This window comes from Pseudobacillus sp. 179-B 2D1 NHS (assembly GCF_045370945.1).
Classification (GTDB): Bacteria; Bacillota; Bacilli; order Bacillales; family Domibacillaceae; genus Pseudobacillus.
The window spans coordinates 1-115,343 of record NZ_JBIQDP010000013.1; the positions used below are offsets into that span (position 1 = coordinate 1).

The window sequence follows — 115,343 nt, forward strand, 5'->3', positions numbered from 1 at the left end:
CAAGTCCGCTCGACTTGCATGTATTAGGCACGCCGCCAGCGTTCGTCCTGAGCCAGGATCAAACTCTCCAAAAAGATTGTTTGACTTGCTCATGTTTTAAAAATAAGAATTAACTTACTGGCATGTATTTTGTTCAGTTTTCAATGTTCAATTATTGCGTCGCAATCAAGCGACTTTTATAATATATCACCTTTAAACTTGTTGGTCAATACAATTCATTAACTTTTTTATAAATTATTTAGTATATGCACTTTCTTGATAACGTTTCATGGAAATAATTAATAATTAAGACTCAGGCCAGCACAAAATCCAGCAAAGAAGAAAAAAGACTCTGAAAGCTGAGGCTAGCTTTCAGAGCAGTCGTCGTGGCACTAAAGAATTTTTTCGATGTAAAGATCTCTTCTTTTCTCAAGATCTAAAATCGTTTCACTCTTCTGTAACTGTAACAACGGTCTTGTAGGATATTGTTGTTTCATAAAAACAATAGTAGCAACTTGTCCGTCTGATAACTGAACAACTGTCCCAGCAGGAAGCTTAGTAAAAAGAGTCGTTAATGATTTAACCACGGACAAATCAAACTGCCCAAAGAAATCCTCCCTGAACATTTCGAGCACCTTAAACGGGAGCTGCCTTTTCCGATATGGACGGTCTGTCGTCATGGCATGAAAAACATCTGCTAAAGCAACAATACGTGAAACCGGCAACAGCTTGTCTCCTTTTATCCCATTCACATACCCAGACCCATCCATTCTTTCATGATGTTGAAAAATAGCTAGTTTGGTCTCTGGCTTTAAGAGGCTAATATCTTTAACCATCTTGTAACTTGCGAGTGGATGATCATGAATTTCTTTTCTTTCCCCAGCCGTTAATGCCTTTTCTTTCAACAAAATGCGCGGGTCAATTTTCGCCATTCCACAATCAGCTAGTGTACCGGCAAGAGCTGCCTGAACAATCGTTCCTTTTTCATAATTTAGCTGCACAGCCATTCCACCGCTTAACAGTCCAGTTGAGATAGCATGGTGGGAAAAGTACTTCTCTTTCTCCGCATAATTTATCAGCTCTAAAAGTAATTCAGGGTTGCTTATTACCCTTTCGAGCAATGGTAGGATAATTTCACGGATTTTAACAATGTCTATCCCTCCCCCTGCTCGCCACTTTTGAAATTCTTTATTATGCTCTTCTACACTTTGAAGATAATTCTGGAAGAAGTCTGTTTGTTTGACTGAAGGCGGGGCTGCTTGGTAATCTTTTTTCTCTTCCGTTACTTCTTTTTCCACAGTCATCTCCATTGAAGGTCCCTCTGTAATGGCAACTTCGTTAATTAAGAATGCTTTAAGTATTTTAATGTGCCAGCTTGTTAAAGTGGTTTCCTTTGCCATTAACGGCACAGGGGTTTTCCCCATGACATCGTCCAGCAGTACGTTTCCCTCTCTTAAATCCTCTACCTTCACGTACATCCTTCTTTTCCCCCAGGTTTTTTTACTTATATTCTAACAAATATTGGATAGATTAGAAATAAAAAAAGCCGGTAAAACCGGCTTTTATTCCACTTCTTTATGAGTTTCATTTATATCTTGATCAGAAAGGGAATCCATTAATTCCTCTTCTTCCTCTTTAGCTATTTTTGTTACAGTAGCTACCGTCTCTTCATCCTGCAAACGGATAAGCTTCACCCCTTGCGTATTTCGGCCGGTAATGGAGATATCTTCTATATCCATTCTAATAAGGACACCGCCAACTGTAATCAGCATTAAATCTTCTTTTCCACTCACTGTTTTGATAGCAACAAGCGGTCCATTTTTGCTCGTAATATTACATGTTTTCAATCCTTTACCGCCTCTTGTCTGGATGCGGTAATCTTTTTCTGGCGTCCGTTTTCCATAACCGTTCTCCGTCACAATAAGAACATAATCATTTTCATGGAGGAGTTCCATGCCTACCACACAATCGTCAGGCGACAATCTGATTCCCCTGACTCCAGTCGACACCCGTCCCATTTGACGAACATTTTCTTCTTCAAAACGAATCATCATGCCATCGCGCGTACCTATTACGATGTGCTGGTGACCATCAGTCAGCCGCACAGATATTAGCTCATCATCTTCTCTTAAATTAAGAGCTCGTAATCCATTGGTTCGGATATTGGCAAACTCCGTTAGTTGCGTACGTTTGACGATCCCTGATTTTGTTGCAAAGAATAAGAAGGCATCGGCGTCAAATTGCTCGACACGGATCATCGCATTGACCCACTCATCCTTCTCCACTTCCAACAGATTGATTATTGGGATCCCCTTAGCTGTGCGGCTAAATTCAGGAATTTGATATCCTTTCAAACGATAGACCTTCCCTTTATTTGTAAAGAAAAGAATAGTATCGTGAGTGGAAGTAGTCAGCAGATGCTCAACAAAGTCATCTTCATTCGTCCCCATGCCTTGTATACCGCGTCCTCCACGTCTTTGACTGCGGTAAGTAGAAGCAGGAAGGCGCTTAATATAACCGTTATGGGTCAAAGTAAGAACAATCTGCTCACGAGGAATTAAATCTTCATCCATGATATCTTCCACGCCGGCATCCATGATTTCTGTGCGGCGTGTATCATTGAACTTCTCTTTAATTTCCAATAACTCGTCACGAATAATTCCAAGAATTTTTTCATCGTCAGCTAAAATGGCTTTTAATTCTCCAATTAATTGAATTAAATTTTGATACTCTTCTTCAATTTTCTCTCTTTCTAGTCCAGTTAAACGCTGCAAACGCATATCAAGAATAGCTTGCGCCTGCTTCTCTGACAGAGAAAACTGCTCCATTAGTCCATTTTTAGCAATTTCAGTCGTTTGAGAGCTACGAATTAAGCTGATAATTTCATCAATATGGTCAAGAGCAATTCTCAACCCTTCTAAAATGTGGGCTCTTGCTTCCGCTTTTCTTAATTCAAATTCTGTACGGCGACGAATAATTACCCGCTGATGCTCTAAATAATGATGCAGGCACTCTTTTATGCTTAATACACGTGGCTGACCGTCGACCAGTGCCAGCAAATTAATACCAAAGCTTGTTTGCATAGCCGTGTGTTTATATAAATTGTTAAGGATAACATTGGCATTGGCATCGCGGCGGATTTCCATCACAATCCGCATCCCATTACGGTCCGATTCATCCCGCAAATCAGTAATGCCATCAATGCGTTTATCACGTACAAGCTCAGCAATTTTTTCAATCAGTCTTGCTTTATTCACCTGATAAGGCAACTCATTAACAATGATCGTTTCTTTGCCGTTCGCCCGCTGTTCAATGTCTACCTTTGCTCTAATAACTAAGGAACCTTTCCCAGTTTCATATGCGCGGCGAATTCCGCTTCTTCCCATAATCATTCCGCCAGTTGGGAAATCAGGACCTGGAATGTGTTCCATAATTTCCAACACAGACATGTCTTCATTTTTACTAAAAGCAATCAACCCATCAATGATCTCTCCAAGCTGATGGGGAGGAATATTTGTCGCCATTCCAACTGCAATACCCGATGTACCATTGACGAGCAGATTAGGGAAACGTGACGGAAGAACCTCAGGCTCCCTTTCTGAACCATCATAGTTATCTTTATAATCAATCGTATCTTTCGTAATATCCCGCAATAATTCCATTGATATCTTAGACATACGCGCTTCCGTATAACGCATCGCGGCAGCAGAGTCTCCATCAATCGAACCGAAATTCCCGTGGCCATCTACAAGCATGTAGCGATAGTTAAAATCTTGCGCCATACGTACCATCGTTTCATACACAGCAGAGTCACCGTGAGGATGGTACTTACCAATTACTTCCCCGACGATACGGGCAGACTTCTTATATGCTTTGTCAGCTGTCATCCCTAAGTCATTCATCGCATAAAGTATCCGGCGATGAACGGGCTTTAAGCCATCTCGAACATCCGGGAGTGCCCGGGCAACGATAACACTCATAGCATAATCCAAAAATGATGAGCGCATCTCTTGGCTAATATTGATTTCTGTTACTCTGGATTGAGGCGTTTCAGCCATGTAAAAGAACCTCCTTTAATGAACTTTTTAATGTATGAATAATAACTTTGGCCGCTAGAAAAAAGACAGACAGGATAGACAAAAATCTATCCTGCTCGTTCCCTTTTTCTCTTTTACGGACGGCTTTTCCTCAAAATTAGATGTCCAAGTTTTTCACATAAAGGGCATTTTCTTCGATAAACTGCCGGCGTGGCTCGACACGATCACCCATCAAGATTTCAAACGTTTCATCTGCTTCAATGGCATCTTCCAAACTAACTTGAAGCAAGGTTCTCGTATCTGGATTCATCGTTGTATCCCATAGCTGCTCTGCATTCATTTCTCCAAGTCCTTTATAGCGCTGCAGTCCAGGCTTCGCATTTTCCGGAAGACTTGCGAGAATTTCATCGAGCTGGCGGTCATTGTACGCATATTCAACACGCTTACCTTGCATCACTTTATATAGCGGCGGTTGAGCAATGTAAACATATCCCGCTTCAATCAGCTGACGCATGTAACGGAAGAGGAAAGTAAGCATCAGCGTCCGGATATGGGCACCATCAACGTCCGCATCTGTCATGATAACAAGCTTATGGTAACGGGCTTTGGAGATGTCAAACTCATCACCGATTCCCGTGCCGAGAGCTGTAATAATCATGCGAATTTCGTTGTTCGATAAAATCTTATCGAGACGTGCTTTCTCGACGTTAATAATTTTTCCGCGAAGCGGCAGGATAGCCTGAAAATGACGGTCACGGCCCTGTTTGGCTGATCCACCGGCTGAGTCACCTTCAACTACGAACAGTTCACTGATTTCAGGATCACGAGATGAACAATCGGCCAGCTTTCCAGGAAGACTGGATACTTCCAACGCGCTCTTTCTGCGCGTCAACTCTCTTGCTTTTTTAGCTGCCATCCGCGCACGGGCAGCCATTAAGCCTTTTTCAACAATTTTTTTGGCAACTGCCGGGTTTTCAAGCATAAAGGTTTCAAAATGGGCAGAGAAAACAGCATCTGTTACTGCACGAGCCTCAGAGTTACCAAGTTTTGTTTTGGTTTGTCCTTCAAATTGCGGATCAGGATGCTTAATAGAGATAATGGCTGTTAATCCTTCTCTGACATCTTCCCCTGATAGATTGGTTTCGCCGTCTTTAACTAAACCGTTTTTACGCGCGTAATCATTGATCACACGCGTTAAAGCAGTTTTAAAGCCCGACTCATGTGTGCCGCCTTCATATGTGTTAATGTTGTTAGCGAATGAGTATACATTGCTCGCAAACCCTTCGTTGTACTGCAGAGCAATTTCAGCAGAAATTCCATCTTTCATGCCTTCCACGTAAATTGGTTCGCTATGAACGACTTCTTTTTTCCGATTCAAATGCTCTACGTAGGATTTAATACCGCCCTCATAATGATATTCATTCATTTTTCCTTCTTCACGACGATCCTCAATAATAATGGTGATGCCACGATTAAGGAAAGCAAGTTCACGCAAACGGTTCGCTAACGTATCGTATTCATAGACCGTCGTTTCCGTAAAAATCTCCTTGTCCGGCTTAAAATGAATAGTCGTTCCCGTATAATCTGTTTCGCCAATAATTTTAAGATCTTCTTGTGGAACTCCGCGTTTGTAGCATTGGTAATAAATATTGTTATTGAGGTGAACAAACACTTCAAGTTCTTCGGATAGCGCATTAACAACGGAAGCCCCTACACCATGAAGACCACCCGAAACTTTATAGCCTCCGCCGCCGAATTTCCCGCCGGCATGCAGCACAGTTAAAATAACCTCTACTGCCGGACGTCCTGTCTGCTCCTGAATACCAACCGGAATTCCACGTCCGTTATCTTTTACTGTAATGCTGTTATCTTCTTCAATAATCACTCGGATTTTGTCACAATATCCTGCGAGTGCCTCATCAATACTATTATCAACAATTTCCCAGACGAGATGGTGAAGACCTTTTCCACTCGTTGAACCAATATACATTCCCGGCCGCTTACGAACGGCTTCAAGGCCTTCGAGTACCTGTATCTGGTTCTCATCATAGGAAGGCTGGTTAGCTGTATTAGGTTGTTCCATAGTCAAATCCGTTCACCTGCTCTTTCTTCCAAAAGTCTAATGGTCCATTGCTTACCGACAGACTTTTGAAAATAATTTTCATATGTTTACTTCTTCATGTATAAGATAAAAAGAATAAAAACTTATTCTTTGAAATTATAGATAAAGTTTGCTTCTTAAACTGTCAGGCTGATCAAATAATTGTTAACAATCCGAAGAATAAAGGTCTGTTTCTCGGTTATACTAACAGCCAGGTTGAGTTTCCTATGCTGTTCACTTCACTTGCGAGATCGTTCCGTTCTCCACTGCAAATGTCGAAGCTTCCTGCAATGTCTGATGATGAATCCCTTCCGTGCTCGTCGTCGTTACAAAGGTTTGGACTTTTCCTTGTATCGTATTCAATAAATGGGATTGGCGATAATCATCAAGTTCCGACAAAACATCATCAAGTAGAAGAATCGGATATTCCTTGATTTCAGAATGAATCAGTTCGATTTCCGCCAGCTTGACAGACAAAGCCGTTGTTCGCTGTTGGCCTTGGGAGCCAAATGTTTGCACATTTTTTCCGTTGACCTGGAAGATAAGATCATCGCGATGCGGGCCAAACATTGTGATTCCCCGCTCTATTTCTTTTTGCTGCTGCATATGAAACTTTTCTTCGAACATATGAATCATTTTAGACGGATCGTCCTCTTCTGATACATTAATAGACGGCTCATACAAAATATTTAACGTTTCTCCTCCACGGGAGATGCCTGAATGAATCGACTGTGCCCAGCCTTGCAGCAACTGAATAAAATCAAATCTTTTTCTGACAATCTTTACAGCCAGCTGTATTAGCTGATCTGTAAAAACCTCCAACATGGTTAGATCACTCGTTTTCTTTATTTGCAGCTGCTTTAAGTAACGATTCCGCTGCTGCAATATTTTGTAATACTGGCTGATATCATGAAGATAGACAGGAGATACCTGGCCTATTTCCATATCAATAAAACGCCTTCTCACTTGGGGATTGCCCTTGACAAGGTGAAGATCTTCAGGGGCAAACATGACAACATTCATATTGCCTATATACTGACTTAGACGCTGCTGCTCAAGATGATTGCATTTTGCTTTTTTGCCCTTTTTTGAAATGATTAACTCTAACGGCACAGAACCCTGAGTTTTTTCCACTCTTCCTTTTATTTTAGCATACTCTGTCTCCCAGCGAATTAAATCTTTATCGTTAGAGGTACGATGAGATTTGGCCATAGCCAGCACAAAAATCGATTCAATCACATTTGTTTTCCCCTGAGCGTTTTCTCCGAGAAAAACATTTACCTTATTTTCGAATTCAATATTTAAAGAAGCATAGTTCCGGTAGTTTTCCAAAGACAAATCCGTTAAGTGCATATGCAAAACATCCTTTTGTTTTATAAACCAACAACTTCAAAACTGCCAGTCCCTGGAATCTCCACCCGGTCGCCTACACGCAGTTTTCTTCCTCTTCGCTGGTCAAGTTCTCCATTGATATAAACCTCATGTTCACTTAAGAACCATTTGGCCATACCTCCTGTTTGAATGATATCCGCAAGCTTTAAAAATTGGCCCAAAGGAATGTATTCTGTTTCGATGGCTACTTTTTTATCCATTTTTTTCACTGCTTTCGAATGAATTCTCTAATACTTTATTTTACTAAATTTTTGCCCTTAACACAAAGAAGAAACAAACGAAAGAAGGCTGCCCATTTCATGAAACAGCCTCTTCTTTCTCAGTTTTTCCTATTGTTCACTCTATGCAGCAAATTAATACGTACGAACAGGCAAAATAAGCTGCAAAATAGAATCATCATTTTCAGGACGAATCACAAATGGTCTCATAGCTCCGGTAAATTGGATATTGATTTCTGTCCCCTCTAATACCTTTAACGCATCCATCATGTATTTGGCACTAAAAGAGATCTTAATTTCTTCCCCTTCCATTTCACGGCTTTTTACTTGCTCTGTTACCTTGCCGATTTCTGGAGAATTAGAAGAAATCTCAATCATTCCTTCATCAATCATTGACAATTTAACAACGTTGTTGCGTCCTTCTCTTGCCAACAAGGAGGCTCTATCAATAGCCTGTAAAAAATCTTTTGTATTTAACTCGAGCTTTGTTTTGTGGTCGGTTGGAATCAAGCGACTAGTATCCGGATAGTTCCCTTCGAGTAGACGGGAATAGAACAATAGATGCTTGGCCCGGAAAAGAACTTGATTGTCTGTGATAACAATTTCTACAAGCTCCTGTGAATCATCAAGGATTTTGCTTAGCTCATTCAAGCTTTTTCCTGGGATCACGATGTTATATTCAGCATTCGAATTGGTTTCTACTGATGCTTTTCTCCAAGCAAGCCGATGGCTGTCTGTTGCAATGCAAATTAATTGTCCCTCTTCCATCTTCCAGTTGACACCTGTCAAGATTGGGCGTGTTTCTGAGGTGGACACTGCGAAGACAGTTTGTCGAATTAAGGCTTTAAGTAAATCGGTCGGCAATTTAAAGACTTCCCCTTCCTCAATTTGAGGCAAATGAGGATACTCATCAGGATCAAGCCCGTTCAAATTAAATTCAGCCTGGCCGGAGCGAATGACTGTTTGAAAAGAAGAAACTACTTCAATTTCAGCTTTTTCAGAAGGCAGTTTTTTCACGATTTCATTGAAAAAACGGGCATTCAGCACGATGGAACCTGTTTGCTGAATCTCTACAATAATCTTTCCCTCTTCTTCTTTTGGAATAAAAGATTCGATAGAAATGTCAGAATCACTTCCAGTTAACTTAATTCCTTCTTCAGTCGCATCAATTTTAATCCCAGTTAAAATCGGAATCGTTGTTCTGGAGCTAATGGCTTTTAAAACGTCTTGAACGCTTTGAGCAAAGCGGTCTTTTTGAATAGCAAACTTCATTTTTTTCTCCTTTCATTATTCAAGCATAATGTTTATAGCTGCTGCATATAATAATAATTTTATATTTAAAAAAATAATAGTAATAGTACTAGGTCCTGTGAATATGTGGATAATCCAAAAAAACAAAAGCAAGACAGTCTATCCACATGTGGACAGACTGTTTGTAACCCATGAAAAGTTATGCACACTATTAAGAGTTTAAAATACTTTGTATTTCTTTCACTTTAGATTGTAGCTGATTATCAGTATCGAGCAGCTTAGAAATTTTTTCGTGGGCATGAATAACGGTTGTGTGATCTCTTCCTCCAAATTCTTCACCGATTTTAGGAAGGGAAAAGTCGGTCAGCTCACGAGATAAATACATGGCGATTTGCCTTGGGAACGCAATGGATTTTGTCCGCTTCTTAGCTTTAAAATCTTCAAGCTTAACATTGTACTGCTCACCGACTACTTTTTGGATTTCCTGGATGGTAATCACTTTTGGCTTTGAGCTAGGAATAATGTCCTTGAGCGCTTCTGCTGCAAGATCCGCGTTAATATCTTTATTAATCAGCGAAGAATAGGCGACTACGCGAATGAGCGCGCCTTCAAGCTCTCGAATATTAGTATCAATTTGATTAGCGATATAAAGCATAACCTCATTAGGGATATCAAGGTTATCTGCTTTCGCTTTTTTGCGTAAAATCGCAATTCTCGTTTCTAAATCCGGCGGTGTAATATCAGTAATCAATCCCCATTCAAACCGAGAGCGCAGGCGATCCTCAAGCGTTGGAATTTCTTTGGGCGGCCGGTCGCTGGAAATGATAATCTGCTTGCTTTCTTCGTGAAGTGTATTAAACGTATGGAAAAATTCCTCTTGAGTGGATTCTTTTCCGGCAAGGAATTGAATATCATCTATTAGCAATATATCTACATTGCGATAGCGATTCCGGAACTCGACTGCTTTGTTATCCCTGATTGAATTAATAAATTCATTTGTGAATTTTTCAGAAGATAGGTAAACGACTTTGGCGTTAGGATTATGTTCAAGTACATAATGGCCAATCGCATGCATTAAGTGTGTTTTGCCAAGTCCCACTCCCCCATAAATAAACAGTGGATTATAAGCTTTTGCTGGCGCTTCCGCTACAGCAAGCGAAGCGGCATGAGCAAAACGGTTGCCCGAGCCGATAACGAAAGTGTCGAATGTGTACTTGGGATTAAGCATGCTTTGTGGAAAGTCGTGTATTTCTTCTTTCTTTTTTGGTTTATTAGGCATCGGCATTTCGTAGTCTTCAGACGCCTGATTTTCCGGAATGATGAATTTCACGGACAGCTCTTCTCCAGTGATTTCACCAAGAACGCCTGAGATTAATTGCGAATAATGCCCTTCGAGCCAGTCTCTTGCAAAATCGTTTGGAGCTGAAATAGTAATAGAATCACCATGCAAGGAATGTGCTTTTGTAGATTTCAGCCACGTATCAAAGCTGGGCTTGCTAATTTTTTTCTCTATGTTTTCCAACGCTTTATTCCACAGATCATCGATATTTTCCATGAGGCCCCCTCCTCCTGATAAAATTTGTTTGTTATATAACAGTTTTTTATCTGAATTTATATTTATGCAATCGTTTGAGTGTGGTTAAATATATAAATAAGAAAAAAATAGTTTTTCGACATTGTTAACAGCTTGTGGACATTTTTATACAAAGAGGTTGAATAACTTATCAACACTTTATTCACAATTGTGGATAAGTCAGACTATAAAAATACTTATTCAGAGTGAAAACAAAGTAATGATAGCAGAAAAAGAGCTTTCATGCAATGCTCTATAAAATTTATCCACAACTACTACATCCTGTGCAAAAAAACTTTTCCACAGGGGGCGCATTTGTGTAAAACTTGTCAGCAACATCTGTGTATAAGAAAAAACTGTCGAAATTTATCCACAGCTGTTCGAAAAGTGCTTGTGGACTTATGGACAAGCCTGTTTTCCTGGTTAAGTGTCTTAAGTGTCTTCTTAAATAAAAAAATAAGATCAAATGATGGCAAGAAGAATGACTTTTTGGGGAAAAGAGGTATTTTTTGCTTTGTGTTTAGGTATTGACAGGAAAAGAGTTCATCTTTATAATCAAAAAGACTGTCTTTAACGTTAAATTTTCCATTCCTCAGGGAGGTGTTTTATAATGAAAAGAACTTACCAACCAAATAAACGTAAAAGAAGTAAAGTTCACGGATTTCGCAGCCGTATGAGCTCTAAAAATGGCCGTCGCGTTCTAGCTCGCCGTCGTGCTAAAGGAAGAAAAGTATTATCTGCATAAGCCACTGAAAAATCTCAGTGGTCTTTTTTTTAGAAAAAATGGCGAAGAAAAGGTGATAGACTAATGAAAAAAACATTCCGCATAAAAAAAGACAGTGAGTTTCAATCCGTTTTCAAGGGCGGAAAGTCTTTTGCCAATCGTCAATTTGTGGTGTACATGTATAGAAAAGATTTAGCTGTTCCTTTCCGGATCGGGTTGTCTGTCAGCAAGAAGGTTGGCAATGCAGTTATACGCAACCGGATTAAGCGATACATCAGACAAAGCTTTACAGAATTAAAAGAAGAAATTCTGCCGGGATACGATTTTATTGTCATTGCCCGCAAGCCAGCTGCTGAGATGAATAGCAAGGAAGTAAAAAAAAGTCTCATTCATGTGCTGAAGCGGGCAAAGGCAATCAACCAAAGAACACAACGACATGAGTAAAAATTGTAAAAAAATAAAATAGAATAAATGGGTGGCTTTTTAGAAAAGGGGCGCCGTATAGAACTGACAGGGGGGGAGAAGCGTTTGAATAGAAAGATGATCACTCTAATTCTTTTAGCAGTGACCACCGTACTGCTTGCCGGCTGTACAGAGGTAAATAAAGAAATTACGCCGGACAGCAAAGGTTTTTGGAATGAGTTTGTGGTGTATCCGCTTTCAGTCGTTATTACAAAGACTGCCGAGGCAGTTGGCAGCTATGGCTGGGCGATCGTTATCGTTACAATCATCATTCGACTTATTATTTTACCACTGATGATCAAACAAACGAAAAATACGAAAGCCATGCAAATTTTACAGCCTGAAATGCAAAAGATCAAAGAAAAGTACAAGTCAAAAGATGCTGTGACCCAGCAAAAAATGCAGCAGGAAACAATGGCACTTTTCCAAAAGCATGGGGTAAATCCTCTCGCCGGCTGTTTTCCGCTGATTATACAAATGCCGATTATTTTTGGATTTTATCAGGCAATCATGCGTACAGAGGCAATTAAACAAGATACTTTTTTATGGTTTGATTTAGGTTCTCCAGACCCTTTCTTTGTCCTTCCGCTTGTTGCGGGAATCACAACGTTCCTACAACAAAAGTTGATGATGGCTGGAGCAATGAACCAGAACCCACAAATGGCTATGATGCTTTGGCTAATGCCAATTATGATTATTGTATTTGCTGTCAATTTACCAGCTGCTTTGTCGTTGTATTGGGTAGTAGGTAACGTGTTTATGATCGTACAAACATTGATTATCAACCGGCCTGGTGTTAGTAAGACCACTTCAGTTAATGACTAGGAGGGGGATGGATGAAAGAGATTACGGCTGTCGGTCAAACTGTTGAAGAAGCTCTTCAGTCTGCTTTAAAGCAATTAAAAGCAACAGAAGAACAAGTTGAAATTGACATTTTGGACGAAGGAAAAAAAGGATTGTTTGGCCTGTTCGGTCAGCGCCCAGCTTCCGTGAGAGTAAGACGCAAGCCAGATCCGATCAGTGAAGCGAAAGATTACATTTTATCTATTGCAGCCCATTTAGGCGTACATCCAAACATCCATGTGCAAAAGCAAGGAAAACAAGTTACTTTTTCACTTTCCGGTGAAAAAATTGCCCTGTTAATTGGAAAAAGAGGACAAACATTAAATTCTTTGCAGCAGCTCACCCAGCTCGTCATTAACCATCATTCAAAAGAGTTTATACATTTTAAGCTTGACGCTGGAGATTATCGAAAAAGAAGAGAAGAGTCGCTTACTACTCTGGCAGGACGAATGGCTGAGAAAGCAGGATCAACAGGAAAGCCTGTTCGTCTCGAACCATTGCCAGCTGCCGAGCGAAAAGTTATCCATGCTGCACTTGCTGGTAACTCTCAGGTACGTACATTTTCAGAAGGCACAGAACCAAACCGCTATGTAGTCATTGCGCCTAAAAACAAATAGAGGCCTTCCCGAAAAATTCTTTTCTTCAGGAGAAAAGAAGGATCGGGAAGGCCTTTTTTATTGTGAGAGTCAATTAATCACATGTGGATAAATTTATTTTTTCAGAAAAAGAGCATATATATACCATTTATTTACTTTTAATTAGTAGTTTATTACTTTTTATTCCATAAATGAGACTGCGTAGTTATTGTTATCCACACGTGAATAAGTTAAAATGGATAAGATTAAAAAGAAGGCTGTGGACAATCCAGCCTTCTTTTTAAATCGTCTTGCGTGTGTTAATCTAATGATTTGAGAATAAAGATCATGCACTTTTTTATAGATAGTATGTTGAAGGAAGAGGTGAGAAAAGTTGGATCTTGATACAATTGCCGCTATTTCGACACCGATGGGAGAAGGAGCGATTGCTATCGTCCGCCTTAGCGGTGAAGAAGCAGTAGATATTGCTGACCGCATTTTTCAGACTCCGTCGAAAAGGTCGTTAACAGAGATGGCCAGTCATACGATCCATTATGGCCACTTGATTGATCCAAAGACGGGGCAGGTCGTAGAAGAAGTAATGCTTTCGCTCATGAGAGGACCAAAAACGTTCACACGGGAAGATGTGGTAGAGATCAATTGCCATGGAGGTATCGTCTCTGTTAACCGGGTATTACAGCTCGTTTTAAGCGAAGGAGCACGCCTTGCAGAACCAGGTGAATTCACGAAAAGAGCTTTTCTTAACGGCCGGATTGATTTGTCGCAGGCAGAAGCGGTGATGGACTTGATTCGGGCAAAGACGGATAAAGCAATGAATGTGGCGCTTAACCAAATGGAAGGCCGTCTTTCAAAGCTTATTCGTACACTGCGCCAGGAAATTTTAGAAACACTCGCTCACATTGAAGTGAATATTGATTACCCTGAATATGATGATGTGGAAGAAATGACTCATCATGTTCTGTTGGAAAAGGCAGAACTTGTTCAAAAAGAAATAGAAAAGCTTCTGCGCACATCAGAACAAGGTAAGATTTTGCGGGAAGGGTTATCAACAGTGATCATTGGCCGTCCGAATGTCGGCAAATCGTCTTTGCTCAATGCGCTTGTGCAAGAGAATAAAGCGATTGTCACCGACATTCCCGGAACAACGCGTGATGTGATTGAGGAATACGTCAATGTACGAGGCGTGCCTCTCCGTCTTGTTGATACAGCAGGAATTCGTGAAACGGAAGACATCGTTGAACGAATTGGCGTGGAACGGTCTCGTCAGGTGCTAAAGGAAGCAGATTTGATTTTGCTTGTTCTAAATTATTCTGACGAGTTGACAGCAGAAGATGAAAAATTATTTGAAGCGACAGCTGGCATGGATGTGATCGTCATCGTGAATAAAACAGACCTGCCACAGAAAATTAATATAGACCGGGTGCAAAAGCTGGCGGAAGGGAAGCAGCTAGTCACTACTTCTTTGCTGGAGGAAAAGGGAATTGATGAGCTGGAAGAAGCGATTGCTTCCTTGTTTTTCTCTGGCTCCATTGAAGCAGGAGACATGACGTATGTTTCAAATTCCCGTCATATTGCTTTGCTTCACCAAGCATTAACAGCTATTACCGATGCGATTGAAAATACACAGTCGGGAACACCAATTGATATTGTTCAAATTGATTTAACAAGAACATGGGAGCTATTGGGCGAAATTATCGGCGAGAGTGTCCATGATAGCTTGATTGATCAGTTATTTTCACAATTTTGTCTTGGAAAATAATAAAATAAGGAGGAAAAAACATGCTACAATATGAAGCTGGCGAATATGATGTTGTCGTTGTAGGCGCCGGACATGCTGGTGTAGAAGCAGGGCTGGCATCTGCCCGAGCAGGGGCAAAGACGTTAATGATCACGATTAACCTCGATATGATTGCTTACATGCCATGTAATCCATCTATTGGTGGCCCAGCTAAAGGAATTGTTGTTCGGGAACTGGATGCTCTTGGCGGTGAAATTGGCAAGAACATCGACAAAACGCATATTCAAATGCGCATGCTGAATACAGGGAAAGGCCCAGCCGTGCGGGCATTGCGCGCACAGGCCGACAAAGTACTGTATCAACAGGAAATGAAAAAAACAATTGAAAATCAAGAGAACTTAACACTGATCCAGGGAATGGTTGAAGATCTTATCGTTGAAGAGGGAGAATGCCGTGGTGTCGTCACACAAACCGGGGCAGTTTATCGTTCACAAGCAGTTATTATTACGACTGGAACATTTTTGCGCGGTGAAATTATCATTGGTGATTTGAAATATTCAAGCGGGCCAAATAACCAGCAGCCATCAATCCGTCTGTCAGAAAATCTAGAGAGACTTGGCTTTGACCTTGTTCGCTTTAAAACGGGGACGCCGCCGCGTGTCAACAGCCGGACAATTGACTACAGCAAAACAGAAATTCAACCCGGTGATGAAGAACCTCGTGCTTTCAGTTATGAGACAACAAAATTTATTACAGACCAGCTCCCTTGCTGGCTGACTTATACGAATGAAGAAACTCATAGCATTATCAATGAAAACCTTCATCGCTCTCCAATGTTTTCTGGGGTGATTAAGGGGAAAGGCCCACGTTATTGCCCATCCATTGAAGATAAGATTGTTCGCTTCAATGACAAGCCGCGCCATCAAATCTTTTTAGAGCCAGAAGGCCGCAATACGGAAGAAGTCTATGTACAGGGCTTGTCCTCCAGCTTGCCAGAAGATGTTCAATATCGGATGCTGCGCACGATTCCAGGCCTGGAAAAAGCTCAGCTGATGCGCGCCGGTTATGCAATTGAGTATGATGCAATCGTACCGACACAGTTATGGCCAACATTGGAAACGAAAAAAGTGAAAAATCTTTATACAGCAGGTCAGATTAATGGAACATCCGGTTACGAAGAAGCGGCTGCACAAGGCATGATGGCTGGAATCAATGCTGCTTGCCGTATTCTTGGCAAAGAAGAAGTGATTTTAAGCCGCTCTGATGCCTATATTGGTGTGCTGATCGATGATCTAGTGACGAAAGGAACAAGCGAACCATATCGCTTGCTCACTTCGCGTGCAGAATATCGTCTCCTGCTACGCCATGACAACGCTGATTTGCGTCTGACGGAAATCGGCTATCGCATCGGTTTGATTTCGCAAGAACGATACGAGCGTTTCTTGAAAAAGAAAGCGGCTATTGCCGGGGAAATAGAGCGTTTGCAATCGATAATCATTAAACCAAATGCAGAAACACAAGCTATTATTCGTGAAGCTGGCGGCAGTGAGTTAAAAGACGGCATCCGGGCTACTGACCTTTTAAAACGTCCCGAAATGCATTACGATCATTTAAAGCAACTGGTTCCTGCTCCTCATGAATTGGATACTGAAGTAGAGGAACAAGTGGAAATTCAAATTAAATATGAGGGATATATTGAAAAATCTCTTCAACAAGTGGAAAAGCTAAAGAAAATGGAAAACAAAAAAATACCGGAAAACATCGATTACGATGCGATTAACGGCCTTGCTACAGAAGCGCGTCATAACTTGAAAGAAGTCAGACCGCTCTCTATTGCCCAAGCCTCCCGAATTTCAGGTGTCAACCCGGCTGACATTTCCATTTTGCTTGTTTATATTGAACAGGGGCGCATCGCCCGCACAGCGAATTGAGTCTAGTTGAAGGGATGGTAGGCAAGTGAATAAAGAACAATTTCAGCAACAGCTTGCGGAGAAAGGGATTCATCTTTCTCCTTCCCAGCTTGAGCAATTTGATTTGTACTATCAATTGCTCGTTGAATGGAATGAAAAGATGAACTTAACAGCGATTACTGATAAAGAAGAGGTGTATTTAAAGCACTTCTATGACTCGCTGTCTGCAGCGTTCTATTTTGACTTCTCCGGCAGCCTGGCTATTTGTGATGTAGGGGCAGGAGCCGGGTTTCCAAGCATTCCGTTAAAGATTGCTTTTCCGGATATTCAGGTGACGATCGTTGACTCACTCAATAAACGGATTACATTTCTAAATCATCTGGCGAGTGAACTGCAGTTAAATGATGTGCACTTTTATCATGACCGCGCGGAGACATTTGGGAAGCTTCCGGAGCACAGAGAACAATATGACGTGGTGATGGCCCGTGCAGTTGCCCGGATGTCTGTGCTGAGTGAACTGTGTTTGCCACTCGTCAAAGTGGGCGGAGTCTTTTTAGCGATGAAAGCGGCCAATGCAAAAGATGAATTAAAAAACAGTCATAAAGCACTCACGGTACTCGGTGGCCGTTTGCGGGAAGAACATTCATTTTTGCTCCCAATGGAAGAGAGCGAACGGGCTATTATGGTAGTTGATAAGACGAAAATAACACCCAAAAAGTACCCTAGAAAACCTGGAACGCCAAATAAGTCGCCGATTGAGTAAACCTCTGGTCTGCCGATAAACACCCGCTTTCTTTATAGCTTTCCTAGCTATGGTGTTCCCCGCTAGAGAAGCATTCTGAAAGCTAAACGTTTCCAGGCAGCCTAGGGCATATAAAGTATCGTCTTCATTTTGAAGTTATCCACTTGTGGATAACTTTACTTTTTTGAGATTGTGCAAAAAAGCAGTCTTTGGAAGAAGGAACAAGACTGTTAAAGAGAGAATAGGTATTAAAGGGAGTCCGTTAAAGGTGGTGTAGGGATCATGAAGCGTCGTTTCTCTCGTTTTTTTAACATGGGGGAAAAAGCAGCAGAAGAGCAGCCAAGAGACATAGCGTTAGTAGAAGAATCAGCAGCGGAGAGAGAGGCAGTTAAACAAATCCCGGTGTCCTTGATTATGCCGAACCGCTTCCAGCCGAGAACAGTTTTTGATGATGGAAAGATAGAAGAACTAGCTAGAACCATTCACATTCACGGTATTATTCAGCCAATTGTTGTCCGAGAAACAGAGGATGGGAAATATGAGCTAATTGCCGGTGAGAGGCGTTGGCGGGCAGTCCAAACATTGAAATGGGAGACCGTTCCGGCCATTATTAATAACTTAAATGATACCGAGACTGCTTCGGTTGCTTTAATAGAAAACTTGCAAAGGGAAGAATTATCGCCGATTGAAGAAGCGATTGCTTACGGGAAATTGCTTGAACTTCACGGTTTGACTCAGGAAGCACTTGCCCAGCGTCTCGGAAAGGGCCAGTCGACTGTAGCAAATAAGCTACGGCTGTTAAAGTTGCCGCAAGAAGTTCAGGAAGCTTTGGCCCAAAAGAAAATTACTGAGCGTCATGCACGAGCACTGATTCCATTAAAAAATCCGGAAAAACAAGTGCAGGTTATGAATGAGATTATAGAAAAACAGTTCAATGTCAAACAAACAGAAGACCGAGTCATTCAACTGCTGGACACACCGAAGCAAAAGCCTAAACCCCGCCGCAAAGCTTTTAGCAAGGATGTCAGAATTGCCGTTAATACGATTCGCCAATCGCTATCGATGGTGAGTGACAATGGCATTGATTTAAAGTCGCAAGAAGAGGAATTTGATGACTTCTATCAGATTACAATTAAGATACCGAAAAAGAAATGAAGTGAGAAGCCGGCTGACGGTTTCTCGCTTTTTTATTACAAAGCATGGATCGCAGGCCAATACGTATGTTTGCTAAAAATAAGCTGCCATCCAATTATTTGTGTGCGTATTCTTAAAAAGTATTTTCAGCAGGATTGATAACTGAGAGGCTATTTTTGTTAAAATAGAAATACAAAAATTACTAGGATAGAAGAAAGCAGGTGGGCCGGATGGGAAAAGTCATTGCGATAGCTAACCAAAAAGGAGGCGTAGGAAAAACAACTACCTCTGTTAATCTCGGAGCTTGTTTAGCTTCTTTAGATAAAAAAGTATTGTTGGTTGATATTGATCCACAGGGAAATGCAACGAGTGGGATCGGCATTGAAAAGGGAGATGTCGACCAATGCATGTATGATGTTTTAGTCGATGATATAGAGATGGCGAGCATTATTAAACCAGCTGCTATAGAGAACTTGTTTGTAGCGCCGGCAACCATTTCACTAGCGGGTGCAGACATTGAATTGGTACCGACGATTTCCAGGGAACTGCGTTTAAAAAGAGCACTTGAAGGAGTGCGTAACAATTTCGATTATATTTTAGTAGATTGTCCTCCTTCCCTTGGACTGTTAACCGTTAATGCTTTAACAGCAGCCGATTCTGTTATCATTCCTGTTCAATGCGAGTATTATGCACTTGAGGGATTAAGCCAGCTGCTCAACACAGTCCGTCTCGTGCAAAAGCACTTGAATACAGAATTAGCCATCGAAGGTGTTCTGCTTACGATGCTTGATGCTCGGACAAACCTCGGATTGCAAGTAATTGAGGAAGTAAAAAAGTATTTTCAGGATAAGGTTTACCGAACCATCATTCCGCGGAATATTCGTCTCAGTGAAGCGCCGAGCCATGGAAAACCAATCATTCTATATGATCCTCGCTCAAAAGGAGCCGAAATGTACTTAGATTTTGCGAAGGAGGTGGCAGCTAATGGCTAAAGGATTGGGAAGAGGCATTAATGCTATTTTCAAAGATCTTGAATTAGAAAATGAAGAAGCAGTGAAAGAGATAAAATTAAAGGAATTGCGTCCTAATCCTTATCAACCGCGTAAAATCTTTAATGAAGAAACAATTGAAGAATTAAAAGAGTCCATTCAAGAATATGGGATTCTGCAGCCGATTATTGCCCGCAAGAGCATCAAAGGCTACGAGATTGTAGTCGGGGAAAGGCGTTACCGGGCGGCAAAGGCTGCAAAGCTGGAGAGGGTTCCTGTTGTTGTTCGCAAGCTATCCGACGAACAAATGATGGAAATGGCACTTCTTGAAAACCTTCAAAGAGAGGATTTAACCGTACTTGAAGAAGCGGCAGCTTATCAGTCTCTCATTGAAAAGTTAAATCTGACACAAGAAGAATTAGCGTTAAAAATGGGAAAAAGCCGCTCCCATATCGCCAATCACTTGCGGCTGCTTTCACTTCCGGTAGAGGTACAGCAATTGATAAATGAAGGCAAGCTAACAATGGGACATGGCCGGGCACTTCTTGGTTTGAAAAGAAAAGAACAAATGATAGAGACCGCCAAAAAGACAGTGGCAGAAGGATTGAATGTAAGGCAGCTTGAAAAGTGGATTCAACAGCTGAATAATAATGTTTCACGTGAAACGTCTAGCTCCAAAAAAACAAAAGACATATTTTTAAAAGAGCGAGAAGAAGTATTAAGGGAGCATTTTGGCACATCGGTTCATATAAAACAAGCAAAAGACAAGAAAAAAGGAAAAATTGAAATTGAGTTTTTATCGGTAGAAGACTTAAACAGAATACTTGATTTATTAAAGAAGAATTAATCAGGGAGCTGTCGGTTACCGTCAGCTCCTTTTTCATAAGTGAAATTAAAGGAGAAAAGGGAAATGGTGTTATATGGATCCATTGTAAATGGTTTAACAATTGTTCTGGGAGCTATGCTTGGCAAGTGGTTAAATCGTATTCCAGAAGGGATTAAAGGAACCGTGATGCAAGCAATCGGGCTAGCGGTTGTCGTACTTGGATTACAGATGGGACTAAAAAGTGAAGACTTTTTGACTGTCATTATTAGCCTTGTTATTGGAGCAGCCATCGGGGAAATTTTAATGCTAGATGAACGATTGAACCGAATCGGTCTATGGCTAGAAAAGAAAATCGGCAAAGAAACAGATGAAACAAGTATCTCACAAGGCTTCGTAACAGCAACGCTGATTTTTGTTATCGGAGCAATGGGAATTATCGGGGCGCTTGACAGCGGCATCCGCGGCAACCATGAAGTGCTCCTGACAAAAGCAATTATTGATGGTGTCACTGCTTTAATTTTAACGACTACTTTAGGAATTGGTGTGATCTTTTCCGCTGTGCCGGTTGTTCTATATCAAGGAATCATTGCTTTATTTGCTACTCAAATCGACCGGTTTGTACCGAAAGAGTGGATGGACGCCTTTATTGTCGAAATGACCGCAACCGGAGGAATCATGATCTTAGCTATTGGGCTCAACTTACTTGGCTTGACGAAAGTGCGAGTAGCAAATTTACTGCCAAGCCTTTTAGTTGTCGGAGCGATTATTACGATTCAATATCTTTTTTAAAGAGCTGCTTAGAGTATAAGGATGCCTGCTTCTTTATATTCGAATCGGATGAGCCCATGCTTTCTTGCAAGATGGCAGAGGCCGAATATCGTATGGAAGCTTTGGCGATCCCTTCGGCTATAACACGAGCCATGCTCATTACAAGGTGTAATCGTGTATTTTGCAATACGAAGAATTCCATAAACCCACTAATATTTACAATGCCTGTTATATGGGCATCTCCTACGGCCGGTAATTGTTTGTTAACACCGGCCCCTGGTTTAACGGGCCCTTTGCCTACTTGGATACGTCCGACACTTTTCAACCTGCCTAGACAAGCATCTGCTCCGATAATAAAAGGGCGCTCGTGTTCTTTCTTTATGAGGGCAAGTTTCTCTACAAGATTTACTGCATGAACGGGATCTTCAAGTGTGCCATACATATGAAAGGCTGGTACATTCTTTTCCTGAAGCAACGTGCCGACAAGCGGGCCAAGAGCGTCCCCGGTAGAGCGATCGGTACCAATAAAAGTAAAGACAACCGGACAGCTTCCCGGAGGCGGCAGCAGCGTCAGCAAGTAGTCAGCAAATGTGGAAGCCGCCTGCTGCTCTTCATAATAAACACTATATGAATCAGGCTTTCGATCAAACAAATTTTTAAGATTCATAAGCTACCTCCTGCTGGATAATAGTAAAAGTATACGGATTTTTGAGCGATTCTATACATGCTCCCGGGAAAAAGAAAAAGTTTCTATTCAATGTGCCCGGCTACAAATTCTTTGCTATTCTTGTTAAAATGAAGATTGTCCTTCAAGCAAAGACCGTAAAGGAGGAATTTCATGTCTACATTTCAGCGCACGCTTGATAAAACGTGGGATAAATTAACAAATGAAGAGACGTGGCTTGCTGTTGGAGGAGGAGCAATAAAAATCATCCTGACGATGATTGTGGCAGCTATTCTTGTAAAAGTAGCTAAAACAGCCATCCGCAACTTTTTCCATTTGCGTGCAAAAGCCCCTCTTAGATATTCAGAACGGCGAGAAACCACTTTGTTAAAATTAATGGAAAATATAGTTTCCTATGTTGTATATTTCGTTGCACTCCTTAATATTCTCTCGATTTTAACTTTCAATGTGAAAGGGCTAATTGCCGGAGCCGGGGTTCTCGGCCTTGCGGTTGGTTTCGGCGCCCAGAACCTTGTGCGTGACGTAATTAGCGGTTTCTTTATCATTTTTGAGGATCAGTTTTCAGTAGGAGACTTTGTTCGTATCGGTAATTTTGAGGGGACTGTCGAAGAAATTGGTCTTAGAACAACAAAAATTAAACAATGGACAGGAGAACTTCATATTTTGCCGAATGGTTCCATTACGGAAGTCACCAACTTTTCTATTCATAACAGCATGGCTGTGGTAGATGTGAGTATCGCTTATGAAGAAAATATTGAAGAAGCAGAAAAAGCCATTGAAGCGTTATTGGGGACGCTGCAGGATAAGTACGAAGAAATTGTAGCACCGCCCACCTTGCTCGGTGTACAGAATTTGGCGGCCTCAGATGTTATCTTAAGAATAGCTGCTGAAACTACGCCGATGAATCACTGGTACATCGCCCGGATGATTCGTAAAGAAGTGAAATTGTGTTTGGATGAAAATGGAATTGAAATACCATTCCCACGGCTTGTTATGTATTCTCGTACAGAGCAAGAAGAAGCAGTGGCGCATAAAAAGAATGAAAACATAAGCAGGGGGTGAGCGTATGGAAAAAACATTTGAATTGAATGATGTCGTCGAAATGAAAAAACCACACCCATGCGGGACAAATCGCTGGAAAATAATTAGGCTCGGTATGGACATCCGAATAAAATGTGAAGGATGCGGGCATAGCGTTATTTTACCGAGAAGAGAATTTGTTAAAAAAATGAAGAAAGTGATTCATCCAGTTGAAAACAGCAGCGAAGCATAACGCTGCTGTTTTTTAGCAGAAAACTTGCAATGGATTAAAAACATTGCAGAGTAAAAGTAACTTTATCAAATTGTTTAGCGAGTAATTCTTCTTTTTCTATGCAAAAGTATAAGAGTCCTGAATCACCCCACATAACACCTAAGTCCTGCTCATCAGAATCTATTTGGAACAATAATACAGGGTGTTTGCTGCTATCATATAGCTCCTCAAATACATCATTTTGAACGTTGAATGGTTCTCCTAACATGTAATGAGCTGGGACAATAGAGCCGTTTTCATCTTCCGGCTGCATTAATTCCTGGCGAAAATTCCAAAAGCGATCTTCTTCGTTTTCATCTTCAAATGGCAGATTTTCAGGGTGCTCGGAAATGGTATATATATTCCTGAATGCTATTTTATAGGCGTCTAAAGAATAGTCACCTTCACTTTCCCCGGGAAATGCTCTTCTTTTTAATTCACAGACATCTCCATCAAAATAAAGAACTTTATAGCATCCTTCATCCTCTTCAAAGCCCCAAGGCTGTTCATGAGCATCATAAAATAAATATAAAATTCCCTTCTCAGGAAGCAAGTTATCTTTATCATACGGTTTTGCTTCTTTTAAATTAAATTGCCCGATGAACCAGAGATATCCGTTTTCATACGAGGGAAATTCCATTCCATCCGGCATATCCGGCAGGCCGCCTAATTTTGAAGTGCCAATTGGAATCTCTTCTTCTTTTATTGCTTTTTTCTCAATACCAATGGAATTTCGCAGAGATGTCATAATAGCCGATTTTTTATGAGACAATTTGTGCTCGCGAAGTAAGTGATCAATGCGCTGCATAGAATCCACTCCTAATTATGAAATTTTTAACAGTATAGCAAAAATTAAGGAGAACCATAGGAAAAGCGGCAATTGCCTTTTTCTTTGACTAAACTTATAATTGTGAAAGGTTTAGAGCGAAAGCAATAGAAGAGTTTACGATAGAGGAGTGACCGAAATGGCTTTAACAGCTGGAATTGTTGGTTTGCCGAATGTGGGAAAATCAACGTTATTTAATGCAATTACGAAAGCAGGCGCAGAATCTGCTAACTATCCTTTTTGTACCATTGATCCGAATGTAGGCATTGTAGAAGTGCCTGATGAGCGTTTAAATAAGTTAACTGAAATGGTAGAACCGAAGAAAACGGTTCCTACTGCTTTTGAATTTACAGACATTGCCGGCATCGTTAAAGGTGCGAGCAAGGGAGAAGGGCTTGGCAATAAGTTCCTCGCTCATATTCGTGAAGTAGATGCCATTTGCCAGGTAGTTCGCTGTTTTGCTGATGATAATATTACACACGTATCCGGAAAAGTTGATCCGATTGATGACATTGAAGTCATTAACCTGGAATTAATTTTAGCCGATTTGGAAACGGTTGATAAACGTCTTGTGCGCGTGGCCAAATTAGCCAAGCAAAAAGACAAAGAAGCCGTTGCGGAAAACGATGTTCTAGTCAAATTAAAGGAAGCGTTAGAAGCCAATAAACCGGCTCGCACAGTAGAACTTTCTGAAGAACAGAGCCGCATCGCCAAGCAGCTTCATTTATTGACAGCTAAGCCAATGTTATATGTAGCAAACGTTGGTGAAGAAGATATCGTTGATCCATCAGATAATGAATACGTTCAACGGGTTCGCGAATTTGCTGCAGAAGATAATGCAGAAGTCATTGTTGTCTGTGCAAAAATCGAAGAGGAAATCGCTGAGCTTGATGAGGAGGAAAAAGCGATGTTCCTGCAAGAACTTGGGATTGAAGAGTCTGGTTTAGATCAATTGATCCGCGCTGCCTACTCCTTACTTGGACTGGCTACGTACTTTACAGCTGGCGTTCAGGAAGTGCGCGCATGGACATTCCGTAAAGGAATGAAAGCCCCGCAATGTGCAGGCATTATCCATTCCGATTTCGAACGTGGATTCATCCGGGCTGAAACGGTTTCCTATGAGGATCTGATGACAGCCGGGTCTATGACAGCTGCTAAAGAAGCTGGAAAGGTTCGTCTGGAGGGCAAGGAATACATTATGCAGGATGGAGACGTTGTTCATTTTAGATTTAATGTATAAGACGAAAAAAGCATGAAATAAATAGAATCCATAGAGGAAAGCCGTATTACCCTTATTTTTTAGGATAATGCGGCTTTTAATTTCTCATATATAATTCTTTTTCGTATAGTTGACAGAGAAGGAAAAGAAAGTAAAATAAAAGAGAGCTACTTTGCTAAACAAGGTAGTAATTTTTGTTCCAGTAACTTGTTATGCAACCTACTTGAAAGGAAGAGAACGTTGTCCACAAAAAGTCAGCTGTTAAAAGGGGTGTTGGAGGGCTGTATTTTAGCATTAATTGACCGTCAGCCAACATATGGTTATGAGCTTTTTGCCTTACTGCAAGATCAAGGACTATCCATGGTAAGTGAAGGATCTATTTATCCTATTTTGCTGAGACTTCAAAAAGAAGGGTTGATCACAGGAGAAATGCGAAAATCTTCCCAAGGGCCCAACAGAAAATATTATTATTTAACTGCTTTAGGCAAAGAGAACTTAAAAACGATTCAAAAAGAATGGGAAGCCATAAAAAAACCGGTTGAACAGCTTTTAGATGGAGGGGAAAAAGAAAATGAATGCCAAGGAAATGGTGAATGTAAACAATGAAAGAAGACGATGTCTATCAGAGGAAAATGAGAAATACTATTCAGATATGTTAGTATATATCCGCACGAGCAGGATTGCTGAAAAAGCGGGAGAAGAATTGCTTTTGGAGCTTCTAGAGCATTTGATTGAAGCACAAACACAAGGGAAAACAGCAGAAGACGTATTCGGCAAGCACCCTAAAGATTATTGCGAACGTTTAATTACCGGATTGCCAAAGCCAGGATGGAAAGAAAGAATCAGTTTTTACTTGTATATATCTTTTTTAGGGGCGGCCTGGCTATTAATAACAGATGGAATAATGAACATTTTGTTGAGGACGATGAATATTCAAACGAAAACGATGACACTGCTCCCTGTTATGATAAGTTTTATAGGAATAGCTGCGATAGTCATGTTTATTGTAAGAGGGGTAAAATGGACCGTTTACGCAAAGCGCCCAGTTATGATAGCTGGATTAATTGGTGTCTGTGTCACTCTGCTTGTAGTCAGCCTGGCCTTCCTTAATTCTGTAGAGTGGTTTGGGGTGTCATTATCTGCCCCTCTTTCTCCTTTCGTCACATTGGCAGCCGCTGTTATTTCTTTTCTGATCAGCTTTTATTTTAAAAAATTGGATCAACAACTGTCCAGCTGATCGTATTGCATTTAAGAGACAATCATGATATAATTCTATCTTGTGAGTAATGAAACAGTTACTCCTTGCTCTTTTCAAAGAAAAAGAGCCGCATAGACCATGAGGAGGTGAAAGAAAGATGAGAAAGTACGAATTTATGTACATTATCCGCCCAAACGTTGATGAAGATACGAAAAAAGCGGTTGTTGAGCGCTTTGACGGAATTTTAACTTCTAACGGTGCGGAAATCATCGATTCTAAAGATTGGGGTAAACGTCGTTTAGCATACGAAATCAACGATTTTCGTGAAGGCTTCTATCAATTAGTACATGCTAACGCCGATGCTGCAGCGGTTCAAGAATTTGACCGTTTAGCAAAAATCAGCGACGACATCATCCGCCATATCGTAGTACGCGAAGATGACAAATAAATCGTTTAAATAAACAATCTTTCAAAATGTTCTGCTTAAGGACATTTTGAACTAAAGGGGGTTGATTCTGATGATGAACCGAGTCGTTTTAGTAGGCCGTTTAACTAAAGATCCGGAACTTCGTTACACACCGAACGGAGCAGCTGTTGCTACCTTTACACTTGCCGTGAATCGTACGTTCACTAATCAGCAGGGCGAGCGTGAAACGGACTTCATCAATTGTGTCGTTTGGCGCCGGGCAGCAGAAAACGTAGCAAACTTTCTGAAAAAAGGAAGCTTAGCTGGCGTAGATGGCCGTATTCAAACACGTAATTATGAAGGACAAGATGGAAAGCGTGTGTACGTAACCGAGGTCTTAGCTGAAAGCGTACAATTTTTAGAACCACGCAGTGCTGCTTCAAGCGAGCGTGGCAATGAAAATAACGCATACGGCGGCGGACAAAGAAACCAGGACTTTCCGTTTGGACAACAGAATCAACGCAATAATAATAATAACAGTAACAACAATTCAGGTTATACAAGAATGGATGAAGACCCATTTGCAAATGACGGTCAGCCGATCGATATTTCAGATGATGACTTGCCATTCTAATCATTACTAAAAGAGGAGGGAATCGACATGGCAGGACGCAGAGGCGGACGTAAGCGCCGGAAAGTATGTTACTTTACAGCTAACGGCATTACGCATATCGACTATAAAGATGTAGAACTTTTGAAAAAGTTTATCTCTGAACGTGGAAAAATCCTTCCACGCCGCGTAACTGGAACAAGCGCTAAATACCAACGCCGTTTAACTATTGCAATTAAACGTGCTCGTCAGGTAGCTCTTCTTCCATTCGTAGCTGGAGAATAATTTAACGAAAGACTCGCCTTGACCGGCGGGTCTTTTTTTATGATCAATTATTTGAAAATATAAATATTTTATAAAAGTATCTATATTTTTATAAAACGACCGATGAAAAAGAAGGAAATTGTACGGTGCTAAGGCGCGCATCCGTACTCCCATTATCAATTATGTACAGGAGGGTGATAGATTTGAGGTCAATTAAGGCTAAATTAATGATACCTCTTACTTTACTGCTCATTTTATCTTTTGCTTTTATTATTGTTTTTATTGGTCATCAAATTGAAAAGCAAACGAAAGAAGAAGTCATTGGGCAAACAAAAGGAATTGTAAAGCAAATGAGCGATTCAGTTTCTTTATTTTTAGATCAGCATAGAAAAAGTATTGAATTAATTGCTAAAGATCCAGTGGTTGTCCAACGGGGAGTAAACCTGGCGGGCGGCAAGGAGGACATAAAGAATCAGGAAGCTGTCATGAACTCGCTCAAGCGCTATTTAACCTCCTATAAAGATGTATTGAATATCTACTTTGCTACACCAAAAAGGACAGTAGATATTTATCCTGCTGAAGTTCCAGACAATTTTGATCCAACAACAAGAGATTGGTACAAGTTAGCGATGGAGTCAGAGGGGAAAGCTATATGGAGTGAACCGTATATAGATGCGACCACTGGAGAATATGTAGTGACTGTGTCTCAGTTGGTAACAATGCAAAACAAAAAAATTGGTGTCATTGGAGCTGACATCAGCTTAGGCGTCATGACAAGTCAAATGGATCAAATGCATATTGGCTACAACGGCGAGCCAACCATTATTTCCAAGCAAGGGCTTGGTATTGTCCATCCGACCGAGGAAGGAAAAGATTTGACTAAATACGACTATGTTCAATCTATTCTTGATAACAATCAAGAGGAGGGAACTGTGGGATACAAGAAGGACAAGCAAGAACGCATTCTTGTATATGATACCGTAAAAGAAGTAGGTTGGAAGATTGGAGCTGCCTACAAGTACGATTCATTGCTTGGTTTATCCAAATCAATCGGAAAATACCTGGCAGTTACCGGCGTCATTCTGCTGCTTGTCATGATTGGTGCCATTCTTTATATACTCAATCAAATAATCAAACCAATTCGCTCTCTTGGAAAATTAGCTAAAGAAGTGGCTAGAGGAGATTTAAGCGTACAGGTGCCTGTTACAACTAAAGATGAAGTTGGCGAACTGGCGAAGACATTTAATGAAATGGTCACTAGTATGAGGGAAATTATTTCGGTTGTTAACCATTCAGCTGACAATGTCACAAAAGCGGCAGAGAACTTAAGTGCTGTTTCGGAAGAGACAAATGCTTCGAGCGAACAAATTGCTGTCGCCATTAACGAGATTGCCAAAGGAGCGGCTAAATCATCAGAAGAGTCCAGCGAGGCAACCGAACGTTCTCGCCATCTTGGTGAGCAAATTAATCAAATTGCCAATCAGGCTGGTGAAGTACGGGAAGCAGCCCGCCAGACAGAAAATGTACAAAAGGCAGGACTGGGACAAGTGGAGACGCTTAGCTCCTCCAGTACAGAAACAAACATGTATATTGATAAAATGGAGAAAGTCATTCTTGCTTTAGAGGCAAAAGTGAAATCAATTGAATTGATTATGCAGACGATTACCGATATTTCTTCACAAACGAACCTGTTGGCTTTGAATGCTTCGATTGAAGCAGCGCGGGCAGGAGAACACGGCAAAGGCTTTGCTGTTGTCGCTGAAGAAGTCCGGAAGCTCGCTGAGCAGTCTGCGCGGGCAACTGATCAGGTGAAGGAAACGATTAGCGATATTCAGGAAGGATCAGGGCAAGTAGTCGAGCAGATGGCGAAAACACGGACGAATTTTGACAGCCAGACAGCGGCAGTGGAAGAGACAGAGGTTATTTTCAAGAAGTTGTCTTCGCTGGTAGAGAAAATGGAAGTCTCTATTTCGGCTATTAATGAGGAGATATCTGGAGTAGCCAGTACGAAGAATGAAGTGTTGGAAGTGATGGAGCAAATTGCTGCTTCCTCGGAACAATCAGCAGCTGCAAGTGAAGAAATCAGCGCTTCAGCTGACGAGCAACTGCATGCCATTCAGTCGGTGGCTATGTCTTCTGAGCAGTTGATGGAATTAAGCATCGAATTAAAAAAGACGGTTAATCGCTTTAAGCTGCACAGCTAAAAGAGCGCTTCTTGACTGTCTTTAAAGTGGGTGTTCTATACATTTTGCGACTCGCCTTTTTAGGGCGGGTCTTTTTTATTTAAAACTACTTTCTATTAATGAACCCTCCCTTTATAAAATTAATAATAGTTTTACAACCAGTTAATATTACCTTGGGTACAAAAGACTATAATCGAAGAATAATGCGAGGGAAGGTGGGGCTGAAACTGAAATCCATTCGATTGAAGTTCATTGTACCTATTTCTATTTTGATAATTCTTTCTTTTTCTTTCCTGATCTTTTTTATTGGATGGCAAGCAGAAGAAAAGACTAAAGGGGATGTAATGCAGCAGACGAAAGGCATTGTGAAGGAACTGGAGCATTCTATTCAGCAATTCTTAAGAAAGTACGAGGAAAGCATTCAGCTGCTTTCAGCAAGCGAACAAGTAACAGCTTACGGAGAAAGCATAACAGATTCTGCTGCAATAAAAGAGAAGCAGGCAGCAGAGAGAGGGCTGCAAGAAATTTTAAATGAATATACTTATTTATATAAGGATGTACTCACTGTTTATTATGTATCCCCTGACAAGCAATTTAAAATGGCTCCATCAGTTAGTTTGCCGGCAAATTACGATCCTACTGTAGAAGAATGGTTTAAAGCTGCTAAACAAAAGCCGAAGTTGACCGCTTGGAGTGATCCTTATCAAAATAAATCCGGTGCGTATGTAATTACTGTTTCTAAAGCAGTGTATAGGGGAGATCAATGGCTGGGAGTCATTGGCGCAGACATTAATTTGACAAGCTTAACTAACCATATTAATGATTTAAAAATTGGCTATGAGGGTTACCCGATTATTATGGCAAAAAACGGGGATGCCATTGTGCATCCAAAAGAAAAAGGCAAGAACTTAACAAACTTCCCTTTGTTTAAGCAAGTGGCTGACAGCGGGAAGGAAAGCGGCATTGTGGGGGATGAAAAGGGAAAAGAATTATTTGTTTATGAGACGATTGACCGCACACATTGGAAGGCAGGCGCTGTCTACCAGAAAAGCGAATTATTGAGCGTTTCGAAGGGGATCGGAGATATATTAATTGTTACTGCTCTTTCTATATTGCTCGTTATTATCGTTTTTATTTACTATTTATCTTCCAAAATCACCAAACCAATTGAGAAGCTGAATCAGTCTGTTGGTGAGGTAGCTAAAGGAAACTTACATACGAAAGTAAAAGTAAAAGGCCGGGATGAAGTTGCACAACTTGGTTATAGCTTTAACAACATGATCGACAGCATGAGCCATATTATCGTAGTAGTTTCACAGTCAGCTCATAATGTAAGAGAATCCATGAATGAATTAACATTAACAGCTCAAGACTCCAGTCGGGCCAGTGAGCAAACATTTGCAGCTATTAATGAAATTGCGGCAGGGGCTGTGCGTTCAGCAGAGGAAGCAAGAAAGGCAAAGGAACAGTCGGGGGAATTTGGAGAAATTATTAATGCTGTTTCAGCAAAAGCAGAGATCATGGCAGCTTTTGCTGAAGATGCCGGGCGGGCGAACCGGGCCGGTTTTGATCAAATTCAATATTTACAAGAATCAAATCATATATCTGAAAGGTTTATTGATACAACAGAAGAGGTAATAACAGAGCTTGGTTATAAAATCGAGGAAATTGGAAATATTGTTCAAGCCATCACTGATATATCTTCTCAAACAAATTTGCTTGCACTCAACGCCAGCATTGAAGCAGCGAGAGCTGGTGAGCATGGAAAGGGTTTTTCTGTCGTTGCTCAAGAAGTTCGCAAGCTTGCTGAACAATCTAATTATGCAGCACAAGAAATTAAAGGAATGATTGTCAATATTCATGAGGGCTCCGAACAGGCTATTGCGCAAATCTACCAAACAAAGGAAAACTTTTCTAAACAAACAAAAGCAGTTAAACAAGCAAATGCTATTTTTCAGAAAAACTCTGCCCTTATGGATAAAATGAAGGATGCTGTTTCGGACGTTCATCAAGATATTCAGCAAGTTACAGGAAAAAAGGATGAACTGTTGTCTTTAGTTGGCGATATGGCTGAACTTTCCTCATATGCTGTCGCAGCTTGTGAGGAGGTTAGGAATCATACGGATAACCAGATGCAGACCGTACAATCCGTTACAACAGCAGCCGAGAAGCTGAATGAATTGAATCGGGAACTGCTAGAATCTATTCATCACTTTAACTTATAAAAGTTGATAGGTGCGAAAAAGACTGCCGGAAAAGATTGCGGCAGTCTTTTGTGCAGGTCCGAACAGTTGAATGAATGACCAAAGCAGGATAAAATAATAAGGATGTCAATCATGTAATAATAGAGGAAAGTTACTCGATGACAGCAAAGAGATTGTTAATGAGGTGTTTGAGTGGACAATAAAAAAATGATAACCGAAGGAGTAAAAAGGGCCATTATTTTTGCCGTTTTATTCACACTAACGCTGTATATTCCAGGTTTGGGGATGATAGCCAGTCTTTTTCTTCTTCTTCCTTTTTTAGCGTACAGTGCTAAGTATCCAGCACGAACGGCTATAAGCTTTGCCGCCATCTGTTTGATTATTTCTTTGCTACTCGGCGGTCTGCCAGCAGTGCCATTTGCATTGTTGTTTATTATGACAGGAACAATTATGGGAAATATGATTCAAAAAAATCGGGACAAATTTTCTATATTTATGGCAGGAAGTTTAATTTTTTTGCTGAATATAGTTGTTTTATATGTAACGATTATGGGTGTGGCAGGAGATCAAGCGGTTGATATAAGCGCGTCATTCAAACAATCCTATGAGGATTCTGCCAAGTTAATGGAAAGCATGGGAAATCCTCTCCCGGAAGCGGCAATCGAGCAGGCCCAAGAAGTATTTGATTACTTGACCGCACTGATGCCGAGTTTGCTTGTGCTTTTCTCGTTAGGTTCCATATTAATTCTCATGGCTATTAACTTTCCAATTGCCAAGAAAATGGGTGTGGATGTGCCGACGTTTAAGCCTTTTAGAGAATGGCACGTGCCGAAAAGTATTTTATGGTACTATATTATCTTGTTGGTGATGAGCTTGGTTGCAGTACCAGAGAAGGGAAGCATGTGGTACTTTTTCTACATAAATATTATGTTTATGCTGCAATTTTGTTTGCTGCTTCAAGGATTATCATTTCTTTACTTTATAGCTCATTTGAAAAAATGGCCGAAGATTCTTCCAATTTTGCTAACAGTTTTTTCAATTCTCTTCCTTCCGCTCCTTTATATTGTGAGATTATTAGGTATAATTGACTTAGGATTCGACTTGCGGCAACGCCTTCAACGGAAAAGATAATTTGTTTAGGCTACTTTTATTTCTAGGAGCTGAAATGATGCTTTCTTATTATAGCAGGCGGAAAATACAATTTCCGTTATATGGTTTACTGGCAGTTTTAATTATTGTTTTTGCCGTACTTGCTACTTATAATTGGCCGGTAGCACTCGCGGGGTTTATTATAAGCGGGGGGCTGCTTTTTCTGCTGATCAAAGCGGAGGATAGTATACACGGAGAGGTTGAGCGCCATGTTACGACTCTCTCTTACCGATTAAAGCGTGTAGGGGAAGAGGCACTCATGGAGATGCCGATTGGAATCCTTCTGTATAATGATGATTACTACATAGAGTGGGCTAACACCTTTTTCTCTTCTTACTTTAAGGAAGAAGCATTGGTAGGGAAATCGTTGCATGAGCTTGCCGATTCTCTCATTACCATTATTAAAAACGAAAAGGGCGATGTGATAGAGCTGCACGATCGGAAGTTTGACGTGATCATCAAGCCGAAAGAAAAGCTTCTCTACTTGTTCGATGTAACTGAGCAAGAGGAAACTGCAAGAAGGTTTTTGGAGGAGCAAACCGTTTTATCGATTATTTATTTAGATAACTATGACGATTTAACACAGGGAATGGATGATCAGACAAGAAGCAGCTTAAATAGTATGGTAACCTCTATTTTAAATGATTGGGCCTTAGAGCACGGGATTTTTTTAAAACGGATTTCTTCAGAGCGCTTTTTTGCTGTACTCAATGAAAAAATACTGCGGAAGCTCGAAGAAACAAAGTTTTCGATTTTAGATGAAGTAAGAGAACGCACAGCGAAGCAGGCTGCGTCATTGACGTTAAGCATTGGTGTCGGTCACGGAGAGCTGTCTCTTCCTGAACTGGGAACCCTTGCTCAATCTAGTCTGGATCTTGCTCTTGGTCGCGGTGGAGATCAGGCTGCTTTGAAGCAACTCAATGGAAAGGTAAAGTTCTATGGAGGCAAGACCAATCCAATGGAAAAAAGAACACGTGTCAGAGCACGAGTCATTTCTCATGCTCTGCGTGAGCTCGTAATGGAGAGCGACAAAGTGATTGTCATGGGCCATAAATATCCAGACATGGATGCGCTGGGCGCTTCCATGGGAATTCGGCGTGTAGCAGAAATGAACGATCGCGAAGGATATATTGTCCTTGATTTTTCTGAGATGGACACGGCTGTCAAGCGGTTAATGGCAGAAACAAAAAAGAACCCGGATCTTTACTCGCGCATTATTGCTCCAGAAGAAGCATTCGATCTAGCGACGGAAAATACTCTCCTTGTCGTAGTCGATACTCATAAACCATCCATGGTTATTGAGGAGAAGCTGCTTCAAAAAGTGGACAAAGTAGTCGTTATTGACCATCACCGCCGTGGAGAAGAGTTTGTGAAGAATCCGCTGCTCGTTTACATGGAGCCGTACGCATCTTCCACTGCAGAGCTTATTACGGAATTGCTTGAGTATCAGCCGAAGGTCAGCAAGCTCTCGATGCTCGAAGCAACTGCACTATTAGCCGGTATTATTGTAGATACGAAAAGCTTTTCGTTGCGCACCGGTTCAAGAACTTTTGATGCTGCGTCTTATTTGCGCGCCCGAGGTGCGGACACAGTGCTTGTCCAAAAGTTCCTGAAGGAAGATATTGATACGTATATTCAACGTTCACAAATTATTGAGACCGTCTATTTCTATAAGGATGGCATTGCGATTGCCAAAGGAGATCAAGCTCAAGTATACGACTCTGTTTTAATTGCTCAGGCAGCCGATACATTGCTTGCGATGGATGGAGTGCAAGCTTCGTTTGTTGTCGCCAGGAGAGATCCGGATACAGTAGGAATCAGTGCTCGTTCACTTGGAGAAGTAAATGTGCAGGTAATTATGGAACAGTTACGAGGTGGCGGCCATTTATCGAATGCGGCCACTCAATTAAAAGATGTGACTGTTGAAGAAGCGGAAGAAATGCTTCAGCAGGTTATAACTGATTTATATGAAGGAGGCAACGAAGAATGAAAGTAATCTTCTTACAAGACGTAAAAGGAAAAGGAAAAAAGGGCGAAGTAAAAAATGTGGCGGATGGATATGCCCATAATTTTTTAATTAAAAACGGATTGGCAGTGGAAGCGACGGCAGGGAACAAAAAGACGCTGGAAGCCCAGAAGAAAAAAGAAGTGGAGCTTGCTCAGCAAGAGTTGGAAGAAGCGAAGAAATTAAAAGCGGTAATGGAAGAATTAACAGTAGAAATTAAAGCAAAGTCTGGCGAAGGCGGCCGGCTGTTCGGTTCTGTTACAACAAAGCAAATTGCAGAAGAACTGAAAAAGACACACAATATAAAAATTGATAAGCGTAAAATGGATCTACCTGAAGGAATTCGGGCGCTTGGCTATACAAATGTGCCGGTTAAACTTCATAATGAAGTATCTGCCACATTAAAAGTTCATGTTACTGAAGAAAAATAAATCATTTCATGCTAGAATAATAAGGTTGAAAACATGTGATCGGATCTTTCTGGTCACTTTTTTTTGACAAATAGACAGTTAGCGAAGAAAGAAACAACGCTTCCTGCAAGGAGGTTTAAGTGATGAGTGAGTTGTTAACCGACCGGATCCCGCCACAAAGCATTGAAGCGGAGCAAGCGGTACTTGGTGCTATTTTTTTGGAGCCTGCAGCTTTAACAGTAGCTTCTGAGATTCTCATTCCAGAAGACTACTACCGGACTGCTCACCAAAAAATATATAATACGATGCTCAAGCTTAATGATCATGGAAAAGCAGTCGACGTTGTTACCGTGACAGAAGAGCTGGCTGCAGCCAAAGACTTGGAAGATGTTGGTGGTGTAACCTATTTAACGGAGCTGGCTGAATCGGTGCCAACGGCAGCCAATATTGAATATTATGCCCGCATCGTCGAAGAAAAGTCGCTTTTACGACGGTTGATTCGTACGGCCACAACAATTGCTCAAGAAGGCTATAACCGTGAAGATGAAGTAGATGCTTTATTAAATGAAGCAGAAAAAAGCATCATGGAAGTGGCTCAGCGAAAAAATACAAGCGCTTTTCATAATATAAAAGATGTACTCGTGCGTACGTATGATAATATTGAAATGCTTCATAACCGGAAGGGGGATGTGACTGGAATCCCGACTGGATTTGCTGAACTTGATCATATGACTGCCGGTTTTCAGCGCAATGACCTGATTATTGTAGCAGCGCGTCCTTCCGTCGGTAAAACGGCATTTGCGTTAAATATTGCCCAAAACGTTGCTACAAAGACAGATGAAAACGTGGCGATTTTCAGTTTGGAGATGGGAGCGGAGCAGCTTGTTATGCGGATGCTCTGTGCAGAAGGCAACATTAACGCTCAAAACTTGCGTACAGGTTCCTTGACAGATGAAGATTGGCGCAAGCTGACAATGGCGATGGGAAGTTTGTCGAATTCAGGAATTTATATTGATGATACACCGGGCGTGCGCATTGGAGAAATCCGTTCAAAATGCCGTCGTTTAAAGCAGGAGCATGGCCTGGGTATGATTTTAATAGATTACTTGCAGCTTATTCAGGGCAGCGGTCGTTCAGGTGAGAACCGCCAGCAGGAGGTCTCAGAGATCTCGCGCTCCCTCAAGGCGCTTGCCCGTGAACTAGAAGTTCCGGTCATTGCTCTTTCCCAGCTTTCTCGTGGCGTGGAGCAGCGTCAGGATAAGCGTCCGATGATGTCTGATATCCGTGAATCGGGATCTATTGAGCAAGATGCAGATATTGTTGCTTTCTTGTATCGAGATGATTATTATGATAAAGAATCGGAAAACAAAAATATTATCGAAATCATTATAGCAAAGCAGCGGAATGGCCCAGTTGGCACTGTTCAGCTCGCTTTTGTTAAAGAGTATAACAAGTTCGTCAACTTGGAACGGCGTTTTGATGAAACAGGGTAACGAAAGGAGGAACTGGCAGCACCGACTGCCGGTTCTCTTTTTTACGAACAAATTGATTTTTGTCTAAGAAAACGTTCGTGTTCTTCGATTGACTTCTTTAGTTTTAACCTGTTAAAATAAATCTGGTATAAAAAATTAACAAACTAATGGACCCTTCGGAGGTGCTTATTATGTCGTCAGTAGTAGTTGTTGGAACACAGTGGGGCGATGAAGGAAAAGGAAAGATTACTGATTTCCTTTCAGAAAATGCAGAAGTAGTAGCTCGTTACCAAGGCGGTAACAATGCAGGACATACAATTAAATTCAATAATGTTACGTATAAGCTTCATTTGATTCCATCTGGTATCTTCTATAGCGATAAAATTTGTGTAATCGGCAATGGTATGGTCGTTGATCCGAAAGCATTAATTCAGGAATTAAAGTACTTGCATGACCATAATGTCTCTACAGATAATTTGCGTATCAGCAACCGTGCACATGTGATCCTTCCTTACCACTTAAAAATTGATGAAGTGGAAGAAGCACGCAAAGGTGATAACAAAATCGGCACGACTAAAAAAGGCATTGGCCCTGCTTATATGGACAAAGCGGCTCGGGTAGGCATCCGTATAGCGGATCTATTAGACCGCCAGGCGTTTGAGGAAAAATTAACTCGCAACTTAGAAGAGAAAAATCGCTTGCTTGAGCGTTTCTATGAAACGGAAGGGTTCAAAATGGCAGATATTCTTGATGAATATTATGAATACGGCCAGCAAATCAAACAATATGTATGCGATACATCAGTTGTCTTAAACGATGCTTTAGATGACGGACGCCGTGTATTATTTGAAGGCGCTCAAGGCGTTATGCTGGACATTGACCAAGGTACATATCCATTTGTTACCTCTTCTAACCCAGTTGCGGGCGGTGTAACTATTGGTTCCGGTGTCGGCCCAACCAAAATTAATCATGTGGTAGGAGTAGCGAAAGCTTACACAAGCCGTGTAGGAGATGGCCCATTTCCAACGGAGCTTCATGATGAAATTGGTCATCAGATCCGTGAAGTAGGCCGCGAATATGGAACAACGACAGGCCGTCCACGCCGTGTTGGCTGGTTTGACAGCGTAGTTGTGCGTCATGCCCGCCGCGTCAGTGGTTTGACAGATCTTTCTCTTAATTCCATTGATGTATTAACAGGTATTGAAACATTAAAAATCTGTGTTGCTTACCGTTACGAAGATAAAGTGATTGAAGAGTATCCAGCAAACTTGAACATTTTATCTAAATGCACACCAATCTATGAGGAGCTTCCAGGCTGGACGGAAGATATTACTGGCTGCAGAGCGTTGAGTGAACTTCCTGACAATGCACGCCATTATTTAGAGCGTGTATCTCAGCTTACCGGTATTCCATTGTCTACATTCTCAGTAGGTCCGGATCGCAACCAGACAAATGTTATTCGCAGTGTATGGGCATAAGAAGAAAATAGCTGTCCATTTCTGAATTTAAAAACCTTAAAATCGCTTATTTTCGACATATACTTCTTTAGATAAAGAAAGTAAGCGTAAAAAAAATCCGTTTTCTCTCTTGAGAAAACGGATTTTTTTGCAAGATAATTGAAGGGATTTTTTTACTTATTTTAACAAAAAAACAGGTCTTAGGCTTCTCTTGCTCATTTAAATGATTGTTTATTAGGTTTTTTAATTGTTTTCAAATCACTTTATTTTTTTCGACAATTTTTTTCAAAAACCTGTTGTCAGCTATTTAACTATGTGATAATATTAACAACGTTGTTAAGAACAAGCATAACTGCGAGCCATTAGCTCAGTTGGTAGAGCATCTGACTTTTAATCAGAGGGTCGAAGGTTCGAGTCCTTCATGGCTCACCATTTTTATGTAAAGTGGCCCCTTGGTCAAGCGGTTAAGACACCGCCCTTTCACGGCGGTAACACGGGTTCGAATCCCGTAGGGGTCATTTGGAGAAAAGCGAAAGGCGCTCGTTCAGTGCGTTAATGCATTAGAGCTTTCGATGAGAACTCTCTCAAGAAAGAGTGAATTAATGTACGCCACTAGCGCCTGTAGCTAGACAACCCATTATTCTTTAAAGTGGTCCGGTAGTTCAGTTGGTTAGAATGCCTGCCTGTCACGCAGGAGGTCGCGGGTTCGAGTCCCGTCCGGACCGCCATTTTAATAACCGTTTAATTTAATGAATCCTATTTTCCCAGATGACGGCCAAAACTTCCTGAATCGACTTCAATGTTGGCCGCATCATTTTTTATTAGGGCTCAATCGTAAAGCACGATGGAGTAAACTCCGAAGCGATGCTTTAGCAAACCCTTGAGTTTGCCGCTTGCTTTTACTTGTTGAAAGCGGATGGATGGACAAATGAATAGGAGTATGTGAAATATTTTATTAGGGCTCAGTAGCTCAGTTGGTAGAGCAATGGACTGAAAATCCATGTGTCGGCGGTTCGATTCCGTCCTGAGCCATCAAAGAAGCATTGCGACGATGATAACTCTCGCGGTGCTTTTTTTATTGTAAAGAAAAAAATTCCAGTTGCCTGAAAAAGATGAAAACCAAAGCTTTTCATGATAAAGTTATTGAGGAGCCATTTTAATAGTGTAAAGATACCGGGTCGTTTGTTTTCACAACGGCCTGTTTGCAGTAGTATTTACCATTTTTTTCTTAAACGGATAGAACAAACAGCTTTCTATAGGAAATATGTTAAAATAGTAGAATCATCTTTTCTTAAATTGAATGTTTTTAGAATGAAGAAGTGAGGAGAAGAACATGCAAAAGAAAATATTAGTTGTCGATGATGAGAGGCCGATTGCAGATATTCTGCAGTTTAATCTTAAAAAAGAAGGCTATGATGTCCACTGTGCTTATGATGGCGATCAAGCGGTAGAAATGGTGGAGGAACTGCAGCCTGATTTAATATTGCTTGATATTATGCTTCCGGGACGGGATGGCATGGAAGTGTGCCGGGAAGTGCGAAAAAAACACGAGATGCCGATTGTCATGCTGACAGCGAAAGATTCGGAAATTGACAAAGTGCTTGGCCTTGAGCTAGGTGCAGATGACTATGTAACAAAGCCATTCAGCACCAGGGAATTGATCGCCCGTGTGAAAGCTAACTTGCGTCGACACCAGGCGGCACCACCACAATCGGAAGAAGAAGAAGACACGAATGAGATTTCAGTGGGAACACTGACGATCCATCCGGATGCTTACGTTGTTTCTAAACGCGGTGAAACGATTGAATTGACGCACCGGGAATTTGAATTGCTTCATTATTTAGCAAAGCATATTGGACAAGTAATGACAAGAGAGCATTTGCTGCAAACAGTATGGGGTTACGACTACTATGGAGATGTCCGTACAGTCGACGTAACCGTTCGCCGTCTCCGTGAAAAAATTGAAGATAATCCAAGTCATCCTTCATGGATTGTGACAAGGCGAGGAGTAGGCTATTACTTGCGCAATCCTGAACAGGAGTAACGTACATGAAACGAGTTGGCTTTTTTCAGTCGATACAACTGAAGTTTGTATTAATTTATGTATTGCTTATTTTGTTTGCTATGCAAATTATCGGAGTGTATTTTGTAAGAGAACTCGAAGAAAAGCTTCTTACAAATTTTAAAACCTCCCTTCAAGAACGAGTCAATCTTCTTGAATATAATTTAAGGGAAGAAATGCTGAAGGAACGGACAGAAGAAACCCCGACTCTTGAGCAGGATATCCGGAGAATACTGGATGATTTTGCAGGACCAGACGTATCAGAAGTACGTGTTATTGACCACCGTAGCCGTATTATCGGCACTTCTGATTCCAATAGGCAGGGGATCATTGGCCAGAGAATTACTGACATTTCTGTGAAGCGGACGCTTTCTCTCGGCGCTGAAGAAGATAAAATGTATATTGACCAGCAATCGAATAAACGGATTTGGGTCTATACCTCTCCGATCATTTCCAATCGAGAAGTTATTGGAGCCGTCTATTTAATTGGCAAAGTGGAAACCGTGTTTGGCCAGTTGGAAGACATTAATGAAATCTTGTTTTCAGCTACTGCTCTTGCCTTAGGATTAACAGCTATTCTTGGAATTTTGCTGGCACGGACAATTACCCGTCCGATCAGTGACATGCGCCGTCAGGCTGTGGCACTCGGAAAGGGGAACTTTTCCCGCAAGGTAAAAGTATATGGACAGGATGAAATTGGTGAACTGGCGATTACATTTAATAATTTAACGAAGCGTCTACAGGAAGCACAGGCGACGACTGAAGGAGAAAGAAGAAAGCTGTCTTCAGTGCTTTCTTATATGACTGATGGGGTTATTGCTACCGATCGAAAAGGAAGAGTTATTTTAATTAACGAGCCGGCTGCAAAGCTGTTAAATGTTTCACGTGAAACAGTTATTTCACAGACGATCACTAATTTGCTCGGCCTTGAAAAGGAATATACGTTTGATGATTTACTTAACGAGCAAGATTCAGTCATTTTAGATTACAGCAACGATGACCAGCCGTATGTTTTGCGTGCCAATTTTTCCGTTATTCAAAAAGATACCGGATTTGTCAATGGTTTGATTGCGGTTCTTCATGACATAACCGAACAGGAAAAAATTGAGATGGATCGCCGTGAGTTTGTTGCCAACGTATCTCATGAATTAAGAACACCGCTTACAACGATGAGAAGTTATTTAGAAGCTCTGGCGGATGGAGCATGGCAGGATGCGGATATTGCTCCTCATTTTCTTGAGGTCACCCAGACTGAAACAGAGCGGATGATTCGTCTCGTTAATGATCTGTTGCAGCTATCGAAATTCGACAGCCGCGATTATCAGCTAACGAAAAAGGACGTGGACTTCACAGAGTTCTTTAACCGGATTATTGACCGGTTTGAGATGACGAAGTCGCAGGATGTTACCTTTAAACGCAAATTACCTCGCTATCCCATTTATGTCGAAATTGATACCGATAAATTAACACAGGTAATTGATAACATTATTTCTAACGCATTAAAGTATTCACCTGAAGGCGGACAGATTACTTTTAAAGTTGAAGAAAAAAGCGATCAGATTGAAATTAGTATCCGCGATCAGGGAATGGGGATACCGAAGAAAAATCTTGAGAGGATTTTTGAGCGCTTTTACCGTGTTGATCGGGCGCGTTCCCGTAAAATGGGCGGAACTGGCCTCGGATTAGCAATTGCGAAAGAAATCATTACTGCCCATGAAGGCCACATTTGGGCAACGAGTGCTGAAGGCAAGGGAACAACGATTTTCTTTACGCTTCCATACGAACTGTCTCAAGAGGATGATTGGTCATGAACTATGAAAAAATAAAATCAATCGGGTTAGCGCTGCTTGTGGCAATCAGCATTATCCTGACTTTGAGTATATGGAGTTACCAACCAAATTACGACACTATCAAAAGAGATAATATTCATGAAGTATCTTCAATCAGTGAGACAAAAGAAGCTTCTCACTTAGTTAAGCCGTCTACCGTGCTGTTTCATAAGGATGATGAGCATTATGGTTCTACAAGAGATATAGAAGTAGATGAAATCATGAAAGAAATACAAACATGGACATTTACAAACACCGTAGATGTATCAAGCAGAATAACAGAAAAGGAATTTGGTGAGTTACTCCATGGCGAAAATCGCCTGGAACTCTTGTTTCCTGCTTTTATTCCTTTTTACACAATGAGCACCATTACGACATTTGAAGATGACTCTGTACCGAATGCGGTGTTTGACCGAATTATTATCACTAATATAAATACGAGAGAGAAGCAGGCAACTGTCTATTTCGTATCGACAAAGGAGCGTCTTGTTTTTCGAAGTGAAGCCTCCTCAACAAACCTTTCAGCATTTAAAAAGCAATTTATTAAGGATGCGGAAAAGTGGGAGCCATATGTTCATTATCCGCTTGCCGCAAATGAACAATTGTTCCTTCCAGAAAAGCAGCCGGTGCTATCCAGTTATAAATACTTGCCGGATGAAATTGATATAGAGGACTTTAAGGATTTGCTGTTTAGTGATCCGAGTTTAGTAAAAAAAGGCTTAAAAACTAATGGTGAAGAATACACAGACGGCTCTACATTAATGAAGGTTGATTACCTTAAGAGGATGATTTTCTATGTCAATCCAGCCAAAGAGTCTGAAATTAATAATCCCGGAAGTTTGCATGACCTATTAGATAAAAGTATTAAATTTATTAATGAGCATAGCGGATGGACGGATCAATATCGACTGTTCAAGGCGACTCCAGGGTCTTCTGAAATTGGTTACCGTTTGTTTAAAAATGGATTACCGGTGTTTGACGGCCAAAGCATGTCAGCAGATCAAGACATGGCAGAAATCGTACAAGTATGGGGACAAGACAAAATTTATAAGTATACCCGTCCTTATTTTACGCTTGATATCTCCTTGCCATCCGAAGGAGAAGAGGTTACACTGCCGGACAGCGCATCTGCATTAAAACAAGTAAAAAAATTGGAGCACTTTAAACCCGCATTGCTAGAAGATATGGCGGTAGGATACCAGCTGCTTCCAGATCCGGAATCATCCAAAATACTCGTTCTTGAGCCTTCCTGGTTTTATAAGTATGGAGGGCGCTGGAAGCATCTTTCATTCACTGAGAAGACGGAGGGAAAAGTCCATGGATTGGAGTAAAACAAAAACAATCTTCATTACTGTTTTCCTCATTTTGGACATCTTCCTTCTAGCCGTGTTTCTTAATAAGCATAGTGCCAGCCAATTTGAATTTATTAAGGAAGCTTCCATTGAAGATAAATTAAAATCTTACAATATTGAATATGGAAAATTACCCGAAGAAGTAAGCGAAGAAACGATTCTCACGGCAAAAACAAAAAGCTTTACCAAAAAAGAGGTCAGTCTCTTGCAGAACCAGACGGTTAAGTTTCCGGACAATCAAACTGTTTTAGAAAGCCATCTGCAAAAGCCAATCAAGCTGGGGGAGAAGAAGCTGGAAGACCTTAAAGCATTTGTTGAAACAGAGGTTATTTTCGGTGATCAATATCAATACTGGGAGCTTGATAGCGAAAAAAATACGGCTATTTTTTATCAGCACTATAAGGATAAGAAGCTGTTTGAAATTAAAAATGGCAGGCTTGAAGTTCAGTTGAACAGCAATAACGAAATTATCGGCTATAAGCAGACCATGTTGGAGGACCTGAAAGAGAATGGTCAAGAGGAGAGTATTATATCTGCCCACCAGGCCATTCAAACGCTTTATAAAAATGGTTTAATTAAGCCTAACAGCAAAATTTCTGATGTAGAGCTCGGTTATTACACTTTTGTACATTTGACGGAACTACAAGTATTGACACCTACTTGGTACTTTAAAATTAAAAACGGCGAAAAAACAGAAAAAATGTTTGTAAATGCTTTTGACGGATCGATCTATAAGAATGAGGAAAACAGCTGATGATAGATGGAGTGAAGCAACATGACTTTGCGTTTTAGCGTTCTGGCAAGCGGTAGTACAGGAAATGCTTTCTACGTGGAAACGGAAGATCAGGCGTTTTTAGTAGATGCCGGATTAAGCGGCAAACAAATGGAAGGGCTGTTTGCATCCATTGACCGCGAAATTAAAAACTTGACGGGCATTCTCGTAACACATGAACATAGTGACCATATTAAAGGGCTAGGTGTGCTAGCTAGAAAGTATAAACTGCCGATTTATGCAAATGAAAAGACGTGGCAGGCAATGGACAAGCTGACGGGAAATATTGATACGGAACAGAAATTTACATTTGATATGGAAACGGTGCAAAGCTTTGGGAATTTGGATATTGAGTCATTCGGTGTGTCTCATGATGCAGCCGAACCAATGTTTTATGTTTTCCACCATGAAGGCAGGAAGCTGGCATTAATTACAGATACAGGCTATGTCAGCGATCGGATGAAAGGCGTGATTAACAATGCGGATGCCTACGTATTTGAAAGCAATCACGACGTTCAAATGCTGCGTGTAGGTCGGTATCCGTGGAATATTAAGCGCCGCATTTTAGGCGACTTTGGCCATGTATCTAATGAAGATGCTGCCGTTGCTATGAGCGATGTAATCGGGGACCGGACAAAGCGTATTTATCTCGCCCATTTGAGCCAGGATAATAATATGAAAGATTTAGCAAAAATGAGTGTGACACAAACGCTTGAAATGAAGGATATGCCGGTCGGAGAGCAATTTGAGCTCTTACACACCGATCCGAAAGTGCCAACTGTATTAACAGAGCTTTAATGAAAGAGGCCTGCCTGAAGATTTGTCAGACAGGCCTCTTTGTATTGCATTTTTGTTGAATTTTTCAACGGGAACGTTATAATTTGTGCTACATGGGGAAAATAACTGAGAGTATGTATTGGAAAGGGTGAGGTGTTTGGGCTATTATGATGATGGCAGAGCTGATGGTCGATATCAGCGAGGCCCTAGAAAGAGCGGCTACTTCCTAGCCAGCTTGGCCGGAATTATTATAGGGGCACTGCTTGTAATTTTAGCGCTTCCTAAGCTGGCCGATTATGATGTATTACCAAACGAACAACAAAGTGAAAACGTTCAAATTGAACCGAATAAGGAGCAGCCAAAAGGCCAAAATGTTTCGCTTAACGTCACCACAGATGTGACGAAAGCCGTTGATAAAGCACAGGATGCAGTCGTCGGGATTACAAATATTCAATCCGGTAGCTTCTGGGAAGGTGAATCTAACCAGCCGGCCGGGACAGGTTCTGGTGTTATCTATAAAAAAGCCGGTGACAAAGCCTACATAGTCACGAATAATCACGTTGTCCAAGGTGCACAGCAGCTTGAAGTTACATTGGCAGACGGAACGAAAGTCCCTGCAAAACTTCGTGGAACAGATATTTGGAGTGACTTAGCCGTTATTGAAATTGACGCAAGAAGTGTAAAGAAAGTAGCGGAATTTGGTGACTCAGACGCATTGAAAATTGGAGAACCAGTCATTGCTATCGGAAATCCGCTCGGTCTGGAATTTTCCGGATCAGTGACACAGGGAGTCATCTCAGGGCTGGAGCGTGCCATCCCAGTTGATATTAATAATGATGGGCAAGTTGATTGGCAGGCGGAAGTACTCCAGACAGATGCGGCCATCAATCCGGGTAATAGCGGAGGGGCCCTTGTGAATATTGCCGGACAGGTTGTCGGCATTAACTCTATGAAAATTGCCGAGCAGTCGGTAGAAGGAATTGGATTATCGATCCCCATTAATTTTGCTAAACCAATTATCAATAGTTTAGAAACGCAAGGAAAAATGGTTCGTCCGGCGATGGGCGTAACGCTCAGAAATGTAAATGAAGTACCAGCATATCATCAGCAGGAAACATTGAAGCTCCCAAAAAATATTACAGATGGGGCAATGGTCGAGCAGGTGTATCCAAATACACCAGCTGCAAAAGCTGGACTGCAGGAATTTGACGTTATTGTGCAGCTCGACGATCAAAAGGTACATGATATTTTAGAGCTTCGTAAGTATATGTATACAAAGAAAAAGGTCGGCGACAAAATGGTCGTGCATTTTTATCGAGATGGAAAACTGCACCAAGAGACAACGACACTCACTACTGAGGGGTCTATGTAAGTAGAAGACGCAGAAAAGCCCAATGCTTTTCTGCGCTTTTTCATGGTAAACTATACAAGCAAAGGAGCGGATAGAATGATTTATTGCTGTCAAGAACATACAGAGCTAGCACTGGATATTATCGTAGATGAATATGAAACGGCTCCGAAAATTGAAAAGCTAGAAGGCGAAAAGCGCTCGTGTGAATATTGTCAAAACGAGGCAGAATATGTAGTAGCAAACTAATATTCCCCTACAAGATGTGGATAGTTATTGTGAGTATGTGCATAACTTTTCGGAAAAATAGAAAAATAACCTGTGGATAAGTCAAAAAAGGCGACTTATACACAGGTTCACTCTTTTTTTAGGCTATTTGATGCAAGATGGTTCGATTTTTTTTGCTATAAGTCGTCATTTTGCGTAAAAAAGAAAATTTGACTAAATTTTCAGTCTGAAATAAAAGGGAATATTCAGATTTGTGGATATGTGGATAGTTTTGTGGACAACCTGTTTGTAAAGTGAGGAAATGCTGTGAATATTACAATCGTAACTGTTGGGAAGCTGAAGGAAAAATATTTAAAGCAAGGAATCGCCGAATATATTAAACGTCTTTCTGCTTACGCTAAAATCGAAATCATTGAAGTTGCAGACGAAAAAGCACCCGAAGAACTAAGTATAACAGAAATGGAGCAAGTCAAACAAAAGGAAAGTGAACGAATTCTTGCCAAAATCAGCCCAGACACCCATGTCATTGCGCTGGCTATTGAAGGTAAAATGAAAACATCCGAGGAACTCGCCAAAAATCTCGACCAACTTGCGACATACGGCAAAAGTAAAATTGCCTTTATCATCGGTGGCTCCCTCGGCCTTCACAAAGATGTGATGAACCGGGCGAACGATACACTGTCCTTCTCAAAAATGACGTTCCCTCATCAGCTTATGAGGCTGATTTTAGTGGAGCAGATTTACCGGAGCTTTCGGATTAATCGGGGGGAACCGTACCATAAGTAAGTGCAGTTTTTCTAGTATAGTAAAAGCAAGCCAATTTTGATTAAACAAAAACTGGCTTGCTTTTTATTATTTATGGTGTTGAAGTCATTGGTGTATCCGAAGAAAAAGTGCTGTGAGCTAAAATTTCGCTAAACTAAACGTTTGCTTGCCACTGAATAATCAAACATATTTCGGTTATGATAATACTTGCTGTTGCTGAATAACATTTTTAAGGGATAGCGGAGGGAATAAATATGGTAAAAGACTCGAATGCGCACAAAGAAAAAAGAAATGATACGAATAAGCAGCCAAATGAACAAAGACAAAAGAAAGGCAGATCAAATGCTCGCGGAGGAAGAAATTAAGCCATCCCGTAAAACAAGTATCCGTATCAAGAGTCAATAAAATATGTGCCTGTCACCCACACGTATTTTTTCGAATTTATCGACATTAGGCGGGCAGTGACAGGCACTTTAGTTCAATGGTGAGCCTTACCATAAGTAAAAGGGGTTTTTTAGATGGAATATTGGAAAATTTACGGGAAATAAAAAGGATTATTTATAGAAGCTCGAGGTTATTTAGGAAGGAAAATCCTACTTGTGTAATGAATTAGGCAACTGCTTCATCTACAGCTGAATGAAGTTTAGATATGAATGAAATGATTGATGAAGGGGTAAGACGGTTAAATTAAATCATACAGAATACCTATCCAAGGAAGACCACGAGGACGTACCTAGTGGTCCATAACACAAAATTTATTATTTGAATGTCACTTCCAGAACTGTCCATACGGTTCTCTGACTATTTTAAAAAGTGCTCTTCAAAATATTTCAATTGGTAATCTAAAGATATAGGATCGTTAAACATAAAGGCATTTCCATCCACTTCAATTACATGGTCGTTCTTCACAGCGGGCATTCCTTTATATAGATCCGTCTGTTGATAGGAATTATCTTGATCATTGTATTTACTAACAATTAGGTAGTCCCCAACATAGTCAGGTAATACCTCAAAAGAAATCATGTAGTAGCCTTCTTTACTTGTCATCTCCTTTACTTTTTCAGGCATTTTCAGACCCATTGCTTTATAAAGAACTTCTGTGCCTCTTCCCCAACTATCACCCAAAATACCCATATCCTTATCATAACTTTCCATTACAGTTACCGTTGAATCTTCGCCAATTTTTGCTTTAATTTCATTTCCTACAGTATTTGCACGCTTTTTGAAGTCATCAATCCAGCTTTGAGCTTCTTTTTCTTTATTTACCAACTTACCAATTTCTAAGTGCTGTGTTAAATAATCTACTTTATTATAAGTATAGGTAACTGTCGGAGCAATTTGTTTCAATTTATCCAGGTTTTTATTATCATTTGATCCAATAATTAAATCTGGTTTTAATTCAATAATTTTCTCTAAATTCTCATCTGACACGGCTGGAACATCTTTTAATTGATCTTTAAATAATGGACTTTTTTTAGCCCATTCATCCACCCCTACGATATTAACACCAAGTGCAATTAAATCGCCTGCATTGCCAGTCAAAACAACTACTCTTTTTGGATGAGCAGGTACTTTAATAGGGCCATTTTCAGATTGGTATGTAATCGTTTTATTTTTGTCTCCTTTACTTGCAGCCCCTGCTGACTCGCTCTTTGTGCTATGGCCACAGGCACTAAGAACAAGAAACAAAATTAAAATGAAAGGTATAATTAATTTTTTCAACTTAGGATCCTCCTTAATAATAGGTATCATCTCAATCTTCTTGAAAATGATATTGATAATCATTATCAATATAAGACTTTAGTATTTTTTTAGTTTTTTGTCAATAACTAATAGGAAAAAACTATCCATTTCTTAGCAGGTATTTTAATTTTATCAATGCTATCTTTAGCTTTTGCTTTTAAAAATATATCCGATTCGCTATTACCATCATTAGTGATCTTTTTATCCCCAAAAAGCTACCGAACATTTTTAGATTGTTTCCTTTCTTAGAGGAAATATTTGTATTTCAATGGATTTATAAATATGATTATCTTTATCCGGTAACAAAGCCTATAGGAGATGAAGAACGTGAGTATATTTGACAAATTCAGGAAAAAAGCAGAAGAGAAAGCTTATATTGAAAAAATAAAGGCTAAATTGGGTTGCGACTGTTCGGTAATTGAAGAGAAGGATGTTAAAAGTGTTATGAAAAATTATCATCAAGCTCTCCAGGAAGGCAAGAAAGAAGGATATACACCACTTATCATTATCCCTTCAGAGATGATGCTAGAAATCGTTGATACCGAGGCGGATGAAGGATACTCAAAGGATGACCGAGAGAGTATCATAAAGAAATCAAAGGATATTGATGTAAAGGCTTTGTTAAAGAGACTTCTTGATGAAGCGATGTCCATGGAAGAAGATGACGATGATATTACTGGCGAGTTCTCGTTAGAGGAACAGCCGGATCATTTTCTATCAATAGAAGAGGTAATAAATAAGAAAATAATTATCGCAAAGGTTCCCACGGATCATCCTTGGGAGGTAGCTGCATGGGTTCCAATGGGAGGGTTTAATGAATGTCCTATGCCAGAGGAACAAGTGGCAGTATTCAAATATTGGTATGAAAAATATGGAGCTATTCCGGCTTTAGTAACCACAGATGTATGGGAATTTTTTGTCGAAAATCCTCCTAAGACACAAGAAGAATCAGAATTACTTGCGTGGGAACAGTTTGGATTTTGTGGTGATATAGTCCTGCAAGGGGTGGGAACAGTAAATTCACTTGCAGGAACACTTATTCATTCTTCCGTATGGTATTTTTGGTGGGATTAAAAATGCAGCATTTTTTTGTGCGAAATAGAATGATACTTTGCTTGAGCCAGAGAAAAATTGTTTCGATTTTTACTATAAAAAATACAAATAAGTGTTCCTTTATTAAACATTTTTTATGTGTTTCTGATAATATGTAGATGAAAATAAAAAAGACTACATTACTATGAAAGTGGGTACAGCTTTGACAATCATTCAAAATATTATTGATTTCATCCTGCATATTGATGAACATCTAGTTGAAATCATCAAAAACTTTGGCGGGTGGTCATATGGAATTTTGTTTTTAATCGTATTTGTAGAAACGGGAATTGTGATTTTCCCTTTCTTACCGGGTGATTCTTTACTGTTTGCTAGCGGTGCTCTTGCTGCGATGGGGGCATTTAACATTATTTTATTATTCATTATCTTTTTTGCCGCAGCGGTAATTGGGGATACTGTAAATTATCATATCGGCAGGAAAGTAGGGACTACGATCTCAAATGGAAGTTTTATGGGAAAATTGATTAACCAAGATAAAATGATGAAAGCTGAGGAATTCTTTAACAAGCATGGGGGAAAAACAATTTTGATCGCCCGTTTTATGCCGTTTATTCGTACGTTCATTCCTTTTATTGCAGGAGCGAGCCGGATGAACTACCGTTATTTCTTGATTTATAATGTGGTTGGTGCCGCATTATGGGTAGGCATCTGTACGATATTAGGCTACTTCTTTGGCAATATTCCGATTATCAAAGACAATTTTTCAACAGTTCTCTTAGCCATTATCTTCATTTCTGTGCTGCCAGCCATTATCGGTATGATTCAGGGGAAACTGAAGAAAGCATAACGGTTTCATAGATGTGGACTTATAAAATGGTGAAAACGGTTCTTGAAAGGAAACGTATGAAAAATAAATCGATTATCGTTGAGGCTGCACATACAAAAGCAAGTTATAACCAAAAGTCATCAAAGTTACTCGGTCAAGCTGTTTATCAAATCGACGAAATAAAGGAAGATGAAATTTTCAGCCTGGTTTCGTCCCAATAATCGTTTCTATATTTTTGTATTAGAGCGAAGCAGGTTGGAAAGATAGGGTATATTAACAAGAATAAATGAGTTCGGGAATTGATAAAAGACTCTCGAACCCATTTATTTTTTTATACAATTTCCCAGTGCACGACAGTTAAAAGTAAATCATTCTTGAAGGATCTTGCTAATTTTGTAAATAAATACGTTAAAGCATATTAATATCTAAGAGTTGAAATACAAAATTCCACAGATCTCCTTACCATAGATAGAGGCCGTTTTTTGAAAGATTCTCCCATGAGTAAACAACTGCTATTCGATTTAAAATAGTATAAAAGAAAGTAGGCACCCGTTATGCATTCAATTAAAAAAATAGGTAAGAGTTTTTGGTACATTACTCCAATATCGTTAACCGACCGGCCCATTCTAGGGATGGTAGTAGGCAATAACAAGACATTAATGATTGATGCAGGCAACTCGGAAGATCATGCAAATTACTTTCTGAAAGAACTTTTAAAAAGAGGGGTCCCTGCTCCTGATATGGTGGTTCTTACTCACTGGCATTGGGATCATATTTTTGGTCTGTCAGCATTATCTCATACAGTTTCTATGGCTTCCAAAAAAACGAAAAAAGAAATGGAGAAGCTCATTCCGCTTTCATGGTCAGACGAGGCATTAGATGCACGAGTGAAAGAAGGATCGGAAATTGAATTTTGTGCGAAGGCCATCAAGGAGGAATTCACGGATCACCGAGATATCACGATTGTCTTGCCGGATTTAACTTTTGAAAAACGAGTGGAAATGGACCTTGGTGGGATAACTTGTATCGTCCAACACGTCGGAGGGGACCACGCTGCAGATTCAGTAATCGTGTATATCGAAGAAGAAAAGATTCTCTTTCTTGGTGACTGTATTTATCCTGATATTTTTTCCGCAAAAGAAAACTATACAATCAAGGAAACGCTGCGGCTATTAGATGAGTTAGAATCATTTGACGCGGATACATATATACCTTCGCATCAAAAGCCGATTTCAAAAGAGGAATTTAATAAGGAAGCTGCTAAGCTTAGAACTATTGCGAAATATACAGATATTTGCGGTGGTGATAAACAGAAAATCATCGCAGAATACGAAAAGTGCGTAAAAAGGAAACTTACAGAAGATGAAAGAGAAACAATCGCCGACTTTGTAAATGGGTATTAAATTGTCTCTGTGTTTCGTAAAGGCATTTTTTATGAAAGTTGCTTTTTTATCCTGATATTGCTTTAGCAGAGAGTAGGAAAAAATTTGAGGATACATTAATAATTAATAAGAAAATTAAAGATCTGTTAATGAGGTTACATTATTAGCAAAAGGCAGTGGTTCGCTCCCACTGCCTTTTTCATAAGGATTTATAATGCAACCAGTACCATATTATTGAGGATAGATTACTTTTCCACGGCCGTTGTTTTCCATTTCAACGACCAACACGTCGTGATTACCTAGCATGTTTTATAAAACGAAACTAACAATGATACTTGAAAGGATGCTTACAAGTGTGGCGCCATATAACAGCTTCAAGCCAAAACGTGCAACAGCATTCCCCTGCTTTTCATTCAGACTTTTGACAGCCCCGACAATAATACCAATAGACGAAAAGTTGGCAAAGGAAACCAGGAATACAGAAAGAATTCCCATTGTTCGGTCACTAAAGTGATAATTGCCTCCGGATAAATCCAGCATCGCGACAAATTCATTGGTCAACAGTTTAGTCGCCATAATCCCCCCGGCACTAACCGCTTCTGAGAAAGGAATTCCCATAATAAAGGCAATTGGAGCAAATAGATAACCTAATATTTTTTGGAAAGAGATATTAAATATTAGCTCAAATACATAATTGAATCCCGCCATTAATGCAATGAACCCAATCAGCATAGCCCCGACGATAATAGCTACCTTAAAACCATCAAGGATATATTCACCGAGCATTTCAAAGAAGGATTGCTTTTTCTGCTCCTGTATTTCTAATATATCCTCACTTGGATCAATCTCGTACGGATTAATAATGGTTGCTATGATAAAGCCCCCAAATAAATTTAAAACTAAAGCTGTGACAATATACTTTGGCTCCAGCATCGTCATATAAGCACCAACTATAGACATCGATACAGTCGACATCGCTGAAGCGCATAGAGTATACAAACGCTGGTTCGAAAGCAAGCCAAGTTGTTTTTTTAATGTGATGAAAACCTCCGATTGCCCGACCATCAGTGAAGCAACTGCATTATATGATTCAAGTTTGCCCATTCCGTTCACTTTACTTAATAAAAATCCGATTCCCTTCATAATGAATGGCAAGATTTTCAGATGCTGAAGAATCCCAATTAATGCAGAAATAAATATAATTGGCAGCAATACATTTAAAAAGAAAGGAGCCTCTCCCTCGTTCGCCATGCCGCCAAATACAAAGGAAATCCCTTCACTCGCGAATTCAAGCAATTTGTTAAAAATAGCAGCTATGCCCTTGATGATGATTAAGCCAAATTCTGTATTTAACAGCAACAATGATAAAAGAATTTGAATGACAATCATCGTAATAATTGGTTTGAATTTTATCTCTTTTCGATTGGAGCTTGCCAACCAAGCCAAAAACAATACAACAAAAATACCTAAGATAGAAATAACATATCGCATATGTAACCTCCTGATGAATTTAGACAATATGGGCACGCTTCCAGTGAATTTGCCACTAGTAAAGTTACCGCTAGAATAGTAACCTCTTTTATTTGTGATTACAATGGATATTTTGCCCATATTTTATAAAAGTAACACAAAAGCTCGTCTAAGAATGGTTTCGAAAGGTAATAAGTTTTAGAAGATTATTTTTCTGCAACCACATATTAATCAGAATGCCCTAAATGCTGAAAGAGATATAAAGAGTTTTTATAAAAACTGCAAATAACATTTATTCCATGATTTTTTCCTTTCATTATTTAAAAATCGATACAAAAAAGGCTGGTAACGGTCATGTATGAACTATACCCGAATAATGGACACTTTAAAAAAATTTCTTATTCGGGGATGACTATGTCTATATGCTGGAAACCCGTTTTCAGTGTGAAGAAAGAGGCTGAAGTCAAGGAACAAAAATTTATTGGAGTAAGGAGAAGGCTTTAATGAAAATCTAATAGTGAAAACCAGTTTAAAAACTTCATTTAGATGCATGATGGTGAACCGTACCATGAGTAAATGAAATTTTTGCAAAAAAAATAACAGCACTCACTAATTGGATGGAGAGGTGCTGTTTGGTTATTTGAATGCCTAGGTGAGCATTCGTTGCATGAATGCTTATTTTGCTCCTAGACTGAATTAGATTTTTTATCTAAATAAAGAAAAAGAATGACCCACTGCTAAAAATGGCTGAATTCCTTTATTTGCACTTTTGCTTGCATTAATAGGCTCCTTTAATTACAAAAAATGAGCCTCGAATGGTTCCAGCTAGTTTAGACTTTTGCCTGGCAAACTTAAACTTTCCTTCTAACTCCTTTGGCACCTCCATCCCTTCAGAAAGCTTAAAGCCGACGGCCCGCTTTTTAGGGACATCAACTGTATACATGACGTTGACAACAAGACCATCCTCATAAAAAACGTAAGCCATTTTGATATTTTCCACTTGAAAACGTGACGTTTCTAAAGGCTTGGCCGCAAACTCAATATCCCGTTCTTCTTTTAAAATCCGGTTCACATAATCAAGGGTCTCACAGGACTCGCTAGCTGGCACAACCGTAAATTCATGCTTGTATTTGTTCATAAAGTAACGGGCTTCATTAGCACGCAAACCAGCAAGTGCGTCTACTACAGGTGAAGATTCTACACCAACCGTAGAAACATTTTTAAAATCAACGACATAGGCCATTTTCCTTCCTCCTTTTATTCCTTTATTTCTCTACAACAGGAATCCACATTTCACCAAATACCAAGCCGTTTCGCTGACCCATTTCAACCGTTGCATTTGGCCCGCCAACATAAGCAAAGTCCTTTGCTTCAGGCAAGACTTGACCAAAGGCAATGCCAGTAAGCTTATTCTCCAATTCACCGGCCGTTTTCCCTTCCCCTTTCACGACTAAGTATTTTCCCTTAGGAAATTGGATGACTCTGGCTTCTTCTGGTGCCGCTTCCTCTGTCATAACGCCAGCATAATGCATCATCTTGCTATTTACAGCTTCGTTCACGGCAAAAACGTAGTCATTTATAGCTATAGCTTTTAAAGCATCAAGCCTTCCATCTTGGCTGAAGGCCTGCCAAAAGTCGGCCTTTTCCTTGTTTAAGCCAGCAGAGTCTGTGTAGTCGCTCGTAAGCTCAGTTCCAAAACCTAAAACGATAAAGCTGTCTTTTTCTTCGAGGGTATAATTTGTCATAGTCAAAACCTTCCTCTTTTTTAGATTTATCAAATGACTTGTAGTCTTCACTTGATAGGTATATGATAGCCTTAAATTATGTCAAAAAATGATACTGTTTAGGAGTCCGGATGAAAAAAGTTGAACGGATTAACACCATAATGCGGTATATCAACAACCGCTCCCACTTTACCGTTTCTGAAATCATGCGAGAATTTAATATCTCTCGTTCAACCGCTATTAGAGATATTAGAGAAATTGAGGCTATGGGAATGCCGCTTGTCGCTGAAGTTGGAAGGGATGGAGGATATTGTGTCATGCACAACTCTGTCTTGCCCGATGTTCGCTTTACCAGCAATGAGGTCAAAGCTCTTTTTATTGCCTTTATGGCCACAAGAAATCAACAACTTCCCTATCTAAAGAGCCGTCAGTCTTTAGCTGAAAAATTATTAGGTCTCCTCTCAGAAAACCAGCAAGAGACCCTCGTTCTTTTAAATCAAATCTTGCTATTTGAAGGGACCAACCCGAATAATCCTGATTTGCTTGATCTGTCAGACCTCCCTCATCCTATGTTGGAAAAACTCATCCAAGTCCTGCTTCTGGATAGCTACTTATTGATCACTATCAAAGAAGAGAAGGTAGTAAAGTCTTATTCGATTTATCTCTTGCACCTTTACCGTGAAAAAAGCCTTTGGCTGATTGAAGGCTTTGACTTAAAGGAAGAAAAGAAGCGGATTTTTCCTGTCGATAATCTTATTCATGCTGAACCTTACCCGACGAAAAAAAGAGTAAGCAAGAAAAAAATTTTAGAAAAACTAAGTAAGCAGGAGGAAGCAATCAACCTTGTCCTTGAACTTGGTCCAAAAGCGATTGCCCAATTTAAAAAATACCACCCTTTAAAAGTTTCTATTTCCTATACAAATCCTTACCAAACCACAGCCATTCTAAAGACTTTTATCAATGTTAATCATTCCGAAGAATTGACAGAAATGACAAATTGGCTGCTTTTCCTAGGTGAGGATATCAAGGTCAGGGAAGTGCCACAAGAAGTCTTAGCAGATTTACAGGAGAGGTTATGCGTATATTTCTCATAAGCAGTGCCAGTTGCCCTTATTTTCGCACATTTGGAAAAGGATAAATGTCTCTGAATGGTTAGAAACACTTTAAAAAAGTTCTAAGCATGATTAACTTTATAAGGAGGCGAACCAATGAATGAAATCATTCAAAATAAATTAGCAGTAATAGAAGAGAGAGCACAAGTAAAGATTTTATATGCTGTGGAAGCTGGAAGCAGAGCGTGGGGATTTCCTTCGAAAGATAGTGATTTTGATGTCCGATTTATTTATATTCACCGACCAGAATGGTATCTTTCTATTGACCCGCAAGGAATTGGCAACAAGAGAGATGTGATAGAAGAGCCCATTAATGATTTGTTAGATATTAGCGGTTGGGAAATAACAAAGGCGCTGCGACTTTTTAGAAAAAACAATCCGCCTCTTTTGGAATGGCTGAGAAGCAATATAATTTATTATCAAAAGTACTCATTTATCGATAGCATGAGATCTTTGGAACCTGAAGTTTTTTATCCAAATTCTATTTTGTACCATTATTTAAATATGGCGAAAACTAACTATCGCCACTACCTGCAGGGGCCGGAAGTAAGAATAAAAAAGTATTTCTACGTACTGCGCCCTATACTGGCTTGTAAGTGGATTGAGGCCTATAATATGACACCTCCAATTAGCTTTCATGAATTAGTAGAAGACATCATTCCAGAAGGTGAATTAAAAAATGAGGTTGAACATCTTTTAAAACGAAAGATAATAGGTGATGAGTTCGATCATGAACCTCGTATTCAAGTGATAACCGATTTTGTAGAAAATGAGATTGGACGTCTCGAAGAATATGCTAAAACGCTCACTGCTGAAAGGAAGGACCCAACCCATAAGTTAAATGAGTTGTTTAGAAGCACATTGGAGGAAGTGTGGAAATAATGCTTGATTAAGGCTGAACCTTAGGATTCAGCCTTTAATTTTTAATAGTTTTCTTTCGGAGCGAAGTGGCCAATGCCCTTTAATTCATAGTCAAAAAATTTGAGGATTAGCTCATTTTCAGTTTCAATACAGTAATATTTATTGATATCGGCCTTTCCGCCTTGCAGACTATTCGCAAGCAGAGGGGAGAAGAGCGGTAAATCGGTTAAGCTTAAATGCTTGGCTCCTTGAAAATGAATTGTATAGGCCTCTTTGAAGTTTTGATTATCTAGTTTGTTTGCTACATAAGTGGAGTTGCTGCCGAGCTGTTTCCAAACATCATCGGAATAAATGTTGAAAAGCGGGATGTTATAGGGTTTTTTGCTTGCTACAAAGTCATCTATATCTTTCTTATACAGAAGCTCGCTAAAGAAAGGGGCATCAATATTAACAACGGCATCTATATCATTGCGCACTCTACCTAGCCAAACACTGGCTGCGCCGCCCATCGAGTGCCCGAACACACCAATTTTCTCTGTATTGATCTTTTGATAAACGGAGTCATTATCACTTTTGGCCTTTTTGAGGATCGTATCAATGACAAAATTCATATCGTCTGTTCGCAGTTTCATCCATTTTTGAATGAGCCCATAGAGTTCTTCGTTTGTATAAATACCTTCTTTATTGATATTGCTGACTTCACGGTTATAATCTGTGTTGATGAAAGTTTTCGTTCCATCCGCTGAAGCAGTATAAAAGGAATGATACGGATGATCGATTGAAACGACTACATAGCCGTGGCTTGCAAGCTCTGTATAGGTAGAGGTATTGCTTGCCTTAATGCCGTATGCTCCGTGGGAGAACACCAAAAGAGGATATGTTCCATGTGCATTTTTCGGATACCAAAATTCCACGTTCACAAATCTGTTTTGCCCCTTATCGCTAAATTCCTCCACACGTTTTTTGTCCATATAAGTGTAAGCAGCAGTGGCGACTTCATATTTACCTGTCACTTTCGGTGATGGGTGCTGTGGAAAAACAATGGCAGGTGTAAGTGCCAATACTAATATCACAATCATAAAAATAGATTTCCATACAATAGAAGAAGTTTTGTATTTTTGTGTTTTTGTTTTGTTACGAATAAGAGCAACCGTGCCCGTTGCCGCTAATAGGAAAAGCAGTGTGGCAAGCAGGACCCAGCGGAAACTCCACATAATCACCGATGAAAGTGTGAGTATGGCAAAGGCTATAAATATAGCAATCCTCAGCCAATTCTTTATTTTTTTATAATTTTTCTTTGTTACTATACAGTAGATGGCAAAAGTGACCTCAAAAATCAAAGCGATACATAATAGTAAAGTTCCCATAATGGTTACCCCTTCTTTTTTGGATTATTTTTTATGAACTCATCATAAAAAACAGCCGAAGGGATGTATATAGAAAAACAGTAAGCTGTATTTATGAGCAAATAAGATGCAAAAATAGCGGTAAGCTGCAAAAGCTTACCGCATCATAATCTATTGCAGACAACTGCCGATGTATGATCGTATTGGGCTACTTATAAACGTCTTTTTTCAATGCCTTTAGTTTTTCATTGATTTTTTGAGCTTCCTTTTTATCGTTTTGCCATGATAACAGACGAACCACGATATAGATTGCTGCGATTTCCAGTGCCAAGATGATTGTATCTACTATGCTATTCACAATGCCAAAAATGTGGCTAAGAGAAATCAAAAGAATTTCCAAAGTGACAAAATGAAGGGCCATTCTTATACGCATCTTCTTCTCACTTATCTCATGAGGAGAATACAAAATAAATCCCGTTAATGCGCTTAAAAATGAAAAGGCCATAATGAGATAGATCGACTCTAAATCAAAGTCCATGTTGGGATAATATATCTGTCGTAAAATCGTAAGAATAATGATGATGGAAGCAAAAATGATCAAGAAATTCTTCGCCGTCTTTTGTACAAACTCAGCAAGCTTCATATGCATCCCTCCTTTTACAATCCAAGCCTGTTTTTAAGGACAGGCACATACTGCCTTGATATAACAGCACGTTCCTCATTATCAAGCACCGCCTCGAATCGGCCGCTTATGGACGGATACACAGATGAAATTTTAGCTATGTTTAAAATAGTTGATTTGGATGCACGAAAAAAGTTTTTTTCGCTGCATAACTTTTCTAACTCATAAAGCTTTTGCTTTACTTCAAAAACGTTATCCTTGCAGTAGCTGAAAACCTTCCCGTCAACTGCCTCGAAATAATAAATGTCGCTAAGCTTGATACGGTGAACTCTATCGTTTTGATATCCGAGTACAATGAAGGTCTCCGTTTCCAGCTTCCTTACGATTTCGTTTATTTCATCATCTACCTCATGACACCTAATGAGAATTTCTTCTGCCAATTCTTTACTTATTTCTTCTATTGAAACTTTCATAACTATCACCCGCAAAAATTCAAGTTGCTTCATGTTGATTATGGATTTTATTTTTCATTGCTTTCAAGTTGTTTGATTGTATTAATTGACAAATGGCGTGCGATTAACTAAGCATGTTTATTCTCAAAATTAGAGACAGTGAACGTTTCTCCAATTTTTCAGTGCTGTTATTGAGATGGTTGTTCGTGTTTCTACTAGCACTATCTGATCGGGATACTGCCTACGTTTTTCGGATCCCTCCATTATAACACCTTTAAATAAAATCTCTTTTGTATCTTACCAGGTTCTCTTAAGACAGACCATAAGAGCAAGAATGAGGACGAATTGGAGAGAGGTTACTTGTTAAAATGAATCCAACAAATATTAGGGGGAGCTGAAATGAAGAAGATTCAGGAATTCAATGAGTGGCCTTCCTCAAAGGAATTATTATTCATAGGAAATGCTTGGGACTTACTTTCAGCCTTAATACTTGAAAAAGCAGGATTCAAAGCAATTGACACGACCAGTTGGAGTATCGCAAATTCACTAGAATTTTCAGATGGAGAATGGATTGGATTTGACAGACATTTAGGAATCATCAAAACTATAGTAGAGAATGTGAAAATTTCTGTTTCAGCCGATATTGAGGCCGGATATAGCGAAGACGCGAACATGATTATAGAAAATGTTTTTAGAACGGCAGATGTCGGGGTGGCGGGCATCAATATGGAAGATTCATTGAAAAAATCAATGGACTTAAGAGAGGTTTTACAGCACGCTCATCTTCTAGAAAAAATAAGAGTAGCGCTAGACCATAATGATTATAAATATTTTTATAGTAACGCCAGAATAGATACTTACTTTCAAAGCCGAAACCCTTTGATAGAAACAATAGAACGAGCAAGGGCGTATGTGGAGAGTGGCGCTAGTGAAATTCTTGTCCCCGGATTAAAAGAGCCTGCTGGTAAATTAGTAGAGTATATGGATACTTCCCATTTGTATGAAAATGCGCCCCAGTGCAGGAAGGAGAGTGATGTAATATGGTGAATAATACTATTAATCTTTCATTCGAAGAGATGTGGGAGAAAATTATGGCTTGTGACCGTAAGTATGATGGATTATTTTTTACAGCCGTGAAAACAACCAGAATATATTGCCGTCCCTCCTGCAGATCAAGGAAACCCAAAAAAATGAATGTGGAATTTTACACCGACATAAATGAAGTAGAAAAAGCTGGTTTTCGCGCTTGTAAGAGGTGTCGGCCGGAAGTTGAGCAATCCCCGCATATGGAGATTGTCAGAGACATCATTACGTTCCTGGTCAATCATTATAAACAAAACCTGATATTAAAAGATATAGCGGCAGAAGTCGGTCTAAGTCCCTTTTATTTGGAACGCTTATTTAAACAAGAAACCTCTGAAACTCCTCGTACTTATTTAGAAAAGATACGTATCGATAAAGCAGCCCATCTTCTCAAATGTACAGCCCTTACGAATCTGGAGATCTGCTATGAGGTAGGATTTCAAAGTCCTTCTAATTTTTATAAAGTGTTTCGAAGCTTAAAAAACTGTTCACCGAGTGAATATCGAAAGGGATTCCTAAATGAATTGGGCTGATTATGGATCTTATATAGAGATTTATCCTCCTAAGGAATTTAATTTTGAAGAATGTCTTACTTTTTTAGGAAGGTCCAATCAGGAAGTGCTTCATCAAATGAAAGGGAAATCTATCGTTAAACTAATAAAAGTGGATGAATCTTTGATTTTATGTAAAATTGGATACATCAATCATTCGATAAAGGTTGAATTTCTAATAAGCACTCCCTCTGGTCCCTCTCGCCAAAAAGTGGGGGAGTACATTTGGGAATGGTTTGATTTGGAGCAGGATGTAGAGGGGTTTTATAGGGCAGCTCATCAAGATCAAATTTTAAAAAAACTTGCTCATCAATATGATGGGCTACGGATTATATGTATACCGGATTTATTTGAAGCATTAGTGTGGGCAATTATCGGACAGCAAATTAATCTAGCATTTGCTTACACATTAAAGAGACGCTTCGTTGAACACTTTGGCGAGTGCCTAGTTTTTGAGGGAGAAATATTTTGGATATTCCCCTCATTTGAAAAAATTGCTTCTGTAAGTGTGGATGATTTAAGGGAACTTCAATTTTCTGCTAGGAAGGCTGAATATATTATTGGCATTGCGAAAGCCATGACAAATGGCGAATTAACAAAGGAATGGCTGCTCCAGCAAAAAGATTACCAGCAAGTAAAAAAATCATTAATGGCGATAAGAGGGGTTGGAGCATGGACGGCAGATTATGTAATGATGAAATGTCTACACGATACTTCTTCCTTCCCAATAACAGATGTCGGACTTCATCATGCATTGAAGAATCTGCTAGGACTTAAGAAGAAGCCGACTATAAAAGAAATTGAAGAATTAGCATTGGGATGGAAAGGCTGGCAGGCATACGCTACCTTTTATCTTTGGAGGTCTTTATATGACAAAAAAATATAAATTAGATTATGAATCGCCAATTGGCGTAATCGAAATACTTGGTACTGATGAAGTGATCCTTTCTATTCTGTTCTCTGAAGAGGATAAAAAGGTGAATGTTTTACAACCGGACACTCCTCCAGTTTTAGCAGAATGCTATAACCAACTTGACGAATATTTTAAAGGCGATCGCTATGAATTTACATTTCCTTATCAATTTGAAGGAACTGATTTTCAAAAAAAAGTATGGGAAGCATTAAAAGAAATTCCGTATGCAGAAACGGGATCTTACAAGGATATTGCTGTTTCTATTGGAAATCAAAAAGCTATTAGGGCTGTAGGAAGTGCAAATGGAAAAAATAAGCTAAGTATTGTCATTCCCTGCCACAGAATTATTGGTTCTAATGGGACATTAACTGGCTATGCAGGAGGGCTGTGGAGAAAAGAGTGGCTGCTCCAACATGAGAAGTCCTGCAACAGGAAACAGAAGTAGGGATTTAAGTGTAGTACGGCGAACCGTCTCATAGGGAATGGTTTAAGTAGCATAGAAGAATCTTTAGGAAAGTGGTCAATGCTTCAACGGCAGACAGACTGCTTTTTTTGTTTGGCCCTGTGATATCTGGTTGTTGATTTTGATGCAGGCAGACGCTTTCCGTGTGCGATCTGTGAACTACTGGGACTTGCTTTTCTCACTGGAAACGCCGCCTTCTAATGATTGAAAAATTAACCAACCAGCTTTTTGGCTAACTGTTGACAAGATGCCAGTGATTAAATAGATAATTTAAAAGGAGTCCGTCTATAACGTTGACAAATTGTCAACGTTATTTGTATATTTGTAGGTATTGGGCTGTCTTACAATCTTTAAATGCCTGATGAGTTCATAGAAAGGAAAATAGAGTATGCGGGATGAAAACAAAAGCAATGAAATAGGTTCAATGTTAAAAGCTCTGTTGAAAGAACGATCTTTATCTATGAGAAAGTTTAGTGAGTTAACCGGGGTAGATACAGCCGTCATCTCAAAAATCATCAATGGAAAACGAAAGGCAACCCCAGATCATCTGCAGAAATTTGCTGACCATCTTGGAGTTTCTATCTCGGCATTATATAAGGCTGCGGGGTATCCAGTTGACCAAAAGCAGTCAGATCTTTATACTTCGATTGACCATATTCAGGCGCTTCTTGCATCCACTCATTTAGTGGATAAAGAGTTCCGTATTGAAGACGTGAAACAAGAATTAGTAAAATACGAACAATTTTCGCAAACAGAAGAAGGAACAGAAACCATACTGACTAAATTTGAGGAGAAACTAAAAAAAGTAGGAAGCATGGGTCCTTTTATTAGTCAGATAAAGGAAATATATAAAGGGTTTTCTCAGAGAAGAGGAACGAAGGTTGAACTTGCTTTAATGGGAGGTGTGCTCCTCTACTTTATTTCGACGGTTGATTGTATTCCGGATTATCTCTTTCCAGTCGGATATATAGATGACGCGCTGGTTATTGGTTGGATTATGAATGGGCTTTCGTTAAGCAAATAGATGCCATGGATCATTTAATGTAAAGCACAGCAAGAAAAATGATCGCCTATAAAAAGGATTGAATATAAAATGAGCAGACAAAAACGCTTGAAAAGGAAAAGAAAAAGCAGGTTTTTAAAAGTACTTGCGACATTGCTCATGATGCTTGTAGCGGCATGCGGATATTTTATCTATCAATATCAACAGGGCATGAACAATGCCGGGCCCGCAATGGATCAGGAATTTGAGTTTAATGGAAAGAAAAATCTCGACAAGGTAAATGTGTTGGTTTTGGGAGTCGATGTACGTCCAGATGAGGAAAAATCTCGTACAGACACAATCATGGTTGCACAATATGATCGGAAAAAAGGAACTGCAAAATTAGTGTCTATCATGCGGGATATTTATACCGAAATTCCGGGGTATCGAAATTATAAAATGAATACGGCTTTTTATTTAGGTGGCCCGGAATTATTGCGCCAAACGTTAAAAAAGGACTTCGACTTAGATATTGAGTATTATGCCTTGATTGATTTTAAAGGTTTTGAAAGTGTGGTTGATACGCTTGCTCCTAATGGCATTGAAATAAATGTTCCTAAGAAAATGTCAGCAAATATTGGTGTCACATTGAAGCCTGGCTTACAAAGGTTAAATGGAAAAGAATTATTAGGATATGCCCGTTTTCGCAAGGATGCAGAATCAGATTTTGGACGAGTAAAACGCCAGCAGGAAGTCATTAATGCTTTAAAAGACGAGATTCTAAGCACAAATGGCGCGATGAAGCTTCCAAAGCTCATCGGAACTGTCCAGCCTTATATTCAGACGAATCTTCAAGGTGCTGATCTTATCAATTTAATGAAAGATTTTGCTTTACATCGGCCTGATAGAATTGAAACGCTAACGATTCCGATTGATGGCTCTTATACAGATGTAAGATATGAGAATGTAGGAATGACTTTAGATATTGAGTTTGATAAAAATAAAGAAGCGATTCATTCATTTCTAGATGGAGAGGCTGCCACTTCCTGAACAGTCTCAATAGGATCAGTTACTAATATTATGCTGAACCGTATCATAAATTTATGAACGAATGGGCATTGGTTCATTTTATTCTAAAGTATATGCAGCGATAAAAAACTACACCGCCAATTGATAGATGTGTCTAACAATTGGGGTGCAGTGCATTTATCAGAGGAAAAGTGCCTGTTCTTATGCTCGTTTTTATTTAAAAGTCAAAGTTGTCAGGGTCTGGTCCTACTCGATGATTTTGATTTAGGTCGTTAATTTGCTCCATCTCTTCTTTCGTTAGTTCAAAGTCGAAGACAGTTGAGTTTTCAACAATTCGATGTTCTTTCGTAGATTTTGGAATGGTGACAACGCCATTTTGTAAATCCCATCGTAAAATAACTTGTGCAATGGACTTATTATGCTTATTTGCAATCTCTTGTAAGACTGGATTATCTAATAATTGGCCTTGCATTAAAGGTGACCAAGCTTCTAGCTGGATTCCCTGTTCTTGACAAAAGGCTTGAACTTCTTTCTGACTTAAACGTGGATGGTATTCTACTTGATTGATCATCGGTTTAATTTCGGCATCAGCCATTAAGTCTTCAAGATGGTGGATTTGGAAGTTACTTACTCCAATGGCCTTTACTCTTCCTTCTTTATAAAGAGTCTCTAATGCACGCCAAGCTTCCTTGTATTTACCTTCTACAGGCCAGTGTATAAGATATAGATCTAGATACTCAAGACCCAGTTTCTTTAGGCTTGTTTCATAAGCAGCTATAGTGGATTCGTAGCCTAGATCAGAATTCCAAACTTTCGATGTTACAAATAGTTCTTCTCTAGAGATATTGGCTTCTTTTATCCCTTCTCGGATCGCTTGGCCAACTCCTTCTTCATTTTCATAAATGGCTGCCGTGTCAATGCTACGGTACCCGTGTTTAATGGCCAATTTCACAGCGTTAACTAGTTCAGGCCCTTCTTCTACTTTAAACACCCCAATTCCAAGCCAAGGCATTTTTACCCCGTTATGCAAAGTAGTTGTATCTTGTAAGTTTTTAATCATTATAAATAAACCTCCACTTTTTATTATAAGAAATGAGATCATTCTATATTTGGTCATGTCATTTATCGATTCTTAGGAAACCACCTCCTTTAGTTCATTCCCTTTTTGATCTTTTCTTTCAAGGGAGACACTCCAACCCGTAAGGATAGCAGCAATCAATACCATAAGTGCTCCGACCCAAGAAGTATGAATTAAGCCAATAGAGTCTGTGATCATGCCACCTAAATAGGAGCCAATGGCAATTCCCGCATTAAATGCAGCAATATTGATGGCTGACGCTACGTCTACTCCAGTCGGTACAAATCGTTCCGCTAACATGACTACATACACTTGTAATCCTGGCACATTCATAAAAGCTAGAAGTCCCATGAAGAAAATGGTAATCAATCCTGCTATTTTAAATGGCGCCGTAAACATCAATATAAACAGTATCACCGCTTGTACAATGAACATGTAAAACAATGCCAGAATCGGCTTGCGATTAGATAACTTTCCACCTGCCATGTTGCCAATCGCGATCGCAATGCCATATACAAGAAGAATGACAGCGACGGTTCCTTCTTTATATCCTGTTATTTCCTGCAGCATGGGAGATAGATAAGTAAAGACAACGAAGGTTCCTCCATAGCCTAGAGCAGTAATTGTAAATAAAAGTAATAGGCGACCATTTGTCACTAATTTGAATTGGTCCCGAAGTGTGGTGCGAGTCCCTTTTCGTAAACTAGATGGAACCAGGATGCTATTCGCGATTAAGGCAACAACACCGACGCCAATAATAATGAGAAAAGCCATTCTCCAACCAAACTGTTGGCCAATAAATGTTCCCAATGGTACGCCTGTTACAGTGGCTACTGTAAGTCCGGAAAACATAATGGATATGGCACTAGCTCTTCTGTTTTCTGGCACTAAATCTGCCGCAATGGTAGAGCCAATGGACATAAAAACTCCATGCGAAAAGGCAGAAAGAATGCGGGCAACAAGCAACATACCAATGCTTGTCGCACTAGCAGCCATACTATTGCCTATAATAAAAATGACCATAATCCAAAGCAGTAATGATTTTCGTGACATACTAGAAGTAATGGATGTTAAAACCGGTGCCCCGAATGTTACTCCTAATGCATATAAGGAAACGGTTAAGCCTGCTGTTGTAACAGATATTTGCAAATCATTCGCTATTAATGGCAATAGACCTACACTGATAAATTCTGTTGTTCCTATGGCAAATGCACTGATGGCTAAGGCTAAAAGTGCTAATGTACTTTGTTTTTTATCTAAAGACATGGTGATCCTCCTTCATCATTTAGTCATGCATGAACGGTCTTGTTTTAAGTAAAATAAAAAATAATTACACGACACTCAACCGATAAATGTTATTATGGTATATATGAAAGTATTAGGGAAGTACGCACTTGAAAGTACTATAGGAACTTAAAAGTATTATAGGTACTTTTAAGTTCCTATATATGAGGAGGAAAGATATATGAAGAAAAAAAAATACAATATTTCAGTAGAAGCGACGCTAGAAGTAATAGGGGGAAAGTGGAAATGTGTCATTCTATGTCATCTGACACACGGCAAGAAACGAACAAGTGAATTAAAGCGCCTTATGCCGGATATTACACAGAAGATGTTAACTCAACAATTACGTGAATTAGAGGAAGACGGAGTCATTAATAGAATTGTTTACAATCAAGTTCCTCCAAAAGTGGAGTATGAGTTAAGTGAGTACGGGTGGAGCTTGCAAGATATTTTAAATTCGCTTTGCACTTGGGGAGAAAAACATATTATCAAAGTGTACGGCGATACATCTGATGTCTTGGAAGAGAACGTTCTAAATGAACATCTAAAATGATGAATGAAGGACTTTGAAAATATTTCTTAAATGAATGAAGAAAAGTCTCATTTAGGTAGATGATGGTGAATCTTATCATAAATAAGGTATATAAATATGTCACGAATCAATGATACATTGTATTTGTTTAGTGGGGGCGACTTTGTGAAGTGGATGTCTAAAAAGAACAAGAAATCTATTTTGGTATTAATCGTGCTGGTCCTTCTGATTGCAGGTTTCCTTGATATTAAATATGAAGGCTTATTCTTTCGATTATTGCCAAACTCGATTCAATCCTATTTAACTGATCTTTTTTAAGCAAGTGAAATACAAATAAAAGAGCTTGGCCCCTTTATTCTCAAGATAACTTACTTAGGCTCAGGATAGAGAAACAGGCTATTTTAAAAATCCTTTTGCGAAAGCATGACAGACACTCTTTTAGGGTGTCTTTTTATTTTTAGAGGAGAGAGCAGTGAATCAAAATTCCTTAGAATTTATTGAAAATAAGGAATAGAAAAATATTTTTCGTAGACTTCCATCATATTGAAGAGTAGACTATTAAGCGTTAAAAGTTATAGGTTTAAACTCCTGAAAAAAACGATTAATTAGTTGGGTAATAGGTATAAAGACACGTTTATCGCCTTCCCAATTACCTAGAGAAGTTTTTTAGATATATAAAGCAATAAAGAATCAATTATTATAAATTACTTTATTTAATTCAATACATTACTATCGGGGGATATCATGAAAAGAAGAAGAACCTTAGTGGGGAAAAATTTATTGTTATCTTTTGCTATTGTTGTTTTAGTTGGACTGTGTACGGGTGTGATTAGCTATGCGATTAATAATTATATTGTCAAAACGGTTATTCACGACAGATCAGGAGGGATTGCGAAGCTCTGGGCCAGCACGATAGACATTTCGGATATTGAACGTGCAAAAACTAATAGTGATGTAGACAGTGAGATTCAACAAAAGTTCATTAAACACCTGGACCACCTGGCAAAAAATGAACCATCTGTTGCGCAAGGATATGTCATGGATAGCAAATTGACCGATGGAAAGAAGGAGATTCAATTAATTGCCGTTCCAACGAATAACATAGAGGCTGAATTATATCCTGGTGAAACTTTCTCGAGCGAGTTATTAGCACAGGCGCTGGAAAAAGCGGTTTCTAGTAAACAAACAGCTTATTCGGAGATTTACACAGATGAGTTTGGGACCTGGCAAGCGGCATTGGTTCCTATCCTAGATGAAAATAATGAAGTAACAGCGGTATTTGGTGTTGATTTAGATGCAAGCATTATGAATGATCTGAAATATCAATTTTTATTATGGCTGAGCATCAGTATCGTTATTTGCTTAATCATTGTGTTAATACTCCAATATTTTGGTACAAAGAAGTTATTGTCGCCTATTGCGGAGATCCAAACAGCTATTGGCAAAGTGAGTGATGGCGATCTCTCTACGACTATTAATGTAACAAGCAAGGATGAGCTAGGTGAATTGAGTCATCAATTTAATAAGATGACCGAAACATTAAGTTCCTTGATTAAAGAAGCCCGGCTTGTAACCGATAAGGTCTATCAATCCTCTGCAGAATTTTTAAAGATTGCCAGCGATACTGTTCAATCGGCTAATCAGTTTTCCACATCGATTCATCAAGTGACTGAAAGCTTAGAGCATCAAACAGTCAGCTCAACAGAAAGTGCACGAGTCATGGAAGAGATGGCTACGGGGATTCAGCGGGCAGCAGAATCAGCCTCAACCATTGCCATGAAGTCAGAAGATACGTTATCAGAAACCCATAATGGCAGGAATTTGATTCAACAAGCTGTTGATCAAATGCAAAACATCAATGAAACAGTTGGCGGCTCTGCGGAAGTTGTTACGAGATTAGGCACGCGTTCCCAAGAAATCGGGCAAATTGCTTCAGTTATCTCTGAAATTACTGAGCAAACCAATTTACTTGCTTTAAATGCAGCTATTGAAGCAGCAAGGGCCGGTGAAGCGGGAAGAGGGTTTGCTGTCGTTGCCGATGAAGTGCGCAATTTGGCGGAACAATCAAAAGTGGCTGCCGCAAAAATCGTGAACATTATCCAGTTAACCCAGGGAGATACGAAACAGGCTGTAGAAGCGATGACAAGAGGAACGATGGAAGTGGCAACTGGTGTTCAGGTGATTGATAATGTCGGGCAAGTAATTAATGAAATTGTTGAATCGACCAAACGAGTTAGCGAAGAAATTCAAGAATCTTCGGCTGTTTATGAAGAAATGTCTGCTAGTTCAGAGGAAGTCAATGCAACAGTAGATGAGATTGCCCATGCGGCTCAAAACTCCTTAACTATTTTTAAAGAGCTGTCCTCTGAGACGGAAAAACAGCTGCACTCCATGAAAGTTATGGAGGAATCTTCGCAGGCGATCGCAGAAATGGTAAAAAATTTAGAGGGAAAATTAAATTCTTTTACGATTAAAGAAAGCAAAAACGGGACCCTCTAACAGGTTAGAAAGACTGCTCTTCATTGGAGTGGTCTTTTGTTTGTTATGTCAGTTTTTTTAATCAAATTTCATTACGGAATTAAATAATATCCACTAGATCCTGTCGCATACAGATAGAGTTTTTCTTAAAAAGGATTTTTTTTGTAACTTTAAAGTGATTTAATTCATTACGTTTGAAAAATATCGATATATCGTTTAAAATAGCCGATATAAACAAGGAGGAAGAAAATGAGAAGACGGCGAGGATTTGTTCAAATAGCTATATTGCATTTATTGAAAGAAGAATCTATGCATGGCTATCAAATCATGAAGGAGCTGGAAGAGCGGTCAAATGGTGCTTATTCGGCAAGTGCTGGAACAGTGTATCCTGCGCTTCAGGAATTGCTGGACCAGCAGTTGATTGAACTGAATGCTGAATCTGATAAAAAAATTTATTCTATTAACAGAAATGGAACCAAAAGACTGGAGGAAATAGCTGAACAGGAGGAAGTCGATTTTTGGGTTGAATGGAAAGAGAGAATGATGTGGAAGAATTCTGAGCAGGCAACGCAATTAAGGGCAGCAATGGAACGATGGGAAAGAGAATTTCGAAAAGCGATGAAAGAAGCCCGGGGGAATTCAGAAAGCGTGCTAGAATTAATTGCCTTTGTGAATGACATGACGGATCGTTTAAAAAAGAATGTCATGAAGTAAGGGGACATTGCATGAATGCTACAAGGAAGTTATTGCACTATATTCAGCCATACACCCTTTTTGCAATTTTGGGACCAGCATTGATGTGTATGGAAGTGGCGATGGATCTTTTGCAGCCAACCATCATGCAGAAAATGATTGATACTGGCATTGCTAATCAAGACAATGGCTATGTTGTTAAGCTGGGGCTCATTATGCTGCTCAGCGCATTTGTTGGATTAATTGGTGGAATGGGAAGTTCTGTGTGTGCTGCAAAAGCAGCCGTTCACTTTGCTGTGGATATTCGCCGTGATGTGTTCGAGAAGATGGGACAGTTTTCAAGCCGTAATACAGATTCATTTGGTGCTGGTAAATTAATCACTATCGTAACCAGTGATATCGAAACGCTAAAGCAGGCCATTATTATGACATTGCGTGTATTTGTAAGAGGTCCTTTATTATTTATAGGATCTGTTATGATTGTTTGGCTCACTGCACGAGAATTATTTCCTATTCTCCTAGCAGTAATCCCTATTCTTATTGCCTTCATCTATTATTTTTCCATATATTCAGGAAAACTTTTTTCAAAAGTTCAAAAAGCGATGGATCAGGTAAATACGAAGCTTCAAGAAATGCTAGCAGGCATTCGGGTGATCAAAGCATTTGACCGTCACAATTATGAAAAGGGACAGTTTAAAGCGGTTAATGATTTGTTAATGAAACGAAATATGACGGCTGACCAGCTAATTGTAACTTTAATGCCTATTATGATGTTCGTTGTGAATCTAGGAATGATTGCTGGAATGTGGATGGGTGCCATAAAGGTAAATGAAGGAACGCTCCAAGTAGGGGTGATTCTTGCCTTTATTAATTACTTAAACATTATGATGAATGGATTAATGAGCAGCAGCCATGTATTAATGCAGATTGCTCGTGCCTTTCCTTCAGCGAAGCGAGTTGTTCAGGTACTTGAAACAGAAAGCGATATTATTAAGACGACTAAGCCGTTCTCTGAACCTGCCATCATTGGTGAAGTGGAATTTAAACAGGTACATTTCAGCTATAGTAGAAATGGAGAATATGTACTTAAAGATCTTTCCTTTAAAGCAAAGGCTGGACAAACCATTGGCATCATCGGCTCAACCGGCAGCGGAAAATCAACACTTGTCAAACTGATTCCCCGCTTATATGATCCAGATTCAGGAGACATTCTTATAGATGGGATGAATGTAAAGGACTTCCCTCTTGAACAACTCCGTGCCTCTATTGGGTTTGTTCCGCAAAAACCTATGTTATTTTCAGGATCAATCAAGGACAACTTACGCTTTGGGAAAGAAGAGGCAACGATTGATGAGATGGAGCAAGCAGCTCAATCTGCTGCCGCTTCTGAATTTATTAATCGTTTTGATACAACGTTCGAACACCAACTCATGCAGGGAGCGACGAATTTATCCGGAGGTCAAAAGCAGCGGTTATCTATGGCGCGTGCATTTATCCGCAGACCTCGTATACTAATTCTTGATGATTCAACTTCAGCCATTGATGCTTTGTCAGAATCGGCTGTGCAACAAGCTTTAAGACAGGCTCATCCCCATGCAACGTTATTCATCATTTCATCCAAAATATCCTCCGTGATTGATGCGGACCAGATACTCGTTATGGAAGATGGAAGAATTGAGGCCAGTGGCACGCATGATGAATTGCTTACTAACAGCAAAGTGTATCATGACATTTATTCTTCCCAGGGTGGCAGGGAGGTGAAATACAGATGAGTAAGCCAGCTTCACCGGTGAACCCTAATATGATCCATCGCGCGCGTGGTCCGAGAGGAATAAATGGACCAGTCGAAAAAGCAAAGGATTGGAAGGGAACCATCAAACGCATTTGGTCATATATGGAGAAGCAAAAAGCATCATTGATGGCTTCGATTATTTTTGTTATCCTCTCCACCTTGTTGGGTCTTCTGGGGCCTTATATGATTGGGGTGATCATTGACGAATATATCCTTCCGAAGGATATCACAGGAACGGTTCGATTTTTAGCTCTGCTTACGGTTGTTTATTTAACAGCGGCTCTATTTACCTGGCTGCAAACCTTTATGATGGTCCGGGTATCGTTACAAACGGTTCGAACATTAAGACAGGATTTATTTGATAAGTTTCAAACGCTGTCACTAAGTTTTTTTGATAGACGTACACATGGCGATCTGATGAGCAGGATAACGAATGATATAGAAAATTTGAATAGCGCACTCAGCCAGAGTGTTATACAAATCTTTTCCTCTGTTTTAATGGTTTCAGGGGTAGCTATTGCCATGTTTTCACTGAACTGGGTGCTCGCTATTGCTACGCTTCTTGTCATTCCGCTAATGATTTTTTCTACTAAAAAAGTTATCACTTACAGCGGCCATTATTTTATTAAAAGGCAGCGGGATTTAGGGGAACTCAACGGATTCATCGAGGAATCAATTTCAGGAAGCGAAGTGACTACGCTTTTTGGCAAAGAGGAAAAAATCAATCAGCAATTTTCAATTGTCAGTGAGCGATTGCGTCACTCTGCTCTAGCTGCTGATACCGTATCAGGATTTCTTGGCCCTATTAATAACTTCATTAATAATGTCGGGTTAGGCTTTGTTATTGCGATTGGAGCCATTATGACGGTTCATGGGCAAGCGACGGTTGGAATCATTGCCGCCTTTGTTACCTATTCCCGTCAGTTTTTTCGCCCGATTAGCCAGCTGTCTAATTTATTTAATATGTTTCAGTCGGCTATCGCTGGTGCGGAGCGTGTATTTGAAGTTATGGATGAGACGCCAGACGTACTGGATAAGAAGGATGCGATTGCTGTAGATTCATTTGCAGGCCATGTCGAATTCTCTCATGTCCACTTTAGTTATGAAAAAGAGAAGGATGTATTAAAGGATATTCATTTTCAAATTCAACCGGGTGAGAAAATTGCACTTGTCGGCCCAACGGGTTCAGGAAAGACAACAATTATTAATTTGTTAATGAGATTTTACGATGTAACTGCTGGTGAAATCAAAGTGGATGGCAGGGGTATTCGTGATTATCAAATAAACGGGCTGCGAAAAAGAGTAGGGACCGTTCTTCAAGACACGTTCTTATTTTCAGGAACGGTTATGGAGAATATACGCTACGGGCGTTTAGAAGCGACGGATGAGGAAGTGATAGCCGCGGCAAAAATGGCATCGGCTCATCAATATATTAAGCATTTGCCTCAAGGCTATCAAACTCCGCTTACTTCTGGCGGGGCTAATTTGAGCCAGGGGCAGCGCCAATTATTGGCTATTGCTAGAGCGATTTTAGCTGATTCAGATATTTTGATTCTTGATGAAGCTACGTCAAGTATTGACACAAAGACTGAAATAGAAATCCAAAAAGGGATCAATCAGCTGATGAAAGGGCGGACAAGCTTTGTCATTGCCCACCGATTGAAAACCATCGAAAATGCTGATCGAATTTTAGTTATTCATCAAGGAGAAATCATTGAATCGGGCACACATCAAGAGCTGTTACAGAGAAAAGGATTTTACTTTAGTATGTATGAAAGCCAGTTCCATTTTCGGGGGAAGCCATCAAGTTTGTCTAGGTAAAAACTGGCGGCCATTTATAGTATAAATCATATAAGAATGGGAGAGATAATGATGTTTGTACAAATGAGAAAGACTGTGGTTACGGAAGGCAATGCAGAGAAGGTAGTGGAGCGTTTTAGTGGAAAAGGGCTGATTGAAGAGCAAGAAGGATTTATTGATGCAACAGTCATGGTAAAAAAAGTGCGACGTGGCGATGAAGAGGTTGTTGTCATGATTAGATGGGAATCTGAGGAGCATTGGAAACAATGGGAGAAAAGTGATGCTCATATTGCCGGCCATAGAGCCAATCTTGGAAAGCCAAAGCCTGAATATATTATCCATTCAGAGGGTGGAGTATACGAAGTAAAAACAATTAAGAAGCCAGCAAACTAACTTCTTTACAGAAGTTTTAAGTAGGGCTCAATCTTATTTTAATAATAAAGAGCGATTTATCAGGGGTAGAATAGCTAAAGAAAGAAGCATCGAAGATTATTTAAATAATCTTCGATGCTTCTTTTTAGAAATAAAGTTACGAAAGGCATTTATATAATTTCTAGTGTAACATCGATATTCCCGCGAGTTGCTTTTGAATAAGGGCAGAATGCATGAGCCTTGTGAGCCAGTTCTTCAAGCTGTTCTCTGTCTATTCCACTGCCTTTTACTTGAAGAGTTACGGCTAATTTAAACCCTTGGTCGGATTCGTCTTTTAATAAACTCACGTTTGCCGTTACTTCTGATTGAAAGGTGACGCGTTCTTTTTTCGCAATTAATTGCAGGGCACTGTCAAAACAAGCGGAATATCCAGCTGCAAAAAGCTGTTCTGGATTGGTTGCCTGAGAAAGCTGTTTGGCTCTTGGTGTTCCCGGCATGGCCAAGTCTAATTTGATGACGCCATCGGGAGATTCTACTTTTCCTTCTCGTCCTCCCACTGCTGTGACAGTTGATGTAAATAGCGGATTTGCCATTATAAATTCCTCCATTCATTTTTGGAATTCTGCCTATAGTTTCTCTTTGCTTGATCCTCATTTACTTTACCCAAAGAGGAATAAATATAATACTCTCTTTGACTATTGAGTTGTTCAAATCAGAATAGCAGCTCATTTCATAAAATAAATAAAGGGAGGCTTCCATTTCGACGGATCACACCACAGACCTACTGAAAGAAGAAAGGAGGCTTATCCATTGTGGACAGGCCTCCTTTCTTCTATCTTGATGGAGACGCGAAATACTGCCACCGTTAAAATAAGTAAAGACCCCTACAGTGGTTAGGAGTGGTGTACTACCCTTCATAAAGTCTAACAAATTAAACAGAAACGGAAACGTCCTTTTTATGTCCCAATCTTCGATAAACAAGCGCCAACAGCATAGATGGAACGCTGCACACAATCATCCCAATAAAGGCGTATCTTGGCTCAATTTCGTATAAATAACCGCCGAAAATGGTGAATATAGCTGTGCTCCAGCTAAGGGCTAACGCTGAATACATGCCTTGGGCTTTTGGAATCTGCGCCTGTGGAATATGTTTGATTAAATATTTCATAAAGGCATAATGGCCCATTGCAAAGGAACAAGCATGCAGCGTTTGTGCGATACAGAAAACGATCACGTTTGGAAAAGCGAATACCAATATCCAGCGTATAGATGAACCAAGTGCGGCTAGCGCTAGCAAGGAGCCGACGGAAAATTTATGAAAATTTCGATCGGCGATGGAAAAGAAAATGATTTCTGCGATCACAGCAATGTTAATAATGACGCCAATTAAGTATTTAGGTGCATGGATATCTTGTAAAAAAATATAGCCGTAGCTGTAATAAGAAGCATGTGCTGCCTGCAGTAAAACCACGATGGCAAGCACTAGAGCAAAGTGTTTAATGCGAAATAGTTGCAGCATCCCTCCGGTGTTTGTTTGCGCCGCCGCCGGTTTCTCTGATAAGACAGCAGGGGCACGCATGATACCCAAGCCTGCGAAGATGACTGTACCGAGCAACAGCGCCCATAAAATAACTTTATCTCCAAGCGCGCCTGTAAAGACGGTTAAGATCATTCCGGCTACGACAAACCCGATCGATCCCCATGAACGGCTTTTTCCATAATGCTTTAATTGTTTATTTTGTGCCAGGAAGCCAGCAATGCTGTCTAAAGCTGGCATCAAACTTGGATAAAAAAAGTGCAGAAGCAATGTCACCACAAGCAGGCTGGCAAAAGAACCTGCCGGAATATAGCATAGGAGCGAAATAAGCGTCCCAATCGCCATTCCGTTTAATAAAGTTTTGCTGCTGAATTTTCCTGATAAATAGGGAAATACAACCAGTGTAGCAATCCCTCTGGCGACCAAGCCTAAACTCATAATCAAACTAGCCTCGGAAACCGTAATCCCTTTTGTATGAATCATCCATCCTGTCCAATAGGGGAGAAAAATCCCCCATGTCATAAAAAAACTAAAGAATTGTTTGCTCATCCAGCGTTGTGTATTCATTTTTTATCCTCCCATTATTTGCATGATATCATGGAGGTGCAGACAAAAATATGAGATATCTCATATTTCTTGAGGTGGCTAATGAAAGTTTATAAGAATAAAAAAAGACAGTACTATTTGAACGAACACTCTATTGCTCATTTATTTTCTTTTCCGATTGAAGAGTTTATCGAAGTACAGGAATATCAACGTGATGAATGGATCATTCAAGAGGGAACAAGGCCAGATTTCTTGTTTTATGTCGTAGAAGGAAAAGCAAAAATTTATGTGACCCATCAAAATGGGAAAGTTTCCTTAATAAATTTTATCAATACCAATGATTATATCGGGGAAATGGAGTTACTACATGAGGTGTACTACACAAAAGGGATTCAGACCTCTACCAAGACCATTTGCTTTGCTATTCCTTTATATCGCTGCCGTGCCCAGATGCTGGAAGATGTCACATTTCTTCGTGAGTTAACGAGGTTTTTAAGTGTGAAAGCCACGCAAATGGCCGCAAAGTACTCACAAAGCCTTGCTTTCCCGCTTGAAAACCGGCTGGCGGATTTTATTTTACAAACCGCTGATGAAGGGGTTTATAAGGAAAAACACGTAACGGTTTGTGATTTTTTAGGCGTCTCTTATCGACATTTATTACATGTGCTTGCCCAATTTTGCGATAAAGACTATTTACAGAAAGAAGGCCGGCATTATCGCATTCGGCAGTATCACTCGCTATATGAACTCGCAGAGGTGCTGAGGAATAAATAGTGAGCGTATGATGGGGCATAATACCCCCATCATAGTAAGGTGTATCTTAAATGAAAGAATAGCGGTTCAAAGTAGCTGTAAAAAATTATTTTATTTATGGGAAGACAGCGTGCAGCAAGCAAACGCTCTCCAGATAGAGGGGATAGATGGTGCAAAAGTAAAAAAATAAATTAAATGTGCTTCTAGAAAGAATAAGAGATGTAAAAAGAAAGCGCCTGTTTCCCGAGGCAAAGGGATTCAGGCGCTTTCTTATAGGGTTTTAAGTCATTTTGGTAAGTAGTGGCCTATAGGTAATAAAAATTAAAAGCATAAAACGACAATTTTGTAGGGGGTCGTTTGAGCTGGAATGCTTTTTGTGCTGGGGCCATAGATAGCAATGAGATTGCGATTTGCTGGATTGTTGGAAAAAGCCTGGCCGTTGGTTAAAACGATTTGGGTAAAGGGCGAGAGATTTAATTTTAATTGGCCGTCGCTGCTCTCTAACTGACTGTTAAAATAGTCTACTTTTACATTCTGAAGCGGATTAAATTTTGCCATGACAAGCGCTTGAAATTGCGGCGGGAAAATAAGAGGGGCAGGTGCATTTGCATCATAATAGCCTGTAACTTTATCTCCTACAGCTACCATCGCATGGTCTACAAAGTAAGTGGCAGGCGAAGCAACAAAATTAACGATAGATCCAGATCCATTGTCTGCAGATAGCAGTTTATAACAACCTGCTCCTATATCATTTTGACCAGTTATCAGATCACTAATCGATGTAATAGTCCCTTGATAGGCTTTGAAATTGACCATCCTTATGCCTCCATTACAATATTAGATTTTATTCATCTAAGTATTAACATATAAATGTTTGCTGTTGATAGGGGTGGTTTATGATACTTTGCCTCAAAACAATATATGGCAATTGCCTAGAAATGTGAGAGTTGACTTATACTGAAGGCAAGCGTATAGAAAGCTTATTGGAGTAATGAATCCAGCCAAGGGAAAATTCTTTTCTTGGCTGCTTCCATTTTATAACACGCAACTGGCTTTCAGTTATAATTATCAGAATATAATTATTATTTTTGTAATTAAAAGATATTAACTTTGTTTACATTGATTAACATGTGTTTTTCTGAGAAAGACAGTTGTATTTTTCTGAAAAAATATTATGATAGAATAAGAAAGTTGCTAGTGTTGATTACAAAAGGGAAGATGGCCATTCTTTCGAATGGCGGGAACACTAAAAAGAAGCAAGGAAATACTCAAGGGTAGATAAGAAGTGACGCTGGATGGGTTCCTTTGATGTTAAATAAAAGCGTAGAGTATGCCGCTTAACATTTCGGCTATTGTTGGAGTAGAAGAGGAGGAAATAAAAGTGGCAAATAAAGAATTGAAGAGAGGCCTGGAGTCGCGTCACATTCAGATGATTGCTTTAGGTGGAACGATTGGTGTCGGTTTATTTATGGGGTCGGCAAGCACGATTCAATGGACAGGCCCGTCTGTTATGCTGGCTTATGCCATTTCGGGAGTTTTTATATTTTTTATCATGCGTGCAATGGGAGAAATGTTGTATGTAGAGCCAAGTACAGGTTCCTTTGCAACGTTTGGCTATAAATATATTCATCCGCTCGCCGGATATATCACTGCCTGGAGCAACTGGTTTCAATGGGTGATCGTCGGAATGTCAGAAATTATTGCGGTAGGAGCATACATGCAGTATTGGTTTCCGAACCTGCCAGCTTGGATCCCGGGTATGATTGCTATGATCATTCTTGGTGCAGCCAATTTAATTTCTGTTAAATCGTTTGGGGAGTTCGAATTTTGGTTTGCAATGATTAAAATTGTCACTATTGTTTTAATGATTGTGGCGGGATTTGGACTTATTTTCTTCGGTATTGGCAATGGCGGGGATGCTCTGGGGTTGTCTAATCTTTGGACACACGGTGGTTTCTTTGCAGGTGGCTGGTCAGGCTTTTTCTTTGCTCTTTCACTCGTTGTAGCAGCTTATCAGGGTGTTGAGTTGATTGGAATTACGGCTGGCGAAGCAAAAGATCCAAAGAAAACATTAACAAAAGCTATTCAAAGTATTATTTGGCGTATTTTAATTTTTTATATCGGTGCGATTTTTATCATTGTCACAGTTTATCCTTGGGATCAATTGAATTCTATTGGCAGCCCGTTCGTTGCCACTTTTGCAAAGGTCGGCATTACGGCTGCGGCTGCACTGATTAATTTTGTCGTTATCACGGCGGCTATGTCTGGCTGTAATAGCGGTATTTACAGCGCAGGCCGCATGCTTTACACATTAGGAGTGAATGGCCAGGCTCCTAAGTTCTTTACGAAGCTGTCCAAAAATGGCGTTCCTTTAATCGGTACGCTTGGCGTACTCGTTGGTTTGGCCGTCGGTGTTATTTTAAGTTATCTTGCCCCGGAAAATTTATTTGTCTATGTATATAGTGCCAGTGTACTTCCCGGCATGGTTCCGTGGTTTATCATTTTGATTAGCCAAATTTCATTCAGAAGAATGAAAGGGGCAGAAATGGAGAAGCATCCATTTAAAATGCCGTTGGCCCCGGTATCGAATTATCTAACCATTGCTTTCTTAATCATGGTATTAATCGGTATGTGGTTCAACGATGATACGCGCATATCGCTGATTGTCGGTGTTGTTTTTCTTGCCGTGATCACAGTTAGCTTTTATGCTTTTCGAATAGGCAAGCGTGTTCCTGTAGAAGGACAAACAGATGATGAAGTGACTAAGGGATAAGATAACAAAAGGTAAAATAATTTGAGGTAGACAGGTGGAAAAGAAGCGGCGATCTAAAGCTGCTTCTTTTTATTTGGCTCTGTTTAAGAGAAATGTGGTTTTTTCAATAGTTGATTGTAGCGATAGCGGTGACTCTAGGGAGAAAAGCGAGTCCTGATAAGACCCCATAAGAGCGCATGTAAAGAGGAGGCTTACGGACCGCTCTTGGAAAGCGTCCGCCTGCAGCGGAAATCAACAACCGGTTATACCATAGCCTTTATAGCAGAGACAGCAACTTTATTTAAGAAGCGTCATTGAGCTGTGGAAAGGGTATAATAAATTGGTAGAAGTAGACATTAAAAAGAGACTGCATCGTATTTTTATGAGTGTAGATCGTTAAAATCATTTCTTGCATATACAAAAAACATTTATAAAAAGAAAGGAGAAGCTATGACAAAAAGTAAGAGTATAGGATGGAACATGGACAATAGTTATGCCCGTCTGCCAAACTTCTTTTTCTCCCACACTAATCCGACCCCTGTGCCCTCACCGGAGCTGGTGGTTTTTAATGATCGATTGGCGGAGCATTTAGGTTTGAGCGCACAGGGATTGAAAAGCAAGGAGGGCATAGCCGTGCTTGCTGGAAACGAAATTCCCGAGGAGGCTTCTCCTCTTGCTCAAGCATACGCGGGGCATCAATTCGGAAACTTTACCATGCTAGGGGACGGGCGAGCGGTACTGCTGGGCGAGCAGGTGACTCCACAAGGTGAGCGGGTTGACATTCAGCTTAAGGGCTCTGGCAGAACACCGTTTTCTCGTGGCGGGGATGGCCGTGCATCTCTTGGGCCGATGCTTCGCGAGTATATTATCAGTGAAGCCATGCATGCGCTTCGTATTCCTACTACCCGCAGTTTAGCCGTGGTCACAACGGGTGAGCCTGTATTTCGCGAAACCGAGCTTCCGGGCGCTATTCTCACTCGAGTGGCTGCCAGCCACCTGCGTGTTGGTACTTTTCAGTATGTAGCGAATTGGGGGAAAGTAGAAGATCTTCAAACATTGGCAGATTATGCATTACGCCGGCATTTCCCAGACATTGAAAGGGATGGAGAGCAATATTTGTCTCTGCTTCAAGAAGTGATCAGGCGTCAAGCAGAACTAATTGCTAAATGGCAGCTTGTTGGATTTATTCACGGCGTAATGAATACCGACAATATGGCTATCAGCGGAGAAACGATTGATTATGGTCCTTGCGCTTTTATGGATACCTATGACCCGGCGACTGTATTTAGCTCCATCGACCTTCAAGGCCGCTATGCCTACGGAAATCAGCCATACATTGGCGGGTGGAACCTTGCGCGCTTTGCGGAAGCTTTATTGCCACTGCTGCATGAGGAGGAGGAAAAAGCGGTTGAATTAGCTCAAAAGGAAATCTCTCATTTCACCAAGTTATATCACTCTTATTGGTTTGCAGGAATGAGAGCCAAGCTTGGGTTAGTGAATGAAGAAGCGGAGGATGAAGCCTTAATTAAAGATCTTCTTCATATGATGGAACAACACCATGCCGACTATACGAATACTTTTAGAGCTTTAACCCTTAACAGTCTGAAGGATCAAGCGTTATTCGCCACTTCTGAATTTAATAAGTGGCATGAACGTTGGCAAGAGAGACGAGGCAGACAAAAGGAGTCGAAAGATGCTTCCAATCAGCTGATGCGTGAAAGCAACCCTGCGCTCATTCCAAGGAATCACAGGGTAGAAGAGGCGCTAGCTGCAGCTGTGGAAGAAGGAGATGACAGCGTCATGCACAGGCTTCTAGACGCGCTTTCCAATCCGTACGCATATTCTAATAAGTATGAGGATTACTGTACGCCAGCTGCACCCACTTCCCATCCTTACCGAACCTATTGTGGTACCTGATATGGCGCAAGCGAATGCTGTCTTTCTTTTGACAGCATTCGTTTGCTTTTTAAAGTTTTTAGATTCCAATATGGTATTTGAAATAAAAAGGGAACATGTATATTGTTTTATTCAGAAAGGACAAAAAGTAAAAAAATCAATAATTTGTAATTTTTGAGGGTATTTAGAGGTAATTGGTATCTAGGGGCCTTACTTATTCAGGTATAATTTATTTATGGCTCGTCCGTGTAACTGGTTGCTTTTAAGAAAATATCCTTATGTTTCTTACAGGTTGGTATTATTTTCTTTATTACCTATATTAAATTTAATGGAACCTCTGTACAATAAGAAGTAATAAAATATTCATAAATAAAGCAAAACAGTGCTATGCAGGCCTTGTTTATGTAATAAGGTTTATTTTATTATCTCTACGATTGGGGATCGGCAAATGGGAGTAGAACAGACGAGATATTCTCGGCTTGCAAATATAACAAAGATTATCAATACAAAGTTAGAATTACGGGAAGTGCTTGAACATGTAACAAAGGCCATATCTGAAGAAATTGTACAGTGTGATGCTGTAGGTATTTATTTGCCGCAGCAAGATGGAACATTTAAAGGATTTGTAGGGAAGCCTGATTTTATAGCTGGAATAACGATTGATAAACAGATCATTGATCCGAAAAAAGACTTATTAGCCAAAGAGGTAATTGAAACGAAGAAACCTATTTATATACCTCATACATCAAAGGATTCAAGGCCAGATCCAGCAGTTATCAACGCCTTTAAAATTAAATCCTTACTAGTACTGCCCATCTCGTACGAGCAAGAGCTATTTGGCCTTGTTTTTTTATTTGATTATGGCATTCCAATGAATTTAACGGAAGCTGAAATTCAAAGTGTGGAAGCCTATGTAAATATGGCTGCTGTTGCTATTCAAAATGCGAACAACCTTATGCAAAAAGAAAATCTGATTACCGAAAAGCAGTTATTACTAGATATTACACGTGAGTTACCGATGTGCTCCTCTGTGCAGGAAAGTCTCGATACATGCTTTTCCTATTTAGGGAAGGTATTAGGTAGCCACCATATAGCTGCATGCCTTCTAGATCCGTTGGATAAGAAGGTAATAAAATCTGTAAGGCTAAGCAAAGAGAGCGATTGGACAGAAGCAGAGTATCAAAATATTCAAATGAGTTTAAACTACGAAGCTATTATTCAAGAGGTTATTAAGGCGAAAAATGCTGTTTTTATACCGGATGTTTGTGCAGATGAAAGAATGGATCATGACAGTTGTAGCCATCTTCATATTGAGAACCTGCTTATGATCCCATTTATTTCAATGGGAGAAGTGCTCGGCGTAATAGCTGTCGTCAATCTAAAGGGGAAAGGCCACTATTACTGTGATTCCCAAATTCGAATAGCGCAATCAATTGTTGATGCGACGGTTCCAGCATTTTTAAACTTGCAATATATGAATCAACTTGAATATATAGTGGAAGAACGAACAAGAGAATTGGCTACTGCCAATAAGAAAGTGACAAGTATCATTGAAGGCATCACGGATGGATTTTTCACCTTAGATAAAGAATGGAAATTTACTTATGTAAACAAACATCAGTTTCTTCCAAAAAATAAAACAATAGAAGATGTAATAGGAAAAAACATCTGGGAGGTATACCCGGAGGTAATTGGAACAACGATGTATAAGGAGTTTCATCGGGTACTGTCAGAGCAGATATCCATACAGTTTGAAACGCCTTCAGTCTATGAAGATTATTGGCATGAGATAGTCGCTTATCCTTATGACGACGGTCTCTGTTGCCTCTTTAAAAATGTAACTGACAAAAAGAAATATGAGAAGGAATTAAAGCGATTATCGAGCTTGGATTTAATAGGACAAATGGCGGCAGGCATCAGCCATGAAATTAGGAATCCAATGACAACTGTCCGCGGGTTTTTACAATTGTTAAAGAAAGAGGATCGTTTTGATGAATACAATCATTATTTTAATTTAATGATTGAAGAGCTGGACCGTGCAAATTCTATTATCACGGAGTTTCTTTCCATGGGCAATACGAGGACCTCTGATTTGCAGATGCAGGATTTAAATGCTCTTATTCATGATATGACCCCCTTGATTAAAGTGGATGCGTTCAGCCAAAACAAAATTATTAAAATTCATACGACACCTATTCCAGAGCTACTTTTAAATCGCAATGAAATACGTCAGTTATTAATCAATCTATATCGGAATGGACTAGAAGCAATGAGTGAAGGGCAAACGCTTACTATTAAAACCTATAAAGAAGGAAACGACAATGTGGTTCTTACTGTACAAGATCAAGGAACAGGGATCGAGCCGGAAATATTAGAGAAGCTAGGTACCCCATTTTTCACTACAAAGGATAATGGAACTGGTTTAGGTTTAGGGGTGTGTTATGCTATTGCCGCTCGACATCATGCAAAGATTGAAACTCAAACAGGACCGGAAGGCACGACATTTTTTATTAAATTTCATTTAAGCAATCAGTAACTATATGTTAAACGGGGAGAGAACTTCTCTCTCTTTTTTTTGAAAAAATACGTAGGAAATATTTTCTTTCCTTCATTAAATTTCATTATTAGGTTGTAAACTAATGGCTATAGTAGTTGCTAATTCTGACAGGGAAGAGTTGAATCATGAATCTGTCTCCGTCTATTTTACCTATTTTTCAATTCTTAAAATAATTTACCAATTATACAAAAATTGTATGGTACTATATAAAAGTTATTTAAGATGACGTGATGAGAATAATTGAACAATGGCGGTTATTTTTTGATATAAAAATAAAAAGGAGTAGATATGAACGGGATTTATACTCATGTAAATAAAACATTATATTACATTACAGCAGTAAGTGTAATAGCTCTTATGATTGTAGGCTTGTTAATAGATAATCCGCATTTGGGAAAAATAGATTTTGGCCATCTTTTCCACATTGTGCTTGTTTTTATGCTAGCAGGCTGTTTGTTATTTTACCCTAAATATGCTACGCATATTTTTAGAGTGGTAATTACAATAGTGACATTCATTTATTTTTATACGCTTTTCTTTCTCTATCCAGACACTTGGTCTACCTTTATTTTTCTCTGCCTAGTGCCAGCTGTTTCTATCTTATTTTTTGATTCCAAGCTATTTTATTTTTCATTGTTATTAAATAGTGTGGCTATCGTTCTTGCATTTAGTTATATTGCAGTCTTTGATCAAGGACATTCCTATCCCTATATAAAAGAAGATATAACCGGCAATATCCTTAATTTTATAGGCAGCCAGGTGATGGTGTACTTCATCTTCTATCTATCGCATCGCCGAATAAAAAAGCAGCAGTTATACTATGAACAAATACAACAATCGGAGCGCCTAAGAATAACGGGACAACTGGCAGCGGCTGTTGCTCATGAAATTAGAAACCCTTTGACTGTCATAAAAGGATTTTTGCAGCTATATCAACAAGAGACAGCACCTAATTGTGAAGACGCCAAAAGGCATTTTGCTTTGATGATTGATGAATTGGATACAGCTGAACAGGTGATTTCTCAATTTTTAGAGATTGCCAAGCCAGATAAAGATAAAGAAATGGAAATTGTCAATGTGAAGAATGTTCTTCAGAGTGTAACGGATTTTCTTTGTTCTTATGGGTTGTTACATGATAATAAGATCCAGTTAAACGTCGTAGATGACTTTTTTATTGCTGCTAATAATATAGAGTTTAAGCAATTACTCGTAAATATTATTAAAAATGCCATTGAAGCTTCCAATGCCGGCGATCCTGTAATTGTATCAGCTAATAGAAAGAAAGATCTCATTGAGATCAAAGTGATCGATTATGGACAAGGCATGTCAGAAGCAGAAATTAAGACCCTCGGTACACCTTTTTATTCCTTGAAAAGTAAAGGGACAGGCCTAGGAATGATGATTTGTTACAATGTTGTAGAAAAGTACAAGGGAACCATTGATTTTCAAAGCTCAAAAGGTAGAGGAACAACAGTGACTATACGCTTTCCCTCGAAATGATCATAGACATTGATAACTAGAATGCAGTAGGAATATACGGTAAAAAAACACCTTCAATTGAGGGTGTTTTTTGCGTCATTGCTTTATTAATAAAAGAGCTTTGTTTGAAGGACATCGAGGGCGCGGTCAATATCCTCTAAATCTTCCTTCGAAGCATGCTGTACACGGCTTAAGAAGTTGGATTCTATAAGTGAAAAGGCATCATCCATCATAGTTTCTCCCTTTTTAGAGAGACGTACATATTGTTTTCGTCGATCTTTAGGATCGGTTAACCTCTCAATTAAGTTTTTTTCGCTTAATTTTTTTAATTCACGGCTCATATTTGGCATGGATACATGCATGCATTCACTCATTTCACTGGGAGTAACCGGCTGATTAACGGTTATATGTTCAAGGATCGTATATTGAACAGGTGTAATAGAATCGGATTTAGCGTTTTTTGTTAATTCATGCGTCACACGATGAACCGAAGCTGTGAAGGACACACATTTAAAAAAAAGAGCTTTTTTGTCCATAGTTTTCACCTCTTATTGACAAGATAACAAATTTATTATCAATACACAATTATCATTTGACAACAAAATACGAATCGTCATATGATAATTATTATCAAATGATAACTAAATGAGGTGCTTTATGAAAACACTAGTTATTTATGCACATCCCAATAATGAAAGTTTATGTCATGCCTTTTTACAAAAAGTAATCCAAGGGAGCCATGAAAATTTTTTCATAAACGAATTGCAAGTTCTTGATTTATATGAAGAGCAATTTAATCCTCTTCTAGTATTTAATAAAGATAAGCGGAGACGCGATATGTATCGTGATCCTCAGATTGAAAAATATAGACAACAAATTACCTGGGCTGACAAGATTGTTTTTATCTATCCCATTTGGTGGGGAAGACCACCGGCTATGCTGTTGGGATATATAGATCAATTATTTGCTGCGAACTTTGCTTACAGAGACAAGAAGGGACTTTTCCCGAAAGGGTTATTAAAAGGAAAATCAGTTGTATGTGTATCCACCATGAAGGGGCCTGCAAAATATCCTCTTTTCTGGTTAAACAATTCGCATAAGATCTTAATGAAAAGAGCTTTATTTCGCTTTGTAGGTATTAAAAAAGTGAAGTTTTTTGAATTTGGCAATATGGAAAGCCCAAAAGGAAAACAAGCAAAAAAGCTGGAGAAAGTATATCGCTATTTTAAAAGCGTGAATGCTTGAAAAAACTCTTAAGTGATTCACAGCAATGAAGATGATTAAGGAAGAGATATTTACAGTCAGCGAGCCTACTTTCTTGTTTTGGGAGCTTAGTGAGACGACAGCGAAAAAATCCGGCAAAAACTATTGTTCTTTGCCGGACTTCATTTATTGTTGAGGGCTATCTTTTATGGATTGGAAGGATAGGAATTATTTTACCGATTGCTAGGGAAGTCAAAGTCTACCTGGTCGCTATAAACCTGGTTTTCCGGCCATCTCTCGGAGATTGTTTTTGATTTTGTAAAGAAGCGTGCCGTGTCCGGCCCAAACATATGGCCTTCGCCAAACTTTGAACGCTTCCATCCGCCAAAATTGTGGTAACCGACCGGAATTGGAATCGGTACATTGATGCCGACCATGCCGACTTCAATTTGTTCCGCGAACTTTCGGCCTGCATATCCGTTATTTGTAAATATCGTTACGCCATTTCCATATTCGTGATTATTAATTAGTTCAATCGCTTCGTCCAACGTATCGACACGAACGACGATCCGCGCTGGACCAAATACTTCTTCACGATAGATTTCCATATTAGGAGTTACATGATCGAGCAAAGTGGCTCCAAGAAAGAAGCCTTGTGCATTCTCAACTTTGGGATTCCGTCCGTCTACGCATAAGTGGGCACCCTCTTGAATGCTCTGTTCTATAAATCTTGTCACTGTTTCCTTTGATTCTTGTGAAATAAGAGCACCAAAGTCGGCGTTCTCATCGTTATAGGCACCAACCTTCAATTCTTCCACTCGACTTTTTAACTTGGCTACGAAGGCTTCCGCTGTTTTTTCTCCTACGGGCACCGCTGCAGAGATAGCCATGCAGCGCTGGGAAGCAGCTCCGTATGCTGCTCCGAGGAAGGAGTTAACAGCGAGGTCTAAATCAGCATCAGGCATAATAATCATATGATTTTTTCCACCACCGAAGGCCGCTACTCTTTTATGATTCCGGCATCCTTCCTCGTAAATATATTGGGCAATCTTCGTAGACCCTACAAAAGAGATGGCCGGAACATCAGGATGTTTCAGCAAAGCATCTACCGCTTCTTTATCCCCGTTAATGACATTCCATACACCATCCGGCAGACCCGCCTGTTTCCAGAGCTCCGAGAAGAATAACGCCGAATTGGGTACTTTTTCGGAAGGTTTTAAAATAACGGCATTTCCGCACGCTACAGCCATTGTCGACATGGCAACCGGAACCATGAAGGGAAAATTAAATGGCGAAATAGCAGCGACTACACCAAGTGGTTGCTTCATCGAATAAGCATTAATTTCTCCGCCTACATTAACGGAGTATTCGCCTTTCAAAAGATGGGGAGCATTAATAGCTAGATCAACCGATTCAATGCCCCTGCTGATTTCACCTTTAGCATCAGAAAGGGTTTTACCGCTCTCCAGGCCAATTAAGTTTGCTAGTTCATCAGTCTTCTCAACTAGCAGGCTTCTGAAGCGGTGAATGACTTCTACCCTTTGAGCAACAGGCGTTTTTTTCCAGGCACCAAAAGCTTTTTTAGCTATTTCTACTGTTGCATTTACTTCCTCTGTTGAAGCATATGGACATAGAGCCATTACCTCACCTGTGGAAGGCTTGTACACTTTGCCGAAACGCTTGCTCGTCCCTGGCTTCATTTCTCCACCGATAAAATGAGTGATCTTTTGTACCTCGACTAATCTTTCCATCTTCTCTATCTCCTCCACCTTATTCATTATTTTTTATATGAAAGCTTTCATTCATTAGTCTATACATGCAGCTGTTTACAAATGATAAAAAATTGGATAAGTAGATGTTTAAAGAGATATGCCTATAAAGAGTGGTCATCTGGGCTGGTGGCATCGATTTAGTACTTTCTGTCCGCCTATACATACCAGCTATAACAGGGTATGGAGATAGAAGGACAAGGTTAGCTTTTTAGAAGGGCGAATCTTAAACATAAGCTATCGCTCTTTGACTGCCCCGATCATTTAAAGACATAAGATTCCTTCTAATGATTGAAGCAAGTTTTTAGCATGGATTCCCATTTAGAGAGATGATGAGGAAAAAAATTGCTGAGTAATTGGCTTGGCTAAAGATGAATGTTGTTTTTTCACTAGTTGATTGCAGCGAAAGATGATGAGTCTAGCGGGAAAAGCGAGTCCTGGTGAGAACAAGCAGAAGCGCACGCAACGAGGAGGCTCACGGACCGCCCGCAGAGAAGATCGATAATGAAGTGTAAAGAGACTTAGTAATAAAATAATTATATAAACTATATAATTAAAAACATTGCTAAACAATAGACAGATTGTTATTAATAATATAAAAATTTTATACAATTTGTTAGATTTGGAGTAATAAGCATCAGTTGCTTTTTTATTTTTCAAGGAAAATATTACTTTTCTCATGAATTTATGGTAATTTTGATCTAGAATAGGTGATCTTACGAAATTAATTTATCAGGGGAGAACCGATGAAGAAAGCAATTATAGGCATAGGAAGTTTTTTAGCGTTATCCATTTATTTCAATGGGGTGACACACTTTGTCACTAACACTTTCATACAATTATTTGGCATTTTATTATTTTTTCCGTTTGCTTCATACATAGGAAAATTAAATGGGCTTCCAGGCCTAGAAGGAATAGGTTTATTGCGCTCCAATCATTGGAAGAAGCATTTTGCTGTTAGTTTCCTTATAGGATTTGGTTGTTGGTCTCTTATGTACGTCACCTATTGGCAGCTTGGGAAATTTGAGATTAGAGGAGTTCAAACAGGGTTCAATGCCTGGTGGATGTTGGTTCAAATGATCGTTGGTTTTTTTCTTGGGTCGATCATTAATGACCTAATCACAAGGGGATTTGTCATTCATTCACTCGCTGGTAAACTGCCGCCCTTTTTCATTGCCATCATTAGCATTACCCTTTATGCGCTGGATGACTTTTGGAATGGGGATGTTACCTTTTTAAACTTTGTTTTTTCCCTTATATTGGGTTGCTCTTTGACTTACTCTTTTTATCAATCAGGATCGGTATGGGCGGATACAGGTATCCACTTTGGGTTAAACGTTTCTTATGGACTTCTCTATGGGCTGAACGGTAAATCTGGAGGCGGATTATTGATGATTACCGAAGGCAAAATCAACCCGCTGCTTAATAATACGATCCTGTTAGCAACCACTTCTTTGCTCTTTTTAGTTGTGTTCCTTTACTATTGGAAAAAGGGAGACAATGTAGCGGTCCATGCTTAACCATTAAAGAAAAAGGAAGAGGACTATAAAACGTTCTCCTTCTTCATGAGTGAGCAGCCTAGTTTGTTTTGTAATGCCAACAGAATCCAACCTGCCGGCAACAGTTTGTCCTTCTTTTTCTTCTCCGTGAAGATCGACGGAGGGATTGACAATAAAGTTGTTAATTTTTATTGGACTAACGGGGCGGAATAGTTGAATGCGAGTATAGTACATACACAAGTTCCTCTAATAAATTGTTGTTTTTTTCAGTCTAATAAGTAAGATAAGCTTAGAGATGTATGGAAAGGGGAATTAAGATTCTACATGTGGCAAACTCTGTGATGAATAATCATAAATAGACAGCTTTAACTTTATACCCATTTAAGGGGAGGCGTGTGCCTAGTTATTTGAATGATAATCATTCGGGGGATACATGGTGTGGAGTTATAAAATATCCATTGACTAGGCAGATACTATTATGGGGTCTGCTTTTGTTTTTATGAGAATCGACATCTCTATTACCCATAGCATATTATCCCTATAATCTGGGGGTTAAAATAATGAGTCATATTCAAAAAAAATTGCACTAGTTACAGGAGCGAGCAGTCAAGGAGAGATTGGTACAGCTATTTGTCGTAAGTTAGCCTCACAGGGGATAAATATTTTCTTTACTCACTGGAATTCTGATGAGGTATGGATAGAAAAATTTCAGCAAGAAATTTTACGAATGGGTGTCCGTTGCGGGTCAATGAAAATTGATTTATTAGATGCAAATGCTGCCTTTACCATATATGAGGAAATTTTGGCTAAATTAGGGTATCCTTCAATCTTAATTAATAATGCAGCTCATTCCACAAGTAATGATTATTTATCGTTAGATGCTAATCACTTGATGATCATTATGCGGTTAATATGAGGTCAAACTTTCTTCTTTGTGTGGAGTTTGCTCGTCGTTTTAAAAAATCTAATTTAGAATCGGGAAGAATAATAAATATGACATCAGGGCAGGATTTAGCTCCTATGCCCGGGGAGTTAGCCTATGTAGCAACTAAAGGGGCTATTTCTGCCTTTACTAGGTCGTTATCACAAGAACTTGCACCATTAGGAATCACTGTTAATGCTGTAAATCCAGGTCCAACAGATTCTACATGGATGACGGATGAAATAAGAAATTTTCTTTTACCTAGATTTCCAATGGGCCGTATTGGTACACCAGATGACGTGGCACGGGTTATTGCTTTTCTTGCAAGTGATGAGGCTGAGTTGAGTTAGAATTAAACAACTTTAAGGAGCCTTGCTACACAATAAAATGTAGCAAGGCTCCTATATTTACTCTCAAAATTAACTAACTTTATTATCTCTTTACAGAAAAAGAAGCCAAATGAGTGATCACTCATTTGGCTTTTTCATTTACCACTGTTTCGGCTCATAGTCCAGGTCTTTGAATAGCTGGGTGCGTTCTTTTTTCGTCAAATCTCTCCATTGCCCAATAGGCAGGCTGCCTAGGTGAATGTTCATAATCCGAATGCGCTGGAGCCTTAACACTTTATACCCGAGTGCCGCGCACATGCGGCGGATTTGCCGGTTTAAGCCTTGTTTTAATATGATGTGAAACTCATACTTTGAGGTTTGGATGACTTCACAAGGAAGTGTTTTTGTATCTAAAATTTCCACACCACTAGCCATTTTCTTTAAGAATTCGGAGGTGATTGGCTTGTCTACAGTGACGATATATTCTTTCTCGTGATTATTTTCAGCACGCAAAATTTCATTTACAATGTCACCGTCATTTGTAAGGAGAATGAGGCCATCTGAGTCTTTATCAAGCCGTCCAATATGGAAAATTCGCAAAGGATGATTGACGAAGTCAACAATGTTTCCTTTTACATGCTTTTCTGTTGTACTTGTGATGCCAACTGGTTTATTTAATGCAATGTACACATGGTTTTTCTCTATTTGAACAGATTCTCCATTAATTCGGACGTCATCGCCGGGTTCTACCTGGCTTCCTACTTCGGCCAACTTTCCATTGATGGTTACTTTTCCTTCACTAATTAATTTATCTGCTCCTCTTCTGGATGTTTTTCCTGACTCGCTAATGAATTTATTAATACGCAACGTTAATCACAGCCTTAAGTAAGAATTGTATGCTTAAGAATAACTTACTAACCCGTGTGTTTTCAAGAATTTTTCAGCTGCTTCGTAATAATGCCCAAGCGGAATGCGGTGTCATATAGCTGAAGAGATACACATTTTACAGCTTTCCTTAATCTATTCCTCTATTTTTGAAGTTCTAACTTAGAGTGCATCAATTTTTGTGATCTAAACACCCTTATTTGAAAAAAGAACGAGAAAGCAGAGAAAATTTTATTTGTCCTGAAAGGGGTCAATGGGAATAGCTTGAGCCCATAAGATGAATGGCATTTTCCGTTTTTCCGGATTTTTAAAGGGAATAGATTCCGCAAAACAGGAAATTTCCGTGTTTTCGGAACGGATCTTTCATTTTTATAAAAGCCTTCCTTTTGCTAGAGGGAGATTCTTGAATCTTCTTTAATTGGTATGATAATTGCAATTTGAAGACGAGAGAGAAATGAAAATCATCCTGTTTCATGGCAGTCAAACAACATAGCAGGGTCGTTTGCCTGTGTGACTGAGGGCAGAAGGAGTAACAAAATAAAGGCTAGCCTTTATTGTAAACGCTTACTAAGAGGGGCCTTTATGATTGATCAAACGATACGGGGGGATTTGCATGGATTTGATAGTTATTTTATTGTCGCTCGGGCTCTTAATCTTTTTTGCTTATCGAGGTTACTCAGTTATTTTGTTTGCGCCCATATGCGCGCTTCTCGCTGTCCTGTTAATTGCACCGCTGCATGTTTTGCCGTTCTTTTCAGGTGTATTTATGGAAAAGATGGTCGGTTTTATTAAATCCTATTTTGCTGTTTTTCTATTAGGGGCTATTTTTGGGAAAGTCGTAGAAATGTCCGGAATCGCGGAATCTATCGCCAAGACGATTGTACGTTGGCTCGGGGCCAGACGGGCTATGTTGACGATCGTGTTATTAGGAGCAATTTTAACGTATAGCGGCGTTAGTTTATTCGTGGCCGTGTTTGCCATTTATCCATTCGCGGCCCAAATGTTCCGGCAGGCAGATATTCCAAAAAGGCTCATTCCAGGAACGATTGCTCTCGGTGCGTTTACCTTTACGATGGATGCCCTGCCAGGAACGCCGCAGATTCAAAATGTCATTCCTATTTCGTTTTTCAAAACAAATATTTATGCAGCGCCAACACTCGGGATTATTGGGGGGATTCTTGTTTTAGCTGCAGGCTTGTTTTATCTGGAAATGAGGAGAAAGAAAGCTGAAAAGGCCGGTGAAGGCTATTACGGCTTTGAATCAGAAGAAGCAGCTGCTGTGGAAAGTGCCAAGGCAAAAGAGACGGGCGTTGAGCCCTCTAATCTGGCTTCACAACAATCAGTAGCCAGACAGGTTCTTGCTTTTATTCCGCTTCTTCTTGTTGGGATCACTAATAAGCTGTTTATTACGTATATACCAAAATGGTACCCCAATGGTTTTGACTTTTCTGCCATTGGCTTAAAGGATTATTCAGTAGATGTCGCCGCCGTTGCACCTGTTTGGGCGATTATTATGGCCTTGTTAGTGGGTATTGTCTCATCAATAGCGTACGATTGGAAACGTGTTACACAGGGATTTAAAGAAGGCGTAAACACAGCAATCGGCGGTTCACTGCTGGCGACTATGAATACCGGGGCGGAATATGGATTTGGGGGAATTATCGCCGCGCTTCCGGGATTTGCAAAAATAAGTGATGGGATTTCTAGTACATTCACCAACCCGCTTGTAAATGGAGCAGTGACGACGACGACACTTGCCGGTATGACCGGATCGGCCTCTGGCGGTATGGGGATTGCATTGGGAGCGATGGCAGATAAGTACAACCAGGCAATTGCAGCGGCTAATATCCCTCCTGAAGTGATGCATAGGGTAGTAGCTATGGCTTCTGGCGGCATGGATACTCTTCCTCATAACGGGGCTGTCATCACGCTGCTTGCTGTGACTGGATTAACACACAAGCAATCGTATCGAGACATATTTGCCATTACAGTCATTAAGACATTAGCTGTATTCGTTGTGATCGCGCTTTATACATTTTTGGGGATTATTTAAGTTCGTTTGATAACTAAAGTGTCTAAATTTAAGGAGGCAATAGAAGTATGAACAAAGCATTAGCCGGAAAAACAGCGTTTATTACAGGATCGGCCAGCGGGATTGGCTTAGAGATTGCCAGGACATTTGCTGAAGAAGGAGCCAATATCGTTATTTCAGATTTAAATGCAGAAAAAAGTAAACAGGTGGTTTCAGAATTAAAAGAACAAGGGTTCACGGGATTGGCCGCTCCATGTGATGTCACTAATGAGGAAGCTTATAAAAATAGTCTTCGATCAGCACAGCAAACTTTCGGAAAAATAGATATCTTAGTTAACAATGCAGGGCTTCAATATGTTGCTCCCATCGAAGAGTTTCCTACAGAGAAATTTGAGCAGCTAATAAAAGTGATGTTAACGGCTCCGTTCATTGGAATAAAACACGTATTCCCGGCCATGAAGGAACAGGGCTTCGGCAGGATCATCAATATGGCTTCTGTAAACGGCATTATTGGCTTCGCTGGAAAAGCAGCATATAATAGCGCCAAGCATGGAGTCATTGGTCTAACGAAGGTAGCAGCCTTAGAAGGTGCGGCATATGGAGTCACTGTCAATGCTTTATGCCCCGGCTACGTGGATACACCATTAGTCAGAGGGCAATTAGGCGACTTGGCAGAAACAAGAAATGTCAGTTTGGACCGTGCGATTGAGGAAGTTTTACTACCGCTTGTCCCGCAAAAACGGCTGTTAACGGTAGCAGAAATCGCTGATTATGCGGTCTTTTTAGCAAGCGACAAAGCGAGGGGGGTGACAGGGCAAGCAGTCGTGCTGGATGGCGGCTACACAGCCCAATAAAGCTTTCTCTTCTCGAAAAGCAGACTAGATATTAAAGAGAACCCCATTCGTTAGAATGGGGTTCTCTTATTTGCCGTTGATCCATTTCTCATAAGGAAATTTATGGGTTAATCTTTGTTATAATAAATGCACGAATATAAAAAGGAGGGATGTGGAATGAAACGGGCTTTTGAAAAAATTCCTGACAGCTGGTATGAGCAAATCATTAACTTATTGGCAGAAAGAGTGGTTGTTGTCGATCGCAACGGCATAATTCTCTATATCAATGAGGGATACTGCGAATTTATTGGGACGACGGTAGAAGAAGCAGTCAATCGTCCGGTACAGGACATAATTGAAAACTCACGCATGCATATCGTTGCCCAAACGGGACAAACCGAACTGGCTGCCCTTCAATCAATTAATGGCAGCGAAATGATTGCTAACCGGTTTCCTCTGTTTGAGAATGGAGAAATTGTCGGCGCTGTAGGCAGTGTCATGTTTCGCAATCCAGAAGAGTGGCAGATGTACAAAACAAAAATCCAAAATCTCGTGGAAGAGTTGAAGTATTATCAAGCAAGAGCCCAGCGAGATTTGCAAAGTAGGTATAACTTTAATGATTTAATTGGAGACAGCCCTGCTTTTCTGTCGGTCAAAAATCTTGCTCAAAGAATCTCAGGTAGCAACTCCTCGGTCTTACTGATCGGTGAATCAGGCACGGGAAAGGAATTGTTTGCCCACGCCATTCACCATAACAGCATGCGCGCGTCCGGTCCTTTCGTTGCCATTAATTGCTCCTCTATCCCGGAACATCTGCTGGAGTCCGAGCTGTTTGGCTATGAGGATGGAGCTTTTACAGGAGCCAAAAAAGGCGGAAAGAAGGGGCAGTTTGAAATGGCCAATGAAGGTACGCTTTTCTTGGATGAAATCGGGGATATGCCTCTCTCTATGCAAAGTAAATTATTAAGAGTGCTTCAGGAAAAAGAGATTCACCGGGTAGGCGGCCAAAAATCCATTTCTGTGGACGTGCGGATCATTGCAGCGACCCACCGCGATTTAGAAAAGATGGTGAAGGAAGGGGAGTTCCGCCAGGATTTATACTACCGCTTAAATGTCATCAAAATCGAAATTCCTCCATTGAGACAAAGAAAGGAAGACGTGCTTCCTATCTCCCGATTTTTACTGAAGAAGCTAGAGAAAAAATTTTACCGCAGTGGCATTGAATTATCACAAGAGGTGGCATTGAAGTTAAGGCAGCATTCCTGGCCGGGAAACATCCGTGAATTGGAAAATGTGCTGGAGCGTTCAATCAATGTGCTGGATGGCAAGGTGATTCAATTGGTTCATCTGCCCCTATATTTGCGCGACCAGGAAGCTGGAGGAGCAGAGGAAACGGAAATCAATATACAGTGTGACCCTGACCCAGCAAGTATTTCTGCATCTATGTCAGTATTACCGTTAAAAGAAACACTAGCTGTTGTTGAAAAACAAGCCATTCAACAGGCTTTAACTGCTGCAAAAGGAAATAAAATAAAAGCAGCCAAGCTATTAGAAATCAGTAAAACCAGCTTTTACGATAAATGCAGATTATATGATATTAAATAAGGTTATCTAAAATAAAACCTGCCGGTATGGATGACTGTTCAAGTGTAGCAGCTCATGACTGCCTTCTGTGCGTTTGTGCAAAGCACAGTGCTGACATGAGCTTATTAATATTCTCTCGAATTATTTTTTGCAGGAAGGATAACTTGTTCACCTTTCTCGTAAATGGCTAACAGCTTTCTCATGACGCTCAACTTAGGTACTACCTGACAAACAATGAGAGCCGTGAAGATACTAAGAAGTGCTCCTGTAATGACATCTGCCGGGTAATGAACACCCACCCAAATACGCGAGAGGCCAACGAGGGTAGCCAATAAAATCCATAACAACCTCCCCCTCTTTTTAAATAAATAAAAGGTCATACAAAACGAAAAGAATAATATGGTATGATCACTTGGAAAAGAGTTATCTACTGCGTGTCCTAACAGCTTATTTACATTTTCCAGCTCAGCAAATGGCTGGTGGTTTGAATGGAGTTTTCCAGCAATCTTTCCGAATACCTCAGCTACGGCCAAAGTGAAGGCCCCACAGATAATCATCATTCTATTGTCCTCCGTTCTCGTAAACCAAAAAAGAATGACGCTTAAGGCTAAGATAAAGACTGTATATTCAGCGATGAAAGTCATAGATGGATTTAAATAGGTGAAATGCTTTCCGAGATCATTAATAAATCTAAACAAATCAACGTTTAGTTGGAAAAAATTCACTGATATGTCCCTCCTCATAACGAATCTAAAAAGAGTATATGTAATTTGTTCGAGGAGAAAAATTGGTTTTGCTTACATAAATATTACATTTTCGTAAGATTGATCGCTTGCCACTATTCTAACTATCTATCTGCTGGCTTTTCGGATCTTCTCTCTGCTCTTTTTGTTATCTTTCCATAATTGCTCCTCGCGATCGTACTTTTACACCAATATAGTTAAAGGTTTTTGGCAATAATACAGGAGGAATTTGATCTTTAACTTTTATTCGATAATAAATGTATATTTTTAAAAAGTAACTTTACTTGGGAGTGGTGGCATGAGGAACTGTGAAGATATACAGATGAAGTTTTATCAGAGTGGAGACGAGGGCGCCAAACTTTTGCCAGTGTCTATAAAAGAATGGGAAGAGAAGGCAAAAAAGACGCTTGCAGCCGGTCCCTTTGATTATGTAAATGGCGGGGCAGGAGCGGGAGATACTATGCGTGCCAATTTGGAGGCCTTTCAGAAGTACCAGCTCCGACCAAGGATCTGCCGTGATGTCAGCAAGCGGGATTTAACGATCAAATTGTTTGATCAATCCATTCCTGTGCCGATTTTTCTTGCACCCATTGGAGTAAATTCTATCTTGCATCCGGAAGCTGAGCTGGCTCCTGCAAAAGCAGCAGCTCAATTAGGAGTTCCTTATATTCTCAGCAATGTTTCGACAAAGTCAATGGAAGAAGTGGCGGAAGCAATGGGAGGTGCTTTACGGTGGTTTCAGTTGTATCCTCCTAAAGACCATGACCTAACAAATAGTTTTCTAAAAAGAGCCGAAGATGCCGGCTATTCAGCAATAGTAGTAACGATTGATTCCATTTTGCTCGGTTGGCGGGAAAAAGATCTTCATAATGCCTACTTGCCTTTTCTTTCAGGAGAAGGGATGGGAAATTACTTCTCTGATCCTGTGTTTCGCTCAAAACTGGAAGAGCCGCCGGAAAAAAATGTAAAAGCAGCGAGTCGAAAGGCGCTGGACGAGGGAAATAACACGGCATTTACGTGGAAAGAGCTGGAGTACATTTGCCAGCAAACGTCATTGCCGGTTTTGCTCAAAGGAGTAACTCATCCGGATGATGCCTTGCTTGCGCTAGAACATGGCGCGGCCGGTATTATCGTATCTAATCACGGAGGGCGACAATTGGACGGAGCGGTGGCAACGCTGGATGTTTTACCTTCCATATGCGAAGCGATTGAACAGAAAATCCCTGTTTTACTGGACAGCGGAGTAAGGAGAGGAGCGGACGTGATCAAGGCAATGGCTCTCGGAGCCTCGGCTGTACTGATCGGTCGGCTTTACGCTTATGCTTTAGGAGTAGCTGGGGAAACAGGGGTAAGAGAAGTTATTGAAAATTTTATTGCAGAGACGGAATTGCAACTGGCTATTTCAGGGCGAAATTCAATTAAAGAAGTGGATCGTTTTCTCGTAACAGATGCTTATCGATAGAATCAGAAGAAAAATAAAAGTACACGCATGAGCGTGCACTTAAAGATGTTTCAAAGGCCCGTCATAAGGCTAACGAAATAATGGCTGCACCCAAGAAGGAGAAGTATTTCTCCTTCTATTTATCGTCTGATAATGTTTTAGGGGAGGCTATTAGGCTACACTATTCCAGTCGGACACATCCTCTTCAATTGGCAGGTCGTTTGCGCGTGCTTTTTTAGCGGCGTGAAAGAACAGGGCAACAAGTATAATAGTGCCAATAGTACTGCCGATCCAGGAGGTTGTCATGGATAAGCCAAAACCAATTGGTGCATTTAAGATGTAAGCGAGAACCATGACAAGCATAAAGGTTCCCGGTATGAGCGAAACCCAGTAGTTTTTTCGGGCAATATATAAATACATAGCGCCAACAAACAAGGCAATGACTGCCGTGGACTGATTCGCCCAGCTAAAATATCTCCACAAGATATTAAAGTCGATCTGTGTAAGCAAGACAGAAATAACGAATAACGGCAGAGCAATCCATAAGCGGCTCGAAAATTTCTTTTGGGCAATATTCAAATATTCAGCGATGATCATGCGAGCACTCCGAAAAGCTGTATCTCCGGAAGTAATTGGTAAAACAACGACACCAAGCACAGCCAGTGTTCCGCCGACGGCACCGAGCATGGAGGTTGACACTTCGCTGACCACTGCTCCCGGACCACCTGCGGCAAGCACTTCGTTTAAACCGCCATAACCGTCGAATAAGCTCATTGCCGCCGCCGCCCAAATCATAGCGATAATTCCTTCCGCAATCATCATGCCGTAGAAGATTTTTCGGCTCTGCTTTTCATTTTGAGTTGTGCGTGAAATAATGGGTGTTTGGGTAGCGTGAAATCCTGAAAGTGCGCCGCAAGTAATCGTAAAGAACAACAATGGAAATACCGGTGCATGATCAGGATGGAAGTTAGTTAAAGAAAGTTCTGGGATTGGTGCCCCTGTAAAGATTAAAGCGATGCCTACTCCAAGAGCACTAATCACTAGGAGGGCACCAAAATACGGATAAAGACGACCGATAATTTTATCTACCGGGAGCAATGTAGCTAAAATATAATAAATAAAGATAGCAGCGATAAGAATGCTTAAGGCGACTTTGCCATTCATTAAAACATGGAGCAAGCTGGCCGGCGTCGACACAAATACAGTTCCTACTAATAAGAGAAGAAGAACAGCAAAGGCATTGACTATGTGTTTCATTACTTTTCCTAAAAATTTACTTGCTAGTTCAGGCAAGTGGGCGCCGCGGTTACGGATGGAAATCATGCCCGTTAAATAGTCATGAACAGCGCCTGCAAAAATACAGCCAACCACGATCCAAATAAAAGCAACTGGCCCATAAAGCGCCCCCATAATAGGCCCAAAGATCGGTCCTGTGCCGGCAATGTTCAACAATTGGATTAAGGAGTTTTTCGATGTACTCATCGGTACGTAGTCCACTCCGTCATTATTGACATAAGCGGGTGTCGCCCGCTCTTCTTTTACTCCGAAAATATTCTCAATAAATTTGCCATACGTAAAGTAACCAATGATTAAAAGGGCAATTCCTGCTAAAAATGTGTACATGTTTCTCCCCCCTATTCAATAAGTGAATGCGTTTACATAATAAGTATAATAAACAGCAAGGAGGAAAAGAGGTTTTCAGGGACAAAAAGCTGAAAATTCAGATTATCATGCAAAAAAGCGAGAATAAGATGCAACAGATAAATTAAATTTCCAACCGTCTTCTTAACCCTTTTACATAATTTCGACTAACTGACAGCCTTTCCTCTCTTCCTTCCACCTGCAGCTGGTAAGCGCCATTAAACCAGGGAGTAAGGCGGGTGATGTACTCTAAATTAACAAGATAGCTCTTATGGATTCGGAAAAAGTGAAAAGTATGAAGCCGGTTTTCCAAATCCTTCAGCGGAATTTTTGTATCAAACTCACCGGTTTTCGTAATAATTTTAGTTAATTTATCATCTCTAAATGTGTAAAGAATCTCTTTAGGCTCCAAATAAAAAATTTCCCCATTTGATTCAACCGCCAGTTTGCCTGCTGGTTTGCTTGCTTCAGCCTCTGTGACAGAGAGGATCTTTTTTTCGATGCGTTCAATGGTTTCCTTCAATTGATCTTCGTCATAGGGCTTCAATAAGTAGTCAACTGCCTCGTATCGGAATGCTTCAGCCGCAAATTGCGGATAAGCAGTCGCAAAAACAATTAAGGGAGGCTTTTTTAATTCCATTAACGCTTTAGCTGCTTCCATTCCATTCATCCGTGGCATTTCGACATCTAAAAATATAATATCCGGTTGCAGATGAAGTGCCTTCATGACGGCAGCTTCTCCAGATTCAGCTTCACCAATAATATGAATGGAGGGAAAGGCCTGTAACAGATGCTTCAGCTCATCACGGCTGTATAATTCATCGTCTGCAATGACGGTTTTAATAGATAGATCCATTTAATTCGCTTCCTCCATGTATGGAATAGAAAAGGTGATTTCTGTGCCTTCTTCAGGTTTACTGTTTATTTCAAGCATTGTCTGATCTCCAAACATCATTGTTAGTCTGCGATTCACGTTATAAATCGCAAGACCGCTTCCTTCCTTTGAATCAATAAGTGCTTTACCAATCTGTTCTGAACGTTCCTTGCTCATTCCTTGCCCGTTGTCCTGTATTTTTATATAAGTAGAGCTGCTTTTTCTTTTAACAGTAATTTTCACTATGCAGTTGCTTTCTTTGTCCTTGAACCCATGTTTAATTGAATTTTCAACGATGGGCTGCAATGTAAGAGGGGGAATGTTCTGCAAAAGCGCCTTTTCATCAATATCGTAGATCACTTCAAGTTTATTAATGAACCGAGCTTTTTCAATTAGTAGATAGGCCTTTACATGCTTTAATTCCTGTTCAAGTGTTGTCATGCTTTTTGTCGTTGCAGACATGTTTTGCCGCAAATAATGTGATAGGGAGATGAGCAGCTTTCTTGCTTTAGAAGGATCAAGACGGACGAGTGAAACAATCGTGTTTAATGTGTTAAATAGAAAGTGAGGACTTATTTGAGCTTGAAGCACTTTGATTTCTGTTTCTTTAGCGAGTTGATAGGCTTGTTCTGCTGCAGCGACCTCCAGTTCATTGCTAATCATTGTGCTGAGACCAGTAATAAGCTCGATGATGACGTTAGAAATCTCTTTTTCTGAGCTGAAGTAAAACTTCAACGTCCCAATCGTTTCACCTCGTTGTTTTAATGGAGCGACAACAACAGCACGGAGCGGGCAATTTTCTACTTGGCAATAAATCGAATGCTGGCCTGCGACAATTACCTTCCCTTTCTTGAGAGTATCAAGAGTAACACCGGTTTGAATGGGGCTATGGGGGCGGTGATGGTCTTGGCCCAGCCCGACATGTGCAAGAATTTCTGTTAAATTGGTTATAGCCACCGCGCTAGTTTTTATTTCATTATGGATAATGCAGCAGACAGCTTGGGCAGAATGGACGTTGAGCCCCTCTCGCAAATAAGCAAGGGTTTGGTCGGCAATGCGCAAAGTTTTTTGTGCTTGTACAGCAACCGCCTTTTCTTCCTCATTAATTACATTTTTTATAACTAAAAGAAAAAGGGCACAGCCTACCCCGTTAGCCAAAATCATAGGCAGACCAATGATCTTGACCAATGTCAGGGCTTGTTCAAAGGGGCGGGAGATCAGCACGATGACGACCATTTGGATCGTTTCCGCCAAGGCACCAATGAAAAGGGCAGATGAGAGGCTGACATGCCGGTTTTTTCTATGAAACAATCCGGAAAGCACGCCAGCAATAATGGAAGCCACTCCACAGGAAACAGCTGTAAATCCTCCTAAAGTAAACCGATGGATTCCGGAAATAAGGCCTGCTCCAATGCCGACTCTATAACCTCCGAGAAGCCCGCCTAGCACAACACCAATCACCCGCGAGTTAGCAAGGGCTTCATCAGTGGTTAGGCCAGAAACCCAACGATTGAATTGCAGACTTTCTGTGCTGAGGCTTAATCCAGTATATGTACCGATAATCCCGAAAAAACCAAAAAATATAATGGCAGTCAGCTGTTGCGGGCCATCAAGCCGCTCCTGATAGACCATGTCCCTGAAAAACTTAAACCGTGTTAAAATGAAAGCAATGGTTACAATAATGCCAAGTCGTTCTATCATCGTAATAAATAGCTCCAACATAGAATGACCCCTTTTTCTACGTATACACGTCTGAATTTTCTGTAACTATTTTATTATATCAGTATTTTAAACAGGGCTAACAGCTTTTTAGTTAGATAGAAGTAATGTTACACTCAAGTTTAGGCACCATGTATATTAAGGGAAAAATAAAAAGAGTATCTACCATTCATTAAAAAAAGTACAATTAATAGTATTAATTCATCTCGTTTCCTTATTAGGAATGAGTTACAATATCGCAGAGGTACAGAGAAAAGAAGGTGAGGATATTATGAAATTCGAGCCAGAAGCAATGAAAGAAAACAGTCTGTTTTACGGTGACAATCTATATATTATGCAAGGATTGATGAATCAAGAATACCGGGAAGCGTTCGATATGATTTATTTTGATGGCCCGTTTAATTCTGGATGGGTTTTCTCCGTATTTAGCCGAACATTAAATGAGCATATTGTTGATCCTTGGAACGAAGCCAATACTATTAGAAATTTTTATCGATCAGATATTTATCGGTCTGATTATCGGAAAAGAATAGAAGCTGCCAGGGAATTGTTAAATGAAAAAGGAATCCTTGTTTTTCATACATCGCAAAAAGAAGGGCATTATCTAAAAGTCATTTTAGATGAAATATTTGGAGCGAACCATTTTCTTGGAGAGGTTATTTGGAAATTTGCTGATGACGCTGTCTATAAACATTCCCAATTTGGTTTAAATCATGAATCTCTATTTTTTTATGCCAAAACGGAAAATCATTTTAAAAAGAAGGGAATCACCTATTCTTCTGTTTGGGATGATGTCGGGAAGTATGAATACCTGGGACAGGAAGATACGTCCTACGCTACACAAAAACCGGAAAAATTGATGGAACGGATTTTGCAAATGACAACAGAGGAAGGAGCTTTAGTCGGTGATTTTTATTGTGGGAGCGGCACCCTGTCATTTACAGCAGAGAAGATGAACAGGAGATGGCTGGCAAGTGACAATTCCCGACTAGCTATACAAACTACAGCGAGCAGAATAAGCTCGTTAGGGAAGGATGTCACCGTACACCAGCTCATTGAAGATTTTAATAGAGCTTATCTTTGTGGAACAGAGTATAGAAAGAAAACAAAAATCCCCTTTTCTTTAAATGAATACCAAGGGCTAAAGGCTGAAATAGGCGATATGCCTGTTACCGTTTATGCTTATGAGTATACCTCCGAAATAGATGTACTTGAAAATCAAAATGTTACATTTCAATTGATTATGCCTTCTATAACTCCTGACGGCATAAAAAGTGAGGTTTGCACTGCCATTTCAAGACCAGTCCCTTCATTAACAGAAGAGGGCTATCAGCTAGCTGTCGACAATCCATTAAGTTGGATCTTGTATCATCTTATACATGGAGAGATTGAAGGTGATCGTTACGTTATCGATTTTCCGATGTTGCAGCAACGGGCTCATAACGCCCATTTGAAAATCGCTAATAATTGGATTGATAGTATAAAAGAACATAGCGAATATGATGTGTTAACGGACATTTTTGGCTATGTATATAAAGTTACCAAATGAAAGAGGTGCAATATGAGAGAGAAAGTAGCTATTGTTATAGGCGGTTTAAAGGGAATTGGCAAGGCTATTAGTTTAGAGCTCGCCAAGCAGGGGTTTGTCACATATGCCACAACCCGCGAGAAGAATGTAGACAATCATATAGAAAATTTGATCCCTTTGCAGATGAATATTATGGACGAGAAAGAAGTTCAAGAGGTTTTCCAACGTATCGGTGAGCGACACAAAGCGATAGATGTATTGGTTAACAATGCAGGCATTGGTTATTTTAAAGCGTTTGAGGAGTTTGCAGCTAAAGAATGGGAGGCTGTTTTTCAAACGAATGTTTTTGGTGTGTTCCATTGTATTCAACAGGCTTTTCCGTTACTGAAAGAAGAAGGAGGGCGCATCGTTAATATAAGTTCCATTGCAACTAAAAGAAGCCTTCCGATGAATTCTGTGTACGCAGCTTCAAAGCAAGCGATGAGTGGCTTGGGAAGCGTGTTAGCGGAAGAATGGTATCCATACAATATTTTTACAACAAATATTCAGTTAGGCGCTACGTATACGGATATTTGGAAAGAGGCCGAAGGGTTTTCATCTGAAGATATGTTGGACGTGAATGATGTTGCGCGCGTCGTCTCATTTGTGGCTGCGACTCCTCTTCACATTCGGATGGACGAAATTACCTTAACTCCGCCCAAGGGCGTATTATAGGACGCTAAAGGCAGCTAACAGAATAAAAATCTATAGATAAACAGCTCGAATTGGGGGAGATAGTTTGTCTTTAAGGAAAAAACTATCATTCATCTTTGCTACGATAGTAACAGCCATACTAATTTTAAATAATATCTTATCTTACTACTATACGAGAGATCTGTTAATAAAAGATCAGGAAAAACAGACAGAGCTCTTAGTGAATGAAATTAGTATAGCCATTAATCATTCACAATTTGGGGTGGAGTCCCTGGAAAGTGAAATAGGGGAAAAACTCCGTGCAGCAGCTATTGCGGCAGAGAACGCACTAGATCCTCATATAAATAATGTGACGAATGAACAGCTCGTTGAGCTTAGCAAAAAGCTGGATGTTTCCCATATTACCCTGCTTGTTAAGGAGAAGGGAGACATTGTGGGAGTAAAATCTTCTGACCCCCACGAGAGAAACTTAAGTACGAAAGAATGGGGATATTGGTATACTGCCTTCCAACAGCTATTCAACAATAAAAATGTTACGATTGCCCAAGGGCAAAAACTTCCAAACTACTGGTCAGGTCCTGTAAATGTTTCTGCCTCTAACCCTGATCATGTGGATAAATGGGGATATTATTATGACGGCACGACCGATTATATAATCAGCCCCTATATGCGTGACAAGCGGATTACAGACTTTGAGAAGCGCATTGGTCCCAATGCCATTGTAAGGAAAACATTAAGCGATAATGATATGCTGTTAAATATTACCGGTTTTAATCCGAAAACTTTCGGATCTCCGCCTGTCTATACAGAGCAGAATGGAAAGAGATTTATAGAACTGGCAAATAAGGATATTCAATTTGGTAAGTACCAGTATAAGGACAAAAAAGCTGATATTAAAGCTGTAAGAGAAGCGATGAGAACGGGCAAGCTCGTTAGTTTTCAGAGCACGGTGAACGGTAAAAAAGTGTTTAAAAGCTTTGTTCCTGTTTCTTCTGAAGATCCTTATGTTATTGGGATAGTGACAGATTACAAAGTGATCCAAAGCGTATTAAATAAACAGTTGTTAAACAACTTAATGATTTCTATTGCTGTTTTAATTCTCGTCTTTGTTATTAGTTATTTCTTAGCTAGATATATTGTTAGGCCTATTAATCAAATTTTATTAAAGGTAAATGAAATCGCTAAGGGGAATTTCGGGGAGCAGGTATTGATTGAACGCCGTGATGAATTAGGATCACTTGCCAATCAAGTGAATGTTATGTCATTAAACCTGCTAGATTATACCGATGAGCTGAAAGAAAAAAATAAAGAAATACAGTACCATGCTTACTATGATTTTTTGACGGGGCTTCCTAATTCGCGTTTATTTAATAAGACCGCATTAGAGTTAGCAGAAATAAATGAAAAGAGCCCGATGGCATTCTTATTTCTTGACTTGGACAGGTTCAAATTTATCAATGATTTGCTGGGCCATTCGGCAGGAGATGTAATTTTGAAAGCTGTCACTAATCGTATCTTGCCTTTTCTTAGAGAAGGTGAAATGATGTCACGCATTGGGGGAGATGAATTTATTTTACTTTTACCCAATACTAGCAGTGAAGCGGCGAATAGCATGGCACAAACGATTTTAAAAGCACTGGAAAAGCCTTTTTTATATGAAGGAAACGAATTGTTTATCACATCAAGCATAGGAATAAGCATGTTTCCGGAAGATGGGGACAATATCGAAGATGTAATTAAAAATGCGGATATAGCTATGTATCGTGCCAAAGAACAAGGTAGAAATAATCACCAATTCTATACATCCGGCATGAATGACTGGATTCAGAGAAGAGCGATTCTGGAAAAAGGTATGCGTCAAGCATTGGAGCATGACGAATTTACTTTATTTTACCAGCCTAAGGTCGATATAAATACTGGAGTTATTACTGGAAGTGAAGCCTTAATTCGCTGGCGCCATCCACAATTGGGAGTGATTTCCCCAGAGGAGTTTATTCCATTAGCTGAGGAAACCGGCCTGATTGTGGCGATTGGCGAGTGGGTTCTACAGACTGCCTGTAAGCAAATTCGGAAATGGCAAAATTCTGGATTTCCACACATGACTATATCTATTAATCTTTCTCCGCGGCAATTCCAGCAAGCAAGCTTAGTAGAGCAAGTAAGCAAAGTATTGGAGGAAACGGGTCTCAAACCGCAATATCTAGAATTAGAAATTACAGAAACGATAGCAATGTATAACGAAGATTATGTAATTGCTAAGCTGAACGCTCTAAAAGACTTAGGCGTTAAAATTGCGATTGACGATTTTGGAACTGGGTATTCTTCATTAAGTTATCTTAAAAAGTTCCCCTTCCATACTCTAAAGATTGATAAGTCATTTGTTCGAGACATCGAAGATGATTCTGATGATAATAAAATCATTGCTACCATTATTGCAATGGCTCGTAATTTAAAAGTTAGTGTGATTGCTGAAGGCGTGGAAACAGACAAACAGCTTTATTTCCTTCAACAGCAAAAATGTAATGAAGTACAAGGTTATTTATTTAGCAAACCTTTATCAGTGGAAGAGTTTAACAAAACATTTGTTGAGATACAGAAAGCGGCACTAACTAAGGTGAATAAAAGGATATAATAGTAATATAGCTGGCATTGTTAAATTCTTGAATGAAGAAGAGGTGAGACCTTGGTTTTATTAACGAGAAAAGTAGAGTTTTCAGCAGCCCATAGTTATCGTGTTCCATCGTGGGATGAAGACAAAAACAGAGAAGTATTTGGGCTATGTAGCAATCCAAATGGTCATGGCCATGATTATCTGTTAGAAGTGACAGTTAAAGGGCATCTTAATGAAAAATCAGGTATTGTAGTGAATATTACAGATGTTGACCGTGTAGTGAAGGGGATAGTTCTAGAGGAATTAGACGGCAGGTTTCTAAACCGTGAACACCCTTTTTTTGTAGAACATATCCCGACGACAGAAAATATTGTGGCGTATATATGGAATGAATTAAAAGATAGATTCGAAGATTGTAAGCTTCATAAAATAATATTGCATGAGAATCCATTTTTGCTCTCTCAAAAAGGAGAAGGTTCAATGATTCAATTAACGAGAAAATATCATTTTTCTGCTGCACATCGATTGCATAGTGATCAGTTATCAGATGAGGAAAACAAAGAGATCTTTGGAAAGTGTAATAATCCGAACGGGCATGGGCACAACTACATTCTTGAAGTAACAGTCGAGGGAGAAGTTGATCCTGTTACAGGAATGATTATAAATTTGGCTGAACTTGACGAGATCGTTGATCAAACAATTATACAAAAGTTTGATCACAAACATTTGAATCTAGATACTGAAGAGTTTAACGGGTTAAATCCTACCGCTGAAGTTATGTCGATCGTCTTTTGGGACTTGCTTCAATCGCGCTTACCAAATCTGCATAAAGTAGGACTTTGGGAAACAGCAAAAAATTATTTCGAATACTGTGGACCAACAAAAGAATAAGAGGGCTTTTATGAAATGGAAAACATTCTTATTCGTAATAATGTAAAAGTGACTGGTCAAGGGGAGCAAACCATCGTTTTCGGGCATGGATTTGGGTGTGATCAAAATATGTGGCGATTTGTCGCTCCCCATTTCGAGAAGGAATACCGAGTGGTGTTATTCGATTACGTTGGCTCAGGAAAATCAGACTTAACGGCTTATAGTTATGAGAGATATGGAACTCTTAAAGGGTACGTAAAGGATTTGCTAGAAGTTATTGATGTGTTAGAAATAAAAAAAGTTATATTCGTGGGGCATTCTGTTAGTGCAATGATAGGCATGCTGGCCTCTATTCAAAGACCCGAGTCATTTGAATGTCTAGTTATGCTTGGCCCATCTCCTCGTTATTTAAATGATGGGCCTGATTATTTTGGAGGCTTTGAAAAGGAAGATGTAGAAGAGTTATTGGACATGATGGAGATGAATTTTGTTGGCTGGGCAAGCTATCTTGCCCCTCTTGCGATGAAAAATCCGAATCAGCCTATGTTGACTCAAGAGTTGGAAACAAGTTTTTGTTCAACTGATCCAGCTGTTACCCGCAAGTTTGCCGAAGCTACTTTTTTCTCGGATCATAGAGAAGATTTAGCAAAAGTAGAGGTCCCCTCACTTATTTTACAATGTTCGGAAGACAGCATTGTTCCTTTAAAAGTTGGAAAGTATTTGGAACGCCATCTTAAGAACAGCACTTTTCGATTAATGGAGGCAAAAGGACACTACCCACATTTAAGCCATCCAAAAGAGACCGTCTGCCTGATACAAGAATACCTTTCATCTTTTAAGAAGAACCATGGCTAGTGAAAGGATGCATATAGATGGATGAGCGGCTAGACCGTGCCCCTTGTGGATATGTCACCATTACAAGTCGGGGGGTTATCACGTACGCAAACCAAGCATTTCTTGACATGGTCGGTTACAGTAAAGATGATGTATTAAACCATCATATGGAATCGATTATGTCGATGGCTAATAAGTTTCTTTTTCATACCTATTTTTACCCGTTTATTCAACTGTACGGACATGTAGATGAGATGTATTTAACGTTGAAGTCCAACAAAGGAGAGAATGTCCCTGTTCTGCTAAATGGGAAAAGTGGTGAAGGAAATCAAACAGAGCTCATAGAGTGTGTATTTGTAAAGATGAGCAGACGAATTGATTACGAGAAAGAAATTCGCAATGCCAAGAGAGAAATGGAGGAAGCGTACAGAGTTAAAAATGAGGCACTTGAAAAATTAGAGGCATTGCACTGGGATATTGAGGCAAAACAAGAAGAACTCATAAGGTTAAATGCCAAATTAGAGAGCCTGGCAGTAACAGATACTTTGACTGTACTGAAAAACAGGCGTTATTTTATTGACAAGCTGGCTTCACATATTGAAAGCTTTCTTCTCTCTAAAGTCCCTTTTTCACTCCTTATTATGGATATCGATCATTTCAAAAAAGTGAATGATACATATGGCCATCTTGCTGGGGATCAAGTGTTGAGGGAATTTGCACAGATAATAAAGGAACATTCGAAAGAAACTGATACAGTAGCTCGTTACGGTGGAGAAGAATTTATCATTCTTTTGCCAGAGGCGGATGAGGCGCAATCTAAGCAAGCAGCTGAAAGGCTAAGAAAGAGTATAGAACATGCCTCCTGGAGCCATTGTCCCACAACAGTGAGTATCGGTGCAGCTACCTTCACTCCCGAAGATACAAATATTTCTATATTGGCCAAAGCAGATAAGGCTCTATACACATCTAAGTCTAAAGGGCGAAATCGTGTCACACATTTTGCAGATATAAAAGAAAGCCTTTAATTATCAATATATGAGAGAATTTCTTTTTCCTGCTGCAGGGTTACATTCGTTTTTGATGCGTTAAAGCCACTTTGTGGGCGGTACACAGGTTATCTTGTTATCCCTAAGCACGTTATTCATCCGTGTCTAGGGATTTTTTTATGATAGGGCGTTCCGAGCAAAGAAGTAGAATTTAACATAAAAATAGCATGTAAATGATTATTTTCCGATACAATGTAATTATTCAGGAAAATGGAAAATAATAAAAGGACTAATCTGCAGAATCGCAAAGTCATTGACCGATATTAGATCAACCGTTTGGAAAAGCATTAGGTTCTCATACTCATTAAAAATGCATGATAAAGCTCTTTAGTTAAAGTAAAGGTTAACATTTATTGAAAATAGACAACTTATGCAATAATCATGCCACTATTATGTTACATTAGAGTGTATACTAAAGGGCTAGAAAGAATAGACTGCTGGCTTTGTCTATTAGTTTTCTAAAGAGATTAAGCAAGGAGAGAGTGTTCATTATGAAATCCATTACGATTGAGGATATAGTCCGTCGGTTTTCATTAGAAGTATTAGCTGGAGAGGATCAACTGCACCGAAAGATTGAAAAATCTCCAACGCAGCGTCCAGGTTTGGAGTTCATTGATTATTTTGACTTTTTTCCAAGTGGACACGTCCAAGTGCTCGGCACCAATGAAATCAATTATTTACATAGATTAAGCGACAGTGAAAGCAAGCTGCGAATTGGTAATATTGTTAAATATAATCCCCCTTGTATTATTGTTACTGCTCACGAAGAGGAATTAATGTATTTGCCGCAATATTGTACCGAGGAAAAAATTCCTTTGCTTCGTACGGATGCATCTACCTATGAGTTTGTTGGAAAATTAGATGCTTATTTGACCAAGACGTTAGCACAAGAGATTGCTGTGCATGGAGTTTGTGTAAATGTCTCGGGAATCGGCATTTTGCTTCGGGGCAAATCAGGAGTGGGAAAAAGTGAAACGGCCCACACGTTGATCGGCCGGGGGCATCGGCTTGTGGCGGATGATATTGTCGTACTCAAGAAACTGAGCCCGCAAACGCTGCTTGGCACCCACAATGAGAAGAATAAGGAATTTCTCGCCTTGCGCAGTGTTGGACTATTAAACGTTGTGCGTCTATATGGGAGAAAAGCTTTTCAGGAAGAAACAAGGATTGCACTCGATATTGAGCTGACAAAGTGGCAAAATAATTCATTGAATAATGAGCTGGAGGTGGAAGCGAAGTTTACGGAATATATGGGAGTTCGCGTTCCTCATATTCAAATTCAGCTCCAGCCGGGCCGCGATGTGGCTGGATTAATTGAAGCAGCGGCGAATAACTGGTACCTTCAACAGCAAGGATACAGTGCAGCTGAGGAGTTTATGAAACGGATTCAATCGGAGTTCACTGAAGAATAACAGCGTTGCAATAAAGACAGACACGTCCTTTTTCAGGTACGGCCTGTCTTTTTTCTTAATCAATTTGTGTCTTACGAGGAGAAGATGAAGAAATAATTATTCTTCATTATCGGGTTGCCCGGATTCATTGCCTCAAAAATCCTTGGGAACTTAATTACCAGGGAACTGGCGGCAGAGTTTAAGCTGCTCGTTCATCCTAGCGATTAGAGAGGCTCCAACGCCAAATTCAACGAATCAGCAAAGATGAATTCCATCTATCTAATTTTATCAGGAATACCGGAACGACTGCGACAAAATGATAACAGTAAATGAAGGAGGAACGTACATGACATGGACAGTGAGAAGTCCCGCAACAAAGAATATCATTGGCGTATTGGAGGAAACATCTGTAGAACAAGTTGATATGTTCTATGAAAGCGCGAAGGGAGCTGGCTTAACTTGGGCTGACTTGCCAATTTCAGAGAGAATTCGCTCGCTTCGAAAGCTGCGGCTTCACATTCTGGATGAATTGGATCATATCGTGAAAGTGATTAGTGACTCCACGGGAAAAGTGGCTGTGGAAGCATTAACAACAGAAGTGATGACAGTCGTTGATTCAATTTCGCACATTGAAAGAAGAGCAGCTGCCGCGTTAAAAACAAAAAAAGTTAAAACGCCCCTGATATTTATTGGAAAATCCTCTTATATCGAATATAAGCCACGGGGAACCGTATTGGTCATTTCCCCGTGGAACTTTCCATTCCAGCTTTCTATGATTCCGATCGTTGAAGCGCTCGTTGCCGGAAATGCGGTTATTTTAAAGCCATCCGAGATTACACCGATGGTTGGTGTATTAATTGAAAGCTTATTTAAAGCGGCTGGCTTTCCCCGAGGTCTATTACAGGTAGCGCATGGCGGCAAGGAGTTAGGAGCTGCGCTTATAGAGGGCAAGCCGGATTTTATTCATTTCACGGGCTCTGTCCGAACAGGGAAAATCATTCAGATGGAAGCAGCTAAGCAATTAATTCCGACGCTGCTGGAGCTTGGCGGTAAAGACCCGATGATCGTTTGTGCCGATGCAAATATGGAAAGAGCTGTACAGGGGGCTATTTGGGGAGCCTTTACGAACAGCGGCCAGGTGTGTATGTCTGTTGAGCGGGTGTATGTGGACAAGTCAGTCTATGAAGAATTTGTTGATCGTTTAGTTCAGGCAACGCAATCTTTAAAGCAAGGGACAGCTTCTGACAGCGATGTTGGTTCGATGACTTTTCCCCAGCAAACAGCCATTATTAAGGAGCATGTGACAGAAGCGATCGAAAAAGGAGCAGAACTTATTGCTGGTGAGCACCCAGATCAGTGGGCAGACGATCAGATGTTCATTAGACCTATGATAGTAACGAATGTCAATCATGATATGGCCATTATGCAGGAGGAAACCTTTGGGCCTGTCTTGCCGATTATGCCATTCGAGACAGAGGAAGAAGCTGTTTCTTTAGCTAACGATACCCGCTTTGGCTTGAATGCCAGTGTCTGGACGGCCGATGTAGAACGAGGCAAGCGCATTGTCTCCCGGCTCGTATCAGGCAATGCAGTTATTAATGATGTAATCATTACAGTAGCCAATCCTTATCTTCCTTATGGAGGAACGAAAGAGGGAGGAATTGGCGCGTATCATGGGGATGTAGGCATGCAGAGCTTTTGTGTTCAAACAGCCGTTATGGTGGACAAGGGCCGTAAGAAAAAAGAAGTGAACTGGTACCCTTATGAAGGAAAGTATGAACTATTTGTACGCCTGATTCGCAGCTTTTGGGGAAAAAAAAGAAACTGGGGCGAATTCTTAACGGTCTATCGTCAGCTTTTGAAGACCGGAAACCGAAAATAATACGGATGTAAAGGAGTGTTGATTCTTGGCTGAACAATGTAAGTTAGCTACATTTGCA

At 40.0% G+C, this 115,343-nt stretch carries 101 protein-coding genes, 4 tRNA genes, 1 rRNA gene and 2 pseudogenes (1 of these 108 running past the window's edge); 78 read left to right on the forward strand and 30 right to left on the reverse strand.

The window, feature by feature from the left end:
• From ACH0BF_RS13655 to dnaA, 8 genes are all read right to left on the reverse strand, one after another.
• Positions 1–74 (reverse strand): 16S ribosomal RNA (locus ACH0BF_RS13655); the annotation flags it as partial.
• Between the two features lie 297 nt (positions 75–371).
• Positions 372–1,457 (reverse strand): HD-GYP domain-containing protein, encoded by a 1,086-nt coding sequence (locus ACH0BF_RS13660; protein WP_340851681.1) that lies wholly within the window; start codon positions 1,455–1,457, stop codon positions 372–374.
• A gap of 84 nt (positions 1,458–1,541) precedes the next feature.
• On the reverse strand, positions 1,542–4,037 hold the full coding sequence (gene gyrA, locus ACH0BF_RS13665) for a DNA gyrase subunit A (RefSeq protein ID WP_340851682.1): 2,496 nt from the start codon (positions 4,035–4,037) through the stop codon (positions 1,542–1,544).
• Positions 4,038–4,173: 136 nt separating this feature from the next.
• Complete coding sequence (gene gyrB, locus ACH0BF_RS13670) at positions 4,174–6,099, reverse strand: DNA topoisomerase (ATP-hydrolyzing) subunit B (RefSeq protein ID WP_340856307.1); 1,926 nt, start codon at positions 6,097–6,099, stop codon at positions 4,174–4,176.
• A gap of 252 nt (positions 6,100–6,351) precedes the next feature.
• Positions 6,352–7,470 (reverse strand): DNA replication/repair protein RecF, encoded by a 1,119-nt coding sequence (gene recF / locus ACH0BF_RS13675; RefSeq protein WP_120035777.1) that lies wholly within the window; start codon positions 7,468–7,470, stop codon positions 6,352–6,354.
• Positions 7,471–7,490: 20 nt separating this feature from the next.
• Positions 7,491–7,709, reverse strand: a complete 219-nt coding sequence (yaaA, locus tag ACH0BF_RS13680) for a S4 domain-containing protein YaaA (protein ID WP_120035776.1) — start codon at positions 7,707–7,709, stop codon at positions 7,491–7,493.
• A gap of 153 nt (positions 7,710–7,862) precedes the next feature.
• Positions 7,863–8,999 (reverse strand): DNA polymerase III subunit beta, encoded by a 1,137-nt coding sequence (dnaN, locus tag ACH0BF_RS13685; RefSeq protein ID WP_120035775.1) that lies wholly within the window; start codon positions 8,997–8,999, stop codon positions 7,863–7,865.
• Positions 9,000–9,189: 190 nt separating this feature from the next.
• Complete coding sequence (gene dnaA / locus ACH0BF_RS13690) at positions 9,190–10,533, reverse strand: chromosomal replication initiator protein DnaA (RefSeq protein WP_120035774.1); 1,344 nt, start codon at positions 10,531–10,533, stop codon at positions 9,190–9,192.
• Positions 10,534–11,161: 628 nt separating this feature from the next.
• Here dnaA and rpmH point away from each other — a divergent pair.
• The 11 genes from rpmH (at position 11,162) to ACH0BF_RS13745 (ending at position 21,304) form a co-directional block, all read left to right on the forward strand.
• The gene (gene rpmH / locus ACH0BF_RS13695; protein ID WP_049665949.1) at positions 11,162–11,296 is read left to right on the forward strand and encodes a 50S ribosomal protein L34; all 135 of its coding nucleotides are present in this window, start codon (positions 11,162–11,164) and stop codon (positions 11,294–11,296) included.
• Between the two features lie 63 nt (positions 11,297–11,359).
• Positions 11,360–11,719 carry a ribonuclease P protein component gene (rnpA, locus tag ACH0BF_RS13700; RefSeq protein ID WP_340851695.1) on the forward strand — a complete coding sequence of 120 codons (360 nt, stop codon included), beginning with the start codon at positions 11,360–11,362 and terminating at the stop codon, positions 11,717–11,719.
• Between the two features lie 96 nt (positions 11,720–11,815).
• On the forward strand, positions 11,816–12,562 hold the full coding sequence (gene spoIIIJ / locus ACH0BF_RS13705) for a YidC family membrane integrase SpoIIIJ (protein WP_340856308.1): 747 nt from the start codon (positions 11,816–11,818) through the stop codon (positions 12,560–12,562).
• 11 nt (positions 12,563–12,573) lie between these two features.
• Positions 12,574–13,197 carry an RNA-binding cell elongation regulator Jag/EloR gene (gene jag / locus ACH0BF_RS13710; protein ID WP_120035771.1) on the forward strand — a complete coding sequence of 208 codons (624 nt, stop codon included), beginning with the start codon at positions 12,574–12,576 and terminating at the stop codon, positions 13,195–13,197.
• Positions 13,198–13,549: 352 nt separating this feature from the next.
• Complete coding sequence (mnmE, locus tag ACH0BF_RS13715; RefSeq protein WP_120035770.1) at positions 13,550–14,935, forward strand: tRNA uridine-5-carboxymethylaminomethyl(34) synthesis GTPase MnmE; 1,386 nt, start codon at positions 13,550–13,552, stop codon at positions 14,933–14,935.
• 20 nt (positions 14,936–14,955) lie between these two features.
• Positions 14,956–16,845: a tRNA uridine-5-carboxymethylaminomethyl(34) synthesis enzyme MnmG gene (mnmG, locus tag ACH0BF_RS13720; RefSeq protein ID WP_340851698.1), complete on the forward strand. Its 1,890-nt coding sequence runs from the start codon at positions 14,956–14,958 to the stop codon at positions 16,843–16,845.
• 25 nt (positions 16,846–16,870) lie between these two features.
• A complete protein-coding gene (gene rsmG / locus ACH0BF_RS13725; protein ID WP_120035768.1) occupies positions 16,871–17,587 on the forward strand; it encodes a 16S rRNA (guanine(527)-N(7))-methyltransferase RsmG in 717 nt (238 codons plus the stop codon).
• 261 nt (positions 17,588–17,848) lie between these two features.
• Positions 17,849–18,721 (forward strand): nucleoid occlusion protein, encoded by an 873-nt coding sequence (noc, locus tag ACH0BF_RS13730; RefSeq protein WP_120035767.1) that lies wholly within the window; start codon positions 17,849–17,851, stop codon positions 18,719–18,721.
• A 209-nt stretch (positions 18,722–18,930) separates the two neighbouring features.
• Positions 18,931–19,692, forward strand: coding sequence for a ParA family protein (locus tag ACH0BF_RS13735; protein ID WP_120035766.1), 762 nt, complete (start codon positions 18,931–18,933; stop codon positions 19,690–19,692).
• Positions 19,685–20,536: a ParB/RepB/Spo0J family partition protein gene (locus tag ACH0BF_RS13740; RefSeq protein ID WP_120035765.1), complete on the forward strand. Its 852-nt coding sequence runs from the start codon at positions 19,685–19,687 to the stop codon at positions 20,534–20,536. Before ACH0BF_RS13735 ends, ACH0BF_RS13740 begins: the two co-directional genes overlap by 8 nt.
• Positions 20,537–20,599: 63 nt before the next feature.
• On the forward strand, positions 20,600–21,304 hold the full coding sequence (locus ACH0BF_RS13745; protein ID WP_120035764.1) for a DUF554 domain-containing protein: 705 nt from the start codon (positions 20,600–20,602) through the stop codon (positions 21,302–21,304).
• On the opposite strand, the gene yyaC is transcribed toward ACH0BF_RS13745, so the two are convergent.
• Positions 21,282–21,950: a spore protease YyaC gene (gene yyaC / locus ACH0BF_RS13750; RefSeq protein WP_340851711.1), complete on the reverse strand. Its 669-nt coding sequence runs from the start codon at positions 21,948–21,950 to the stop codon at positions 21,282–21,284. The genes ACH0BF_RS13745 and yyaC overlap by 23 nt on opposite strands.
• Before the next feature lie 171 nt (positions 21,951–22,121).
• Between yyaC and ACH0BF_RS13755 the strand changes: the two genes are divergently transcribed.
• Positions 22,122–23,030, forward strand: coding sequence for a mechanosensitive ion channel family protein (locus ACH0BF_RS13755; RefSeq protein WP_120035762.1), 909 nt, complete (start codon positions 22,122–22,124; stop codon positions 23,028–23,030).
• 4 nt (positions 23,031–23,034) lie between these two features.
• Positions 23,035–23,241, forward strand: a complete 207-nt coding sequence (locus ACH0BF_RS13760; RefSeq protein WP_120035761.1) for a DUF951 domain-containing protein — start codon at positions 23,035–23,037, stop codon at positions 23,239–23,241.
• A 34-nt stretch (positions 23,242–23,275) separates the two neighbouring features.
• On the opposite strand, the gene ACH0BF_RS13765 is transcribed toward ACH0BF_RS13760, so the two are convergent.
• Entirely contained in the window at positions 23,276–24,067 is a 792-nt protein-coding gene (locus tag ACH0BF_RS13765) for a YwqG family protein (protein WP_340851715.1), read from the reverse strand.
• A gap of 157 nt (positions 24,068–24,224) precedes the next feature.
• On the opposite strand from ACH0BF_RS13765, the gene ychF reads away from it, so the two are divergent.
• The 25 genes from ychF to rlmH all read left to right on the forward strand — a co-directional run bounded on the left by ychF (position 24,225) and on the right by rlmH (position 47,816).
• A complete protein-coding gene (gene ychF, locus ACH0BF_RS13770; protein WP_120035759.1) occupies positions 24,225–25,325 on the forward strand; it encodes a redox-regulated ATPase YchF in 1,101 nt (366 codons plus the stop codon).
• A 219-nt stretch (positions 25,326–25,544) separates the two neighbouring features.
• On the forward strand, positions 25,545–25,910 hold the full coding sequence (locus tag ACH0BF_RS13775) for a PadR family transcriptional regulator (RefSeq protein ID WP_120035758.1): 366 nt from the start codon (positions 25,545–25,547) through the stop codon (positions 25,908–25,910).
• The gene (locus ACH0BF_RS13780; protein WP_406909514.1) at positions 25,876–26,541 is read left to right on the forward strand and encodes a DUF1129 family protein; all 666 of its coding nucleotides are present in this window, start codon (positions 25,876–25,878) and stop codon (positions 26,539–26,541) included. The genes ACH0BF_RS13775 and ACH0BF_RS13780 overlap by 35 nt, the downstream gene beginning before the upstream one ends.
• Before the next feature lie 118 nt (positions 26,542–26,659).
• Positions 26,660–26,950: a 30S ribosomal protein S6 gene (rpsF, locus tag ACH0BF_RS13785; RefSeq protein WP_049665910.1), complete on the forward strand. Its 291-nt coding sequence runs from the start codon at positions 26,660–26,662 to the stop codon at positions 26,948–26,950.
• A 70-nt stretch (positions 26,951–27,020) separates the two neighbouring features.
• Positions 27,021–27,542, forward strand: coding sequence for a single-stranded DNA-binding protein (gene ssb, locus ACH0BF_RS13790; protein ID WP_120035756.1), 522 nt, complete (start codon positions 27,021–27,023; stop codon positions 27,540–27,542).
• A 27-nt stretch (positions 27,543–27,569) separates the two neighbouring features.
• Positions 27,570–27,803, forward strand: a complete 234-nt coding sequence (gene rpsR, locus ACH0BF_RS13795; RefSeq protein ID WP_041095655.1) for a 30S ribosomal protein S18 — start codon at positions 27,570–27,572, stop codon at positions 27,801–27,803.
• 182 nt (positions 27,804–27,985) lie between these two features.
• Positions 27,986–29,986 (forward strand): methyl-accepting chemotaxis protein, encoded by a 2,001-nt coding sequence (locus ACH0BF_RS13800; protein ID WP_406909515.1) that lies wholly within the window; start codon positions 27,986–27,988, stop codon positions 29,984–29,986.
• Between the two features lie 182 nt (positions 29,987–30,168).
• A complete protein-coding gene (locus tag ACH0BF_RS13805) occupies positions 30,169–32,190 on the forward strand; it encodes a methyl-accepting chemotaxis protein (protein ID WP_406909516.1) in 2,022 nt (673 codons plus the stop codon).
• Between the two features lie 171 nt (positions 32,191–32,361).
• Positions 32,362–33,300 carry a YybS family protein gene (locus ACH0BF_RS13810; protein ID WP_406909517.1) on the forward strand — a complete coding sequence of 313 codons (939 nt, stop codon included), beginning with the start codon at positions 32,362–32,364 and terminating at the stop codon, positions 33,298–33,300.
• Positions 33,301–33,337: 37 nt separating this feature from the next.
• Positions 33,338–35,308, forward strand: coding sequence for a DHH family phosphoesterase (locus tag ACH0BF_RS13815; RefSeq protein ID WP_406909543.1), 1,971 nt, complete (start codon positions 33,338–33,340; stop codon positions 35,306–35,308).
• Positions 35,305–35,754, forward strand: a complete 450-nt coding sequence (gene rplI / locus ACH0BF_RS13820) for a 50S ribosomal protein L9 (RefSeq protein WP_340851730.1) — start codon at positions 35,305–35,307, stop codon at positions 35,752–35,754. The genes ACH0BF_RS13815 and rplI overlap by 4 nt, the downstream gene beginning before the upstream one ends.
• A gap of 122 nt (positions 35,755–35,876) precedes the next feature.
• Entirely contained in the window at positions 35,877–37,226 is a 1,350-nt protein-coding gene (dnaB, locus tag ACH0BF_RS13825; protein ID WP_120035748.1) for a replicative DNA helicase, read from the forward strand.
• 170 nt (positions 37,227–37,396) lie between these two features.
• Positions 37,397–38,683 carry an adenylosuccinate synthase gene (locus ACH0BF_RS13830; RefSeq protein WP_120035747.1) on the forward strand — a complete coding sequence of 429 codons (1,287 nt, stop codon included), beginning with the start codon at positions 37,397–37,399 and terminating at the stop codon, positions 38,681–38,683.
• A gap of 335 nt (positions 38,684–39,018) precedes the next feature.
• A tRNA-Lys gene (locus ACH0BF_RS13835) sits at positions 39,019–39,094 on the forward strand.
• 14 nt (positions 39,095–39,108) lie between these two features.
• Positions 39,109–39,180 (forward strand) — tRNA-Glu (locus tag ACH0BF_RS13840).
• A gap of 133 nt (positions 39,181–39,313) precedes the next feature.
• Positions 39,314–39,390, forward strand: a tRNA-Asp gene (locus ACH0BF_RS13845).
• A 231-nt stretch (positions 39,391–39,621) separates the two neighbouring features.
• Positions 39,622–39,694, forward strand: a tRNA-Phe gene (locus ACH0BF_RS13850).
• A 301-nt stretch (positions 39,695–39,995) separates the two neighbouring features.
• Positions 39,996–40,706, forward strand: a complete 711-nt coding sequence (gene yycF, locus ACH0BF_RS13855) for a response regulator YycF (RefSeq protein ID WP_120035746.1) — start codon at positions 39,996–39,998, stop codon at positions 40,704–40,706.
• Between the two features lie 5 nt (positions 40,707–40,711).
• Entirely contained in the window at positions 40,712–42,535 is a 1,824-nt protein-coding gene (gene walK, locus ACH0BF_RS13860; protein ID WP_120035744.1) for a cell wall metabolism sensor histidine kinase WalK, read from the forward strand.
• Positions 42,532–43,884: a YycH family regulatory protein gene (locus ACH0BF_RS13865; protein ID WP_340851732.1), complete on the forward strand. Its 1,353-nt coding sequence runs from the start codon at positions 42,532–42,534 to the stop codon at positions 43,882–43,884. Before walK ends, ACH0BF_RS13865 begins: the two co-directional genes overlap by 4 nt.
• Positions 43,871–44,659, forward strand: coding sequence for a two-component system regulatory protein YycI (locus tag ACH0BF_RS13870; RefSeq protein WP_182917052.1), 789 nt, complete (start codon positions 43,871–43,873; stop codon positions 44,657–44,659). The genes ACH0BF_RS13865 and ACH0BF_RS13870 overlap by 14 nt, the downstream gene beginning before the upstream one ends.
• Before the next feature lie 21 nt (positions 44,660–44,680).
• Positions 44,681–45,475, forward strand: a complete 795-nt coding sequence (locus ACH0BF_RS13875; RefSeq protein ID WP_120035738.1) for an MBL fold metallo-hydrolase — start codon at positions 44,681–44,683, stop codon at positions 45,473–45,475.
• A gap of 136 nt (positions 45,476–45,611) precedes the next feature.
• Entirely contained in the window at positions 45,612–46,826 is a 1,215-nt protein-coding gene (locus ACH0BF_RS13880; RefSeq protein WP_120035736.1) for a S1C family serine protease, read from the forward strand.
• 75 nt (positions 46,827–46,901) lie between these two features.
• Complete coding sequence (locus tag ACH0BF_RS13885) at positions 46,902–47,051, forward strand: CxxH/CxxC protein (protein WP_120035734.1); 150 nt, start codon at positions 46,902–46,904, stop codon at positions 47,049–47,051.
• 285 nt (positions 47,052–47,336) lie between these two features.
• Positions 47,337–47,816 carry a 23S rRNA (pseudouridine(1915)-N(3))-methyltransferase RlmH gene (gene rlmH / locus ACH0BF_RS13890; protein WP_340851734.1) on the forward strand — a complete coding sequence of 160 codons (480 nt, stop codon included), beginning with the start codon at positions 47,337–47,339 and terminating at the stop codon, positions 47,814–47,816.
• A gap of 780 nt (positions 47,817–48,596) precedes the next feature.
• Here rlmH and ACH0BF_RS13895 read toward each other — a convergent pair.
• Complete coding sequence (locus ACH0BF_RS13895; protein WP_406909518.1) at positions 48,597–49,517, reverse strand: iron-hydroxamate ABC transporter substrate-binding protein; 921 nt, start codon at positions 49,515–49,517, stop codon at positions 48,597–48,599.
• Between the two features lie 348 nt (positions 49,518–49,865).
• Between ACH0BF_RS13895 and ACH0BF_RS13900 the strand changes: the two genes are divergently transcribed.
• The 4 genes and pseudogenes from ACH0BF_RS13900 to ACH0BF_RS13915 all read left to right on the forward strand — a co-directional run bounded on the left by ACH0BF_RS13900 (position 49,866) and on the right by ACH0BF_RS13915 (position 52,820).
• Positions 49,866–50,612: a DUF4253 domain-containing protein gene (locus ACH0BF_RS13900; protein ID WP_182917050.1), complete on the forward strand. Its 747-nt coding sequence runs from the start codon at positions 49,866–49,868 to the stop codon at positions 50,610–50,612.
• A 181-nt stretch (positions 50,613–50,793) separates the two neighbouring features.
• Positions 50,794–51,438 carry a VTT domain-containing protein gene (locus ACH0BF_RS13905; RefSeq protein WP_259455651.1) on the forward strand — a complete coding sequence of 215 codons (645 nt, stop codon included), beginning with the start codon at positions 50,794–50,796 and terminating at the stop codon, positions 51,436–51,438.
• A gap of 11 nt (positions 51,439–51,449) precedes the next feature.
• Positions 51,450–51,596 (forward strand): annotated as a pseudogene (locus ACH0BF_RS13910) (IS5/IS1182 family transposase); the annotation flags it as partial.
• Between the two features lie 375 nt (positions 51,597–51,971).
• Positions 51,972–52,820 carry an MBL fold metallo-hydrolase gene (locus ACH0BF_RS13915; protein ID WP_340851740.1) on the forward strand — a complete coding sequence of 283 codons (849 nt, stop codon included), beginning with the start codon at positions 51,972–51,974 and terminating at the stop codon, positions 52,818–52,820.
• Between the two features lie 288 nt (positions 52,821–53,108).
• Here the strand turns inward: ACH0BF_RS13915 and ACH0BF_RS13920 are convergent, their stop codons facing one another.
• From ACH0BF_RS13920 to ACH0BF_RS13930, 3 genes are all read right to left on the reverse strand, one after another.
• Complete coding sequence (locus ACH0BF_RS13920) at positions 53,109–54,290, reverse strand: NupC/NupG family nucleoside CNT transporter (protein ID WP_340851742.1); 1,182 nt, start codon at positions 54,288–54,290, stop codon at positions 53,109–53,111.
• Positions 54,291–55,047: 757 nt separating this feature from the next.
• Positions 55,048–55,512, reverse strand: coding sequence for a phage tail protein (locus ACH0BF_RS13925; protein WP_406909519.1), 465 nt, complete (start codon positions 55,510–55,512; stop codon positions 55,048–55,050).
• Positions 55,513–55,534: 22 nt separating this feature from the next.
• Positions 55,535–56,014: a GyrI-like domain-containing protein gene (locus tag ACH0BF_RS13930; RefSeq protein WP_406909520.1), complete on the reverse strand. Its 480-nt coding sequence runs from the start codon at positions 56,012–56,014 to the stop codon at positions 55,535–55,537.
• Between the two features lie 110 nt (positions 56,015–56,124).
• Between ACH0BF_RS13930 and ACH0BF_RS13935 the strand changes: the two genes are divergently transcribed.
• A complete protein-coding gene (locus tag ACH0BF_RS13935) occupies positions 56,125–57,087 on the forward strand; it encodes a helix-turn-helix transcriptional regulator (RefSeq protein WP_340851748.1) in 963 nt (320 codons plus the stop codon).
• Between the two features lie 114 nt (positions 57,088–57,201).
• Positions 57,202–57,987 (forward strand): nucleotidyltransferase domain-containing protein, encoded by a 786-nt coding sequence (locus tag ACH0BF_RS13940; protein WP_406909521.1) that lies wholly within the window; start codon positions 57,202–57,204, stop codon positions 57,985–57,987.
• A 41-nt stretch (positions 57,988–58,028) separates the two neighbouring features.
• Here ACH0BF_RS13940 and ACH0BF_RS13945 read toward each other — a convergent pair whose 3' ends face one another.
• From ACH0BF_RS13945 to ACH0BF_RS13955, 3 genes are all read right to left on the reverse strand, one after another.
• The gene (locus tag ACH0BF_RS13945) at positions 58,029–59,333 is read right to left on the reverse strand and encodes an alpha/beta hydrolase family protein (RefSeq protein WP_406909522.1); all 1,305 of its coding nucleotides are present in this window, start codon (positions 59,331–59,333) and stop codon (positions 58,029–58,031) included.
• A gap of 187 nt (positions 59,334–59,520) precedes the next feature.
• Positions 59,521–59,955 (reverse strand): DUF3021 family protein, encoded by a 435-nt coding sequence (locus tag ACH0BF_RS13950; RefSeq protein ID WP_340851751.1) that lies wholly within the window; start codon positions 59,953–59,955, stop codon positions 59,521–59,523.
• Positions 59,956–59,969: 14 nt separating this feature from the next.
• The gene (locus ACH0BF_RS13955) at positions 59,970–60,407 is read right to left on the reverse strand and encodes a LytTR family DNA-binding domain-containing protein (protein WP_340851752.1); all 438 of its coding nucleotides are present in this window, start codon (positions 60,405–60,407) and stop codon (positions 59,970–59,972) included.
• A gap of 378 nt (positions 60,408–60,785) precedes the next feature.
• Here ACH0BF_RS13955 and ACH0BF_RS13960 point away from each other — a divergent pair, with 378 nt between their 5' ends.
• The 6 genes from ACH0BF_RS13960 (at position 60,786) to ACH0BF_RS13985 (ending at position 65,428) form a co-directional block, all read left to right on the forward strand.
• The gene (locus ACH0BF_RS13960) at positions 60,786–61,433 is read left to right on the forward strand and encodes an isocitrate lyase/PEP mutase family protein (RefSeq protein WP_340851753.1); all 648 of its coding nucleotides are present in this window, start codon (positions 60,786–60,788) and stop codon (positions 61,431–61,433) included.
• On the forward strand, positions 61,427–62,002 hold the full coding sequence (locus ACH0BF_RS13965) for a bifunctional transcriptional activator/DNA repair enzyme AdaA (RefSeq protein WP_340851754.1): 576 nt from the start codon (positions 61,427–61,429) through the stop codon (positions 62,000–62,002). Before ACH0BF_RS13960 ends, ACH0BF_RS13965 begins: the two co-directional genes overlap by 7 nt.
• A complete protein-coding gene (locus tag ACH0BF_RS13970) occupies positions 61,989–62,906 on the forward strand; it encodes a DNA-3-methyladenine glycosylase family protein (protein WP_340851757.1) in 918 nt (305 codons plus the stop codon). The genes ACH0BF_RS13965 and ACH0BF_RS13970 overlap by 14 nt, the downstream gene beginning before the upstream one ends.
• A complete protein-coding gene (locus tag ACH0BF_RS13975) occupies positions 62,890–63,378 on the forward strand; it encodes a methylated-DNA--[protein]-cysteine S-methyltransferase (protein WP_340851760.1) in 489 nt (162 codons plus the stop codon). Before ACH0BF_RS13970 ends, ACH0BF_RS13975 begins: the two co-directional genes overlap by 17 nt.
• Before the next feature lie 406 nt (positions 63,379–63,784).
• Positions 63,785–64,420, forward strand: coding sequence for a helix-turn-helix domain-containing protein (locus tag ACH0BF_RS13980; protein WP_340851762.1), 636 nt, complete (start codon positions 63,785–63,787; stop codon positions 64,418–64,420).
• 69 nt (positions 64,421–64,489) lie between these two features.
• The gene (locus ACH0BF_RS13985) at positions 64,490–65,428 is read left to right on the forward strand and encodes an LCP family protein (protein ID WP_406909523.1); all 939 of its coding nucleotides are present in this window, start codon (positions 64,490–64,492) and stop codon (positions 65,426–65,428) included.
• A 196-nt stretch (positions 65,429–65,624) separates the two neighbouring features.
• Here ACH0BF_RS13985 and ACH0BF_RS13990 read toward each other — a convergent pair whose 3' ends face one another.
• Complete coding sequence (locus tag ACH0BF_RS13990) at positions 65,625–66,467, reverse strand: aldo/keto reductase (protein WP_340851765.1); 843 nt, start codon at positions 66,465–66,467, stop codon at positions 65,625–65,627.
• Positions 66,468–66,539: 72 nt separating this feature from the next.
• Positions 66,540–67,751, reverse strand: coding sequence for an MFS transporter (locus ACH0BF_RS13995; protein ID WP_406909524.1), 1,212 nt, complete (start codon positions 67,749–67,751; stop codon positions 66,540–66,542).
• A 199-nt stretch (positions 67,752–67,950) separates the two neighbouring features.
• Here ACH0BF_RS13995 and ACH0BF_RS14000 point away from each other — a divergent pair, with 199 nt between their 5' ends.
• From ACH0BF_RS14000 to ACH0BF_RS14030, 7 genes are all read left to right on the forward strand, one after another.
• Complete coding sequence (locus tag ACH0BF_RS14000; protein WP_340851768.1) at positions 67,951–68,322, forward strand: winged helix-turn-helix transcriptional regulator; 372 nt, start codon at positions 67,951–67,953, stop codon at positions 68,320–68,322.
• A 144-nt stretch (positions 68,323–68,466) separates the two neighbouring features.
• Entirely contained in the window at positions 68,467–68,619 is a 153-nt protein-coding gene (locus ACH0BF_RS14005) for a hypothetical protein (RefSeq protein WP_182917183.1), read from the forward strand.
• 426 nt (positions 68,620–69,045) lie between these two features.
• Positions 69,046–70,800, forward strand: a complete 1,755-nt coding sequence (locus ACH0BF_RS14010; RefSeq protein WP_340851770.1) for a methyl-accepting chemotaxis protein — start codon at positions 69,046–69,048, stop codon at positions 70,798–70,800.
• 228 nt (positions 70,801–71,028) lie between these two features.
• Entirely contained in the window at positions 71,029–71,493 is a 465-nt protein-coding gene (locus ACH0BF_RS14015) for a PadR family transcriptional regulator (RefSeq protein WP_120035680.1), read from the forward strand.
• A gap of 11 nt (positions 71,494–71,504) precedes the next feature.
• Positions 71,505–73,244, forward strand: coding sequence for an ABC transporter ATP-binding protein (locus ACH0BF_RS14020; protein WP_406909525.1), 1,740 nt, complete (start codon positions 71,505–71,507; stop codon positions 73,242–73,244).
• Positions 73,245–73,273: 29 nt separating this feature from the next.
• Entirely contained in the window at positions 73,274–75,085 is a 1,812-nt protein-coding gene (locus tag ACH0BF_RS14025) for an ABC transporter ATP-binding protein (RefSeq protein ID WP_406909544.1), read from the forward strand.
• A gap of 51 nt (positions 75,086–75,136) precedes the next feature.
• Positions 75,137–75,457, forward strand: coding sequence for an antibiotic biosynthesis monooxygenase (locus ACH0BF_RS14030; protein WP_220702337.1), 321 nt, complete (start codon positions 75,137–75,139; stop codon positions 75,455–75,457).
• Between the two features lie 149 nt (positions 75,458–75,606).
• On the opposite strand, the gene ACH0BF_RS14035 is transcribed toward ACH0BF_RS14030, so the two are convergent.
• Together ACH0BF_RS14035 and ACH0BF_RS14040 are read right to left on the reverse strand one after the other, a co-directional pair.
• Positions 75,607–76,029 carry an organic hydroperoxide resistance protein gene (locus ACH0BF_RS14035; protein ID WP_120035672.1) on the reverse strand — a complete coding sequence of 141 codons (423 nt, stop codon included), beginning with the start codon at positions 76,027–76,029 and terminating at the stop codon, positions 75,607–75,609.
• 338 nt (positions 76,030–76,367) lie between these two features.
• Entirely contained in the window at positions 76,368–77,540 is a 1,173-nt protein-coding gene (locus ACH0BF_RS14040; protein ID WP_406909526.1) for an MFS transporter, read from the reverse strand.
• 81 nt (positions 77,541–77,621) lie between these two features.
• Between ACH0BF_RS14040 and yeiL the strand changes: the two genes are divergently transcribed.
• Complete coding sequence (yeiL, locus tag ACH0BF_RS14045; RefSeq protein ID WP_406909527.1) at positions 77,622–78,293, forward strand: transcriptional regulator YeiL; 672 nt, start codon at positions 77,622–77,624, stop codon at positions 78,291–78,293.
• A 300-nt stretch (positions 78,294–78,593) separates the two neighbouring features.
• On the opposite strand, the gene ACH0BF_RS14050 is transcribed toward yeiL, so the two are convergent.
• Positions 78,594–79,088: a hypothetical protein gene (locus ACH0BF_RS14050; RefSeq protein ID WP_120035664.1), complete on the reverse strand. Its 495-nt coding sequence runs from the start codon at positions 79,086–79,088 to the stop codon at positions 78,594–78,596.
• Positions 79,089–79,653: 565 nt separating this feature from the next.
• Between ACH0BF_RS14050 and ACH0BF_RS14055 the strand changes: the two genes are divergently transcribed.
• From ACH0BF_RS14055 to ACH0BF_RS14070, 4 genes are all read left to right on the forward strand, one after another.
• Positions 79,654–81,045, forward strand: coding sequence for an amino acid permease (locus ACH0BF_RS14055; protein WP_340851778.1), 1,392 nt, complete (start codon positions 79,654–79,656; stop codon positions 81,043–81,045).
• Positions 81,046–81,474: 429 nt separating this feature from the next.
• Complete coding sequence (locus tag ACH0BF_RS14060) at positions 81,475–82,941, forward strand: protein adenylyltransferase SelO (protein ID WP_406909528.1); 1,467 nt, start codon at positions 81,475–81,477, stop codon at positions 82,939–82,941.
• A gap of 427 nt (positions 82,942–83,368) precedes the next feature.
• Positions 83,369–85,456, forward strand: a complete 2,088-nt coding sequence (locus ACH0BF_RS14065; protein WP_406909529.1) for a GAF domain-containing protein — start codon at positions 83,369–83,371, stop codon at positions 85,454–85,456.
• Between the two features lie 309 nt (positions 85,457–85,765).
• The gene (locus ACH0BF_RS14070; RefSeq protein ID WP_340851783.1) at positions 85,766–86,977 is read left to right on the forward strand and encodes an ATP-binding protein; all 1,212 of its coding nucleotides are present in this window, start codon (positions 85,766–85,768) and stop codon (positions 86,975–86,977) included.
• Positions 86,978–87,063: 86 nt separating this feature from the next.
• On the opposite strand, the gene ACH0BF_RS14075 is transcribed toward ACH0BF_RS14070, so the two are convergent.
• A complete protein-coding gene (locus tag ACH0BF_RS14075) occupies positions 87,064–87,492 on the reverse strand; it encodes a MarR family winged helix-turn-helix transcriptional regulator (RefSeq protein ID WP_340851784.1) in 429 nt (142 codons plus the stop codon).
• 121 nt (positions 87,493–87,613) lie between these two features.
• On the opposite strand from ACH0BF_RS14075, the gene ACH0BF_RS14080 reads away from it, so the two are divergent.
• The gene (locus tag ACH0BF_RS14080) at positions 87,614–88,201 is read left to right on the forward strand and encodes an NAD(P)H-dependent oxidoreductase (RefSeq protein ID WP_340851785.1); all 588 of its coding nucleotides are present in this window, start codon (positions 87,614–87,616) and stop codon (positions 88,199–88,201) included.
• Between the two features lie 191 nt (positions 88,202–88,392).
• On the opposite strand, the gene ACH0BF_RS14085 is transcribed toward ACH0BF_RS14080, so the two are convergent.
• Complete coding sequence (locus ACH0BF_RS14085) at positions 88,393–89,910, reverse strand: CoA-acylating methylmalonate-semialdehyde dehydrogenase (RefSeq protein WP_340851786.1); 1,518 nt, start codon at positions 89,908–89,910, stop codon at positions 88,393–88,395.
• Between the two features lie 764 nt (positions 89,911–90,674).
• Between ACH0BF_RS14085 and ACH0BF_RS14090 the strand changes: the two genes are divergently transcribed.
• A complete protein-coding gene (locus ACH0BF_RS14090) occupies positions 90,675–91,448 on the forward strand; it encodes a CPBP family intramembrane glutamic endopeptidase (RefSeq protein WP_406909530.1) in 774 nt (257 codons plus the stop codon).
• A 3-nt stretch (positions 91,449–91,451) separates the two neighbouring features.
• On the opposite strand, the gene ACH0BF_RS14095 is transcribed toward ACH0BF_RS14090, so the two are convergent.
• Positions 91,452–91,661 (reverse strand): hypothetical protein, encoded by a 210-nt coding sequence (locus tag ACH0BF_RS14095; RefSeq protein WP_406909531.1) that lies wholly within the window; start codon positions 91,659–91,661, stop codon positions 91,452–91,454.
• A gap of 346 nt (positions 91,662–92,007) precedes the next feature.
• Here ACH0BF_RS14095 and ACH0BF_RS14100 point away from each other — a divergent pair.
• Positions 92,008–92,699: pseudogene (locus ACH0BF_RS14100) on the forward strand (SDR family oxidoreductase).
• Between the two features lie 138 nt (positions 92,700–92,837).
• Here the strand turns inward: ACH0BF_RS14100 and rluF are convergent.
• The gene (gene rluF / locus ACH0BF_RS14105) at positions 92,838–93,545 is read right to left on the reverse strand and encodes a 23S rRNA pseudouridine(2604) synthase RluF (protein ID WP_120035647.1); all 708 of its coding nucleotides are present in this window, start codon (positions 93,543–93,545) and stop codon (positions 92,838–92,840) included.
• A 631-nt stretch (positions 93,546–94,176) separates the two neighbouring features.
• On the opposite strand from rluF, the gene ACH0BF_RS14110 reads away from it, so the two are divergent.
• The 3 genes from ACH0BF_RS14110 (at position 94,177) to ACH0BF_RS14120 (ending at position 98,033) form a co-directional block, all read left to right on the forward strand.
• The gene (locus ACH0BF_RS14110; protein ID WP_406909532.1) at positions 94,177–95,616 is read left to right on the forward strand and encodes a GntP family permease; all 1,440 of its coding nucleotides are present in this window, start codon (positions 94,177–94,179) and stop codon (positions 95,614–95,616) included.
• A gap of 47 nt (positions 95,617–95,663) precedes the next feature.
• Positions 95,664–96,449 (forward strand): 3-hydroxybutyrate dehydrogenase, encoded by a 786-nt coding sequence (locus ACH0BF_RS14115; protein WP_120035643.1) that lies wholly within the window; start codon positions 95,664–95,666, stop codon positions 96,447–96,449.
• 156 nt (positions 96,450–96,605) lie between these two features.
• Positions 96,606–98,033, forward strand: coding sequence for a sigma-54 interaction domain-containing protein (locus tag ACH0BF_RS14120; protein WP_340851791.1), 1,428 nt, complete (start codon positions 96,606–96,608; stop codon positions 98,031–98,033).
• 104 nt (positions 98,034–98,137) lie between these two features.
• Here ACH0BF_RS14120 and ACH0BF_RS14125 read toward each other — a convergent pair whose 3' ends face one another.
• Positions 98,138–98,737 carry an undecaprenyl-diphosphatase gene (locus ACH0BF_RS14125; RefSeq protein ID WP_340851793.1) on the reverse strand — a complete coding sequence of 200 codons (600 nt, stop codon included), beginning with the start codon at positions 98,735–98,737 and terminating at the stop codon, positions 98,138–98,140.
• Between the two features lie 316 nt (positions 98,738–99,053).
• On the opposite strand from ACH0BF_RS14125, the gene ACH0BF_RS14130 reads away from it, so the two are divergent.
• Positions 99,054–100,217 (forward strand): alpha-hydroxy-acid oxidizing protein, encoded by a 1,164-nt coding sequence (locus tag ACH0BF_RS14130; protein WP_406909533.1) that lies wholly within the window; start codon positions 99,054–99,056, stop codon positions 100,215–100,217.
• Positions 100,218–100,367: 150 nt separating this feature from the next.
• On the opposite strand, the gene ACH0BF_RS14135 is transcribed toward ACH0BF_RS14130, so the two are convergent.
• The 3 genes from ACH0BF_RS14135 to ACH0BF_RS14145 form a co-directional block, all read right to left on the reverse strand.
• Entirely contained in the window at positions 100,368–101,819 is a 1,452-nt protein-coding gene (locus ACH0BF_RS14135) for a carbon starvation CstA family protein (protein ID WP_340851795.1), read from the reverse strand.
• Positions 101,820–101,961: 142 nt separating this feature from the next.
• Positions 101,962–102,693, reverse strand: coding sequence for a LytR/AlgR family response regulator transcription factor (locus ACH0BF_RS14140; protein ID WP_406909534.1), 732 nt, complete (start codon positions 102,691–102,693; stop codon positions 101,962–101,964).
• Positions 102,694–104,433 (reverse strand): LytS/YhcK type 5TM receptor domain-containing protein, encoded by a 1,740-nt coding sequence (locus tag ACH0BF_RS14145; RefSeq protein WP_406909535.1) that lies wholly within the window; start codon positions 104,431–104,433, stop codon positions 102,694–102,696.
• Positions 104,434–104,701: 268 nt separating this feature from the next.
• On the opposite strand from ACH0BF_RS14145, the gene ACH0BF_RS14150 reads away from it, so the two are divergent.
• The 9 genes from ACH0BF_RS14150 to msrA form a co-directional block, all read left to right on the forward strand.
• Positions 104,702–105,979 (forward strand): DNA methyltransferase, encoded by a 1,278-nt coding sequence (locus ACH0BF_RS14150; RefSeq protein WP_340851799.1) that lies wholly within the window; start codon positions 104,702–104,704, stop codon positions 105,977–105,979.
• A 12-nt stretch (positions 105,980–105,991) separates the two neighbouring features.
• The gene (locus tag ACH0BF_RS14155; protein ID WP_340851800.1) at positions 105,992–106,672 is read left to right on the forward strand and encodes an SDR family oxidoreductase; all 681 of its coding nucleotides are present in this window, start codon (positions 105,992–105,994) and stop codon (positions 106,670–106,672) included.
• Between the two features lie 64 nt (positions 106,673–106,736).
• On the forward strand, positions 106,737–109,283 hold the full coding sequence (locus ACH0BF_RS14160; protein WP_340851801.1) for a bifunctional diguanylate cyclase/phosphodiesterase: 2,547 nt from the start codon (positions 106,737–106,739) through the stop codon (positions 109,281–109,283).
• A 51-nt stretch (positions 109,284–109,334) separates the two neighbouring features.
• Positions 109,335–110,153, forward strand: a complete 819-nt coding sequence (locus ACH0BF_RS14165) for a 6-carboxytetrahydropterin synthase (protein ID WP_120035626.1) — start codon at positions 109,335–109,337, stop codon at positions 110,151–110,153.
• Between the two features lie 15 nt (positions 110,154–110,168).
• Positions 110,169–110,987, forward strand: coding sequence for an alpha/beta fold hydrolase (locus ACH0BF_RS14170; RefSeq protein ID WP_340851803.1), 819 nt, complete (start codon positions 110,169–110,171; stop codon positions 110,985–110,987).
• 17 nt (positions 110,988–111,004) lie between these two features.
• Complete coding sequence (locus ACH0BF_RS14175) at positions 111,005–111,991, forward strand: sensor domain-containing diguanylate cyclase (protein WP_406909536.1); 987 nt, start codon at positions 111,005–111,007, stop codon at positions 111,989–111,991.
• 512 nt (positions 111,992–112,503) lie between these two features.
• Positions 112,504–113,424 (forward strand): HPr(Ser) kinase/phosphatase, encoded by a 921-nt coding sequence (gene hprK, locus ACH0BF_RS14180; protein ID WP_120035620.1) that lies wholly within the window; start codon positions 112,504–112,506, stop codon positions 113,422–113,424.
• Positions 113,425–113,749: 325 nt separating this feature from the next.
• Complete coding sequence (locus tag ACH0BF_RS14185) at positions 113,750–115,285, forward strand: aldehyde dehydrogenase family protein (RefSeq protein ID WP_340851806.1); 1,536 nt, start codon at positions 113,750–113,752, stop codon at positions 115,283–115,285.
• 25 nt (positions 115,286–115,310) lie between these two features.
• Positions 115,311–115,343: the start of a peptide-methionine (S)-S-oxide reductase MsrA gene (gene msrA / locus ACH0BF_RS14190; RefSeq protein ID WP_340851807.1), read on the forward strand. It continues 924 nt past the right edge of the window; only the first 33 of its 957 coding nucleotides appear in the window; the start codon lies at positions 115,311–115,313; its stop codon lies off the right edge, out of view.

Excerpts from the sequence above, each read along its gene's own strand:
- ACH0BF_RS13660 (WP_340851681.1), bottom strand. The coding sequence starts at position 1,457 with ATGTACGTGAAGGTAGAGGATTTAAGAGAGGGAAACGTACTGCTGGAC.
- gyrA (WP_340851682.1), bottom strand. The coding sequence starts at position 4,037 with ATGGCTGAAACGCCTCAATCCAGAGTAACAGAAATCAATATTAGCCAA.
- gyrB (WP_340856307.1), bottom strand. The coding sequence starts at position 6,099 with ATGGAACAACCTAATACAGCTAACCAGCCTTCCTATGATGAGAACCAG.
- recF (WP_120035777.1), bottom strand. The coding sequence starts at position 7,470 with ATGCACTTAACGGATTTGTCTTTGGAAAACTACCGGAACTATGCTTCT.
- yaaA (WP_120035776.1), bottom strand. The coding sequence starts at position 7,709 with ATGGATAAAAAAGTAGCCATCGAAACAGAATACATTCCTTTGGGCCAA.
- dnaN (WP_120035775.1), bottom strand. The coding sequence starts at position 8,999 with ATGAAGTTTGCTATTCAAAAAGACCGCTTTGCTCAAAGCGTTCAAGAC.
- dnaA (WP_120035774.1), bottom strand. The coding sequence starts at position 10,533 with ATGGAAAATATCGATGATCTGTGGAATAAAGCGTTGGAAAACATAGAG.
- rpmH (WP_049665949.1), top strand. The coding sequence starts at position 11,162 with ATGAAAAGAACTTACCAACCAAATAAACGTAAAAGAAGTAAAGTTCAC.
- rnpA (WP_340851695.1), top strand. The coding sequence starts at position 11,360 with ATGAAAAAAACATTCCGCATAAAAAAAGACAGTGAGTTTCAATCCGTT.
- spoIIIJ (WP_340856308.1), top strand. The coding sequence starts at position 11,816 with ATGATCACTCTAATTCTTTTAGCAGTGACCACCGTACTGCTTGCCGGC.
- jag (WP_120035771.1), top strand. The coding sequence starts at position 12,574 with ATGAAAGAGATTACGGCTGTCGGTCAAACTGTTGAAGAAGCTCTTCAG.
- mnmG (WP_340851698.1), top strand. The coding sequence starts at position 14,956 with ATGCTACAATATGAAGCTGGCGAATATGATGTTGTCGTTGTAGGCGCC.
- noc (WP_120035767.1), top strand. The coding sequence starts at position 17,849 with ATGAAGCGTCGTTTCTCTCGTTTTTTTAACATGGGGGAAAAAGCAGCA.
- ACH0BF_RS13735 (WP_120035766.1), top strand. The coding sequence starts at position 18,931 with ATGGGAAAAGTCATTGCGATAGCTAACCAAAAAGGAGGCGTAGGAAAA.
- ACH0BF_RS13740 (WP_120035765.1), top strand. The coding sequence starts at position 19,685 with ATGGCTAAAGGATTGGGAAGAGGCATTAATGCTATTTTCAAAGATCTT.
- ACH0BF_RS13745 (WP_120035764.1), top strand. The coding sequence starts at position 20,600 with ATGGTGTTATATGGATCCATTGTAAATGGTTTAACAATTGTTCTGGGA.
- yyaC (WP_340851711.1), bottom strand. The coding sequence starts at position 21,950 with ATGAATCTTAAAAATTTGTTTGATCGAAAGCCTGATTCATATAGTGTT.
- ACH0BF_RS13755 (WP_120035762.1), top strand. The coding sequence starts at position 22,122 with ATGTCTACATTTCAGCGCACGCTTGATAAAACGTGGGATAAATTAACA.
- ACH0BF_RS13760 (WP_120035761.1), top strand. The coding sequence starts at position 23,035 with ATGGAAAAAACATTTGAATTGAATGATGTCGTCGAAATGAAAAAACCA.
- ACH0BF_RS13765 (WP_340851715.1), bottom strand. The coding sequence starts at position 24,067 with ATGCAGCGCATTGATCACTTACTTCGCGAGCACAAATTGTCTCATAAA.
- ychF (WP_120035759.1), top strand. The coding sequence starts at position 24,225 with ATGGCTTTAACAGCTGGAATTGTTGGTTTGCCGAATGTGGGAAAATCA.
- ACH0BF_RS13780 (WP_406909514.1), top strand. The coding sequence starts at position 25,876 with ATGAATGCCAAGGAAATGGTGAATGTAAACAATGAAAGAAGACGATGT.
- rpsF (WP_049665910.1), top strand. The coding sequence starts at position 26,660 with ATGAGAAAGTACGAATTTATGTACATTATCCGCCCAAACGTTGATGAA.
- ssb (WP_120035756.1), top strand. The coding sequence starts at position 27,021 with ATGATGAACCGAGTCGTTTTAGTAGGCCGTTTAACTAAAGATCCGGAA.
- rpsR (WP_041095655.1), top strand. The coding sequence starts at position 27,570 with ATGGCAGGACGCAGAGGCGGACGTAAGCGCCGGAAAGTATGTTACTTT.
- ACH0BF_RS13805 (WP_406909516.1), top strand. The coding sequence starts at position 30,169 with ATGCGAGGGAAGGTGGGGCTGAAACTGAAATCCATTCGATTGAAGTTC.
- ACH0BF_RS13815 (WP_406909543.1), top strand. The coding sequence starts at position 33,338 with ATGCTTTCTTATTATAGCAGGCGGAAAATACAATTTCCGTTATATGGT.
- rplI (WP_340851730.1), top strand. The coding sequence starts at position 35,305 with ATGAAAGTAATCTTCTTACAAGACGTAAAAGGAAAAGGAAAAAAGGGC.
- dnaB (WP_120035748.1), top strand. The coding sequence starts at position 35,877 with ATGAGTGAGTTGTTAACCGACCGGATCCCGCCACAAAGCATTGAAGCG.
- ACH0BF_RS13830 (WP_120035747.1), top strand. The coding sequence starts at position 37,397 with ATGTCGTCAGTAGTAGTTGTTGGAACACAGTGGGGCGATGAAGGAAAA.
- yycF (WP_120035746.1), top strand. The coding sequence starts at position 39,996 with ATGCAAAAGAAAATATTAGTTGTCGATGATGAGAGGCCGATTGCAGAT.
- walK (WP_120035744.1), top strand. The coding sequence starts at position 40,712 with ATGAAACGAGTTGGCTTTTTTCAGTCGATACAACTGAAGTTTGTATTA.
- ACH0BF_RS13865 (WP_340851732.1), top strand. The coding sequence starts at position 42,532 with ATGAACTATGAAAAAATAAAATCAATCGGGTTAGCGCTGCTTGTGGCA.
- ACH0BF_RS13870 (WP_182917052.1), top strand. The coding sequence starts at position 43,871 with ATGGATTGGAGTAAAACAAAAACAATCTTCATTACTGTTTTCCTCATT.
- ACH0BF_RS13875 (WP_120035738.1), top strand. The coding sequence starts at position 44,681 with ATGACTTTGCGTTTTAGCGTTCTGGCAAGCGGTAGTACAGGAAATGCT.
- ACH0BF_RS13885 (WP_120035734.1), top strand. The coding sequence starts at position 46,902 with ATGATTTATTGCTGTCAAGAACATACAGAGCTAGCACTGGATATTATC.
- ACH0BF_RS13915 (WP_340851740.1), top strand. The coding sequence starts at position 51,972 with ATGCATTCAATTAAAAAAATAGGTAAGAGTTTTTGGTACATTACTCCA.
- ACH0BF_RS13920 (WP_340851742.1), bottom strand. The coding sequence starts at position 54,290 with ATGCGATATGTTATTTCTATCTTAGGTATTTTTGTTGTATTGTTTTTG.
- ACH0BF_RS13925 (WP_406909519.1), bottom strand. The coding sequence starts at position 55,512 with ATGGCCTATGTCGTTGATTTTAAAAATGTTTCTACGGTTGGTGTAGAA.
- ACH0BF_RS13930 (WP_406909520.1), bottom strand. The coding sequence starts at position 56,014 with ATGACAAATTATACCCTCGAAGAAAAAGACAGCTTTATCGTTTTAGGT.
- ACH0BF_RS13935 (WP_340851748.1), top strand. The coding sequence starts at position 56,125 with ATGAAAAAAGTTGAACGGATTAACACCATAATGCGGTATATCAACAAC.
- ACH0BF_RS13940 (WP_406909521.1), top strand. The coding sequence starts at position 57,202 with ATGAATGAAATCATTCAAAATAAATTAGCAGTAATAGAAGAGAGAGCA.
- ACH0BF_RS13945 (WP_406909522.1), bottom strand. The coding sequence starts at position 59,333 with ATGGGAACTTTACTATTATGTATCGCTTTGATTTTTGAGGTCACTTTT.
- ACH0BF_RS13950 (WP_340851751.1), bottom strand. The coding sequence starts at position 59,955 with ATGAAGCTTGCTGAGTTTGTACAAAAGACGGCGAAGAATTTCTTGATC.
- ACH0BF_RS13955 (WP_340851752.1), bottom strand. The coding sequence starts at position 60,407 with ATGAAAGTTTCAATAGAAGAAATAAGTAAAGAATTGGCAGAAGAAATT.
- ACH0BF_RS13960 (WP_340851753.1), top strand. The coding sequence starts at position 60,786 with ATGAAGAAGATTCAGGAATTCAATGAGTGGCCTTCCTCAAAGGAATTA.
- ACH0BF_RS13965 (WP_340851754.1), top strand. The coding sequence starts at position 61,427 with ATGGTGAATAATACTATTAATCTTTCATTCGAAGAGATGTGGGAGAAA.
- ACH0BF_RS13970 (WP_340851757.1), top strand. The coding sequence starts at position 61,989 with ATGAATTGGGCTGATTATGGATCTTATATAGAGATTTATCCTCCTAAG.
- ACH0BF_RS13975 (WP_340851760.1), top strand. The coding sequence starts at position 62,890 with ATGACAAAAAAATATAAATTAGATTATGAATCGCCAATTGGCGTAATC.
- ACH0BF_RS13980 (WP_340851762.1), top strand. The coding sequence starts at position 63,785 with ATGCGGGATGAAAACAAAAGCAATGAAATAGGTTCAATGTTAAAAGCT.
- ACH0BF_RS13985 (WP_406909523.1), top strand. The coding sequence starts at position 64,490 with ATGAGCAGACAAAAACGCTTGAAAAGGAAAAGAAAAAGCAGGTTTTTA.
- ACH0BF_RS13990 (WP_340851765.1), bottom strand. The coding sequence starts at position 66,467 with ATGATTAAAAACTTACAAGATACAACTACTTTGCATAACGGGGTAAAA.
- ACH0BF_RS13995 (WP_406909524.1), bottom strand. The coding sequence starts at position 67,751 with ATGTCTTTAGATAAAAAACAAAGTACATTAGCACTTTTAGCCTTAGCC.
- ACH0BF_RS14000 (WP_340851768.1), top strand. The coding sequence starts at position 67,951 with ATGAAGAAAAAAAAATACAATATTTCAGTAGAAGCGACGCTAGAAGTA.
- ACH0BF_RS14010 (WP_340851770.1), top strand. The coding sequence starts at position 69,046 with ATGAAAAGAAGAAGAACCTTAGTGGGGAAAAATTTATTGTTATCTTTT.
- ACH0BF_RS14015 (WP_120035680.1), top strand. The coding sequence starts at position 71,029 with ATGAGAAGACGGCGAGGATTTGTTCAAATAGCTATATTGCATTTATTG.
- ACH0BF_RS14020 (WP_406909525.1), top strand. The coding sequence starts at position 71,505 with ATGAATGCTACAAGGAAGTTATTGCACTATATTCAGCCATACACCCTT.
- ACH0BF_RS14025 (WP_406909544.1), top strand. The coding sequence starts at position 73,274 with ATGATCCATCGCGCGCGTGGTCCGAGAGGAATAAATGGACCAGTCGAA.
- ACH0BF_RS14030 (WP_220702337.1), top strand. The coding sequence starts at position 75,137 with ATGTTTGTACAAATGAGAAAGACTGTGGTTACGGAAGGCAATGCAGAG.
- ACH0BF_RS14035 (WP_120035672.1), bottom strand. The coding sequence starts at position 76,029 with ATGGCAAATCCGCTATTTACATCAACTGTCACAGCAGTGGGAGGACGA.
- ACH0BF_RS14040 (WP_406909526.1), bottom strand. The coding sequence starts at position 77,540 with ATGAATACACAACGCTGGATGAGCAAACAATTCTTTAGTTTTTTTATG.
- yeiL (WP_406909527.1), top strand. The coding sequence starts at position 77,622 with ATGAAAGTTTATAAGAATAAAAAAAGACAGTACTATTTGAACGAACAC.
- ACH0BF_RS14050 (WP_120035664.1), bottom strand. The coding sequence starts at position 79,088 with ATGGTCAATTTCAAAGCCTATCAAGGGACTATTACATCGATTAGTGAT.
- ACH0BF_RS14060 (WP_406909528.1), top strand. The coding sequence starts at position 81,475 with ATGACAAAAAGTAAGAGTATAGGATGGAACATGGACAATAGTTATGCC.
- ACH0BF_RS14065 (WP_406909529.1), top strand. The coding sequence starts at position 83,369 with ATGGGAGTAGAACAGACGAGATATTCTCGGCTTGCAAATATAACAAAG.
- ACH0BF_RS14070 (WP_340851783.1), top strand. The coding sequence starts at position 85,766 with ATGAACGGGATTTATACTCATGTAAATAAAACATTATATTACATTACA.
- ACH0BF_RS14075 (WP_340851784.1), bottom strand. The coding sequence starts at position 87,492 with ATGGACAAAAAAGCTCTTTTTTTTAAATGTGTGTCCTTCACAGCTTCG.
- ACH0BF_RS14080 (WP_340851785.1), top strand. The coding sequence starts at position 87,614 with ATGAAAACACTAGTTATTTATGCACATCCCAATAATGAAAGTTTATGT.
- ACH0BF_RS14085 (WP_340851786.1), bottom strand. The coding sequence starts at position 89,910 with ATGGAAAGATTAGTCGAGGTACAAAAGATCACTCATTTTATCGGTGGA.
- ACH0BF_RS14090 (WP_406909530.1), top strand. The coding sequence starts at position 90,675 with ATGAAGAAAGCAATTATAGGCATAGGAAGTTTTTTAGCGTTATCCATT.
- ACH0BF_RS14095 (WP_406909531.1), bottom strand. The coding sequence starts at position 91,661 with ATGTACTATACTCGCATTCAACTATTCCGCCCCGTTAGTCCAATAAAA.
- ACH0BF_RS14110 (WP_406909532.1), top strand. The coding sequence starts at position 94,177 with ATGGATTTGATAGTTATTTTATTGTCGCTCGGGCTCTTAATCTTTTTT.
- ACH0BF_RS14115 (WP_120035643.1), top strand. The coding sequence starts at position 95,664 with ATGAACAAAGCATTAGCCGGAAAAACAGCGTTTATTACAGGATCGGCC.
- ACH0BF_RS14120 (WP_340851791.1), top strand. The coding sequence starts at position 96,606 with ATGAAACGGGCTTTTGAAAAAATTCCTGACAGCTGGTATGAGCAAATC.
- ACH0BF_RS14130 (WP_406909533.1), top strand. The coding sequence starts at position 99,054 with ATGAGGAACTGTGAAGATATACAGATGAAGTTTTATCAGAGTGGAGAC.
- ACH0BF_RS14135 (WP_340851795.1), bottom strand. The coding sequence starts at position 101,819 with ATGTACACATTTTTAGCAGGAATTGCCCTTTTAATCATTGGTTACTTT.
- ACH0BF_RS14140 (WP_406909534.1), bottom strand. The coding sequence starts at position 102,693 with ATGGATCTATCTATTAAAACCGTCATTGCAGACGATGAATTATACAGC.
- ACH0BF_RS14145 (WP_406909535.1), bottom strand. The coding sequence starts at position 104,433 with ATGTTGGAGCTATTTATTACGATGATAGAACGACTTGGCATTATTGTA.
- ACH0BF_RS14150 (WP_340851799.1), top strand. The coding sequence starts at position 104,702 with ATGAAATTCGAGCCAGAAGCAATGAAAGAAAACAGTCTGTTTTACGGT.
- ACH0BF_RS14155 (WP_340851800.1), top strand. The coding sequence starts at position 105,992 with ATGAGAGAGAAAGTAGCTATTGTTATAGGCGGTTTAAAGGGAATTGGC.
- ACH0BF_RS14170 (WP_340851803.1), top strand. The coding sequence starts at position 110,169 with ATGGAAAACATTCTTATTCGTAATAATGTAAAAGTGACTGGTCAAGGG.
- ACH0BF_RS14175 (WP_406909536.1), top strand. The coding sequence starts at position 111,005 with ATGGATGAGCGGCTAGACCGTGCCCCTTGTGGATATGTCACCATTACA.
- hprK (WP_120035620.1), top strand. The coding sequence starts at position 112,504 with ATGAAATCCATTACGATTGAGGATATAGTCCGTCGGTTTTCATTAGAA.
- ACH0BF_RS14185 (WP_340851806.1), top strand. The coding sequence starts at position 113,750 with ATGACATGGACAGTGAGAAGTCCCGCAACAAAGAATATCATTGGCGTA.